The sequence below is a fragment of the Streptomyces venetus genome (assembly GCF_039540295.1).
GTDB lineage: Bacteria > Actinomycetota > Actinomycetes > Streptomycetales > Streptomycetaceae > Streptomyces > Streptomyces venetus.
In genome coordinates this window covers 1-110121 of record NZ_BAABET010000014.1, presented here as the reverse complement: position 1 = coordinate 110121, position 110121 = coordinate 1, and the positions used below count along the sequence as shown (strand labels likewise).

111 protein-coding genes, 1 rRNA gene and 2 riboswitches (1 of these 114 only partly in view) are annotated in these 110121 nt (G+C 72.1%); of the genes, 47 read left to right on the top strand and 65 right to left on the bottom strand.

Annotation, left to right across the window (positions count from 1 at the left end):
• The 6 genes from ABEA82_RS35410 to mug all read left to right on the top strand — a co-directional run.
• Positions 1-604, top strand: the 3' portion of a protein-coding gene (locus ABEA82_RS35410) for an MBL fold metallo-hydrolase (RefSeq protein WP_345665855.1). Its footprint begins 287 nt before the window's first position; the window shows 604 of its 891 coding nt (coding positions 288-891); its start codon lies beyond the left edge, outside the window; it ends in the stop codon at positions 602-604.
• A gap of 155 nt (positions 605-759) precedes the next feature.
• Positions 760-2100, top strand: a complete 1341-nt coding sequence (locus ABEA82_RS35405) for a hemolysin family protein (protein WP_345665854.1) — start codon at positions 760-762, stop codon at positions 2098-2100.
• Entirely contained in the window at positions 2097-3110 is a 1014-nt protein-coding gene (locus ABEA82_RS35400) for a hemolysin family protein (RefSeq protein ID WP_345665853.1), read from the top strand. Before ABEA82_RS35405 ends, ABEA82_RS35400 begins: the two co-directional genes overlap by 4 nt.
• Before the next feature lie 63 nt (positions 3111-3173).
• The gene (locus tag ABEA82_RS35395) at positions 3174-3947 is read left to right on the top strand and encodes an SGNH/GDSL hydrolase family protein (RefSeq protein WP_345665852.1); all 774 of its coding nucleotides are present in this window, start codon (positions 3174-3176) and stop codon (positions 3945-3947) included.
• An 85-nt stretch (positions 3948-4032) separates the two neighbouring features.
• On the top strand, positions 4033-5475 hold the full coding sequence (gene purB, locus ABEA82_RS35390) for an adenylosuccinate lyase (RefSeq protein WP_345665851.1): 1443 nt from the start codon (positions 4033-4035) through the stop codon (positions 5473-5475).
• Positions 5476-5488: 13 nt separating this feature from the next.
• Positions 5489-6034: a G/U mismatch-specific DNA glycosylase gene (gene mug / locus ABEA82_RS35385; RefSeq protein ID WP_345665850.1), complete on the top strand. Its 546-nt coding sequence runs from the start codon at positions 5489-5491 to the stop codon at positions 6032-6034.
• A 4-nt stretch (positions 6035-6038) separates the two neighbouring features.
• Here the strand turns inward: mug and ABEA82_RS35380 are convergent, their stop codons facing one another.
• Genes ABEA82_RS35380 through ABEA82_RS35370 form a run of 3 tightly spaced genes read right to left on the bottom strand, consistent with a single transcriptional unit; the run spans position 6039 to position 8179 of the window.
• Positions 6039-6470 (bottom strand): hypothetical protein, encoded by a 432-nt coding sequence (locus ABEA82_RS35380; protein ID WP_345665849.1) that lies wholly within the window; start codon positions 6468-6470, stop codon positions 6039-6041.
• 57 nt (positions 6471-6527) lie between these two features.
• The gene (locus ABEA82_RS35375; protein WP_345665848.1) at positions 6528-7256 is read right to left on the bottom strand and encodes an ABC transporter permease; all 729 of its coding nucleotides are present in this window, start codon (positions 7254-7256) and stop codon (positions 6528-6530) included.
• Between the two features lie 2 nt (positions 7257-7258).
• Complete coding sequence (locus tag ABEA82_RS35370; protein WP_345665847.1) at positions 7259-8179, bottom strand: ABC transporter ATP-binding protein; 921 nt, start codon at positions 8177-8179, stop codon at positions 7259-7261.
• A 108-nt stretch (positions 8180-8287) separates the two neighbouring features.
• Between ABEA82_RS35370 and ABEA82_RS35365 the strand changes: the two genes are divergently transcribed.
• From ABEA82_RS35365 to ABEA82_RS35355, 3 genes are all read left to right on the top strand, one after another.
• Positions 8288-9457, top strand: a complete 1170-nt coding sequence (locus tag ABEA82_RS35365; RefSeq protein ID WP_345665846.1) for a sensor histidine kinase — start codon at positions 8288-8290, stop codon at positions 9455-9457.
• Between the two features lie 14 nt (positions 9458-9471).
• Positions 9472-10134, top strand: coding sequence for a response regulator transcription factor (locus tag ABEA82_RS35360; protein ID WP_345665845.1), 663 nt, complete (start codon positions 9472-9474; stop codon positions 10132-10134).
• A 122-nt stretch (positions 10135-10256) separates the two neighbouring features.
• A complete protein-coding gene (locus ABEA82_RS35355; RefSeq protein WP_345665844.1) occupies positions 10257-11414 on the top strand; it encodes an ROK family transcriptional regulator in 1158 nt (385 codons plus the stop codon).
• A gap of 112 nt (positions 11415-11526) precedes the next feature.
• Here ABEA82_RS35355 and ABEA82_RS35350 read toward each other — a convergent pair whose 3' ends face one another.
• Complete coding sequence (locus tag ABEA82_RS35350) at positions 11527-12288, bottom strand: GntR family transcriptional regulator (protein WP_345665843.1); 762 nt, start codon at positions 12286-12288, stop codon at positions 11527-11529.
• Positions 12289-12469: 181 nt separating this feature from the next.
• Positions 12470-13354 (bottom strand): RNA polymerase sigma-70 factor, encoded by an 885-nt coding sequence (locus ABEA82_RS35345; RefSeq protein ID WP_345665842.1) that lies wholly within the window; start codon positions 13352-13354, stop codon positions 12470-12472.
• A 110-nt stretch (positions 13355-13464) separates the two neighbouring features.
• On the opposite strand from ABEA82_RS35345, the gene ABEA82_RS35340 reads away from it, so the two are divergent.
• The 5 genes from ABEA82_RS35340 (at position 13465) to ABEA82_RS35320 (ending at position 19625) form a co-directional block, all read left to right on the top strand.
• A complete protein-coding gene (locus ABEA82_RS35340; protein ID WP_345665841.1) occupies positions 13465-14118 on the top strand; it encodes an NADPH-dependent F420 reductase in 654 nt (217 codons plus the stop codon).
• Between the two features lie 109 nt (positions 14119-14227).
• Positions 14228-15058: an alpha/beta fold hydrolase gene (locus ABEA82_RS35335; RefSeq protein WP_345665840.1), complete on the top strand. Its 831-nt coding sequence runs from the start codon at positions 14228-14230 to the stop codon at positions 15056-15058.
• A 65-nt stretch (positions 15059-15123) separates the two neighbouring features.
• On the top strand, positions 15124-16545 hold the full coding sequence (gene pdxR, locus ABEA82_RS35330; protein ID WP_345665839.1) for a MocR-like pyridoxine biosynthesis transcription factor PdxR: 1422 nt from the start codon (positions 15124-15126) through the stop codon (positions 16543-16545).
• 138 nt (positions 16546-16683) lie between these two features.
• Positions 16684-18246, top strand: coding sequence for an alkaline phosphatase D family protein (locus ABEA82_RS35325; RefSeq protein WP_345665838.1), 1563 nt, complete (start codon positions 16684-16686; stop codon positions 18244-18246).
• Positions 18247-18368: 122 nt separating this feature from the next.
• Positions 18369-19625, top strand: coding sequence for a GNAT family N-acetyltransferase (locus ABEA82_RS35320; protein ID WP_345665837.1), 1257 nt, complete (start codon positions 18369-18371; stop codon positions 19623-19625).
• Here the strand turns inward: ABEA82_RS35320 and ABEA82_RS35315 are convergent.
• Entirely contained in the window at positions 19614-20843 is a 1230-nt protein-coding gene (locus ABEA82_RS35315; protein WP_345665965.1) for a trans-sulfuration enzyme family protein, read from the bottom strand. The genes ABEA82_RS35320 and ABEA82_RS35315 overlap by 12 nt on opposite strands.
• A 67-nt stretch (positions 20844-20910) precedes the next feature.
• On the opposite strand from ABEA82_RS35315, the gene ABEA82_RS35310 reads away from it, so the two are divergent.
• Both ABEA82_RS35310 and ABEA82_RS35305 read left to right on the top strand, forming a co-directional pair.
• Positions 20911-21402 carry an Lrp/AsnC family transcriptional regulator gene (locus ABEA82_RS35310; protein WP_030835643.1) on the top strand — a complete coding sequence of 164 codons (492 nt, stop codon included), beginning with the start codon at positions 20911-20913 and terminating at the stop codon, positions 21400-21402.
• A 31-nt stretch (positions 21403-21433) separates the two neighbouring features.
• Complete coding sequence (locus ABEA82_RS35305; protein WP_345665836.1) at positions 21434-23125, top strand: DUF885 domain-containing protein; 1692 nt, start codon at positions 21434-21436, stop codon at positions 23123-23125.
• A 59-nt stretch (positions 23126-23184) separates the two neighbouring features.
• On the opposite strand, the gene ABEA82_RS35300 is transcribed toward ABEA82_RS35305, so the two are convergent.
• The 3 genes from ABEA82_RS35300 to ABEA82_RS35290 form a co-directional block, all read right to left on the bottom strand.
• Positions 23185-24018, bottom strand: a complete 834-nt coding sequence (locus ABEA82_RS35300) for an SDR family oxidoreductase (protein ID WP_345665835.1) — start codon at positions 24016-24018, stop codon at positions 23185-23187.
• A 64-nt stretch (positions 24019-24082) separates the two neighbouring features.
• Positions 24083-24601, bottom strand: a complete 519-nt coding sequence (locus ABEA82_RS35295) for an immunity 21 family protein (protein ID WP_345665834.1) — start codon at positions 24599-24601, stop codon at positions 24083-24085.
• Between the two features lie 45 nt (positions 24602-24646).
• Entirely contained in the window at positions 24647-25120 is a 474-nt protein-coding gene (locus ABEA82_RS35290) for a rhodanese-like domain-containing protein (protein ID WP_345665833.1), read from the bottom strand.
• Positions 25121-25214: 94 nt separating this feature from the next.
• On the opposite strand from ABEA82_RS35290, the gene ABEA82_RS35285 reads away from it, so the two are divergent.
• Complete coding sequence (locus tag ABEA82_RS35285) at positions 25215-25661, top strand: Lrp/AsnC family transcriptional regulator (RefSeq protein ID WP_345665832.1); 447 nt, start codon at positions 25215-25217, stop codon at positions 25659-25661.
• A 2-nt stretch (positions 25662-25663) separates the two neighbouring features.
• Here the strand turns inward: ABEA82_RS35285 and ABEA82_RS35280 are convergent, their stop codons facing one another.
• The 10 genes from ABEA82_RS35280 to ABEA82_RS35235 all read right to left on the bottom strand — a co-directional run bounded on the left by ABEA82_RS35280 (position 25664) and on the right by ABEA82_RS35235 (position 35681).
• Positions 25664-28660, bottom strand: a complete 2997-nt coding sequence (locus ABEA82_RS35280; protein WP_345665831.1) for an AAA family ATPase — start codon at positions 28658-28660, stop codon at positions 25664-25666.
• Positions 28657-29820, bottom strand: a complete 1164-nt coding sequence (locus ABEA82_RS35275; protein ID WP_345665830.1) for an exonuclease SbcCD subunit D — start codon at positions 29818-29820, stop codon at positions 28657-28659. Before ABEA82_RS35275 ends, ABEA82_RS35280 begins: the two co-directional genes overlap by 4 nt.
• A 184-nt stretch (positions 29821-30004) precedes the next feature.
• Positions 30005-30178, bottom strand: a complete 174-nt coding sequence (locus tag ABEA82_RS35270; protein ID WP_345665829.1) for a hypothetical protein — start codon at positions 30176-30178, stop codon at positions 30005-30007.
• Positions 30179-30330: 152 nt separating this feature from the next.
• On the bottom strand, positions 30331-30957 hold the full coding sequence (locus tag ABEA82_RS35265; protein WP_345665828.1) for a YigZ family protein: 627 nt from the start codon (positions 30955-30957) through the stop codon (positions 30331-30333).
• A 91-nt stretch (positions 30958-31048) separates the two neighbouring features.
• Complete coding sequence (locus ABEA82_RS35260; protein ID WP_345665827.1) at positions 31049-31333, bottom strand: hypothetical protein; 285 nt, start codon at positions 31331-31333, stop codon at positions 31049-31051.
• A gap of 148 nt (positions 31334-31481) precedes the next feature.
• Positions 31482-32024 (bottom strand): SixA phosphatase family protein, encoded by a 543-nt coding sequence (locus ABEA82_RS35255; protein ID WP_345665826.1) that lies wholly within the window; start codon positions 32022-32024, stop codon positions 31482-31484.
• Complete coding sequence (locus tag ABEA82_RS35250; protein ID WP_345665825.1) at positions 32021-32788, bottom strand: hypothetical protein; 768 nt, start codon at positions 32786-32788, stop codon at positions 32021-32023. The genes ABEA82_RS35255 and ABEA82_RS35250 overlap by 4 nt, the downstream gene beginning before the upstream one ends.
• A gap of 57 nt (positions 32789-32845) precedes the next feature.
• The gene (locus ABEA82_RS35245; protein ID WP_345665964.1) at positions 32846-33625 is read right to left on the bottom strand and encodes an ABC transporter ATP-binding protein; all 780 of its coding nucleotides are present in this window, start codon (positions 33623-33625) and stop codon (positions 32846-32848) included.
• A 29-nt stretch (positions 33626-33654) separates the two neighbouring features.
• Complete coding sequence (locus tag ABEA82_RS35240; RefSeq protein WP_345665824.1) at positions 33655-34668, bottom strand: FecCD family ABC transporter permease; 1014 nt, start codon at positions 34666-34668, stop codon at positions 33655-33657.
• The gene (locus tag ABEA82_RS35235) at positions 34665-35681 is read right to left on the bottom strand and encodes an ABC transporter substrate-binding protein (RefSeq protein WP_345665823.1); all 1017 of its coding nucleotides are present in this window, start codon (positions 35679-35681) and stop codon (positions 34665-34667) included. The genes ABEA82_RS35240 and ABEA82_RS35235 overlap by 4 nt, the downstream gene beginning before the upstream one ends.
• Positions 35682-35764: 83 nt before the next feature.
• A riboswitch (cobalamin riboswitch) is annotated at positions 35765-35925 on the bottom strand.
• Positions 35926-36021: 96 nt separating this feature from the next.
• On the opposite strand from ABEA82_RS35235, the gene ABEA82_RS35230 reads away from it, so the two are divergent.
• Both ABEA82_RS35230 and ABEA82_RS35225 read left to right on the top strand, forming a co-directional pair.
• Positions 36022-36429 (top strand): CoA-binding protein, encoded by a 408-nt coding sequence (locus ABEA82_RS35230; RefSeq protein WP_345665822.1) that lies wholly within the window; start codon positions 36022-36024, stop codon positions 36427-36429.
• 70 nt (positions 36430-36499) lie between these two features.
• The gene (locus tag ABEA82_RS35225; RefSeq protein WP_345665821.1) at positions 36500-37723 is read left to right on the top strand and encodes a 4-hydroxybenzoate 3-monooxygenase; all 1224 of its coding nucleotides are present in this window, start codon (positions 36500-36502) and stop codon (positions 37721-37723) included.
• Between the two features lies 1 nt (position 37724).
• Here ABEA82_RS35225 and ABEA82_RS35220 read toward each other — a convergent pair whose 3' ends face one another.
• Positions 37725-38084: an ArsR/SmtB family transcription factor gene (locus ABEA82_RS35220; RefSeq protein WP_345665820.1), complete on the bottom strand. Its 360-nt coding sequence runs from the start codon at positions 38082-38084 to the stop codon at positions 37725-37727.
• 60 nt (positions 38085-38144) lie between these two features.
• Here ABEA82_RS35220 and ABEA82_RS35215 point away from each other — a divergent pair, with 60 nt between their 5' ends.
• A complete protein-coding gene (locus tag ABEA82_RS35215) occupies positions 38145-39314 on the top strand; it encodes a cation diffusion facilitator family transporter (RefSeq protein ID WP_345665819.1) in 1170 nt (389 codons plus the stop codon).
• Between the two features lie 17 nt (positions 39315-39331).
• On the opposite strand, the gene ABEA82_RS35210 is transcribed toward ABEA82_RS35215, so the two are convergent.
• Both ABEA82_RS35210 and ABEA82_RS35205 read right to left on the bottom strand, forming a co-directional pair.
• Positions 39332-39889, bottom strand: a complete 558-nt coding sequence (locus ABEA82_RS35210) for a YbaK/EbsC family protein (protein ID WP_345665818.1) — start codon at positions 39887-39889, stop codon at positions 39332-39334.
• Positions 39890-39932: 43 nt separating this feature from the next.
• Positions 39933-40505, bottom strand: a complete 573-nt coding sequence (locus tag ABEA82_RS35205) for a cupin domain-containing protein (protein ID WP_345665817.1) — start codon at positions 40503-40505, stop codon at positions 39933-39935.
• Between the two features lie 97 nt (positions 40506-40602).
• Here ABEA82_RS35205 and ABEA82_RS35200 point away from each other — a divergent pair, with 97 nt between their 5' ends.
• Positions 40603-41460 (top strand): DMT family transporter, encoded by an 858-nt coding sequence (locus tag ABEA82_RS35200; protein ID WP_345665816.1) that lies wholly within the window; start codon positions 40603-40605, stop codon positions 41458-41460.
• 45 nt (positions 41461-41505) lie between these two features.
• On the opposite strand, the gene ABEA82_RS35195 is transcribed toward ABEA82_RS35200, so the two are convergent.
• Positions 41506-42303 (bottom strand): acyltransferase, encoded by a 798-nt coding sequence (locus ABEA82_RS35195; protein WP_345665815.1) that lies wholly within the window; start codon positions 42301-42303, stop codon positions 41506-41508.
• Positions 42304-42416: 113 nt separating this feature from the next.
• On the opposite strand from ABEA82_RS35195, the gene ABEA82_RS35190 reads away from it, so the two are divergent.
• Positions 42417-42944 (top strand): gamma carbonic anhydrase family protein, encoded by a 528-nt coding sequence (locus ABEA82_RS35190; RefSeq protein ID WP_345665814.1) that lies wholly within the window; start codon positions 42417-42419, stop codon positions 42942-42944.
• A gap of 76 nt (positions 42945-43020) precedes the next feature.
• Here the strand turns inward: ABEA82_RS35190 and ABEA82_RS35185 are convergent, their stop codons facing one another.
• The 3 genes from ABEA82_RS35185 to ABEA82_RS35175 all read right to left on the bottom strand — a co-directional run bounded on the left by ABEA82_RS35185 (position 43021) and on the right by ABEA82_RS35175 (position 48210).
• The gene (locus tag ABEA82_RS35185; RefSeq protein ID WP_345665813.1) at positions 43021-43659 is read right to left on the bottom strand and encodes a DedA family protein; all 639 of its coding nucleotides are present in this window, start codon (positions 43657-43659) and stop codon (positions 43021-43023) included.
• 71 nt (positions 43660-43730) lie between these two features.
• Positions 43731-46118 (bottom strand): phosphoketolase family protein, encoded by a 2388-nt coding sequence (locus tag ABEA82_RS35180; RefSeq protein ID WP_345665812.1) that lies wholly within the window; start codon positions 46116-46118, stop codon positions 43731-43733.
• 184 nt (positions 46119-46302) lie between these two features.
• A complete protein-coding gene (locus ABEA82_RS35175) occupies positions 46303-48210 on the bottom strand; it encodes an RICIN domain-containing protein (protein WP_345665811.1) in 1908 nt (635 codons plus the stop codon).
• A gap of 350 nt (positions 48211-48560) precedes the next feature.
• On the opposite strand from ABEA82_RS35175, the gene galU reads away from it, so the two are divergent.
• The gene (gene galU, locus ABEA82_RS35170) at positions 48561-49511 is read left to right on the top strand and encodes a UTP--glucose-1-phosphate uridylyltransferase GalU (protein WP_345665810.1); all 951 of its coding nucleotides are present in this window, start codon (positions 48561-48563) and stop codon (positions 49509-49511) included.
• Between the two features lie 53 nt (positions 49512-49564).
• Here galU and ABEA82_RS35165 read toward each other — a convergent pair whose 3' ends face one another.
• Positions 49565-50002, bottom strand: coding sequence for a DUF4442 domain-containing protein (locus tag ABEA82_RS35165; RefSeq protein ID WP_345665963.1), 438 nt, complete (start codon positions 50000-50002; stop codon positions 49565-49567).
• Positions 50003-50180: 178 nt separating this feature from the next.
• Here ABEA82_RS35165 and ABEA82_RS35160 point away from each other — a divergent pair, with 178 nt between their 5' ends.
• Both ABEA82_RS35160 and ABEA82_RS35155 read left to right on the top strand, forming a co-directional pair.
• Positions 50181-51188 (top strand): DUF8017 domain-containing protein, encoded by a 1008-nt coding sequence (locus ABEA82_RS35160; protein ID WP_345665809.1) that lies wholly within the window; start codon positions 50181-50183, stop codon positions 51186-51188.
• Between the two features lie 61 nt (positions 51189-51249).
• Positions 51250-52557, top strand: a complete 1308-nt coding sequence (locus tag ABEA82_RS35155; RefSeq protein ID WP_345665808.1) for an MFS transporter — start codon at positions 51250-51252, stop codon at positions 52555-52557.
• On the opposite strand, the gene ABEA82_RS35150 is transcribed toward ABEA82_RS35155, so the two are convergent.
• Together ABEA82_RS35150 and tuf are read right to left on the bottom strand one after the other, a co-directional pair.
• Positions 52519-53364, bottom strand: coding sequence for a spermidine synthase (locus ABEA82_RS35150; RefSeq protein ID WP_345665807.1), 846 nt, complete (start codon positions 53362-53364; stop codon positions 52519-52521). The two genes, ABEA82_RS35155 and ABEA82_RS35150, sit on opposite strands and share 39 nt — an antisense overlap.
• Before the next feature lie 114 nt (positions 53365-53478).
• Positions 53479-54648, bottom strand: coding sequence for an elongation factor Tu (tuf, locus tag ABEA82_RS35145; protein ID WP_345665806.1), 1170 nt, complete (start codon positions 54646-54648; stop codon positions 53479-53481).
• 330 nt (positions 54649-54978) lie between these two features.
• Here tuf and ABEA82_RS35140 point away from each other — a divergent pair, with 330 nt between their 5' ends.
• Complete coding sequence (locus ABEA82_RS35140) at positions 54979-55770, top strand: TVP38/TMEM64 family protein (RefSeq protein WP_345665805.1); 792 nt, start codon at positions 54979-54981, stop codon at positions 55768-55770.
• Between the two features lie 22 nt (positions 55771-55792).
• Here ABEA82_RS35140 and ABEA82_RS35135 read toward each other — a convergent pair whose 3' ends face one another.
• Positions 55793-56962 carry a thiolase family protein gene (locus ABEA82_RS35135; RefSeq protein ID WP_345665804.1) on the bottom strand — a complete coding sequence of 390 codons (1170 nt, stop codon included), beginning with the start codon at positions 56960-56962 and terminating at the stop codon, positions 55793-55795.
• A 93-nt stretch (positions 56963-57055) separates the two neighbouring features.
• Here ABEA82_RS35135 and ABEA82_RS35130 point away from each other — a divergent pair, with 93 nt between their 5' ends.
• The 3 genes from ABEA82_RS35130 (at position 57056) to ABEA82_RS35120 (ending at position 58846) form a co-directional block, all read left to right on the top strand.
• The gene (locus ABEA82_RS35130) at positions 57056-57526 is read left to right on the top strand and encodes a winged helix-turn-helix transcriptional regulator (RefSeq protein ID WP_345665803.1); all 471 of its coding nucleotides are present in this window, start codon (positions 57056-57058) and stop codon (positions 57524-57526) included.
• 166 nt (positions 57527-57692) lie between these two features.
• Positions 57693-58568: an undecaprenyl-diphosphate phosphatase gene (locus ABEA82_RS35125; RefSeq protein WP_345665802.1), complete on the top strand. Its 876-nt coding sequence runs from the start codon at positions 57693-57695 to the stop codon at positions 58566-58568.
• A gap of 98 nt (positions 58569-58666) precedes the next feature.
• Complete coding sequence (locus ABEA82_RS35120) at positions 58667-58846, top strand: hypothetical protein (protein ID WP_345665801.1); 180 nt, start codon at positions 58667-58669, stop codon at positions 58844-58846.
• Here ABEA82_RS35120 and ABEA82_RS35115 read toward each other — a convergent pair.
• Positions 58833-59468, bottom strand: coding sequence for a DUF4291 domain-containing protein (locus ABEA82_RS35115; RefSeq protein WP_345665800.1), 636 nt, complete (start codon positions 59466-59468; stop codon positions 58833-58835). The two genes, ABEA82_RS35120 and ABEA82_RS35115, sit on opposite strands and share 14 nt — an antisense overlap.
• 92 nt (positions 59469-59560) lie before the next feature.
• Between ABEA82_RS35115 and ABEA82_RS35110 the strand changes: the two genes are divergently transcribed.
• Positions 59561-60031 (top strand): nuclear transport factor 2 family protein, encoded by a 471-nt coding sequence (locus tag ABEA82_RS35110; RefSeq protein WP_345665799.1) that lies wholly within the window; start codon positions 59561-59563, stop codon positions 60029-60031.
• Between the two features lie 69 nt (positions 60032-60100).
• Positions 60101-61675, top strand: coding sequence for an apolipoprotein N-acyltransferase (gene lnt, locus ABEA82_RS35105; protein ID WP_345665798.1), 1575 nt, complete (start codon positions 60101-60103; stop codon positions 61673-61675).
• Here lnt and ABEA82_RS35100 read toward each other — a convergent pair.
• A complete protein-coding gene (locus tag ABEA82_RS35100) occupies positions 61599-62504 on the bottom strand; it encodes a Gfo/Idh/MocA family protein (protein WP_345665797.1) in 906 nt (301 codons plus the stop codon). The two genes, lnt and ABEA82_RS35100, sit on opposite strands and share 77 nt — an antisense overlap.
• 12 nt (positions 62505-62516) lie before the next feature.
• The gene (locus ABEA82_RS35095; RefSeq protein WP_345665796.1) at positions 62517-63701 is read right to left on the bottom strand and encodes an FAD-dependent monooxygenase; all 1185 of its coding nucleotides are present in this window, start codon (positions 63699-63701) and stop codon (positions 62517-62519) included.
• Between the two features lie 100 nt (positions 63702-63801).
• On the opposite strand from ABEA82_RS35095, the gene ABEA82_RS35090 reads away from it, so the two are divergent.
• The 3 genes from ABEA82_RS35090 to ABEA82_RS35080 all read left to right on the top strand — a co-directional run bounded on the left by ABEA82_RS35090 (position 63802) and on the right by ABEA82_RS35080 (position 65573).
• Entirely contained in the window at positions 63802-64392 is a 591-nt protein-coding gene (locus tag ABEA82_RS35090) for a TetR/AcrR family transcriptional regulator (protein ID WP_345665795.1), read from the top strand.
• Positions 64393-64435: 43 nt separating this feature from the next.
• Positions 64436-64948, top strand: coding sequence for a DinB family protein (locus ABEA82_RS35085; RefSeq protein WP_345665794.1), 513 nt, complete (start codon positions 64436-64438; stop codon positions 64946-64948).
• 112 nt (positions 64949-65060) lie between these two features.
• The gene (locus tag ABEA82_RS35080) at positions 65061-65573 is read left to right on the top strand and encodes a hypothetical protein (protein WP_345665793.1); all 513 of its coding nucleotides are present in this window, start codon (positions 65061-65063) and stop codon (positions 65571-65573) included.
• A gap of 10 nt (positions 65574-65583) precedes the next feature.
• On the opposite strand, the gene ABEA82_RS35075 is transcribed toward ABEA82_RS35080, so the two are convergent.
• From ABEA82_RS35075 to fabG, 5 genes are all read right to left on the bottom strand, one after another.
• On the bottom strand, positions 65584-66093 hold the full coding sequence (locus tag ABEA82_RS35075) for a hypothetical protein (protein WP_345665792.1): 510 nt from the start codon (positions 66091-66093) through the stop codon (positions 65584-65586).
• A 113-nt stretch (positions 66094-66206) separates the two neighbouring features.
• The gene (gene ung, locus ABEA82_RS35070) at positions 66207-66890 is read right to left on the bottom strand and encodes a uracil-DNA glycosylase (RefSeq protein ID WP_345665791.1); all 684 of its coding nucleotides are present in this window, start codon (positions 66888-66890) and stop codon (positions 66207-66209) included.
• Between the two features lie 93 nt (positions 66891-66983).
• Entirely contained in the window at positions 66984-68564 is a 1581-nt protein-coding gene (locus ABEA82_RS35065) for an ABC transporter substrate-binding protein (RefSeq protein WP_345665790.1), read from the bottom strand.
• A 197-nt stretch (positions 68565-68761) separates the two neighbouring features.
• Positions 68762-69520: an SDR family oxidoreductase gene (locus ABEA82_RS35060; protein WP_345665789.1), complete on the bottom strand. Its 759-nt coding sequence runs from the start codon at positions 69518-69520 to the stop codon at positions 68762-68764.
• A 10-nt stretch (positions 69521-69530) separates the two neighbouring features.
• Positions 69531-70292 carry a 3-oxoacyl-ACP reductase FabG gene (gene fabG, locus ABEA82_RS35055; RefSeq protein WP_345665788.1) on the bottom strand — a complete coding sequence of 254 codons (762 nt, stop codon included), beginning with the start codon at positions 70290-70292 and terminating at the stop codon, positions 69531-69533.
• Between the two features lie 265 nt (positions 70293-70557).
• Here fabG and ABEA82_RS35050 point away from each other — a divergent pair, with 265 nt between their 5' ends.
• On the top strand, positions 70558-71028 hold the full coding sequence (locus tag ABEA82_RS35050; RefSeq protein ID WP_345665787.1) for an excalibur calcium-binding protein: 471 nt from the start codon (positions 70558-70560) through the stop codon (positions 71026-71028).
• 91 nt (positions 71029-71119) lie between these two features.
• Here the strand turns inward: ABEA82_RS35050 and ABEA82_RS35045 are convergent, their stop codons facing one another.
• Positions 71120-71533 carry a DUF3037 domain-containing protein gene (locus tag ABEA82_RS35045; RefSeq protein ID WP_345665786.1) on the bottom strand — a complete coding sequence of 138 codons (414 nt, stop codon included), beginning with the start codon at positions 71531-71533 and terminating at the stop codon, positions 71120-71122.
• On the bottom strand, positions 71530-72285 hold the full coding sequence (locus tag ABEA82_RS35040; protein WP_345665785.1) for a HipA family kinase: 756 nt from the start codon (positions 72283-72285) through the stop codon (positions 71530-71532). Before ABEA82_RS35040 ends, ABEA82_RS35045 begins: the two co-directional genes overlap by 4 nt.
• A 202-nt stretch (positions 72286-72487) precedes the next feature.
• On the opposite strand from ABEA82_RS35040, the gene ABEA82_RS35035 reads away from it, so the two are divergent.
• Positions 72488-72991 (top strand): Rieske (2Fe-2S) protein, encoded by a 504-nt coding sequence (locus ABEA82_RS35035; protein WP_345665784.1) that lies wholly within the window; start codon positions 72488-72490, stop codon positions 72989-72991.
• Here ABEA82_RS35035 and ABEA82_RS35030 read toward each other — a convergent pair.
• Entirely contained in the window at positions 72978-73631 is a 654-nt protein-coding gene (locus tag ABEA82_RS35030) for a cysteine hydrolase family protein (protein WP_345665783.1), read from the bottom strand. The two genes, ABEA82_RS35035 and ABEA82_RS35030, sit on opposite strands and share 14 nt — an antisense overlap.
• A gap of 138 nt (positions 73632-73769) precedes the next feature.
• Here ABEA82_RS35030 and ABEA82_RS35025 point away from each other — a divergent pair, with 138 nt between their 5' ends.
• Entirely contained in the window at positions 73770-74240 is a 471-nt protein-coding gene (locus tag ABEA82_RS35025) for a pyridoxamine 5'-phosphate oxidase family protein (protein WP_345665782.1), read from the top strand.
• 13 nt (positions 74241-74253) lie between these two features.
• Here ABEA82_RS35025 and ABEA82_RS35020 read toward each other — a convergent pair whose 3' ends face one another.
• The gene (locus ABEA82_RS35020) at positions 74254-75156 is read right to left on the bottom strand and encodes a LysR family transcriptional regulator (protein WP_345665781.1); all 903 of its coding nucleotides are present in this window, start codon (positions 75154-75156) and stop codon (positions 74254-74256) included.
• Positions 75157-75231: 75 nt separating this feature from the next.
• Between ABEA82_RS35020 and ABEA82_RS35015 the strand changes: the two genes are divergently transcribed.
• Positions 75232-76176, top strand: coding sequence for a DMT family transporter (locus ABEA82_RS35015; RefSeq protein WP_345665780.1), 945 nt, complete (start codon positions 75232-75234; stop codon positions 76174-76176).
• A gap of 36 nt (positions 76177-76212) precedes the next feature.
• Here the strand turns inward: ABEA82_RS35015 and ABEA82_RS35010 are convergent, their stop codons facing one another.
• Positions 76213-77544: an aminotransferase class I/II-fold pyridoxal phosphate-dependent enzyme gene (locus tag ABEA82_RS35010; protein ID WP_345665779.1), complete on the bottom strand. Its 1332-nt coding sequence runs from the start codon at positions 77542-77544 to the stop codon at positions 76213-76215.
• A 35-nt stretch (positions 77545-77579) separates the two neighbouring features.
• Here ABEA82_RS35010 and ABEA82_RS35005 point away from each other — a divergent pair, with 35 nt between their 5' ends.
• Positions 77580-78266, top strand: coding sequence for a pyridoxamine 5'-phosphate oxidase family protein (locus tag ABEA82_RS35005; protein WP_345665778.1), 687 nt, complete (start codon positions 77580-77582; stop codon positions 78264-78266).
• A gap of 137 nt (positions 78267-78403) precedes the next feature.
• Here the strand turns inward: ABEA82_RS35005 and ABEA82_RS35000 are convergent, their stop codons facing one another.
• Both ABEA82_RS35000 and ABEA82_RS34995 read right to left on the bottom strand, forming a co-directional pair.
• Positions 78404-79408 carry an EamA family transporter gene (locus ABEA82_RS35000; protein WP_345665777.1) on the bottom strand — a complete coding sequence of 335 codons (1005 nt, stop codon included), beginning with the start codon at positions 79406-79408 and terminating at the stop codon, positions 78404-78406.
• A gap of 78 nt (positions 79409-79486) precedes the next feature.
• The gene (locus ABEA82_RS34995) at positions 79487-80059 is read right to left on the bottom strand and encodes a Clp protease N-terminal domain-containing protein (RefSeq protein ID WP_345665776.1); all 573 of its coding nucleotides are present in this window, start codon (positions 80057-80059) and stop codon (positions 79487-79489) included.
• A gap of 222 nt (positions 80060-80281) precedes the next feature.
• Between ABEA82_RS34995 and ABEA82_RS34990 the strand changes: the two genes are divergently transcribed.
• On the top strand, positions 80282-80710 hold the full coding sequence (locus tag ABEA82_RS34990) for a type II toxin-antitoxin system Rv0910 family toxin (RefSeq protein WP_345665775.1): 429 nt from the start codon (positions 80282-80284) through the stop codon (positions 80708-80710).
• A gap of 66 nt (positions 80711-80776) precedes the next feature.
• Here ABEA82_RS34990 and ABEA82_RS34985 read toward each other — a convergent pair whose 3' ends face one another.
• Positions 80777-81412 carry a PadR family transcriptional regulator gene (locus ABEA82_RS34985; protein WP_345665774.1) on the bottom strand — a complete coding sequence of 212 codons (636 nt, stop codon included), beginning with the start codon at positions 81410-81412 and terminating at the stop codon, positions 80777-80779.
• A 177-nt stretch (positions 81413-81589) separates the two neighbouring features.
• Here ABEA82_RS34985 and ABEA82_RS34980 point away from each other — a divergent pair, with 177 nt between their 5' ends.
• Entirely contained in the window at positions 81590-82405 is an 816-nt protein-coding gene (locus ABEA82_RS34980) for a PhzF family phenazine biosynthesis protein (protein WP_345665773.1), read from the top strand.
• Between the two features lie 48 nt (positions 82406-82453).
• On the opposite strand, the gene ABEA82_RS34975 is transcribed toward ABEA82_RS34980, so the two are convergent.
• Positions 82454-83257 (bottom strand): CPBP family intramembrane glutamic endopeptidase, encoded by an 804-nt coding sequence (locus ABEA82_RS34975; RefSeq protein WP_345665962.1) that lies wholly within the window; start codon positions 83255-83257, stop codon positions 82454-82456.
• 68 nt (positions 83258-83325) lie between these two features.
• On the bottom strand, positions 83326-84843 hold the full coding sequence (locus ABEA82_RS34970; RefSeq protein ID WP_345665772.1) for a glutamate-cysteine ligase family protein: 1518 nt from the start codon (positions 84841-84843) through the stop codon (positions 83326-83328).
• Between the two features lie 557 nt (positions 84844-85400).
• On the opposite strand from ABEA82_RS34970, the gene ABEA82_RS34965 reads away from it, so the two are divergent.
• The 3 genes from ABEA82_RS34965 to ABEA82_RS34955 all read left to right on the top strand — a co-directional run bounded on the left by ABEA82_RS34965 (position 85401) and on the right by ABEA82_RS34955 (position 87832).
• A complete protein-coding gene (locus ABEA82_RS34965; protein ID WP_345665771.1) occupies positions 85401-85985 on the top strand; it encodes a hypothetical protein in 585 nt (194 codons plus the stop codon).
• A 396-nt stretch (positions 85986-86381) separates the two neighbouring features.
• Positions 86382-86588, top strand: coding sequence for a DUF5999 family protein (locus tag ABEA82_RS34960; protein ID WP_345665770.1), 207 nt, complete (start codon positions 86382-86384; stop codon positions 86586-86588).
• A gap of 209 nt (positions 86589-86797) precedes the next feature.
• The gene (locus ABEA82_RS34955) at positions 86798-87832 is read left to right on the top strand and encodes a LacI family DNA-binding transcriptional regulator (protein ID WP_345665769.1); all 1035 of its coding nucleotides are present in this window, start codon (positions 86798-86800) and stop codon (positions 87830-87832) included.
• A 75-nt stretch (positions 87833-87907) separates the two neighbouring features.
• On the opposite strand, the gene ABEA82_RS34950 is transcribed toward ABEA82_RS34955, so the two are convergent.
• The 4 genes from ABEA82_RS34950 to ABEA82_RS34935 all read right to left on the bottom strand — a co-directional run bounded on the left by ABEA82_RS34950 (position 87908) and on the right by ABEA82_RS34935 (position 92174).
• Entirely contained in the window at positions 87908-88972 is a 1065-nt protein-coding gene (locus ABEA82_RS34950) for an endo-1,4-beta-xylanase (protein WP_345665768.1), read from the bottom strand.
• A 44-nt stretch (positions 88973-89016) separates the two neighbouring features.
• The gene (locus tag ABEA82_RS34945) at positions 89017-89781 is read right to left on the bottom strand and encodes a carbohydrate ABC transporter permease (RefSeq protein WP_345665767.1); all 765 of its coding nucleotides are present in this window, start codon (positions 89779-89781) and stop codon (positions 89017-89019) included.
• 95 nt (positions 89782-89876) lie between these two features.
• The gene (locus ABEA82_RS34940) at positions 89877-90875 is read right to left on the bottom strand and encodes a carbohydrate ABC transporter permease (RefSeq protein WP_345665766.1); all 999 of its coding nucleotides are present in this window, start codon (positions 90873-90875) and stop codon (positions 89877-89879) included.
• A 6-nt stretch (positions 90876-90881) separates the two neighbouring features.
• The gene (locus ABEA82_RS34935) at positions 90882-92174 is read right to left on the bottom strand and encodes an extracellular solute-binding protein (RefSeq protein ID WP_345665765.1); all 1293 of its coding nucleotides are present in this window, start codon (positions 92172-92174) and stop codon (positions 90882-90884) included.
• Between the two features lie 455 nt (positions 92175-92629).
• Between ABEA82_RS34935 and ABEA82_RS34930 the strand changes: the two genes are divergently transcribed.
• Positions 92630-94609 carry an APC family permease gene (locus ABEA82_RS34930; RefSeq protein WP_345665764.1) on the top strand — a complete coding sequence of 660 codons (1980 nt, stop codon included), beginning with the start codon at positions 92630-92632 and terminating at the stop codon, positions 94607-94609.
• A 6-nt stretch (positions 94610-94615) separates the two neighbouring features.
• Here the strand turns inward: ABEA82_RS34930 and ABEA82_RS34925 are convergent, their stop codons facing one another.
• Entirely contained in the window at positions 94616-95218 is a 603-nt protein-coding gene (locus tag ABEA82_RS34925) for a DUF1707 SHOCT-like domain-containing protein (protein WP_345665763.1), read from the bottom strand.
• Positions 95219-95387: 169 nt separating this feature from the next.
• On the opposite strand from ABEA82_RS34925, the gene ABEA82_RS34920 reads away from it, so the two are divergent.
• Positions 95388-95807 carry a TOBE domain-containing protein gene (locus ABEA82_RS34920; RefSeq protein ID WP_345665762.1) on the top strand — a complete coding sequence of 140 codons (420 nt, stop codon included), beginning with the start codon at positions 95388-95390 and terminating at the stop codon, positions 95805-95807.
• A 63-nt stretch (positions 95808-95870) separates the two neighbouring features.
• Here ABEA82_RS34920 and gcvP read toward each other — a convergent pair whose 3' ends face one another.
• Complete coding sequence (gene gcvP, locus ABEA82_RS34915) at positions 95871-98756, bottom strand: aminomethyl-transferring glycine dehydrogenase (RefSeq protein WP_345665761.1); 2886 nt, start codon at positions 98754-98756, stop codon at positions 95871-95873.
• A gap of 177 nt (positions 98757-98933) precedes the next feature.
• Positions 98934-99029, bottom strand: a riboswitch (glycine riboswitch).
• 113 nt (positions 99030-99142) lie between these two features.
• On the opposite strand from gcvP, the gene ABEA82_RS34910 reads away from it, so the two are divergent.
• Positions 99143-99520, top strand: a complete 378-nt coding sequence (locus tag ABEA82_RS34910) for a PRC-barrel domain-containing protein (protein ID WP_345665760.1) — start codon at positions 99143-99145, stop codon at positions 99518-99520.
• 16 nt (positions 99521-99536) lie between these two features.
• Here ABEA82_RS34910 and ABEA82_RS34905 read toward each other — a convergent pair whose 3' ends face one another.
• From ABEA82_RS34905 to rrf, 11 genes are all read right to left on the bottom strand, one after another.
• Positions 99537-100940, bottom strand: coding sequence for a DNA polymerase IV (locus tag ABEA82_RS34905; protein WP_345665759.1), 1404 nt, complete (start codon positions 100938-100940; stop codon positions 99537-99539).
• Between the two features lie 121 nt (positions 100941-101061).
• Positions 101062-101754, bottom strand: coding sequence for a MerR family transcriptional regulator (locus tag ABEA82_RS34900; RefSeq protein ID WP_345665758.1), 693 nt, complete (start codon positions 101752-101754; stop codon positions 101062-101064).
• Between the two features lie 316 nt (positions 101755-102070).
• Positions 102071-102544 carry a bifunctional nuclease family protein gene (locus ABEA82_RS34895; protein WP_003988851.1) on the bottom strand — a complete coding sequence of 158 codons (474 nt, stop codon included), beginning with the start codon at positions 102542-102544 and terminating at the stop codon, positions 102071-102073.
• A gap of 85 nt (positions 102545-102629) precedes the next feature.
• Positions 102630-103370 carry a transcriptional regulator FtsR gene (gene ftsR, locus ABEA82_RS34890; RefSeq protein WP_345665757.1) on the bottom strand — a complete coding sequence of 247 codons (741 nt, stop codon included), beginning with the start codon at positions 103368-103370 and terminating at the stop codon, positions 102630-102632.
• 52 nt (positions 103371-103422) lie between these two features.
• On the bottom strand, positions 103423-104310 hold the full coding sequence (locus ABEA82_RS34885) for an FHA domain-containing protein (protein ID WP_345665756.1): 888 nt from the start codon (positions 104308-104310) through the stop codon (positions 103423-103425).
• Positions 104311-104371: 61 nt separating this feature from the next.
• The gene (locus tag ABEA82_RS34880; protein ID WP_345665755.1) at positions 104372-105316 is read right to left on the bottom strand and encodes a DUF881 domain-containing protein; all 945 of its coding nucleotides are present in this window, start codon (positions 105314-105316) and stop codon (positions 104372-104374) included.
• Between the two features lie 5 nt (positions 105317-105321).
• Positions 105322-105654 (bottom strand): small basic family protein, encoded by a 333-nt coding sequence (locus ABEA82_RS34875; RefSeq protein ID WP_003988855.1) that lies wholly within the window; start codon positions 105652-105654, stop codon positions 105322-105324.
• Positions 105651-106565, bottom strand: coding sequence for a DUF881 domain-containing protein (locus tag ABEA82_RS34870; protein WP_345665754.1), 915 nt, complete (start codon positions 106563-106565; stop codon positions 105651-105653). The genes ABEA82_RS34875 and ABEA82_RS34870 overlap by 4 nt, the downstream gene beginning before the upstream one ends.
• A gap of 99 nt (positions 106566-106664) precedes the next feature.
• The gene (locus ABEA82_RS34865) at positions 106665-109160 is read right to left on the bottom strand and encodes a sugar phosphate nucleotidyltransferase (RefSeq protein ID WP_345665753.1); all 2496 of its coding nucleotides are present in this window, start codon (positions 109158-109160) and stop codon (positions 106665-106667) included.
• A gap of 116 nt (positions 109161-109276) precedes the next feature.
• Positions 109277-109885, bottom strand: a complete 609-nt coding sequence (gene clsA / locus ABEA82_RS34860) for a cardiolipin synthase ClsA (protein ID WP_345665752.1) — start codon at positions 109883-109885, stop codon at positions 109277-109279.
• A gap of 109 nt (positions 109886-109994) precedes the next feature.
• Positions 109995-110111, bottom strand: a 5S ribosomal RNA gene (gene rrf / locus ABEA82_RS34855).
• Between the last annotated feature and the right edge of the window lie 10 nt (positions 110112-110121).

Below are 110121 nucleotides of genomic sequence, written 5' to 3'. Positions count from 1 at the left end.
CCCGCAGCGCCTCACCGCCGCCGGGCACTCCCCGGACTCGGTCGACCTGGTGCTCCTCACCCACCTGCACGCCGACCACGTCGGCTGGAACACCCGGGAGGCGGACGGCGAGTGGGTCCCCACCTTCCCGAACGCCCGATACCTGACCTCCCGCACCGAGCGGGAGTTCTGGGCCGGGTACGCCATGGACGAGGCGCGCCGGCAGATGTTCCGCGACTCCGTGATCCCGGTGGAGGAGGCGGGACTGCTCGACCTCGTGGACGTTCCCGCCGAGGGCGTCGAGGTCGCTCCGGGCCTGCGCCTGCTCCCGACGCCCGGTCACACGCCCGGCCACATCGCCGTCGAGCTGACCAGCCGCGGGCGGACGGCGCTGATCACCGGCGACTGCGTCCACCACCCCGTACAGCTCGCCCACCCGGGCATCGGCGCCTGCGTGGACATCGACCCCGGCCGGTCCGAGGTCACACGCCGCGAGCTGCTCGGCTCGCTCGCCGGTACGGACACCCTTCTCCTGGGCACCCATTTCGCACCGCCCACCGCGGGCCGCGTCGTCCCTCACCAGGGTGCGTACCGGCTGTCCCCCGTCCCCGCCGACTCCGCGTGAGTCCCACCCCGCAGGACTTTGCCCATCCTTTACTCTTGGATGGCCACTCGGTTCTGCATGAAAGGTTGTGAGCGTCCGCCCATGGGCGAGCCTCCCCGTGCGCGACATCGCGCGTTCCGCCCCGTCCTGGAGAAGCATGGAACGGGGGTGAACCGATGACCGAAGTGCTCCTGCTCCTGGCGGCGATCCTGCTCTCACTCGCCTGCGGAGCCTTCGTGGCGGCCGAGTTCTCGCTCACCACGGTCGAGCGCGCGGAGCTGGAGCAGGCGGTCCAGCGCGGCGAGCGAGGCGCGCAGGGCGCCCTGAAGGCCGTACGGAACCTGACGTTCCAGCTCTCCGGGGCACAGCTCGGCATCACGGTCACGAACCTGGTCGTCGGCATGCTCGCCGAACCGTCGATCGCCGCGCTGATCGCCGGGCCGCTGGAGGACGCCGGAGTCTCCCGCTCGGCCTCGCACAGTCTCGCGCTGGTGCTCGGCACCGCCCTGTCGACGGTGTTCCTGATGGTCGTCGGGGAACTGGTGCCCAAGAACTGGGCGATCTCCTCGCCGCTGACCGTCGCCAAGACCGTGGGCAACGCCCAGCGCTGGTTCAGCGCCGCGTTCCGGCCCTTCATCACCCACCTGAACAACACGGCGAACCGGGTCGTGCGCCGGATCGGCGTGGAACCGGCCGAGGAGCTGGCCTCGGCGCGCGGTCCGCAGGAGCTGGCGGCGCTCGCCCGGCACTCCGCCAAGGAGGGCGCCCTGGAGGCCGACACCGCCGAGCTGTTCGTGCGGACCCTGAACCTCGCCGACCTCACCGCGGAGAACGTCATGACGCCCCGGGTCCAGGTCGTCGCCCTGGAGGTGCAGGCGACCCTGGAGGACGTGGCCAACGCGACCCGGGCCACCGGCCTGTCCCGGTTCCCGGTCTACCGCGGCACCCTCGACTCGGTGGTAGGAACCGCGCACGTCAAGGACGTCCTCGCGGTACCCGCGGAGCGCCGGACCAGGATCTACGTCTCCGAGCTGATGCGCGAACCCCTGCTGGTCCCGGAGACGCTCACGGTCGACCGGCTCCTGGATCGGCTCTCCGGCAAGCGCACCATGGCCGTGGTGATCGACGAGTACGGCGGCACCGCCGGTGTCGCCACCCTGGAGGACATCGTCGAGGAGGTCGTCGGCGAGGTGCGCGACGAGCACGATCCGCACGAGCTGCCGGACCTCGCCCCGGCCGGCACGGACGAGTCCGGCCACGCCCTGTACGACGCGGACGGCTCCGCGCGCGTGGACCATCTGGAGCGCATCGGGCTGCGCGCGCCGGAGGGGCCGTACGAGACGCTCGCCGGGCTGGTGGCGACGGTGCTCGGCCGGATACCGGCCGTCGGCGACACCCTCGAGGTCGCGGGCTGGCGGATGGAGGTCCTGGACGCGACCGGGCGCCGGGCGGCCCGCGTCCGGCTGCGCGCGCCCCTCGACGACGAGAAGCCCGACGAGAAGGAGGTGGAGCTGTGACCGCCGTCCAGCTGCTGATCGGTCTGGCGACGCTTGTCGTGAACGCCTTCTTCGTCGGCGCCGAGTTCGCGCTGATCTCCGTACGCCGCAGCCAGATCGAGCCCCACGCCGACCAGGGCGACCGGCGCGCCAAGAGCGTGCTGTGGGGGCTGGAGCACGTGTCCGCGCTGATGGCGGCGGCCCAGCTCGGCATCACGCTGTGCACGCTGGTGCTGGGTGTGGTCGCCGAGCCGGCGATCGCGCATCTGCTGGAGCCGGTGTTCCACGCGGTGGGTGTGCCCGAGGGCGCGGGGCACGCGGTGTCCTTCGTGATCGCGCTGGCCCTGGCGACGTATCTGCACATGCTGCTCGGCGAGATGGTGCCGAAGAACATCGCGCTCGCGGAGCCGGTACGCAGCGCGCTGGCGCTCGGCCCGCCCCTGGTGGCGCTGTCCCGGGCGCTGCGCCCGGTGATCTTCACGGTGAACACCTTCGCCAACACACTGCTGAAGCTGCTGCGGGTGGAGGCCCGCGAGGAGGTCGCCGCCTCCTACTCGGACGCGGAGATAGCGCAGATCGTGAAGGACTCCAGCGAGGCCGGTCTCATCGACGACCGCGCCCAGGAGCGGCTGCACGACGCGCTGGAACTGGGCCGCCGCCCCGTGCGCGACGTGGTGCTGCCGCTGGAACGCGTGGTGTACGCGCGCGTGGGCGTCACTCCGGAGGAGCTGGAGCGGCTGTCGGCGGAGTCCGGGTTCTCCCGCTTCCCGGTGGTGGACGAGGGCCGGCGGATCGTCGGCTACCTGCACGTGAAGGACGCCCTGGACGCCGCCGGGCGGGATACGCCGTTCCGGTTGCGCGACATGCGGCCCATCGCCCGGGTGCGGGAGCACACGCCGCTCGACGACGTCCTCACGGCGATGCGGGGCAGCCGTACGCACCTCGCGGCCGTGCTCGGCGCGGACGGGCGGCTGGCCGGTCTGGTGACCATGGAGGACGTGCTGCGGGAGCTGTTCGGCCGGAGGACGTGAGAACCGGGGTCGGCGGGACTGACCGACTGCTGGGTATGTGCACGGGATACTATTTCCGTCGCCATGCAGACGAATCCCACCTACAGCAGCCTGGTCGCGGTCGGCGACTCCTTCACCGAGGGCATGTCGGACCTGCTGCCCGACGGCACCTACCGAGGCTGGGCCGACCTGCTCGCCGCGCGGATGGCGGCCCGCACGCCCGGCTTCCGGTACGCCAACCTCGCGGTGCGCGGCAAGCTGATCCAGCAGATCGTCGACGAGCAGGTGGACGTGGCCGCGGCCATGCGGGCCGACGTCGTCACCCTGGTCGGCGGGCTCAACGACACGCTGCGCCCCAAGTGCGACATGGGCAGGGTGCGCGCGCTCCTGGAAGAGGCCGTGGAGAAGCTGGCCCCTTCGTGCGAACGGCTCGTGCTGATGCGCAGCCCGGGCCGGCAGGGGCCGGTCCTGGAGCGGTTCCGGCCGCGTATGGAGGAGCTGTTCGCCTGTGTCGACGAGCTGGCCGCGCGGCACGGCGCGCTCGTCGTCGACCTCTACGGCGCGCCCTCGCTCAGCGACCCGCGGCTGTGGGACGTGGACCGGCTGCACCTGACGGCGGAGGGCCACCGCCGGGTCGCGGAGGCGGTGTGGCAGGCGCTCGGCCACGAGCCCGAGGACGCCGAGTGGCACACACCGATGCCGGCGACGCTGCCGCCCGGCTGGGTCGAGCGGCGCGTGGCGGACGCGCGGTTCGCCCGGCAGCACCTGCTGCCGTGGATAGGCCGCCGTCTGACGGGCCGCTCCTCGGGCGACGGACTGCCGCCGAAACGGCCCGAGCTGCTGCCGTACGAGCTGTAGGGCCCGGTGCCCGAGCACCTCTCGTAGGTTCCGACGAAAAGGCCGGTGCGCTGGCCTGCACGAATCGCCAGTAGAATCCGTCCACGTGACTTCTGCGCCCGCCAAGCCCCGCATCCCGAACGTCCTCGCCGGACGCTACGCCTCCGCCGAGCTCGCCACGCTCTGGTCGCCCGAGCAGAAGGTGAAGCTGGAGCGGCAGCTCTGGCTCGCCGTGCTGCGGGCCCAGAAGGACCTCGGGATCGAGGTGCCGGACGCGGCGCTCGCCGACTACGAGCGCGTCCTCGACACCGTCGACCTGGCCTCCATCGCCGAGCGTGAGAAGGTCACGCGGCACGACGTGAAGGCGCGGATCGAGGAGTTCAACGACCTCGCCGGGCACGAGCACGTGCACAAGGGCATGACCTCCCGCGACCTCACCGAGAACGTCGAGCAGCTCCAGATCCGGCTCTCGCTGGAGCTGGTGCGCGACCGCACGGTGGCCGTGCTGGCGCGGCTGGGCAAGCTCGCCGGCGAGTACGGCGAGCTGGTCATGGCCGGCCGTTCGCACAACGTGGCCGCGCAGGCCACCACCCTCGGCAAGCGCTTCGCCACCGGCGCCGACGAGCTGCTCGTCGCGTTCGGCCGTGTCGAGGAGCTGCTGGGCCGCTACCCGCTGCGCGGCATCAAGGGCCCGGTCGGCACCGCGCAGGACATGCTGGACCTGCTGGGCGGGGACGCCGCGAAGCTCGCGGAGCTGGAGCAGCGGATCGCCGGGCACCTGGGCTTCTCGCAGGCGTTCACCTCGGTCGGGCAGGTCTACCCGCGCTCGCTGGACTACGAGGTCGTGACGACGCTGGTGCAGCTGGCGGCGGCGCCGTCGTCGCTGGCGAAGACGATCCGGCTGATGGCCGGGCACGAGCTGGTCACCGAGGGCTTCAAGCCGGGCCAGGTCGGCTCCTCCGCGATGCCGCACAAGATGAACACCCGCTCCTGCGAGCGCGTCAACGGCCTGATGGTGATCCTGCGCGGCTACGCCTCGATGACCGGCGAGCTGGCGGGTGACCAGTGGAACGAGGGCGACGTGTCCTGCTCGGTGGTGCGCCGGGTCGCGCTGCCGGACGCGTTCTTCGCGCTGGACGGTCTGCTGGAGACGTTCCTGACGGTGCTCGACGAGTTCGGCGCGTTCCCGGCGGTCGTGGCGCGTGAACTGGACCGGTACCTGCCGTTCCTCGCCACCACCAAGGTGCTGATGGGCGCGGTGCGCGCGGGTGTGGGCCGGGAGCTGGCGCACGAGGCGATCAAGGAGAACGCCGTCGCCTCCGCGCTCGCGATGCGCGAGCAGGGCGCCGAGCGCAACGAGCTGCTCGACAAGCTCGCCGCCGACGCGCGTCTCCCCCTCGACCGGGCCGAACTGGACGCCCTGATGGCCGACAAGCTGTCCTTCACGGGGGCCGCGGGCGATCAGGTCGCCACCGTCGTCGCCCGCGTCGAGGAGGTCGTGAAGCAGCACCCCCGGGCCGCGGGCTACACGCCCGGGGCGATCCTCTGACGCGCCGCTCACGATGGCGCGCTTCACGCCCGAGGAACTGGAGGCCGCCCGTGACCGCGTCGTGCCCGACGTGGTCGCGGACGGTCTGCGGGTGCTGTTCTGCGGGATAAATCCCGGTCTGATGACGGCCGCGACGGGCCATCACTTCGCCCGCCCCGGCAACCGCTTCTGGCCGGTGCTGCACCGGTCCGGCTTCACCCCCAGGCTGCTGAAGCCGGCGGAGCAGCGGGAGTTGCTCTCGTACGGGCTCGGCATCACCAACGTCGTGGCCCGGCCGACCGCGCGGGCCGACGAGCTGAGTCCCGAGGAGTACCGGGAGGGCGGGCGGCTGCTCGCCCTGAAGGTGGAGCGGCTGCGGCCGCGCATGCTCGCCGTGGTGGGGGTGACCGCCTACCGCGCGGCGTTCGACGACCGCAAGGCCCAGGTGGGACCGCAGCCGCGGACCATCGGGGACACGCGGGTGTGGGTGCTGCCCAACCCGAGCGGGCTGAACGCGCACTGGACGGCCGAGACCATGGCCGAGGAGTTCCGGCGCCTGCGGGAGGCCGCGGAGGCCTGACCGGTCACGGCGGGTCGGTCTCCGTGACCACGGCGAGCAGCCGCACGTCCTGGGAGGGGTCCCGGTCCGCGACCGCCACGGCGACCCAGCGGCCGGTGCCCTCCACCTCCCACACATACGCCACGCCGGCCCACGCGCTCAGCTCGGCCCACGGCCGCGGTATCTCCTCCCGGTCGGTACGCAGCAGGACGGTCTGCAGGTTGCACGGGTCCGTGTCGCCCCAGCGCGAGGCGAGCAGTTCGTAGACGGCGTCCCGGTCCTTCTCGAACTGGTCGACCGTCACCGCCCGGGTGGCGGGGTCGCCGTCGGCCGCGCTCCCTAACACCGCGACGTGGTAGCCGGGGCCCGAGGTGCCGACGTCCGACGGGCCGTGTTCCGCCGGAAAGGGGCGGAAGCACAGCTCGTCGACGAGGGCGATGTGCTGCGCGATGTTCATGAGGTCCAGTAAACCCGCCGCCACTGACACTTGGCGGGGCATCACCCCTGTTATCGGTCAGGCGTCCCGCCGACGCAGGCTCCACGCGCCCGCCAGCAGTGCGGCCACCGTCCAGAGCGCGGTCACCGCGAGCCCCGACCACGGCCCGAGGGACGATCCCTCGTACGTCCCCCGGATGACCAACTGGCCCGCCTTGTCGGGCAGGAAGTCGGCGACCGTGCCCGTCGCGTCGCCGATCACGAACGACACGACGAGGATGAACGGGATCAGCAGCGACAGGGTGGCCGTGCCGCTGCGCAGCAGGGCGGCGAGCCCGGCGGCGAACAGGGCCATCAGCATGAGGTAGACGCCGCAGCCCATGACACCACGGACCTGCTCGCCGACGGTGAGCCCGTCCGCCGCCGGACCGAGCACCGCGCGTGCGACCAACAGGGCGGCGAGGGCGGTCGCCCACCCCACCAGAAGGGTCGGTACGGCGATGACGGCCGCCTTGGCCGCGAACCAGCGGCCGCGTCGCGGCACCGCGGCCAGTGAGAGCCGGAGCGCGCCCGACCGGAACTCCGAGGACACGGTCATGGCCCCGAAGGAGACGGCGGCGATCTGGCCGGGAACGACACCGGACAGGGCCATGAACAGCGGGTCGAAGCCGGGGTCCGAGGTGTCGGAGACACCGGCGATCGCGGAGAACGCCGTGGTCGCGGCGAAAAGGGCGAGCAGCGTTCCGGGGAGGGAGCGCAGCGTGCGGATCTTCAGCCACTCGGAGCGGAGGACGGGGGTGAGTTCCATGGTCATGCCTCCTGCGGCTGGGCGGTGAACTCGGCTTCGGCCGAGGTGAGGTCGAAGTAGGCCTGTTCCAAGGTGCCCTCCTCGGCCGCGAGTTCCAGGACCGGCACACCCGCGGCGGAGGTGAGGCGGCCGATGTCGTCCACGCGCGCGTGGTCCACGGTCCAGTGCCCGTCCGCGTGTTCCACGGCCTGGTGGCCGTGTTCGGCGAGGGCGCTCTCGAGCGCCACGGGGTCGGTCGTGCGGATCCGTACCCGGGGTCGCACGCGTGCGTGGATGAACTCGCGCATCGGGGTGTCGGCCAGGAGCCGGCCCCGGCCGAGGACGACGAGCTGGTCCGCGAAGGACGCGGTCTCGTTCATCAGATGACTGGAGACCAGGACCGTGCGCCCCTCCCCCGCGAGCCGGCGCAGCAACTGCCGGATCCACACGATGCCTTCCGGGTCGAGGCCGTTGGACGGCTCGTCCAGAATCACCACCTCGGGATCGCCCAGCAGGGCGGCCGCGATGCCGAGTCGCTGGCGCATGCCCAGGGAGTACGTCCGCACCCGGCGCCGGGCCACCGAGGCCAGGCCGGTCTCCTCCAGCACCTCGTCCACCCGGCGGTCGGGGATGCGGTTGCTCACCGCCAGGACACGGAGGTGGTCGCGGGCGGTGCGGGAGCCGTGCGCGGCCTGCGCGTCGAGCAGGGCGCCGACGTGGCGCAGGGGTTCGCCCAGGGTCGGGTAGGCGCGACCGCCGATCGTGGCGGAACCGGCGGTCGGCCGGTCGAGGCCGAGCACCAGCCGCATGGTGGTGGACTTCCCGGCTCCGTTGGGGCCGAGGAAGCCGGTGACGCGGCCGGGCAGGACACGGAAGGTGAGGCCGTCCACGGCTCGTGCGGTGCCGTACTCCTTGGTGAGGTCCTGGACTTCGATGCTGGTCATGGGAGCAGCGTGGCGCTTCGCCGGGGGTGCGGGCCTCCCCCGGCGGTGGAGATCCTCTCCCCCGTGCGGGGGAGGTCCGTTGTCAGTGGCGGCTGGCACGATGGCGCGATGGTCCGCATGCTGCGCCCGCTCACGCGGGCGGTGACGTACAAGCGGTGGCTGCACATGGTGGTGGCCATCGTGTGGCCGTCGCTGTGGATCTTCATCCAGGAGGCGTGGTGGACCCAGGTCACGGCCGCCGTGCTGCTCGGGCTCGCGGGTCTCGTGCCCATCACGCGGGTCGTGGAGGGGTTCCAGGCCAGGCTGCTGCTCATCGATCACCGGCAGGAGGGTGAGAGCGCGGAGATCGTTACCACCCCGTCGGTCACGTGGGGAGACCGCGGGCGGACGGTGGTGTGGCTGGAGGCGCGGCTCGTCTTCGGCTGGACCGTGGCCCACCTCTCCCTCCAGTTGCCCCTCTTCGCGATCGACTTGCTGACGACCGGGCTCGGTCTCGGGCCCTGGGCCGATGGATTCGTGACCGTCGAGGAGAACCGCTGGTGGCACGCCGTGGTCGCACCCGTGCCGTTGATTCTGTGCCCCGTCGTCGTGGTGGGGTCGGGCCACCTCATCACCGCGCTGGCCAAGCGGCTTCTCGGGCCGTCGCCCGCCGAGCGGATGGCGGCGCTGGAGGAGCGCACCGAACAGCTGCTGGAACGCACGCGCATCGCCCGCGAGTTGCACGACTCCATCGGGCACGCGCTCACGGTCGCCGTGGTGCAGGCGGGCGCCGCACGGGCGGCCGGTGACCCGGAGTTCACGGACCGGGCGCTGGTCGCCATCGAGGAGACCGGCCGGGCCGCGCTGGAGGACCTGGAGCGGGTGCTGGGCGTTCTGCGTGAATCGCAGAAGCCGGTGAGCGGCAGACCGACCCTGGCGGACGCGGACCGGCTGCTGGAGTCCGCGCGGGCCTCCGGAGCGAAGGTCGAGGCCGAGGTGACCGGGCCCGTGGACACCGTGCCGGGTCCGGTGTCCCGGGAGGGCTACCGGATCCTCCAGGAGGCGCTGACCAATGTGCTGCGGCACGCGGGAGCGGTTCCGGCACAGGTACGCGTCCAGGTCACCGGCGACACCCTCGTCCTCGCGATCCGCAACCCGCTGACCTCGCCGATACCCGGCCCCGGACGCGGCAGCGGCCTGCGCGGCATACGCGAGCGCGCGGCCCTGCTCGGCGGACGCGCCCGGACCGGCCCCGACGAAGGCGACTGGCAGGTCCATGTCGAGCTGCCGCTGAGTTGATCTAGGCTGGCCGGATGCCGGTCACCGTTCTCCTCGTCGACGACGAACCCCTGGTACGCGCGGGTCTGCGGGCCGTGCTGGAGGCGCAGCCCGACATCGAGGTCGTCGGGGAGGCCGCGGACGGGGCGGCGGTGATCCCGCTCGTGCGTCAGCTGCGGCCGGACGTGGTCGCCATGGACGTACGGATGCCGCTGCTGGACGGTATCGAGGCCACCCGGGCGTTGCTGCGGACGGTCGACGATCCGCCGCGGATCCTCGTGGTGACGACCTTCGAGAACGACGAGTACGTGTACGAGGCGCTGCGGGCGGGGGCCGACGGGTTTCTGCTGAAGAGGGCCCGGCCGGCCGAGATCGTGCACGCGGTGCGGCTGATCGCCGAGGGCGATTCGCTGCTGTTCCCCGCCTCGGTGCGGCAGCTCGCCGCCGAGTACGGGGACGAGGGCGGGAACCGGGCCGCGCGGGCGGCGATGGAGCGGGCGCAGCTGACCGAGCGGGAGGCCGAGGTGCTGCGGCTGATGGCGCGGGGGCTGTCGAACGCGGAGATCGCCGCCCGGCTGGTCGTCGGGACGGAAACGGTCAAGTCGCATGTGAGCGCCGTGCTGGCGAAGCTGGGAGCGCGGGATCGGACCCAGGCGGTGATCGCGGCGTACGAGTCCGGGTTCGTGGCACCGGGGTGACCGGCGGGCCGGGTGCCTGCTCCTCGCCGGGCTGACCGGCGGGCCGGGTGCCTGCCCCTCGCCGGGGCCCGGCCCGCCGAGTACGATCCGGCCAACACGCGCACGAGCTGGGAGGACGGACGGTGGGGCGGCTGACCGGCGGGGATCCCTCGCTGCTGCGAAGGATCAACTCCGCGGTGGTGCTGCACGCGCTGCGTGCCACGGACTGCGCCACGCTGACCGAGATCACCCGGGTGACGGGGCTGTCCCGGCCGACCGTCGAGGGCGTGGTCGAGGGACTCATCGAGGCCGGGCTCGTCGTCGAGAAGGCGGCCGAGGAGGGCGCCGCGCGGCGGCAGGGGCGGCCGGCGCGGCGGTTCCGGTTCCGTGCGGAGGCGGGGCATCTGCTGGGGCTGGAGATCGGGGCACACCGGGTGGCCGCGCTCCTGGCGGACCTGGACGGGCGGCTGATCGGCTCCCAGGCCAAGGAGGTGGCCGAGACGGCCGGGGCCGACGAGCGCCTGGAACGGCTGCGCGGGGTCGTCGCCGAGCTGCTGCGCCGGGCCGGTGTCGCCCGCGGCTCGCTGCGGGCGGTGGGTGTGGCGACACCGGGGATCGTCGAGGCGGACGGCACGGTACGGCTGGGCACGGCGCTTCCGGGGTGGACGGGGCTGCGGCTGGGCGAGCGGCTGAGCCGGTCCTTCAAGTGCCCGGTGCTGGTCGAGAACGACGCGAACGCGGCGGCGGTCGCCGAGCACTGGAAGGGAGCGGCCGCCGAGTCGGAGGACGTGGTGTTCGTGCTGGCGGGGCTCAGTCCCGGCGCCGGTGCGCTGATCGGGGGCCGGCTGCACCGGGGCTACGGCGGGGCGGCCGGCGAGATCGGCGCGCTGCACCTGCTGGGCCGGGAGGTGACGCCCGAGACGCTCCTGTCCACCACGGACGAGCCCCTCCACCCGCTGGACGAGCAGGCGGTGGCCGAGGTCTTCGCACAGGCCCGGGAGGGCGACCGGCGGGCCCGCGCGGCCGTGGACCGCTTCCTCCAGCGCCTGGTCCACGACGTGGCGGCCCTCGCCCTGGCCCTCGACCCGGAACTGGTCGTCATCGGCGGCTGGGCCGCGGGCCTGGACGGCGTCCTCGACCCCCTCCGCCACGAACTCGCCCGCTACTGTCTGCGCCCTCCGCAGGTGGCCCTCTCCCGCCTGGGCGACGCGGCGGTGGCGACCGGCGCCCTGCGCCTCGCCCTGGACCACGTGGAGGAACAACTTTTCACTGTGGAGACCGCCACAACGCCCTACCGGTGACGGCCCCCAAGGGGGCGGGGCTGTATCGATGTGCGGCTCCGCCGCGTGGGCGCGACCAGCCACGACGCACGCGCGGCCGACCGCTCACCGCACCCTGCGAACCGACGGACGGTCAGGAAGCCCGCTGCTCAGGCCCGGTGTGAATCTCCACCCCACCCGCGTCACCGAAGGTCAACCGGCACGTGTCAGCGCGATACGTCGCGACCGACAGCGCAGCCGCACGCCCCGCGGACACGAACCGGGTCGTGACGACGAGAACAGGCGCCCCCGGCAGCCGGTCCAGCTCCTTCGCGTCGTCCGCCCCGGCGGAGCCGAGCTCCACCGCGTTCTCCTGCCGCTCCAGCTCCACACGCCGCAACTCCCGCAGCACCGCACGCGCCCGCGCGGCCCCCGAGGGCGCGTCGATCGCGGAGAGCTCGGACACCGACGACTGCGGGACGTACAGCAGCTCGGCGGCCACCGGCCGGCCCTGCGAGACGCGGGAGCGGCGCACGATGTGCACGGACTCGTCGCGGCCGGTCTCCAGCGCGTCGGCGACGGCCGCGGGCGGCACCGCCGCCGTGCAGTCGACCGGCTGCCAGGCGTCCTCGGAACCACCCGGCCAGGTGTGCGGGCCGGCGCCGAGGGAGACGCCCATGCGGGGCGGCGCGACGGTCGTGCCGACACCGCGGCGGCGCTGGAGCCTGCCTTCCAGTTCCAGCTGCTCCAGCGCCTGACGGAGCGTGGCGCGGGCGACGCCGAAACGGGCCGCGAGGTCGCGCTCGTTGGGCAGGATCTCCCCCACCGAGAACTCCGAGTCGAGCGCTTCGCTGAGCACGGTCTTGAGGTGCAAGTACTTCGGTTCCGGCACCGATTCCAGCTGCGTGGTCCCCACCCTGTCCTCCGCAATCGCCGTGGCCGGCGGCTTTTTAACGCCCTTGTTTTTTAAAGGTTGTTTCACTTCTCTGCGACCATAGGTCCGCCCTGATCCTTGGTCAAGACCAATGCCCGGGAACGTTCACGGGACGTTCATCCACCCGGTACGGACGGTGGCGTACGGGCTGCGGTGGCGCCGTCTACGCGGTGGCCAGCGATCCCAGCTTGTCGGGGTTGCGGATGATGTAGACGGCCTGGACGCGGCCGTCGGCGATGTCGAGCTGGAAGACGCTGTCGGGCCTGTCGCCGGACAGGACCAGCACGGCCGGGCCGCCGTTGAGTTCCAGGAAGCGCACGGAGTGGTCCGGGACACCCTTCCGCGCGGCACCGACGAGGAACCGGCCCACCTTGTCGGCGGTCCGCAGCACCCGCAGCGGCGCCCGCGACTTGCCGCCGCTGTCGCCGACGAGACGGACGTCGGGGGCGAGCAGTTCCATCAGTCCGTCGAGGTCGCCCTCCGCCGCGGCGGCGAGGAACCGTTCGGTGAGGTCACGGCGCTGGACGGGGTCGACCTCGTAGCGCGGTCGGCGCTCCTCGACGTGTTTGCGGGCCCGCCCGGCCAGCTGGCGTACCGCCGGCTCGCCGCGGTCGAGCATGGCGGCGATGTCGGCGTACGGGAAGCCGAACGCCTCGCGGAGCACGAACACCGCCCGTTCCAGCGGCGACAGCGACTCCAGCACGACGAGGACGGCGAGCGAGACGGAGTCGGCGAGCACGGCCCGCTCGGCGGTGTCCGGCACGGTGTCGCCGAAGTCGGTGACGTACGGCTCGGGCAGCCAGGGGCCCACGTACGTCTCCCCGCGCGCCTTGATCTGGCGCAGCCGGTCGACGGCGAGGCGGGTGGTGATCCGGACGAGGTAACCACGCGGTTCGCGCACATCGCCGCGGTCTGCGCCCGACCAGCGCAGCCAGGCTTCCTGGACCACGTCCTCCGCGTCGGCCACGCGGCCGAGCATGCGGTAGGCGACGCCCGTCAGGACGGGGCGGTGCGCTTCGAAGACGTCGGTCGCGGTCTCGGTGGTCACGGACTCCATCCCAGCCCACGGGTGCGGCCCTGTCCAGGCGGAATCGCCCGTTGCCGGACAGAATGACCGACAGGGCGCCGGTGATCGGCGGCACAGCACAGGAGGTGGCGATGCGGTACGCGGTTCTGGGCACGGGCCAGGTCGGGCGCACGCTCGGTGGCCGGCTGGTGGAACTGGGGCACGAGGTGCGGCTCGGCTCGCGGACGCGGGACAACCCGGCCGCCGTGGAGTGGGCCGCCTCGGCGGGCGCCGGCGCGGGCGTGGGAACGTTCGCGGAGGCGGCGGCGTTCGGCGAGGTCGTGGTCAACGCGGTCGGCGGGCGGGTGGCGCTCGCGGCACTGGAGGCGGTGAGGCCGGAGGACCTCGACGGGAAGGTCCTCGTGGACGTCTCCAACCCGCTGGCGTTCGAGGAGGGCGAGCTGCGGCTGTCCCCCGTGGAGTCGGACAGCGTCGGTGAGCAGATCCAGCGGGCTTTCCCGAACGCGCGCGTGGTGAAGACACTCAACACCGTCAACTGTCAGGTGATGGTCGACCCCGGGCGGGTGCCGGGCGAGCACAACGTGTTCGTCTGCGGGGAGGACGCGCGCGCCAAGGAACAGGTGACGGCGCTGCTCGGGGAGTTCGGCTGGCCGGCCGACCGGGTGCTCGATCTCGGGGGCATCCGGGCGGCACGCCATGTGGAGATGTGGCTGCCGCTGTGGTTCGGTCTGATGCAGAAGTTCGGGCACGCGGACTTCAACCTGGAGCTGCGCCGGGCCCGTTGAGCCGGGGCGACGGCGGGGAGGTGGCCACGACTCGGGGCTACCCGTCGGTAGTAATTGCTGACAAGCTGTCTACAGCGTCCGTCAGCGAGTTCAGCCGAGGAGCACCCCCATGCCCGCCACCGTCTCCTTCAAGGTCGCCTCCGCGCGAGGCGAGCAGAACGTGACCCTGTCCTACACGCGCGAGGGCAGCGGCGAACCGCTGCTCCTCCTGCACGGCATCGGCCACCACCGGCAGGTGTGGGACCCGGTGATCCCGGCGCTGGCCGCCGAGCGGGACGTGATCGCCGTGGACCTGCCCGGATGCGGCGAGTCGCCGGCGCTTCCGGACGGCATGGCGCACGACCTGCCGACGATGAACACCGTCCTCACGGCACTGTGCGAGGCGCTGGCGATCGAACGGCCGCACGTGGCGGGCAACTCGCTGGGCGGCCTGCTGGCCCTGGAGCTCGCCCGGGCCCGGCTCGTCCGCTCCGTCACCGCCCTGTCGCCCGCCGGGTTCTGGAACGAGGCCGAGCGCCGCTACGCGTTCGCGGTGCTGACGGCGATGCGGCAGATCGCCCGGCGCATGCCGCTGCCCGTGGTCGAACGGCTGGCCCGCCCGGCGATCGGCCGCACCCTGCTGACGAGCACCATCTACGCCCGCCCGGGCCGCCGATCACCCGAGGCCGTGATCGCCGAGACCCTCGCGCTGGCCCGGGCCCAGGGCTTCTCCGAGACCCTTCGCTCCGGCAGGGCCGTGCAGTTCACCGAGGACATCGTCGGCACGCCGGTCACCGTGGCGTGGGGCAACCGGGACCGGCTGCTCATCCCCCGCCAGGGCGTACGGGCCAAGGGCGTCATCCCCGGCGCCCGGCTGGTGCGGCTGCCCGGCTGCGGCCACGTCCCGATGAACGACGACCCGGCCCTGGTCGCCCGGGTCGTCCTCGACGGCAGCCGCTGACCACACCCGTCCGTGGCCCTCGAACCTGCTCCGGGAACGCCCCGCCCGTCGGGCAGACTGACCGCATGAACCGCAACGGTCCCGCGTCCGCCGCCTGGGAACTGCTGCTCCCCGCCGTCTCGGCACCGGCACGCACCCGCGGCCGGGCCCTGCAGACGGCCCTGCGCGAGGCGGTGCGTTCGGGCAGGCTGGCCCCGGGCACGCGGTTGCCGTCGAGCCGGGATCTCGCGACGGACCTGGGGGTGTCGCGCGGGCTCGTCACCCAGGCGTACGAGCAACTGACGGCGGAGGGCTACCTGCGCAGCGGCCAGGGCGCCGGGACGTGGGTGGGCGAGGCGGCACGGTCGGCCCGGCCGCGTGCGCGGGACCTCGCTCCCCGCCTGCCCGGTGCCCGGGCGGACTTCGTGCCCGGGACGCCGGATCTGTCACTGTTCCCGCGCTCGGCGTGGGCGGCAGCGCAGCGCGGTGTACTGGCGGAGCTGCCGCACCAGGAGCTGGGCTACCCCGACCCGCGCGGGCTGCCCCGGCTGCGCACCGCGCTGGCCGAACTGCTCGCCCGGCGACGGGGCGTGGTGGCCGACCCGGAACGGATCGTGATCGTCTCAGGGGTGGCCCAGGCGACGACGCTGCTCGGTTCCGTGCTGCACGCGCGCGGTGTGCGCACGATCGGCGTGGAGGACCCGGGCAGTCCCCAGCACGACGCGCTGTACGCCTCGGCCGGCGTCACCGTCGTACCGGTGCCCGTGGACGGCGAGGGCATCGCCCTGGAGCCGTTGCGGGCGTCGGGCGTCCGGGCCGTGGTGACGACACCGGCGCACCAGTTCCCCACCGGGATCGCCTACTCGGCGCGGCGCCGCGCGGACCTGCTCGACTGGGCGCGGGACGTGGGCGGCATCGTCCTGGAGGACGACTACGACGGCGACTTCCGCTACGACCGTGCCCCGGTCGGCGCGCTCCAGGGCCTCGACCCGGACCACGTCGCCTACACCGGCTCGGTCAGCAAGTCCCTCGCCCCGGGGCTGCGGCTGGGCTGGCTGCTGGTGCCCGAGTCCTGGGCGGAGGAGATCGTCGAACGCAAGCGCACCACGGATCTCGGGCACCCGGCCCTCGACCAGGCCCTGTTCGCCCGCTTCCTGGAGCGCGGCGACTACGACCGCCAACTGCGCCGCTGCCAGCGCGCCTACCGCGAGCGCCGGGACGCGCTCACCACGGCCCTCGACGAGCACTTCCCCGGCTCCGAGGTCTTCGGGATCGCCGCGGGCCTGCACGTGATCGCCACGCTGCCCGAGCGGTACGGCCCCGAGGAACGCTTCCTGGAGCACGTGACAGCGGCCGGAGCGGCGGTACGCCCGCTGTCGGCGTACGCCCACACGCCGGCCGGGACCGCCGACGGGAAGAAGACACGACTGGTCCTGGGCTACGCCCATGTGCCGCCCGCCCGGATCCACGAGGGCATACGCCTGATGGCGGAGGCCGCCACCGGGTGACTCCCCCGGCCGGCGTGCTCCCGCCCGTTCCCCTCGCCCTGCGGTCAGTTGTTCACTTGGGGTTCGCGTGTGCGCTGCGGCGTGCCAGTAGTTGTGGCTGTGCACACCTGGCCGGATCCCGTCCCTGGAGGCGTATCCATGTCACACCGTCCGTTCCCCGGGCGCCGTAGCGTCCTGCGTGGCTCGCTCGTCGCGTCGGCGGCCCTGTCCCTGCCCACCGCGCTCGGCGCGGCGCCGGCCTTCGCGCGGTCGGGACGCCCGAAGGCGGGGTGGGGTGTCCAGGCGGGCGACGTGACCAGTGACTCCGGGCTGGTGTGGGTGCGGTCCGACCGGCCCGCCCGGATGATCGTCGAGACGTCGGCGACCGAGTCGTTCCGCAATCCGCGCAGATGGCACGGCCCGCTGCTGGGCTCGGGCACGGACTTCACCGGCACCACCCGGCTGCGCGGCCTGCCGCCCGGCGAGCAGGTCCACTACCGGGTGCTGCTCGTCGACCCGGACGACCCTCGCCGCACCGGCGAACCGGTCACCGGCACCTTCCGCACGGCGTCCGCCAAGCGCCGCGACGGCGTACGGTTCGTCTGGTCCGGCGACCTGGCCGGGCAAGGCTGGGGCATCAACCCGGAGCTCGGCGGCTACCGGATCTACGACGCGATGGCCGCACTCGACCCGGACTTCTTCCTGTGCAGCGGCGACAACATCTACGCCGACGGCCCGATCACCGAGACCGTCGCCCTCCCCGACGGGCGCACCTGGCGGAACATCACCACCGAGGAGAAGTCGAAGGTCGCCGAGACCCTGACGGAGTTCCGCGGCAACTTCCGCTACAACCTGCTGGACGAGAACCTGCGCGCCTTCAACGCCCGGATCCCGTCGATCATCCAGTGGGACGACCACGAGGTCACCAACAACTGGTACCCGGGCGAGATCCTCACCGACTCCCGGTACACCGAGAAGCGCGTCGACGTGCTCGCCGCCCGCGCCCGGCAGGCGTTCTCGGAGTACTTCCCGATCTCCACGCTGCGCCGCCCCGACGGCCGTGTCCACCGGGTCCAGCACCACGGCCCGCTGCTGGACGTCTTCGTCCTGGACATGCGCACCTACCGCAACGCCAACTCGCCGGACGACCAGCCCGCCGACCCGCAGGGCATCCTCGGCCGCGAGCAGCTGGAGTGGCTCAAGCGTGAGCTGGCCCGCTCCCGGGCGGTGTGGAAGGTGATCGCCTCCGACATGCCGCTCGGCCTGGTCGTCCCGGACGCGCCGAACATCGAGGCCGTCGCGCAGGGCGACCCCGGCAAGCCGCTGGGCCGTGAGCTCCAGATCGCCGAGCTGCTGCGGTTCGTCAAGCACCAGCGCATCACGGGCACGGTGTGGCTCACGGCCGACGTGCACCACACCTCGGCGCAGCACTACCAGCCGTCGCGGGCCGCCTTCACCGACTTCGAGCCGTTCTGGGAGTTCGTGTCGGGTCCGCTGAACGCCGGTGCGTTCCCGGCGAACGCGCTCGACGGCACCTTCGGCCCGGACCGGGTGTTCGTGAAGGCGCCGACCACCCCGAACGTCTCGCCCGCCGGTGGCTACCAGTTCTTCGGCGAGGTGGCCATCGACGGCGGCAGCGGTGAGCTGACGGTCCGTCTGCGGGAACAGGACGGCACCGTGCTGTTCACCAAGGTGCTCCAGCCGGGCCTGGTGGGCCAGTGAGGGACGAAGTACGGTACGGAGCACCACGTTTGAAGGGTCGATAAAGAGGGCAAGCCGACTCTTTTACCCGCCGGTCACAGGGCGTTTGTGATCACGCAACACCGTTCGGTCACAGTGGGTGCATGACGCGAGAAGTGACCCACGTGACGCATTCTGAAGCCGACTGCCGCCCCGCCACCTCGTGGCAGAAGGTCGCGGCGGCGTTCCACGCCTGGCGAACACGACGCCAGGAACACGCCCCGCCCACGAGTGATACCGGGTCCCTGGCACCGGAGCAGGTGCCGGGGGCGAACACCCTGTGGCGGATGCGGACCACGGTTCAGGAGGAACCGGGGTCTTTGGCGGCGCTGTGCAGCGCCCTGGCCGGACAGCGCGTCGACATCCTCAGCCTGCAGACGCACCCGCTGGCCGAGGGCACGGTCGACGAGTTCCTGCTGCGGGGACCGGACGGCCTGCCGGCGTCCGCGATCACCACGGCCGTCGAGTCGGCCGGTGGTACCGACACCTGGATCGAGCGGGCCGACGCCCACGACCTCGTGGACGCGCCGACCCGGGTCCTCGGGCTCGCCGCCCGTACCGCCCTGGACTCGGCGGAACTGCCGCTGGCCCTCCGCCAGTTGCTGGGCCGGTGCACGATCCGGTCCCTGCCGGCGCCGGCCGGTGACGGCGGGACTCCGGGGAGCCTCGCCGTCGAGGGAGCCCTCGACGACACGGTGATGCGGCTGCGCGCGCTGGAAGGCGGAGTGATCATCGTGGAGCGGCCGTATCTGCCGTTCACACCGACCGAGTTCGCCCGGGCGAGGGCTCTGGTGGAGCTGGACGCCCGGCTCGGACCGCGCCTGCCGCACGGACGGGACGTGTTCACGCTCGCCGAGGGCAGCGACATCACCGTGCGGCGGGCCGACACACGCGATCTCGAAGCGGCCCGGGCGATGCACGAGCGGTGCTCGCCGCGCACGCTGAAGCTGCGCTACCACGGGCCCGTCGGTGACGCCGACCGGTACCTCAACCATCTGCTCAGTCCGCGCTACGGCCGCACGCTCGCCGTGCAGACGGCCTCCGGGCGGATCGTCGGGCTCGGTCACCTCCTGTGGGACGGGGACGAGACGGAGATCGCCCTGCTCGTCGAGGACGCGTGGCAGCGGCGGGGTGTCGGGGCGGAGTTGCTGTCGCGGCTCGTCGCCCTGGCCGTCGAGGCGAGGTGCTCCAGCGTCTATGCCGTGACCCAGGCGTCCAACACGGGCATGGTCGCCGCCATGCGGGGGCTGGGGCTTCCTCTCGACTACCAGGTCGAGGAGGGGACGCTGGTCATCACGGCGCGGCTGGGTGAGGCGGTCGCGGCGCGTGCGGGGGAGCTGGGCAGCGCCTCAGCGCCGTAGGGGCATGGGGTCCGTCGGCGGCCGCACGCCGGTTGTGGCCTGTCGCGCAGTTCCCCGCGCCCCTGGCAGGGACGCGTTCAGGTCCGACCACAGGTCCTCCACGTCCTCCAGGCCGACCGACATGCGCAACAGTCGGTCGGTCACCCCTGCTCCCCTGCGGTCGTTCGTGTCCACGATGCGGTGGCTGATGGACGCCGGGTGCTGGATGAGGGTGTCGACGCTGCCGAGGCTCACCGCCGGGGTGATCAGGCGGACCGCGGCGATCACCTCGTGCGGGTCGCCGTGCACCTCGAAGGCGACCATCGCGCCGCCGATGCGCGGGTAGTGCACGCGGGCGACCCGCGGGTCGGCGGCGAGGCGCCCGGCCAGTTCGGCGGCCGTGGCGGAGGCCGCCCGGACCCGGACGGGGAGGGTGGACAGGCCGCGCAGCAGCAGATAGCCGGCCAGCGGGTGCAGGACTCCGCCGGTGGCGAAGCGCACCTGGCGCAGCCGGCCCGCGAACTCCTCGTCGCAGGCGACCACGCCCGCGAGGACGTCGCCGTGGCCGCCGAGGTACTTGGTGGCACTGTGCAGGACCAGCCGGGCACCGTGCTCGGCGGGGCGCTGGAGGACCGGCGTGGCGAAGGTGTTGTCCACCAGCAGCGGCACCGAGCCGCAGGCGTGCGCGACGGCCCGCAGGTCGACCTCGGCGAGGGTGGGGTTGGCCGGGGACTCGACCAGGACCAGTCCGGTGTCCGGCCGCAGGGCGTCGGCGACGCCGGCCGGGTCGGTCCAGGTCACCTCCGTGCCCAGCAGCCCGGCGGTCAGCAGATGGTCGCTGCAGCCGTAGAGGGGGCGTACGGCGACGACGTGCCGCAGGCCCGTGGAGCCGCGGACGAGCAGGACGGCGCTGAGTGCGGCCATGCCGCTGGCGAAGGCGACCGCGGCCTCGGTGCCCTCGAGGCGGGCCAGAGCGGTCTCGAAGCGGGCGACGGTCGGGTTGCCGAGCCGCCCGTAGACCGGCGGGCCGTCCGGCTCCGCGCCGGTGGTGGCGAACGCGTCGATCCGGGCCGCCTCGCCACGGCTGTCGTACGACGGGTAGGTGGTGGACAGGTCGATCGGCGGGGCGTGCAGCCCCTGCCGGGCGAGGTCGTCCCGCCCGGCGTGCACGGCCTCGGTGGCGAGGGCTCGCGGTGCGGTGCGTATGGCGTCGTGGGCGCGCGTGCTCGTTGTGTCCATGTCCATGGTGGGCAAGGGTGAACATCGGCCGGGCTGCCGGGGGCGGATCCCGTGCTACGTTCGGCCGATGGCTGAATCTGTCGTACTGGATCCGGTGGATCTCCATCTGTTGCGGCTGTTGCAGAACGACGCCCGGGCGACCTACCGGGATCTCGCCGCGCAGGTCGGGGTGGCGCCGTCGACGTGTCTGGACCGGGTGACGCGGCTGCGCCGGTCGGGCGTGATCCTCGGGCACCGGCTGGAGCTGGATCCGGCGAAGCTGGGGCGGGGGCTGGAAGCCCTGCTGTCGGTGCAGGTCAGGCCGCACCGGCGGGAGCTGGTGGGGCCGTTCGTGGAGCGGATCCGGGTCCTGCCGGAGTCGCGGACGGTGTTCCATCTGACCGGTCCCGACGACTATCTGGTCCATGTCGCGGTCGCCGACATGGCGGATCTGCAGCGTCTGGTGCTGGACGAGTTCACGTCGCAGCGGGAGGTGGCCCGGGTGGAGACGCGGCTGATCTTCCAGCAGTGGGAGTGCGGGCCGCTGCTGCCGCCTTCGCCCTCGGCTCAATCCGCGTGACGTGTGCGGTCCGTCGTACGAGGATGGCCACATGTCTGAGATCAAGAGCCAGCTGCCCCGGGAAGTCGCCGACGCCTACGTCGACGAACTCGTCGCCCTCGACCCGATCACCGGTACGTTCCTCGGCGACAAGGAGAGTTCGAGCAGGCTGCCCGACACCTCACCGGCGGGCCAGGAGGCACTCGCCGAGCTGGCGCGCCGGACACTCGCCCGGCTGGACGAGGCGGAGCGGCTGCCCGGTGCGGACAGTGACGTCGAACGTCGTTGCGCGCGGCTGCTGCGGGAGCGGCTCACCGCCGAACTCGCGGTGCACGAGGCCGACGAGAGCCTGCGTTCCGTGAGCAACCTGAGCTCCATCGCCCATGCCGTGCGGCAGGTGTTCACCGTGACGCCGGCGCAGACGGAGCAGGACTGGACCGCGATCGCCGAGCGGCTGCGCGGGGTCCCGGCCGCGTTGGAGGGCTACCGGGAGTCCCTGGCGCTCGGCCTGGAACGCAAGCTGTACGCCGGACCCCGCGCCACGGCCACGTTCGTGCAGCAGCTCGGCGAGTGGGCCGACTCGGACGGCGAGGGACACGGCTGGTTCGAGCAGTACGCGGCCGCCGGGCACGAGGCCCTGCGGTCCGAGCTGGACGCCGCCGCCCGCTCGGCCACCGAAGCGGTCGTGGAGCTGCGCGACTGGATGCGGGACGTGTACGCGCCGACGATCGAGGGCGCTCCGGACGTGGTGGGCCGGGAACGGTACGCGCGCTGGGTGCGCTACTTCAACGGCACGGATCTCGATCTGGACGAGGCGTACGCCTACGGCTGGGCCGAGTACCACCGCCTCCTCGGCGAGATGAAGAGCGAGGCCGAGAAGATCCTGCCGGGCGCCGGCACGCCGTGGGAGGCGCTGGCCCACCTCGACGCGCAGGGCACGCACATCGAGGGCGTCGACGAGGTCCGCGACTGGCTCCAGAGCCTCATGGACGAGGCGATGGACGCCCTCGACGGCACCCACTTCGACCTGGCCGAGCGGGTGCGCCGGGTGGAGTCGCGCATCGCCCCTCCGGGCAGCGCCGCGGCCCCCTACTACACGCCCCCGTCGGACGACTTCTCCCGCCCGGGCTGCACCTGGCTGCCCACCATGGGCGAGACGCGCTTCCCGGTCTACGACCTGGTGTCGACCTGGTACCACGAGGGCGTGCCCGGCCACCACCTTCAGCTGGCCCAGTGGAAGCACGTGGCGCAGAACCTCTCGCGCTACCAGGCGAGCGTCGGCATGGTGAGCGCCAACGCCGAGGGCTGGGCGCTGTACGCGGAGCGGCTGATGGACGAACTGGGCTTCCTGACCGACCCGGAGCGCCGGCTGGGCTACCTGGACGCGCAGATGATGCGGGCCGTGCGCGTCATCATCGACATCGGCATGCACCTGGAGCTGACGATCCCGGACGACTCGCCCTTCCACCCCGGGGAGCGCTGGACGGCCGAGCTGGCGCAGGAGTTCTTCGGCTCGCACAGCAGCCGGCCGGCCGACTTCGTGGAGAGCGAGCTGACCCGCTACCTGTCCATGCCGGGCCAGGCCATCGGCTACAAGCTCGGCGAGCGGGCGTGGCTGCTGGGCCGCGAGAACGCCCGCAAGCGACACGGCGACGCCTTCGACCCGAAGGCCTGGCACATGGCGGCACTGTCGCAGGGGTCGCTGGGTCTGGACGATCTGGTGGACGAGTTGTCCGCTCTCTGATCAGCTCGTCCGCTGCCTGATCGGCTTGCCCGCCGCTGATCGGCTGCTCCGCCTTCTGATCAGCGCCGGAAGCCGCCCTCGGAGTTGATGACCTCCCCGGTGATCCAGCCCGCCTCGTCGGTCGCGAGCCAGGCGATGAGGCGGGCCGGGTCGTCGGGCATGCCCCACCGGCCCGAGGGGAAGCGGGCGGCGACGGCGTCGTAGTCGTCGCCGGTCAGGTAGTCCGTGTCCACGGGGCCGGGGTTGACGGTGTTGACCGTGATGCCCCGCTCGGCGAGCGTCGTCGACAGGGAGCGGGTGATCGAGGCGAGGGCGCCTTTCTGGAGGGCGTAGGCGATCTCGCCCGGCATGCCGCCCGCGATGTCCTGGCCGGAGGTCATCATCACCACCCGCCCTCCGGGGCCGGGGGGCCGCAGCCGGGCATGAGCCTGGATGAGCAGCAGGACCGCGCGGGTGTCGACCGCCCAGTGCCGGTCGAGCATCTCCGTGCCGATCTCGTCCAGGGAGCCGTCGAACCCGCTCTGCGCGTGGTTGGCGACGAGGATGTCGAGGCGTCCGCCGAGGGCCTCGGCGGCCTGGGTGACGAGTTCGGCCGCCACGTCCGGGTCGGCCAGGTCGCCGGGGCTCGCGACGAAGCGGGCCTCAGGGTCGCCCGCGGCCCCGCGGACCGACGCGAGGACGTCGTCGGGGCGGTCGGCGCCCCAGGGTTGGCCGGCGTCGTGCGAGACATGGTGGTGCAGACAGACGCTCGCGCCGTAGGCGGCCAAGCGGCGGGCCACGGCGTGCCCGATGCCGCCACGGCGGCTGGCGCCGGTGACCAGCGCGGTCCGGCCGCGCAGGGGCAGAGGGTCGCGGCGCAGTTCCTCGGGGGTGGGGTGGGGAAGGCGTGGCATGCGTTCATCGTGATCGGTCCGGATCGCCGCCGCACACGGTTTTCCCCACCGGTGGAGCGGGGTGCTATCGCCGCGCGAGCAGCCGGAGCTGGACCAGGCCCAGCCAGGTCTCCGGGCCGGGCTGGACCCGTGCCGCGCGCACCGCGTACCGGCCCGGCTCCAGCGCCACCCGCACGTGATCGGCCCCCGACGGATCGGCTCCGGGCCACGCCGCGTCGAACAGCAGCACCGTCCCCGGAACCTTCCACTGCACCTCCGGCTCCCACTCCGCCCCGTCGAGCGCCGCCGGCACGCTCGCCAGCAGTTCGTCCTCGGAATCACCGGCGCACCAGCGGACGAACAGGCCGTGGTCGGGCAGATAGGCGGTCGCGGCGGGCTCGTCCCCCAGGACCAGCGCGGTGCAGTCGCCGACCGGGAGGAGGCCGACGTGACCGTCCACCTCGCAGGCCCGGTCGTAGTCCGAGGCCGTCTCCTCTCCGTCGGCGCCCGCCCAGAACGGCAGGACGGTCTCCGGTACCGCTATCAGCGGCCCCCCGCCCGACTCCACCCACTCCACAGCACCCGGCTCCGCGTATCGCACCATGGCGCACGAACCTACAGGGTGGACTCGCGGCGGAGGATCAGGGGTTCAGCACCCGCAGTCGTCCGCGCTCACGGGGGCCGTCAGGGGGTCCGGGGCCCGCCGCTCGCGCCCCTGCCAGGTCTCGAACGCCAGCCCCTCGCGCACCCAGTACTCGAAGCCGCCGAGCATCTCCTTGACCCGGTAGCCGAGTTCGGCGAGGGCCAGGGCGGCGCGGGCGGCACCGTTGCAGCCGGGCCCCCAGCAGTACGTCACGACCGGCACCGTCCGGTCGAGGAGCTGCCCGGCCCGCTCGGGTACGAACGCGGTCGGCAGGTGGAGCGCGCCGGGGACGTGGCCCTGGTCCCAGGCCTCGGTGGAGCGAGTGTCGACGAGGACGAAGCCGGGATCGCCGCCGGCGTCGAGTGCGGCGGCGACGTCGGACACGTCGGTGTGGAAGGCGAGACCGGCGCGGAAGTGCGCGGCGGCCTCGGCCGGAGCGGCGGGAGCGACGCGCAGGACGGGGTTCACGGTGGTGGTCATGCGGAAAAAACTACGGCCGCACGCCCCGCCCCTGAAGTGATGATCCCCGGCACTGCGCTTGATCCGCCGGGGATTCCCCTGCTATGTCTCCGGAATGACCGAGTATTCCCCGGACGCCACCGACTGGCGCATCCTGGACGTCCTCCAGCGGGAGGGCCGGGCCAGTTTCGCCGAGCTGGCCCGTGCCGTGTCCATGTCGGCGAGCGCGGTGACCGAGCGGGTGCGCCGCTTGGAGGAGGCCGGGGTCATCCAGGGCTACGCGGCGGTGGTCGACCCCGAGCGGCTGGGTCTGCCGATCCTGGCGTTCGTGCGACTGAGGTACCCGAACGGCAACTACAAGCCCTTCCACGACCTGGTCGCCGTCACGCCCGAGATCCTGGAGGCGCACCACGTCACGGGCGACGACTGCTTCGTCATCAAGGTGACGGCCCGCTCGATGCGCCACTTGGAGGAGGTGTCGGGCAAGATCGGGGCGCTGGGCTCGGTCACCACGAGCGTGGTGTACTCCTCGCCCCTCCCCCGGCGTCCGCTGGGCCGCTGACCTCAGCCGGCGCCGCGCAGCCGCAGTGTCGACCCGGAACGGCCCTTGACCACCTCGAGCTGGGCGTGGATCCGCCGCCGCAGGTCGGCGACATGGCTGACGATGCCGACGCTGCGGTCGCGTTCGCGCAGGGAGTCGAGCACGTCGAGGACCTCGTCCAGGGTCTGGTCGTCGAGGCTGCCGAAGCCCTCGTCGATGAACAGCGTGTCCAGCCGCACCCCGCCCGCCTCGTCCGTGACGACGTCCGCGAGACCGAGGGCCAGGGCGAGCGAGGCGAAGAACGTCTCGCCGCCCGAGAGCGTCGCCGTGTCGCGTTCGCGGCCGGTCCAGGCGTCGACGACGTGCAGTCCGAGCCCGCTGCGGCCGCGGCCGGTGCGGTCGTCGGAATGGACGAGGGTGTAGCGGCCGGACGACATGCGGCGCAGCCGTACGGTCGCGGCGGCGGCGACCTGCTCCAGCCGGGCCGCCAGGACGTACGACTCCAGGCGCATCCGGCGTTCGTTGTCCGCAGAGGTGCCTGCGGCGAGGCCGGCCATCCGGGCGACGCGGTCGTACTCCTCACGCAGCGGCGCCAGCCGGCGTACGGAGGCGGCCGCCCGGGCGGAGAGGCGGTCGAGGTCGGCGCAGCGCCGCTCGGCGGCGTCGTGGGCGGAGGCGGCGTGGCGCAGCCGACGGTCCGCTTCGTCGGCGGCCTGCTGGGCCGCGTCCGGGTCGGCCCGCGGCTCGCGGGCCGCCGCGGCCGTGTCGGCCTCGGCGAGAACGGCCCGTACGGCGGCCTCCTCGTGCTGCCAGGCGTCCAGGCGGCGTTGCAGCTCGCGGTGGGCGGCGCGGTCGAGGAGGGCGTCGGCCGCGGCCTGCGGGGTGTCGAAGCCGGCGCGGAAGGCGGCGTCGGCGAGCCGGGCGTCGGCGTCCTTGAGCCGCTGGGCGGTGTCCTCGGCCACGCGGGCGGCGTCGGCGGCGTCCGTGAGCAGCGCGGTCCGCCGCTCCAGCTGCGCGGCGCGTGCGGCGACACTGTCCAGGGAGCCGCGTGCCCGGTCCAGCTCCTCCTCCAGGGCGGCGCGTTCGCGGTCCAGCCGCTCCCGGTGACCGACCCGGGAGGCGGTGCGCACGGCGGTCTCCTGCCGGGCGGCGAGGCGTCGTTCGTGCTCCTGCCCGGCCTGCCGCAGCCGCTCCTGGGCGGCGTGCAGCTCGGCGGCGGCACTGCGGGCCTGCGCGTACCGCTCCTCCAGGTCCGCGAGTTCTTCGTCGAGTTGCCCGGTCGGTGTGTCACCGGCCTCCGCGGTGGCGGCCGCGAGTGCCTCCCGTACGACGCCGAGGCGCCGTTCGTCCTCGGCGCGCTGTTCGTCGGCGCGCTGGTAGGCGGTGAGGGCGTGCTCCTCCGCCTCGCGGTCGACGTGCCCGGCGACCTTACGGGCGGGAGCGGGGTGTTCGGTGGCGCCGCAGACGGCGCAGGGTTCGCCGTCGGTGAGGTTCGCGGCCAGCTCGGCGGCGATGCCGTTCAGGCGCTGCTCCTTGAGGTCGAGCCAGTGTTGCTTGGCCCGCAGCGTCTCGTCGTGCGCGGTGCGGACCCGGTCGACCGCCCGGTCCGTGTCCTGGGCGAGCTGGTCGCGCGTACGGGCCGCCCGCAGCCGTTGCCGCGCGGGATCGCGCCGTTCACCGAGCTGCTCGGCGAGGGCGGCGGCCCGCTGCGCGGAGTCGACACGGTTCTGGAGCGCGGTGCGCCGCTCCTCCCAGCCGTCGAGCCAGGCCTCGGCCTCCTGGAGGAGGTCGGCGTCGGCGCGTTCCTGGCGGTCCAGGCCGGCACGCTCGTCGAGGAGGTCGGCCAGTCGTCGCTCGGCACGGCGGGCCGCGTCGAGCCCGCCCAGTTCCTCGGCGGCCCGGCGTGCGGCGGCTGCGAGTCCGGCCGCGCCCTCGTCGGCGTAGGTCTCCGGCAGCAGGGCCCGCGCGCGTGTCTCGGCGGCGGCTGCCCGGCGGTGTTCGGCCTCGGCCGACTCCCGCAGGTCGAGTGCGGGCGCGACCGCCTCGGCCTTGCGGGAGCGCTCCATGCGCGCCTGCGCCTCCCGGTACGCCTCGGCGCCCTCCTCCAGGCGCGCCGCGCGTTCCCGCGCCTGCGCGTGCCGCCGCTGGAGCCGGGCGAGTTCGCGTACGTCGTCGAGGGCGCGGTCGGCGGCGGCCTGCGCGGACTCGGCGGCGGTGAGGGTGAGCTCGGCGACGGTGAGCTGTTCGCGTGCGGTGCTGCGGGCGACGGCCGCCGCACCCAGGACCGCCTCGGCGAGTCCGGGTTCGCCCGGGGTCAGCTCCGGCAGCTCCATGGCGTCGTCCGCGGCCTGCTGCATGCGGTGGGCGTCGGCCAGCAGTTCGGCGTCCCCGTCCCGTACCTGGGCCTCGGTGGCCCGGCGGCGCTCGGCGAGGCGCTTCTCGACGTCGGCGAAGCGGCGGGTGTCGAACAGCCGGCCGAGCAGTTTGCCGCGGGCCTCGGCGTCGGCGCGCAGGAACCGTGCGAACTCGCCCTGCGGCAACAGGACGACCTGGCAGAACTGTTCCCGGCTCATGCCGAGCAGCTGGGTGATCTCCTCGCCGATCTCCTGGTGGGAGCGGCTGAGGTCCTTCCAGGCCCGGGCGGTGGGGTCGTACTCGCGGAGCCAGGTCTGGGCCTTGTCCAGGGTCGTGCCGGTGCCGCGTTTCTTGGGGCGTTCCCAGGGCGGCTGCCGGGTGATCTCCAACCGGCGTCCGGCGACGGTCAGTTCGAGGACGACCTCGGTGCGGGTCGCGGGCGCGGCGTGGTCGCTGCGCAGGGTGACGCCCTGTCCGCCGCCCTGCCGGGCGCCCGGCACCGAGCCGTACAGGGCGTAGCAGACGGCGTCGAGGACGGAGGTCTTGCCCGCGCCGGTCGGTCCGTGCAGCAGGAACAGCCCGGCCGCGGACAGCTCGTCGAAGTCGACGGTCTGGGTGCCTCCGAAGGGGCCGAAGGCGGTGACCGTGAGCCGGTGGAGCCTCACCGGGCCACCTCCCGTACGGTCTCGTCGGTCCGCACGGCGTCGAACGCGTCCCGCAGCACGCCCTGTTCGCGGGCGTCGGGTCCGGCGCCGCGCACGTGGGCGACGAAGTCCTCGGCGATCTGCTGGTCGGTGCGGCCGGCGAGACGCCGGGCGTAGGACACCTCGGGGTCGTCCTCGGCCCGGTCGGGGTCGAAGACGAGGCTGAGGGTGTGCGGGAAGCGCTCGGTGAGGCGGGCCATGGGGTCGGCCGGGCGGATCGCGTCGGTCAGCGTCGCCTCGACCCAGGCCTCCTCGTGCCGCGCGAGTTCCGGGTCGGCGAGCAGGTCCTCCAGCGGGCCCCGGATCCGGGCCAGGGGGCGCGGCACGGGGCAGTCGAGGCGCTCGGCGTCGACGGTGCCGTCGGCGGCCAGGTCGACGAGCCACATGCTCTTGCGGTGGGTGGCCTCGGAGAAGGAGTAGGGCAGCGGGGAGCCGGAGTAGCGGACGCGGTCGGTGAGGGTCTGGCAGCCGTGCAGATGCCCGAGCGCCACGTAGTCGACGCCGTCGAACACGCCGGCGGGCACCGCCGCCACACCGCCGACGGTGATGTCCCGCTCGCTGTCGCTGGGTTCGCCGCCGGTGACGAAGGCGTGCGCGAGGACGACGGAGCGGGTGCCGGGCGCGCGCGTGGCGAGGTCGGCGCGGACCCGGTCCATGGCGGCGGCCAGCACGGCTTCGTGCCCGGCCTTCTCCACGCCGAACTCGTCCTTCACCAGCGCCGGTTCGAGGTAGGGCAGCCCGTAGAAGGCGACGTCTCCCCGGGCGTCGGCCAGGACCACCGGGGTGCCTGCCGCCGAGGGCTCGGTCCGCAGGTGGATCCCGGCCCGTCCGATCAGGCCCGCCCCGACGCCCAGCCGGCGGGCCGAGTCGTGGTTCCCGGAGATCATCACCGTGGGCACGCCGAGGGCGGCGAGCCGGTGCAGGGCGTCGTCGAACAGCTCGACGGCGGCGAGCGGCGGCACCGCCCGGTCGTACACGTCCCCCGAGACGACCACCGCGTCCACGGCCCGCTCCCGCACGGTGGTGACGAGGTGGCCGATGAACTCGGCCTGGGCGCCGAGCATGTTCACCCGGTGGAACGACCGGCCGAGATGCCAGTCGGACGTGTGCAGCAACCTCAAGACGCCGCTCCGACCTGCATGTCTCCCCCTGCTACCGCTCCACGACCCGGGCGAGCCGGTACGGCCCGCTGTCAGCACCCACCACGCTAACGCGTGCGGGCACCTGGTCCACCACGAACCTCGGCACACCACGCATCACCGGCGTGGAATCACCGGAATTGTCCGTGATCGCGGGTGGATCGGGTCACTCCGGGGCGATGTCGCACTCCCGCATCCACCGGTCGAGGTACAGGGCGGTCTCCAGGCCGTTGCGGTGCAGCGAGCAGCGCCTGGGTCCGGTCCGCAGGTCCTTCTCGTAGAGCTGGTCGGCGGTGGTCGGGTAGGGGCTCTTCCGCCGTTCCAGCACGAACCTGGGCACGATGTCGCGGGTGGCCCGCTTCGGATCGCGCCACGCACCATGGCCACGCCCAGCCCGGCACGCGCCACGGCCCCAGGGACCACGCCGCGGCCCACAGATGCGCGACGGCCCGGCGGACTGGATTCAGACGCCCCACCGGTCATGACCGCGCGTCAGGCGTCGCCGTACGTCTCCCCGCCCGGTTCGAAGGCGGCCGTTCCTGCCGTCGCGTCGGCGAGCCATGTCCGGAAAGCGGGCACGTCGGTGTCCGGGAGGGCGATCTCGAGGGTGACCGCCTCCCCGTAGCGGACGTCCCGCACCTCGCGCCCGGTGGTGCGCAGGTCGTTCTCGAGCTTGCCGGCGCGCTGGTGGTCGACGGTGACCGTGGCCAGCCGGAACCTGCGGCGCGTGCGCGTACCGAGGGTGTCCAGCGCCTCGCCGACCGCTCCGCCGTACGCCCGGATGAGGCCGCCGGCGCCGAGCTTGACCCCGCCGAAGTAGCGGGTGACGACGGCGACGACGTACCGCATGTCGCGGCGCAGCAGCATCTGGAGCATGGGGACGCCGGCCGTGCCACCGGGTTCGCCGTCGTCGCTCGCCTTCTGGACGGAGGCGTCGGCACCGATGACGTAGGCCCAGCAGTTGTGGTTGGCGTCCGCGTGCTCCTTGCGGACCGCGGCGATGAAGTCCTGCGCCTCCCGCTCGGTCGCGGCCGGGGCGAGGGCGCACAGGAAGCGGGAGCGGTTGACCTCGGTCTCGTGCACGCCCGCGCCGGCGACCGTGCGGTATTCGTCCTGCATCCGGCCAGCCTAATGCGGTGATCGAGGGCGTCCCGCCCCCGCGGCGCCTCCGGCCGGCTCCGCCGGAGCCTCCGCCGCGCCGGGACCTCCGCTACGCCTGGGCCACGACCTCACCGGCCGTGACCTGCGGCGGGTTGGGCAGCAGCTCGGCGAGACGGTCCCGTACGAAGCCGCCTGCCCGTTGGGTCGACTCCTCGGCGCCGGCCCGGTCCCGGAAGATGCTGATGGACACCATCACCCCGCCACCGGCGTCGACCCAGTAGTAGGCCACGAACCCCGGGACCTGCTGGATCAGCGGCAGGAACCCCTCGTTCACCCGGCGTCCCGCCTCAGCCGGGTCGGTGACCCCTTCGTACCGCCGAAACACTGCGTGCATGGCTCGTCTCCTCATGGATCGCAAGGCGTTCTCCGAGGCCGTTCTTCGCGGCCGTCCCTCGCAGACGGCGTACCCGCCACGGCACCCTCGCCCAGCCCGAGCCCGGGCAAATCACCGGAAAGGCCCCACACCTGGGCGCGTGACCGGGCTACTTCTTCGCGCCCCGGGGAACGGTCACGGACGTGAGCAGCGCGCTGCCCGGGGCGAGGTCCGTCCAGGTCCCGCCGTGCCAGGACAGGACGGCGATCGCCGAGGTCGGGAACTTCGTGCGGACCTGCTCCAGGGTGTCGTCGAGGCCGTCACCGGCGAGTGCCAGGACCAGTTCCTCCAGTCCGGGGTTGTGGCCGATCAGCAGCAGCGTCTCCACCTCGGCGGGCACCTCGTGCACGACGGCCAGCAGCCCGGCGGGGCTCGCGGCGTACAGGCGCCGGTCGTGCCGGACCGGCGGCGGTGTGCCCCACTCGGCGGCGGCGAGGTCCCAGGTCCGGCGGGCGCGTACGGCGGTGGAGCACAGGGCGAGGTCCGGCAGGCAGTCGGCCTCGGCCAGGGCCCGCCCGGCGGCGGGGGCGTCCCGGCGGCCGCGCGGGGCCAGGGGGCGCTCGTGGTCGGCGACGTCCACGGGCCAGGCGGACTTGGCGTGCCGCAGCACGACCAGGCGGCGCAGCGGGCGCGCCGCGGTGCGGTCGATCATGACGGGGATCCCAGATCGCGGGTGAGGTCGAGGCCGAGGAGCCGGTCGACGTAGGCGTAGGTCTCGAAGCGTGCGCCGTCCGGCAGGTCCGGATCGGTCTCCACCTGGCGCAGCACGTCCAGCACGCGGGGGACGTCCAGGTCGTCCTCCCAGGCGTCCCGCAGCCGCCCGCGCACCTCGTCGGGGACAGGCCGTGAGGGTGACTGGGCCCAGCGGGCGACCGCACGGCGCCAACGGGTGAGGGTGGCGCGGGCCTCGTCGAGGACGGCCGTCTCCAGCCGGACGGGGGTGTCGTGGTGCCGGGCGAGCAGGGCGAGGCGCAGCACGGCGGGGTCGGTGTCGTCCGGTGTGCCCGGGTGCTCGGGGTGAGCCGGGGCGACATCGACCCGCACCCCGTCGGTCGCCACCGCCCCGCTCTCACCGGACACGTGGATCACCTGAGCCTCACCCAGCCCGGCGCTCACGTCGGTGCTGTCCTCGAACGGCCGGATGCCGAGCTCCGTGGCGCGCGCTCGCAGTTCAGCCTGTCGCCGGCCACCGGTCAGCAGGGCCCACACCGGGGTGCCGCCGAGTTCCAGGGTCCGGACGAGCACGTCCGCGACGAGCAGCACCCTCAGGTCGGCCGTGTCGAAGCCGGGCGCGTGCGCCTCGACACGGGTCAGGCCCCGGCGGGCGGGGGCGGCGTCGACCGGCTCGCCGGTACGGGCGTCGATGATGCGCAGCACGAGGCGAGCGTAGGCGGGTGAGCGCGCGCGTGCAGGCATGTCCGGCACTTTCCGGCCACCGTGGCGGGATTCCCCCACCAATGACACGGTCACCGCTCATGCCAGGGTGCCGAGGAAGCGTACGTGGGGCCGGCGTTCGGGACCTTCACGGCTGACGGCGGCCCGGACGCCGTACACCTCTGCGATGAGCTCCTCCGTGAGGACGTCACCGGGGTCGCCGGACGCCACGACCCGGCCCGCGCTCAGGACGACGACGCGGTCGCAGTACATCGCCGCGAGGTTGAGGTCGTGCAGGGCGACGACGGTGGTGACCGGCAGGCCTGTGACCAGGGCGAGCAGGTCGAGCTGGTGGTGGATGTCGAGGTGGTTGGTGGGCTCGTCCAGGAGGAGTTCGCACGGCTCCTGGGCGAGCGCGCGGGCGATCTGCACCCGCTGGCGTTCGCCGCCCGAGAGGGTGTGCCAGGGCTGGCCGGCCCGGTCGGCGAGGCCGGTGCGTTCCAGGGCGGCACGCACCGCCCGCTCGTCGTCCGCCGTGCCGGCCGTCCAGGCGCGACGGTGCGGCACCCGGCCCAGCCGGACCACGTCGACGACCGTCAACTCGACCTGTGTGTCGGCCTGTTGCTCGACCACCGCGAGGCGGCGGGCGACGGTACGGCGGGGCAGGTCGCCCAGCGGGGTGCCGTCGAGGGTGACGACCCCGGCGGTCGGCGTGAGCAGCCCGGCCAGCAGCCTGAGCAGCGTGGACTTGCCGGAGCCGTTCGGGCCGAGGACACCGACGGTGGAGCCGGTCTCCGGCGCGAGGACGACGCCGTCGAGGATGAGGCGCCCGTCGGCGCGACGGCTGATCCGGTCGGCCCGGAGCCCGGCGCCCTCCACCGGCTCCCCCGCACGCGTCCGCACCCGGCTCACCGCACCCTCCGTGTCCGGTACAGCACCGCCACGAACGCCGGCACCCCGATCAGTGACGTCACGACTCCCACCGGCACCTCCTGCGGATCCAGGGCTGTTCGGGCCAGGGTGTCCACCCACACCAGGAACACCGCACCGGCGAGGGCCGTGACCGGCAGCAGCCGCGCGTGGCCGGGACCGGCCAGGGCCCGGGCGGCGTGCGGCAGGACCAGTCCGACGAAGCCGATCGCCCCGGCCGAGCTGACCAGCGCGGCCGTGAGCAGGGCCGTGACGCACAGCAGCACCAGCCGGGTGCGGGCCACCGACACCCCGAGGGCGGCCGCCGCGTCCTGCCCGAAGGCGAAGGCGTCGAGGGTACGGGCGTACGACAGGCACACCCCCAGCGCCACCGCCAGGACGGCCAGGCACAGCCACACGTCGGTCCAGCCCGCGCCGCTGAGCGAGCCGAGCAGCCAGAAGAGCACGCCACGGGTCGTCTCGGCGTCGGCGGAGGTCAGCACGACGAAGGAGGTGAGCGCGGAGAAGAGCTGCATGGCGGCGACACCCGCCAGGACGACCCGGTCGGTGGTGCCGCCCAGGGTGTGACTGAGCAGCAGCACCAGCGCGAAGGAGACCAGGGCGCCGAGGAACGCGCCGGCGGACAGCGAGAGGGCACCGCCGCCCACGCCCAGGACGACGACCAGGACCGCGCCGGTGGAGGCGCCCGAGGAGACGCCGAGGACGAACGGATCGGCCAGCGGGTTGCGCAGCAGCGACTGCATCACCGCCCCGCACACGGCCAGCCCCGCGCCGCACACGGCCGCGAGCAAGGTGCGCGGCAGGCGCAGCTGCCAGACGATGCCGTCCCGGATCGGCGTCAGGTCGGAGCTGCCGAGCCCCAGGTGGGCCGCGGCGACGGACCACACGTCGGTGACCCGGATGTCGGCCGGGCCGACGGTGATCGCCAGGGCCAGGGAGACGACCAGCAGGAAGACCCCGCCGGCGCCGAGCGCCAGTGCGCGAACGGTCACTTCGCGAGCCCGAACTCGCGCAGTCCGGCGGCGACCTGCTCCACGCCCTCGACCGTGCGGATGGTCGGATTCATGGCCTGCCCGCTCAGCAGCACATACCGCTTGTGCCGGACCGCGTCCATGTTCCTGGTGACGGGGTTGGACTCCAGGAAGGCGATCTTCTTCGCGGCCGACTCCGCGGTCTGCGACTCGCGGGTGAGGTCTCCGATGACGAGGACGTCCGGATCGCGGTCGGCGACCGTCTCCCAGTTGATCTGCGGCCACTCCTCGTGCGTGTCGTCGAAGACGTTCTTCGCGCCGAGGGCACGGGTGATGATGCCGGGCGCTCCGCAGCAGCCCGCCATGTAGGGCGACTCGGAGTTGGCGAACCAGTACAGGAGGGTGACGTCGGAGGCGTCGATGCCCTTCGTGGCCTTCGCCATCCGCCGCTGGAGGGAGGCCACGAGGTCGTCGCCGCGCTTCCTCACCCCGAAGACGGTCGCGAGGTCCCGTACCTCGCCGTAGATCGTGTCGATGCCGAGCGCCCCGGCGCGCGTGCCGTCGCCACCGGCCGAGTTGTCCTTTTCGGCGCAGTCGGACGGGGAGACGTAGGTGGGCACGCCGAGCTTCTCGAACTGCTCACGGGTGGCGACGCCGCCCTTGCCGAGGGTGGAGACGAAGGACGCGGCGACGAAGTCGGGGTCGGCGTCCAGCACCCGTTCGAACGACGGGTTGTCGTCGGCGATGCGCGGCACCTTCGCGTTCGCCTTCGCCAGGCCCTTCATCACCGGGTCGGTCCAGGTGGCCGTGCCCGCCATGCGGTCGGCGAGGCCGAGGGAGAGCATGATCTCGGTGGTGCCCTGGTTGAGGGAGACGGCGTGCTCGGGCGCGGCCGGGACGCGGACCTCGTGGCCGCAGTTGTCGAGGGTGACGGCGGCCTTCACGGTGTTCGGCTGCGCGTCGCCGCAGCCGGCCAGGAGGAGGGAGCCGGCCGTGAGCAGGACGGCGGCGCGGGCGGGTCGGGCGAGGGGCACGGACACCAGTCCTCAGTCGTCGAGGGCCCGATCGCGGAGCCCGGTCGTACGGTGCTCCCCCGCCGCGTGCGGCCGCGGGGGCCGCCAGCAGGTCTTCGGACTCGGGTTCACCCGGTGCGGGACGCCTTCCCGGACGACTCGCACGCCGTCCAGTGGCCGAGGCCCCGCCCGTCCCCCTCACCGCTGCGCGTCAGTTCCGGATTCGCACCGGATTCCCTGACCCACGTACATGGGTTCGACTGGCCTCGGCAAGCTATCACGGGGGCCGCCGGGGAATCACCGCGCGCCCTGCGCCGTTCTCCGGAGAGCAGGTCATTCCCGAGGTCGGAGGAGGCCGCCGGTGTACGGCGACGAGGAAACGGTCCGCAGGATCCTCACGGAGCTGGGCGACACCTGGGCCGTGGTGGGCCTGTCCTCGAACCAGGCGCGCGCGGCGTACGGCGTCGCCGCCGTGCTCCAGCGGTTCGGCAAGCGCGTCGTGCCCGTGCACCCCAAGGCGGAGACGGTGCACGGCGAGCGGGGGTACGCGAGTCTCGCGGACATTCCCTTCGACGTGGACGTCGTGGACGTGTTCGTGAACAGCGACCTGGCCGGTGCGGTCGCGGACGAGGCGGTCGCCAAGGGCGCCCGGGCCGTGTGGTTCCAGCTCGGGGTCGTCGACGCGGCGGCGTACGACCGGACCCGCGCGGCGGGCCTGGAGATGGTGATGGACCGCTGCCCGGCGATCGAGATCCCCCGACTCGGGTGACCGCGGCGGTCCCCGAGGCGGGGGCCCACCGGCCCGGGTCGCGTGCGGGGCGTGCCTCCATAATGAGCCCATGACCCACGCCGCCCCGCCTCCGAACTCCTGCACGCCGCAACGTTTCCCCGTCGTCGTCGTGGGCGCCGGGCCCGCCGGGCTGACCGTCGGCAACATCCTGCGGGCCGCGTCCGTGGACTGCCTGGTGCTGGAGACCGAGACCCGGGAGTTCGTCGAACAGCGGCCCCGGGCCGGCGTCATCGAGGAGTGGGCCGTGCGCGGCCTGGAGAAGCGGGGCCTCGCCCGGAACCTGCTGGACCGCGCGGAGCTGCACACCGCGTGCGAGTTCCGCTTCGAGGGCGAGCGGTTCCGGTTCCCCTTCGGCGAGCTGACGGGAAGTCACCATTTCGTCTATCCACAGCCGTTGCTGGTGACCGACCTGCTGCGTGAGTACGCCGACGTGCGGGGCGGGCAGGTCCGGTTCGGGGTCCGGGACGTGCGCCTGCACGACATCGACAGCGACCGCCCCTCGGTGTCGTACACCTGCCCTGAGACGGGTGAACAGCAGGTCGTGCACTGCGACTTCGTGGCCGGCTGCGACGGGGCACGCGGGGTGACCCGGGCCTCCCTGCCGCCGGAGCGGGTCCGTGTCGCACGGCACGACTACGGGACCGGCTGGCTGGCCCTGCTCGCCGAGGCCCCGCCCTCCGCCGACTGCGTGCTGTTCGGCTGCCACGCGAACGGGTTCGCCGGGCAGATGCCGCGCAGCCCGGAGGTGACCCGCTACTACCTCCAGTGCCCGCCGGGCGACGACCCGGAGAACTGGCCGCACGACCGCGTATGGGCCGAGCTCCAGGAGCGGCTCGGGGCGACGGGTGTGCCGCCGCTGACGGAGGGCCGGCTGATCGAGAAGCGCGTGCTGGACATGCACGACTACGTGGTCGAGCCGATGGTGCACGGCCGGCTCCACCTCGCCGGCGACGCGGCCCATCTGGTCGCGCCCATCGCCGCCAAGGGCATGAACCTGGCCCTGCACGACGCCTTCCTGCTCGGCGACGCGCTGGTGGCCCACCTGAACGACGGTGACGACAGCGGCCTCGGCGGCTATGCGCAGGCGTGCCTGCGGCGGGTGTGGGACTACCAGGAGTTCTCGCAGTGGCTGGCCGAGGTGTTCCACGGGCCGGCGTCGGGCGACCCGTTCCGCGCGGGCACCTCGATCGCCCGGCTGCGCCGCCTGTTCTCCTCGCCCCTGGCGGCCGCCGCCTTCGCCGAGAAGTACCTCGGGACGGCCGCGCGGCACTGACTCAGTCGTGGACGGGCCGGTCGGTGAGCCGGTGGTCGGCCACGTTCAGGGCCTCGTCCACGAGCCGGCGCAGATGGCCGTCGCGGAGTGAGCAGATCACCCGGCGGCCCTCCTTCCGTGTGTTCACCAGACCCGCGAGGCGCAGGCGGGCCAGGTGCTGGCTGACGGCCGGCCGCGCCGCCCCGCACGCCTCCGTGAGCGTTGTGACATCGGCCTCTGCCCTGGTCAGGGCGTGCAGCAGGGCGAGCCGGGTGCGGTCGCCGAGCAGGGCGAGGAGTTCGGCGGCGAGCGCGAACTGTTCCTCGCCCGGGGTGCGCGGATACGCATCGTCCGCAGGTGACAGGTGCATGCGTGCGCTCATACGCACATAATGGCGCCATGGGCGTGGGCACGTCCACGCGCGCACCGGAAGGAGACCCACGTGAGCGATCGGCACGACCACTCGCACGGGCACGGGGACGCCGACCACCCGCACGGGCACGGGCACGGGGACGGCGGCCACGGGCACGGGCACCAGTACGAGGGCCATGTCCACGAGCACGCCGGCCACGGGCACGGGCACGGCGACCACGGGCACGAGGGTCACGCGCACGGCCACTCCCCCGACGGCCTCCGCCACCGGCTCTCCCACCTCCTCACCCCGCACTCCCACGAGACGGCCGACAAGGTGGATTCCGCGCTGGAGTCCTCGGCCCGCGGCATGCGGGCGCTCTGGGTCTCTCTCGCGGTGCTCGGCGTGACGGCGCTCGCGCAGGCGGTCGTGGTCGTCGCCTCCGGCTCGGTGGCGCTCCTCGGAGACACCGTGCACAACGCCGCGGACGCGCTGACGGCCGTACCGCTCGCGATCGCGTTCGCGCTGGGCCGACGCGCGGCCACACGCCGCTTCACCTACGGCTACGGGCGGGCCGAGGACCTGGCGGGGCTGGTGATCGTGCTGACGATCGCCGCGTCCGCGGTCTTCGCGGGCTGGACGGCCGTCGACCGCCTCCTCGCCCCGCGGCCCGTCGAGCACGTTCCGGCGGTCGCCGTGGCCGCCCTCGTCGGATTCGCGGGCAACGAGTGGGTGGCCCGCTACCGCATCCGCGTCGGCCGGGCGATCGGTTCGGCCGCGCTGGTCGCCGACGGACTGCACGCCCGGACCGACGGATTCACCTCACTGGCCGTGCTGTTGGGCGCCGGGGGCTCGGCCCTGGGCTGGCAACTGGCGGACCCGATCGTCGGGCTGGCGATCACGGCCGCGATCGCGCTGGTGCTGCGGGACGCGGCGCGGGAGGTGTTCCGGCGGGTGATGGACGCGGTCGACCCCGCCCTGGTGGACCGGGCGGAGCGGGTGCTGACCGAGGTCACGGGCGTGCGCGGCGTGGGTGAGCTGCGGCTGCGCTGGATCGGTCACCGGTTGCGTGCCGAGGTGGCGGTCGTGGTGGACGGCGACGTGACGGTACGCGAGGCCCACCGCATCGCCGTCGAGGCCGAGCACGCACTGCTGCACGCCGTGCCGCGCCTGACCGCGGCGCTGGTCCACGCCGACCCGGCGCCGTCCCCCGGCGAGGCCGACCCGCATCTGCCGCTGGCCCACCACGCGATGGCGTAGACCGGGAGCGGCGCAGGTCAGGCGAGCCCGAGCCCTTCCAGCACCACCGCGCCGGGCAGCTCCGCGAACGCCTTGCCGGGCACCAGCAGCTTGCCGCGCCGGCGGCCACTGCCGACCAGGACGTACGGCAGGTCGGCGACGGCCGCGTCCACCAGCACGGGCCAGTCGCCGGGCAGTCCGAGCGGGGTGATGCCGCCGTACTCCATGCCGGTCTCCCCCGTCGCCGTGTCCATCGGAGCGAACGAGGCCTTGCGGGCACCGAGTTGGCGGCGTACGGCGTTGTTCACGTCGACCCGGGTGGTGGACAGCACGACGCACGCCGCCAGGGTGGCCTCGCCGCCGCGCTTGCCCGCGACGACCACGCAGTTCGCGGACTGCTCCAGCAGGTCACGGCCGTAGTGCTCCACGAAGGTGGCGGTGTCGGCCCACTCCGGTTCGGTGTCCACGTAGAGGATCTGCTCGGCGGGGACGCTGCCCCGCCAGGTGCGTACGGCGTCGGCGACCGGGCTCGTCAGCTCGTCGAGGCAGGCGGGGGCCGGGCGGGCGTCGTCGAAGTGTCCGATGGGTGTGCGCATGGCCGCACGCTAACAACACCGGGCCGTCGCAGGGCCGGGCGGCTCAGGACACGGGCGGCACCGAGACGGCCATCATCATCTCCATCGGCAGGTCCCCGGTGTTGCCGTACGTGTGCGGGGTGTTGGCCTCGAAGGAGACGCTGGCGCCCGCGGGCACGCGGTACTCCACACCGTCGACGGTCAGCGTCAGCTCCCCGGCCGTGACGTGGAGCAGTTCGACGGTGCCGGCGGGGTGCGGGTCCGACGGGCTGCTCTCGCCGGGCATCAGGCGCCAGTCCCACATCTCCAGGGGGCCGGGCGCCTCGGTGCCCGCGAGCAGCCGGTTGTAGCTGCCGGACTCCGTGTGCCACAGCCGTACGGCCTGCTCGGCGGGGACGATGCGGACCTTCGGGCCCTGCTCGTAGTCGAGGAGCGTGGTGATGCTGACGCCGAGCGCGTCGCCGATCTTGACCACGGTGCCGAGGCTGGGGTTGGTGCGGGCCTGCTCGATCTGGATGAGCATGCCGCGGCTGACACCCGCCCGGGCGGCGAGCACGTCCAGGGTGAAGCCGCGCACCGCGCGCCAGTGCTTGACGCTGCGCGCCAGGGACTGGGTCAGCAGGTCGAGGTCCGACACATTCCGTCCAATATTCTGTATGACACAGTGCAACAGACTGCACTATGGTGTGGTTGACCTGATCGTTCACCGAACTGTACTGCGAGGCATCCGTACGATGACAGCGCTCTTCGCCCTGGCCACCAGCCTGCTGTGGGGACTCGCCGACTTCGGCGGCGGACTGCTGACCCGGCGCACCCCCGCGCTCACCGTGGTCGTGGTGTCGCAGTCGATCGCGGTGACCGTGCTCGGCGCGGTCGTGGTGGCGACCGGCGGCTGGAGCGAGGCGGGACCGCAGCTGTGGTTCGCGGTGGCCGCCGGTCTGGTCGGGCCGGTGGCGATGCTCGCCTTCTACAAGGCGCTCGCGCTGGGCCCGATGGGTGTGGTCTCGCCGCTGGGCTCGGTCGGGGTGGCCGTGCCGGTGGGCGTGGGTCTGGTGCTGGGCGAGCGGCCCGGCGTGCTGCAGTTCGTCGGCATCCTGGTCGCCGTCGCGGGCGTCTGCCTCGCCGGCGGCCCCCAGTTCCGCGGCGCCCCGGTACAGCGCCAGGCCATCGCCCTGACCCTCCTCGCGGCGTTCGGCTTCGGCGCGGTGATGGCTCTGATCGCCGAGGCGTCCGCCACGCTGACCGGCCTGTTCCTCGCCCTGTTCGTGCAGCGGGTGACGAACGTCGCCGCCGGTGGACTGGCGCTGTACGTGTCGGCGCGGCGCGGTGCGCCCGCCCTGCCGGCGGACGGTTTCCCCTGGCGCTCGCTCCCGGCGCTCGCCTTCGTCGGCCTCGCGGACGTCGCGGCGAACGGCACGTACTCGATCGCCGCGCAGCACGGCCCGGTCACCGTCGCCGCCGTGCTCGCCTCGCTCTACCCGGTGGTGACGGCGGTGGCCGCGCGGGGCGTCCTGCGCGAGCGGTTGCGGGCGGTGCAGGCCGCGGGGGCGGGGCTGGCCCTGGTGGGGACGCTCCTGCTGGCGTCGGGCTGACCGGGCTCACCAGGCCGTGCCTTCACCGGCGCTGGAGCACGGGTATCAGACCCCCGGCTCCAGCCCGGCCATGCCGGGCGACGCCTCCTCGTCCAGCTCCGCCAGTCGCGCCGCGGTCTCCTCGTCCAGGTCCGACAGGGCGCGCAACTGCTCGGGCGTGACGCCCTCCGGTATCGGCACCGGCGGTGGGGTGCGCAGCGGCGGCTGCCAGCCGTCGGCTGGGGTCCAGCGGCGTACGACGCGGGCCGGCGCGCCCGCCACCACGGCATGGTCGGGCACCGTGCCCCGGACGACCGCCCCGGCGGCCACCACCACGTTCCGCCCGATCCGGGCCCCGGGGAGGATGACCGCGCCCGTGCCGATCCAGCAGCCGGGTCCGATCTCCACCGGCTCCATCCGCGGCCACTGCCTGCCGATCGGCTCGTGAGGATCGTCGTAGGAGTGGTTCGTCGACGTCACGTAGACGTACGGACCGAAATAGCAGTCGCTGCCTATGCTGACCGTGGTGTCGGCGATGACGTGGCTGCCACGGCCCAGGACGACGCCGTCCCCGAGGCGCAGGATCGGGTCGGGGCCGAGGTCGAGGTCGGGCATCAGGCCGGCGGTGAGGGTGACCTGCTCGCCGATGATGCAGTGCGCGCCGAGGTGGATCCAGGGTTCGCCGAAGACCGTGCCGAGCGGGAAGGCGAGTCTGGTACCTGTTCCCATCGCTCCGAAACGGTAGCGCCCGGGCTGCTCGGCGGAGACGGAGCCCGTGCGTTGCGCCCAGGCCCAGCCCGCGTGGACGGCGCGCTGCGCGAGGCCGCGCCGCCAGGATGAGAACGTGTTCTTGCGCTTCGGCACGAGGTCACCGTACTCAGCGGTAGCTCACCTCGTGGCGTCGGAGGCCTGTGATCTTCGCCCCATCGGGTGTCGTACGGTTTGCGCGTTGTCTACGACGTTTTCTGGAGGCGGACATGGGACAGCGGGCGATGATCACGGGAATCGGCGGCAGGGAGCCGCAGGTCGACCCGGAGGCGTTCGTGGCGCCGACGGCTTCGGTGATCGGGGGCGTGACGCTGGGCGTGGGGGCGAGTGTCTGGTACGGGGCCGTGCTGCGCGGTGACGTCGAGTCGATCTCCGTCGGGGCGAGCAGCAATGTCCAGGACAACTGCACCTTGCATGCCGACCCCGGGTTTCCCGTGACGGTGGGTGAGCGGGTGTCCATCGGGCACAACGCGGTGGTGCACGGGGCCACCGTCGAGGACGACTGTCTGGTCGGTATGGGGGCGACCGTGCTGAACGGGGCGGTGATCGGGGCGGGGTCGCTGGTCGCCGCGCAGGCGCTGGTGCCGCAGGGGATGGTGGTCCCGGCCGGGTCGCTGGTCGCCGGGGTGCCTGCCAAGGTGAAGCGGCCGTTGACGGAGGAGGAGCGGCAGGGGATCTCCCTCAACGGCACGATGTACGCCGAGTTGGCGAAGGCGCATCGCGAGGTGCACGCGTAGGTGGTTCGGGCCGTGCGGGTGGGTTGTGGCTGGTCGCGCCGCGGCGAAGCCGCATGTCGACACAGCCCCGCGTCCCTCAGGGAAGCTGCGGTTCTGTCGCTTCCTGGTTCTGGACCGTCTTCTTGGCCCTGCGCTTGATCACCAGCATGGACGTGAGGCCGACCAGGACCGCCGCCACCAGGCCCAGCCAGGAGAAGCGCTTCAGCCAGGACTCGGCGACGATGCCGACGTAGTAGATGACCGCTGTCGTGCCGCCGGCCCAGACGATGCCGCCGAGGACGTTGGCGATGAGGAACTTCCAGTAGGGCATGCGGAGCACGCCGGCGAGGGGGCCCGCGAAGATGCGGAGGAGGGCGACGAAGCGGCCGAAGAAGACCGCCCACATGCCCCACTTCTCGAAGGAGCGCTCCGCGGTGGCGATGTGCCCCTCGCCGAAGTGCTTGGGGAACTTGTTGCCCAGCCAGGCCAGCAGGGGGCGGCCGCCCTTGCGGCCGATGGCGTAGCCGATCGAGTCGCCGATGATGGCGCCGGCCGTGGCGCTGGCGCCGAGGACGACGGGGTCGATCTCGCCGTTCTGGGAGGCGAGCAGCGCGGAGGAGACCAGGATGATCTCCCCGGGCAGCGGAATGCCCAGGCTCTCCAGGCCGATGACCAGCCCCACCAGCGCGTACACGGCGATCGCGGGTACCGTTTCGAGCCATTCCTGGACGTGCAACGCCGGTTCCTTTCCCTCTGCCTCCCCGAGTGCACGGGAAGCCTACCGGGTTACAGGACGCCTCCCGGGGCTCAGGCGTTCCACGTCCACTCGGCGACCTCGGGCAGGTCGGTGCCGTGCTCACGGATCCAGGCGTGATGGCGGGTCCGGGCGTCGGCCATCCGCTGGCGTACGGCCGTGGCGCGCACCGCCAGGCCCGGGACGCGGTCGATGACGTCCATGACGAGGCGGTAGCGGTCGAGGTCGTTGCGGACGACCATGTCGAAGGGCGTGGTAGTCGTGCCGGACTCCGTGTAGCCGCGCACATGCAGGTTCTGGTGGCCGGTGCGGCGGTAGGCGAGGCGGTGGATCAGCCACGGGTAGCCGTGGTAGGCGAAGATCACCGGCTTGTCGGTGGTGAAGAGGCCGTCGTACTCGAAGTCGTTCATGCCGTGCGGATGCTCCTTCTCGGGCAGCAGCCGGGCGAGGTCGACGACGTTCACCACCCGGACGGCCAGCTCGGGCAGGTGCCGGCGCAGCAGGTGCGCCGCGGCCAGGACCTCCTGCGTGGGGACGTCACCGGCGCAGGCCAGTACCACGTCGGGCTCGCGCAGACCGTCCTCGGTGCCGGCCCAGTCCCAGATGCCGGCGCCGCGGGCGCAGTGCACGCGGGCCTCGTCCATCGACAGCCAGTCGAAGCACGGCTGCTTCCCGGCGACGATCACGTTGACGTAGTCGCGGCTGCGCAGGGCGTGGTCCGCGACGGACAGCAGTGTGTTGGCGTCCGGCGGGAGGTAGACGCGGACGACCTCGGGGCTCTTGTTGAGGACGTGGTCGACGAAGCCGGGGTCCTGGTGGGAGAAGCCGTTGTGGTCCTGCCGCCACACGTGGGAGGTCAGCAGGTAGTTGAGGGAGGCGATGGGGGCGCGCCACGGCAGCCGGCGGGAGGTGCGCAGCCACTTGATGTGCTGGTTGACCATCGAGTCGACGATGTGCACGAACGCCTCGTAGCAGGAGAACAACCCGTGCCGGCCGGTGAGCAGATAGCCCTCCAGCCAGCCCTGGCAGAGGTGTTCGGAGAGGATCTCCATCACCCGGCCGTGCCGGTCCAGGTGCTCGTCCTCGGGCAGCGTGCCGGCCTGCCAGGCCTTGCCGCTGGCTTCGTAGACGGCCTGGAGCCGGTTGGAGGCCGTCTCGTCCGGGCCGACCAGGCGGAAGTCGCGGCGGCTCGCGGTGTCCCGCATGACCCGGGCGAGGAGGTCGCCGAGGACCCGGGTGGGCTCGTGCGTCGTGGTGCCCGGCTTGTCGACCGGGACGGCGAAGTCGTCCAGGGCCGGGACGGGCAGGTCGCGGACGAGCAGTCCGCCGTTGGCGTAGGGGGTGGCGCCGAGCCGCCTGGTGCCCTCGGGCACGCAGGCGAGGACGTCGGCGACCGGTCGGCCCTCGGCGTCGAACAGCTCCTCGGGCCGGTAGGAGCGCAGCCAGGCCTCCAGCTGCCGCAGGTGTTCCGGGTTGTCGCGGACGCCGGCCAGCGGCACCTGGTGGGAGCGCCAGGTCCCTTCGACGGGCTCGCCGTCCACCTCGGCGGGGCCGGTCCAGCCCTTGGGGGTGCGCAGCACGATCACCGGCCAGCGCGGACGCTCGGTCACGCCCTCCTCCCGGGCGGCGTGGTGCGCCTCCGCGATGCGGTCGAGGGCGGTGTCCATCGCCTGGGCCATCGCGCGGTGGACGGTGGCCGGGTCGTCGCCGGCGACGTGGATCGGCTCGTGGCCGTAGCCGCGCAGGAGCGCGTCCAGCTCCGCCTCGGGCAGCCGGGACAGCACGGTCGGGTTGGCGATCTTGTAGCCGTTGAGATGGAGGATCGGCAGGACGGCGCCGTCGTGGACGGGGTCGAGGAACTTGTTGGCGTGCCAGGAGCCGGCCAGCGGGCCGGTCTCGGCCTCGCCGTCGCCGATCACGCAGGCGACGAGCAGGCCGGGATGGTCGAGGGCGGCACCGTAGGCGTGGGCGAGGGAGTAGCCGAGTTCGCCGCCCTCGTGGATGGAGCCGGGCACCTCCGGGGCGACGTGGCTGGGTACGCCGCCGGGGAACGAGAACTGCCGCATCAGCAGCTCCATGCCCTGCGCGTCCCGCGTCACGTCCGGGTACTTCTCGCCGTAGCTGCCCTCGAGCCAGGAGTTGGCCAGCACCGACGGTCCGCCGTGGCCCGGGCCCCAGATGCACAGGGCGTCCAGGTCGCGGGCCTTGATCACCCGGTTGAGGTGCGTGTGCACGAGGTTGAGGCCGGGCGAGGTGCCCCAGTGCCCCAGCAGCCGGGGCTTGATGTGCTCGGCTCGCAGCGGCTCGGTGAGCAGGGGGTTCGCCAACAGGTAGATCTGACCGGCCGCCAGGTAGTTGGCGGCCCGCCAGTGGGCGTCCAGGGTGCGCACTTCCTCGTCGGTCGGTGCGGTCCTGCTGTGCTGGCGCTGGGCCTCGGGCATGAGTGACTCCCTGGGGTTCTGCGGCGGCCTCAGGAGGAGTACCAGTCTGTTCCGATTCGATGCCAGGCGCCTCTCGGCCAGGTGTCGTCGGAGGTCCGGTACAAGCCGGTCCTCGCCCCCTGCGTCACGGTCCCCGGACCGGACGGCGACGGGCCGTCCGGCCCCTTGCCCCCAGGGGCCCCGCCTACGGGAGCGCGGTGGAACGGAGCTTGGCCACGGCGGTGGTACCGGCAGCGGTCGCGGTGCCGGCCGCGTCGGCGGTCGCGGTGCCGGCCGCGTCGGCGAGCGCCGAGTCCGGTACGCCGGGACCGGCCTCTGGGCCGCGTACGTCCGTACCGGGCGCGCCCGCGTCACCCGGGCCGGGCCCCGGCTCGGTCCCTCCGCAGCAGCCCACCTGGGCGAACCGCGTCTCGTACCGCTGCTGGGGTGGTTCCCCGGACCTGGTCCGCGGAGGCCCGGCCCGGTGGCCGGGCGGGAGGACGTCCTTGCGCTGCTTCTCTTCCCGGCGGCTCTCCTGCTTGTCCGGGCGGTTCGACCGAGGGGCGTCGTCAGTCCGTTCCTCCCGGGGCTTCCCCGCGTCCGGGCGCACCACCGGTTCCAGCGCCCAGCGCCGGCCCTTCGAGCCGTCGCGGTCGGTGACGATCACGTCCCGGTCCTTCCCGGGCGCCACGGCGAGTCCCCGGCCGCCGCGCGGCAGAAGTTCGCCGCGCACGGTCAGGTCGTAGCGCACGACTCCGGCGTGGACCAGGCAGCCGGCCATCTCCACCGAGCCCTCGGCCGGGTCGGAGCCGAGACAGAGGGTGGGGTCGGCGGCGCTGCGCAGCACGCCGTCGTCCTGGTACGACCACTGCGGGGACCCTGCGGAACAGGCCCTCAGCACGACACGGACGCCGGCCCGGCCCCGGCCGTCCGGGACGTCGAGGCACAGACCGGCGTCCAGGTTGCGCAGCCGCCCGCGCCCCACCTCGGCCGGGTTGCCCGCGGAGGCGGCCGACGGAGAGCCGACCGGGGAGGATCCCACGGAGTCCGGGTCGACCGCGTGGCCGCTGACCGCTCCCCAGGTGGCCCGGGGGCCGGCGGTACCGCTCTCCTCGGTCCAGCCCCGGGCGGCGAACAAGGTCGCGAGCAGCACGAGGGAGGTCAGACCGACCGCGGCGACCAGGGCCTTGGTGTGTTTCCTCGGCCCCACGGGCCGGCCGCTCGCCGGGAGGGCACGGGCCGGGAGACGGTGGCGGCCGTGGACCGGGGTCGTGACAAGGGCGCTGCGGCCCTCGTCACGGCCCGGACGCGAGGCGAGGTAGCGGCGGGCGCCCCAGCCCAGCACGGTCTCGACGAGCAGGTCCTCGAGTCCGCCTTCGAAATGGCTGAGTTGTTCGGCGGCGTGACGGCAGTACCGGCAGACCATGAGATGCCGTTGCACGTCCGGCAGCAAGGACCTGCCGCTGCGCATCGGAACGTCCAGCAGGCGGTTGTAGTAGCGGCATTCCCGGCTCGGCGCGAGTTCCCGGTGCGCCCGCACGCACCCCGCCCGGAATTGTTCGCGCGCCTGTTCCAGCGCCGCGGAGGCGGTACCCGGGTCGACGCCCAGCAGACCGGCCGGTACGGATAGCGGCTCGGCCTCCACCTCCGTGTGCCAGAGGAGGCATTGGGAAGCCCCCGGAAGGCCGCGGAATGCGCGCTCGGCGAGGCGTCGCCTTTCAGGTGTCACGGGCCGTGCGGCGCGCAGCCCCCGGGCACCGACCGGTTTGCGGAGTTCCGGCAGCACCATGGAAATGCCGTCGTCGGCGGCCCACTCCCCGACCGTGTCCCGCACGGCCGCGAGCAGTCGTGGGCGCAGGGCGCCGCCGCCCGGTCCGCCGAGTTCCCTGCGGAACGCGGCGGCGGCCGCCATCGACGCCGAATCCTCCGAGGAAGCGAGACAGATCACGGCGTACTCGTGGACCGCCCGCCAGTGCCGCGCCAGCAACAGCGCGACGGCGCGCGGGCCTTCGACGGGGTCGCCCACCCGGGCGAGGAGATCGCGGTCGGACTCCGCGGGCCGGGCCCCGGGGCGGGGAGCGTACGGGGGGCGTGGGGGGTAGGGGGATTGCACGGAACCATTTCCTTCCAGCCGCAGGACGCCAGGCGAATTGCGCGTCCGTCGGAAAGCAGGGGGTGATTGGTGCATACCTGAGCCGCGTCAGTCGCGGATTTGGCTGTGAGGCGGCTCACTTTCGCACATACGACTCACAGGTAACAAGGCGTTCGGATGACCCATGTTCATAACGCCGGGAATTCAGATGTGTTACCGGCGGTATCCGCACCGATATTCGACAACGCCGCTGCCGAGAGCCCCAAGTTGTGTGCGGGCAAAGGCGGTTGGTCCACGAGATCTCCAACTCCACAGCCTTCTCCCATGCGGCTCTCGGCGTGCTCTCATCTCCGCCCGCCAGCATGGGCCGCATGATCGCCCCCCACCCTTCCCAACCCGCCGCCCCCGTCCGCACCGTCCGCAAGGCGGTCGTCCCCGCCGCCGGCCTCGGCACCCGCTTCCTGCCCGCCACGAAGGCGACACCCAAGGAGATGCTGCCGGTCGTCGACAAACCCGCCATCCAGTACGTCGTCGAGGAGGCGGCAGCGGCGGGACTCGACGACGTCCTGATGGTCACCGGCCGGCACAAGCGGGCCATCGAGGACCACTTCGACCACGCCTTCGAGCTGGAACAGGCGCTCGCGGCCAAGGGCGACACCGTGCGACTGGACGCGGTGCGCGACCCGGCGCGGCTGGCGAGCATCCACCACATCCGGCAGGGCGACCCGCTGGGCCTCGGCCACGCCGTCCTGTGCGCCCGCCGGCACATCGGCGACCAGCCCTTCGCGGTCCTCCTCGGCGACGACCTCATCGACCCGCGCGAGACGCTGCTCAGCCGGATGCTCGACGTCCGCGACCGGCGGCTCGGCAGTGTGGTCGCCCTGCTGGAGGTCCCGCCGGAGCAGATCCACCGCTACGGATGCGCCGCCGTCGAGCCGACCGGCGAGGAGGACGTCGTCCGCGTCACCGGCCTGGTCGAGAAGCCGGACCCGGAGCACGCCCCGAGCCGCTACGCCGTCATCGGACGCTACGTCCTCGACCCGGCCGTCTTCGGCGTCCTGGAGCGCACCCCACCGGGCCGGGGCGGCGAGGTCCAGCTGACCGACGCCCTCCAGGAACTGGCCGCGGGCGGCGCCGTGCACGGGGTCGTCTTCAAGGGTCTGCGCTACGACACCGGCGACAAGGCCGACTATCTGCGCACGGTGGTGCGCCTGGCCTGCGACCGGCCCGACCTGGGACCGGAGTTCGTGTCATGGCTCAAGGAATTCGTCGCGGAACTGGACGGAGCCCGCCCGCCCCACCACCGGGACATCGCGGCCTGAGGCGGCGCGGGCCGCGGGCCACCGCCCGACGGGCCTCCTGTGAGCGATGTGTCTCAGCCGTTGGGCCGCAGCGTCCAGACGACGGTCATCTCGCCCGTCACGGCACCGTCCGCCCGCTGGATGGCGATCGTCACCGGGAACTCGGGACGTTCACCGGCGTCCAGTTCCGCGACCACCTCGGCGGCCGGGCGGCCCAGCGTGGCGGTGGCGGTCACCGGCCCCATCGCCAGTTTCCGGTAGGCGATCTCGGCGCTGACGGCGAGCGGCACGGCGCGGGAGAGCTGGTCCCCGAACGCGGCCAGCACGATCGCCCCGCTCGCGGACTCCCCGAGCGTGAACATCGCACCGGCGTGCGGCCCGCCCACGTGGTTGTGGTACTCGCTCTGGTCCGGCAGGGACACCACGGCCCGCTCCGGCGTGGTCTCGACGAACTCGAGGTTCAGGGTCCGGGCCATGGGCACCGTGGCGGCGAGCATCTCGCCGATGGACATCTGGTCTGCGCTCATGGCCGCATGTTACTCACGAGTAGAGAAGGCTGACCAGAGCGGTGTGACGACCGCCGCACCGGTTGGCGCCGCAACCGTCCGCGCCGTCCTGTTCCCGGCTTGCTACGTCTCCGTCCACAGGCGGTGACCGAATCCGATCGGCGCGCGGCTAGGGTTGCTGCCCATGTGGCCAGGACAGCAGCCGCCCGGGGGCGAGCAGAACCCGCAAGCGAACAACCCGTACCAGCAGCCGGGGTACCAGCAGCCGAATCCGTATCAGCAGCCGGGCTATCAGCAGCCGGGCCCCTATGGACAGCCGCCTCAGTGGGGCGCGCCCGCGCCCGCCGGCGCACCGCAGCCCCCGCCGGGTGGTGGCGGCAACCGGACGAAGCTGGTCGCGATCATCGCCGCCACGGCGGTGGTCGTGGCGGCCGGCGTCACCGGCTTCCTGGTGCTGGGCGGCGACGAGAGCGACACGGCGGACGGGAAGACCGACAAGAAGCCGACCGCGACCGCTTCCGAGAAGCCCTCCGACGAGCCGAGCGCCTCCGCCTCCGAGGACAACCCGCGCGGCGGTGAGGCGGAGAAGGCGACCGTCCCGGGCTGGAAGGTCGTCGTCAACACGCGCTTCGGCACCGAGTTCGACGTCCCCGCCGACTGGGAGATCGAGACACCCGGTACGAGCGTGGGCTTCGAGTGGGAGAAGAAGGACGGTGAGCTGGACCGCACCACCGTCACCGCCCCCGCCTACCTGAAGTCCAAGTGGTGCACGAGCGACCCCGACAAGGACGGGCGCGAGGAGGACACCGCGCTGGTCACCGCCGGCACCCGCGGTGAGGACGGCGCGAAGACCACGGACGAGGCGGCCGAGACCCGCGTGCCGTGGTGGATCTTCGGCGGCTACACCCAGCCCGACAAGAAGAGCGTGAAGTACACCAAGCCCAAGCCGTACACCACCAAGTCGGGCATCAAGGGCAGTGTCGCCACGGCACATTCGGAGAACACGCCCCAGAACGGCAAGTGCGACAGCGAAGGCAAGGCGATCACCTTCGCCTTCAAGAACAGCGCGGGGGACTTCGTCACCTGGAACCTGTTCGGCGCCAAGGGTGTCAAGGACGAGCTGTCCGAGGCGACCGTCCAGAAGATCCTCAGCACCGTGCGCCTCACCAAGGAGCCACCCACGGGGAACTGACGGGCCGGGGGCCGTCACAATCCGTTTGGCAAGTCGGCCCGGTCCCGGCGATAGTCGGCCGGTGACGTCCCCCACCGCCTCCTCACGAGGCCCCCGCCGCCCCGCATGGGCGGGCCGCAACTACTCCCTGCTGACCGCGGCCGCGGTCGTCACCAACCTGGGCAGCCAGGGCGCCCTGGTCGCGGCGGCGTTCGCCGTGCTCGCAACGGGCGGTGACGGCGGCGACGTGGGCCTGGTCGCGGCGGCCCGGACGCTCCCGCTGGTGCTGTTCCTGCTGATCGGCGGCGCGGTCGCGGACCGGCTGCCCCGGCACCACGTGATGGTCGCGGCCAACGCCCTGAACTGCCTCTCGCAGGCCGTCTTCGCCGCCCTGGTGCTGACCGGCGACGCCCGGCTGTGGCAGATGATGCTGCTCGCCGCCCTGGGCGGCACGGGCCAGGCCTTCTTCGGACCGGCCGCCGAGGGCATGCTGATGTCCTCGGTCGAGGGCGAGCAGGCGGGCCGGGCGTTCGCGGTGTTCCGGATGGCGATGCAGGGCGCGGCCCTGGGCGGTGCCGCGCTGGGCGGTGCCATGGTGGCCGTGATCGGGCCCGGCTGGGTGCTCGCGGCGGACGCGGCGGCCTTCGCCGTCGCCGGGCTGCTGCGGGCCTTCCTCGACGTCGGCCACATCCCGCCGCGCACGCCCGGCGGCGGGCTGCTCGCCGATCTGCGGGACGGCTGGCGGGAGTTCTCCGGCCGGCCCTGGCTGTGGGCCGTCGTCGTCCAGTTCTCCATCGCCAACGCGGTCGTCGCCGCCGCCGACGCGGTCTACGGCCCGCTCGTCGCCCGCGACCACCTCGGCGGCGCGGGCCCGTGGGGTCTCGCCCTGGGCGTGTTCGGGGCCGGCACGGTCGCCGGGGCCGTGCTCATGACCCGCTGGAAACCCCGCCGTCTGCTCTTCGCCGGCACCCTCTGCGTCTTCCCCCTGGCCCTTCCCTCGGCCGCACTCGCCGTCCCGGTGCCCGTCGGCGTCCTGTACGTGGTGATGTTCGTCGCCGGTGCGACGGTGGAGGTGTTCGGCGTGTCCTGGATGACGGCCCTGCACCAGGAGATTCCCGAGGACAAGCTCTCCCGCGTCTCCGCGTACGACTGGTTCGGCTCCGTCGCGCTGGTGCCGCTCGCCACGGCCGCTGCCGGCCCCGCGGAGGAGGCCGTCGGCCGCTCGGCGGCCCTGTGGGGCTGCGCCGGCCTGGTCGTCCTGGTCACGGCGGCGGCGCTGTGCGTGCCGGACGTACGCAACCTGCGGCGCAGGACCACGCAGGTCACCCGCGGCGGGGCCACCGGGAGCGCCTCAGCCGATGCCGAACGCCCCGTCGGGGGGCTCGGGTGACGGCACGGCGTCCTCGTCCCGCACCACCCGGGCGTCACCGATGAACTCCCGCAGCGCGCTGCCGTGTTCGACCCGGGCGGGAAAGGCGTCGGCGGCGGTGCGCCGGGCCAGGGCGGCGACGTCGACCGGTCGATGCCCGGCGACGAGCACCGCGTTCCCGAACCGCCGCCCCCGCAGCACCCCCGGCTCCGCGATCAGCGCGAGCTCCTCGAAGGCGGTGGCCAGCGTGGCGAGTTGCGACCGCAGGAAGGCGAAGGGCGCGGCGTCGGGCAGGTTCGCGAGGTAGACGCCGCCGTCCCGCAGCACCCGCGCGGCCTCACGGACGTAGGCGGCGGACGTGAGGTGCGCAGGCACCCGCGACCCGCCGAACACATCGGCCACGATGACGTCCGCCGAGCCCGAGGGAGCGTTCTCCAGCCAGTCCCGGGCGTCCCCCGCGTGCAGCGAGACGCGAGCACCCTCCGGCAACGGCAGATGCCCGGCCACCAGTTCCAGCAGACCGCGGTCGACCTCGACGACGTCCTGCCGGGACCCGGGCCGGGTCACGGCCACATACCGGGGCAGGGTCAGCGCGCCCCCACCGAGATGCAGCACGTCCAACGCGGCCCCCGGCTCCCCCACCACGTCCAGCGCATGCCCGAGCCGCCGCGCGTACTCGAACTCCAGATGCGTCGGATCATCCAGATCGACATAGGACTGCGGCGCCCCGTCGACAGTCAGCAACCAGGCACGCTCCCGGTCGATGTCGGGCATCAGCTTGGCAAACCCGTGATCGACGGACCGGGCGACGGCGATGGCTTCGTTCACTTCTCCATTGTGCCGTTGTGCAACGGACCTCTCAGGGGCGCGGGACCATGCCGATATGCGGCTCCGCCGCGTGGGCGCGACCAGCCACAGCCGGCCCGCAGTCCCCCACCCGCCTCAACCCACCACGGTCACCGTCCCCGCCCCCACAGTCCGCCCACCCTCACGGATGGCGAACCCGAGCCCCGGCTCCAACGGCACCTCCCGCCCCAGCTCCACCGTCATGGCGACCGTGTCACCGGGCCGGACCACCGCCACCTCACCGAGGTCGACGACCCCCACCACATCCGCGGTCCGGATGTAGAACTGCGGCCGGTACCCACTGGAAACCGGCGTCGTACGCCCACCCTCACGCGCGGACAGCACGTACACCTGCGCGGAGAACCGCCGCCGTGGCTTCACACTCCCCGGCGCCGCGACCACGTGCCCCCGCCGCACGGCGTCCCGCGGCACCCCCCGCAGCAGCAACGCCACGTTGTCCCCGGCCTGCGCCTCCTCCATCGGCTTGCCGAAGGTCTCCAGCCCCGTGACCACCGTCTCGACGGAGGCCCCGAGCACCTCGACCCGGTCACCGACGCGCAGCACACCCCGCTCGACCGCCCCGGTCACCACGGTCCCCCGGCCGGTGATGGTCAGCACGTTCTCGACGGACAGCAGAAACGGCGCGTCCAGATACCGCTCCGGCATCGGCACGTACGTGTCCACCGCGTCGAGCAGCGCCTCGATCGACGCCGTCCAGCGCGGGTCCCCCTCCAGCGCCTTCAGACCCGAGACGCGTACGACGGGTACGGAGTCACCGCCGTAGCCGTGGGCGGTGAGCAGGTCGCGGACCTCCAGCTCGACCAGGTCGGTCAGCTCCTCGTCGCCCGCGTCGGCCTTGTTGAGGGCGACGACGATGTGGTCGACGCCCACCTGCCGGGCGAGCAGAACGTGTTCGGCGGTCTGCGGCATGATCCCGTCGAGCGCGGAGACGACGAGGATCGCCCCGTCGAGCTGTGCGGCGCCGGTGACCATGTTCTTGACGTAGTCGGCATGGCCCGGCATGTCGACGTGGGCGTAGTGCCGGGTGTCGGTCTCGTACTCCACGTGCGCGATGTTGATGGTGATGCCGCGCGCGGCCTCCTCCGGCGCCCGGTCGATCCGGTCGAACGGCACGAAAGCGCCGGTGCCGCGGTCGGCGAGGACCTTGGTGATGGCGGCCGTCAGGGTGGTCTTGCCGTGGTCGACATGGCCCATGGTGCCGATGTTGAGATGCGGTTTCGTACGAACGTAGGCCGTCTTGGACATGGCTGTACCTCGAAGCGTCTAGTCATGAAGTGGGACCCCGAGGACCTGCCCGACCCTCCCCTTGCGGGGTCCGCCGGACGAACCGGAGAGGGTCAGCTTCGGGCGCCGTCGGTGAAGGCGATGAGATCGACGGCAGCCTTCGGGGCATCCGTGACGACGGATGCTGCGAGGGCGAAGGCGTGCCGGAACATGACGTCGATCATTGCCGACGCTTTACCGCACGTCGAATGGTTTTCGGCTGCCTCGGTGCGGACGCGCGCACGGCCGGCTGTGACGCTCGTGAGACGAACCATACGGCGATCACACATATTTGTCGGTTAGTGTCGCCGGATGCTCGATGCCACCACCCGCTCTGGGGGCACCGCCACGGCCTCTCCCCGGGCCACCGCCGCGGAGCTCGCCGTCGCCGTTCCCCCGGCAACGACCGCCTCGTCCGTCGCACCCACCGGTTTCGCCGCTCGCTGCGTGAGAGTTCTGCTGTCTCCGTGGTCGCGGCTCTCCCTGCTCGTCGCCCTGCTCGCCGCGGGCGCCTGCGCGGTGCTGCTGTTCGAGCCGCAGCGGCTGCTGACGCAGGGCTGGCCGCCGCAGCTCGGCGGAGCCGCGGCGGCCCTGGTGTTCACGGTGGCGTACGGCGTGTGCACCGTGGCGTTCGTGCCGAGGCCGCTGCTGAACCTGGCGGCGGGCGCGCTGTTCGGTTCCCAGCTGGGGGTCGGCGTGTCCCTGGCGGGCACGGTGCTCGGTGCCGGGATCGCCTTCTGTCTCGGCCGGGCGCTCGGCCAGGACGCCCTGCGGCCGCTGCTGCGCGGGCGCTGGCTGAAGGCCGTGGACGGCCAGCTCAGCCGGCACGGGTTCCGTTCCATGCTGGCGGTGCGGCTGTTCCCGGGTGTGCCGTTCTGGGCCGCGAACTACTGTGCCGCCGTCTCCCGTATGGGCCTGCTGCCGTTCCTGCTGGCGACGGGTCTCGGCTCGATCCCGAACACCGCCGCGTACGTCGTCGCCGGAGCCCGTGCTTCGGCCCCGACCTCCCCCGCCTTCCTGATCGCCCTGGCGTGCATCGCGCTGCCCGCGCTGGCGGGCGTGGTGGTGGCCTGGCGCAAGCGGCACCGCCTGCGCCAGCTCTGACGAACCGTTACGCCCGCTCTGCTCACACCCGCTCGAGCACCATGGCGTTGGCGAGCCCACCCGCCTCGCACATGGTCTGGAGCGCGTACCGGGCGCCCCGTTCCCGCATGGCGTGCACCAGCGTCGTCGTCAGCCGGGTGCCGCTCGCGCCGAGCGGGTGGCCGAGTGCGATGGCGCCGCCGTGCACGTTGACCCGGGCGAGATCGGCGCCGGTCTCCTGCTGCCAGGCGAGCACGACGCTTGAGAAGGCCTCGTTGACCTCGAACAGGTCGATGTCGTCGAGGGTCAGTGACGCCCTGCGCAGCACCTTCTCGGTCGCGGGGACGACCCCCGTCAGCATCAGCAGCGGGTCCGAGCCGGTGACGGCGAAGCTGTGCAGCCGGGCGAGCGGGCGCAGCCCGAGCCGGGCCGCCGTCTCGCTCGACGTGATGAGCACCGCCGCGGCACCGTCATTGACCGGGCTGGCGTTGCCCGCCGTGACGTTCCACTCGATCTGCGGGAACCGGTCGGCGAAACCGGGGTCGTGGTAGGCGGGCTTGAGCCCGGCGAGGATCTCGGTGGTGCTGCCCGGCCGTACGCACTCGTCGCGCGTGACGCCCTCCAGGGGCGCGACCTCGGCGTCGAAGAGCCCGTTCTCCCAGGCCGCGGCGGCCTTCCGGTGCGAGGAGACGGCGAAGGCGTCCATCTGGTCCCGGGAGATCGACCACTTGGCGGCGATCAGCTCGGCGCTGATGCCCTGCGGCACGAGTCCCTCGGGGTAGCGCTCCGCGATCCCGGGTCCGAAGGGGTCCTTCCCGGCGGGCACGTTCGACCACATCGGCACCCGGCTCATCGACTCGACCCCGCAGGCCACGACGAGGTCGTAGGCGCCCGAGAGGACGCCCTGGGCGGCGAAGTGCACGGCCTGCTGGGAGGAGCCGCACTGGCGGTCCACCGTGGTGGCGGGGACGGTTTCCGGCAGCCCGGCCGCGAGGACGGCGTAGCGGGTGGTGTTCATGGCCTGCTCGCCGACCTGGTCGACGGTGCCGCCGATGACGTCGTCGATCAGGGCCGGGTCGACACCGGAGCGCTCGACGAGGGTGCGCAGGGTGTGGGCGAGGAGCTCGACCGGGTGGACGTGCGCGAGGGCGCCGTTCGGCTTGCCCTTGCCGATCGGGGTGCGTACGGCTTCGACGATCACTGCGTCACGCATGTGCGGGCCTCCGTGGCTACCAGTGAGTAGGAAATCCGAACTCACCGTAGCCCGGTAAGTTGGAAAATCCAACCCTCTCCTAGACTGACCTCCATGGCCGCCACCAAGGACCCGCGCCCCTGCTCCATCGCCGACACCCTGGCGCTCGTCGGCGAGAAGTACTCCCTGCTCGTGCTGCGGGAGGTGTGCCTCGGCAACGGCCGTTTCGACCAGCTGGTGCGCAACATCGGCGCACCGCGCGACATCCTCGCCACGCGGCTGCGCCGGCTCGTCGACGCCGGGATCCTGGACCGGCAGCCCTACAGCGAGCGTCCGCAGCGCTTCGAGTACCGGCCCACCCGGGCCGGGCTGGAGCTGGAGCCGGTGCTGATGACCCTGATGGCGTGGGGCGACCGTCACCTGCGGGTGGACGGCGACCGGCCGATGGTCCTCGACCACTCCTGCGGCCGGGCGCTCGCACCGGTCGTCACCTGCGGGGCCTGCGGGGACGAGGTGCGCCACGAGGACCTCACGGCCCGCCCGCAGGCACCCGGCTGGTCGGTGACCGGGCCCACGGCGGCCTGAGCCGGGCCTGTCGTGCGCCCGAGCGGCTTCCAAACCCCTGTGTCCGAGCGGTCACCCGGGGGCGCTACGCTTCCCCCTCGGCACATCTGATTCCCCGCTCATCACACTCGGCGGCCGGGCGTGCCCGTCGTCCGTTCCACGATCGGCACTTGGATTCCGCTACCTCATGTCTTGGTTCGAATCACTCATCCTCGGACTCGTCCAGGGGCTGACCGAGTTCCTCCCCGTCTCCTCCAGCGCGCACCTGCGGCTGACGGCGGCCTTCTCGGGCTGGGAGGACCCTGGCGCGGCCTTCACGGCGATCACGCAGATCGGCACGGAGGCCGCCGTGCTGATCTACTTCCGCAAGGACATCGGGCGGATCCTGTCGGCGTGGACCCGCTCGCTCACGAACAAGGAGCTGCGCGGCGACCCCGACGCGCGGATGGGCTGGCTGGTCATCGTCGGCTCGATCCCGATCGGTGTGCTCGGCGTGACGCTCAAGGACCAGATCGAGGGACCGTTCCGCGACCTGCGGATCACCGCGGGCATGCTGATCGGCATGGGCATCGTCCTGGGCGTCGCCGACCGGCTCGCGGCCCGCGACGAGAGCGGCGGCCGGCACCGGGCGCCCAAGCAGCGCAAGGCCCTGGAGGACCTGGGCGTACGGGACGGCCTGATCTACGGCGTCTGCCAGGCCATGGCGCTCATCCCGGGCGTCTCCCGCTCCGGCGCCACCATCAGCGGCGGCCTGTTCATGGGCTACACGCGCGAGGCCGCGGCCCGCTACTCCTTCCTGCTCGCCATCCCCGCGGTGCTCGCCTCCGGCGTCTTCGAGCTGAAGGACGCGACGGAGGGCGGCCATGTCTCGTGGGGGCCGACGATCTTCGCGACGATCGTCGCGTTCGTGGTGGGTTACATGGTGATCGCCTGGTTCATGAAGTTCATCACCACCAAGAGCTTCATGCCGTTCGTGTGGTACCGGATCGCGCTCGGCATCCTCATCATCGTCCTGGTCACCATGGGTGCGCTGAGCCCGCACGCGGCCGAGTCGGCGGGCTGACGACGGCGCCCTGTGATCCGGCTCTCGTGACCAACCGCATACCGATCGGGTAGCCGTCCGGTAGCGGGCTGTCAGTGGCTGCCCCTAGGCTGGTCCGCATGTCCCCCGATTCCGTGACCCCTGGTTCCGTGCGTTCCGCTGTCGAGGTCAACGAGGAGATCCGCGCGCTGTGGAGGCGCACGGGCGGCACCCTGTCGGCCGAGGAGCGCGCGGAGTACGAGCTGCTCGTCGTCGAGTGGGCCGCCGCGATCCGCGGCGGCGTCGTCAAGGCAGCCTGACCGCCCCTGCCCCGGCGCCCCGGGCGCCCAGCCGCGCCAGCACCTCGTCGTCGACGTGGAACGGCCGCTCTTCGGGCAACAGCCCGGCGGCCGCGTCGAGTTCACCCGCCCGTACCAGCGCATGAACCTCCGCGGCCAGCGGCGTGACGTCCTCGATCCCCACGATCCACTCGTCCGCGTACCGCGCCGCCGCCTCCCCCGCGAGGCCCAGCTGAAGCGACCGGTACGGCAGTGGTGCGAGCCGCAGATCGCGCTCCGGATCCCACTGCACCCGCGCGGGTGCCCGCCTCAACTGCCGCTTCCAGTCGGCCTGTTCCCCGTGCAGGGCGGGGACGTGGTGGGACAGACAGGCGTTGCGCAGCGCCCAGAGGAAACCGTCCCGGCTGATCTCGACCGCCAGGACCGTCTCCTGGCCCTCCTTCGTGCCCCAGCCGCAGCGGTACATCATCCACAGGAAAGACGGCTTGATCCATGTCATGCGGTCCCGCTTCCAGGACGCCGGGAAGCGGCCGTCGCGGGCCGCGGGGCCGCCGATCTCCGGGCGGTAGGCCTGGTAGACGGTGATCGTGGACTCGGTGTGGCGGGCGCGGATACGAAATCGCGGTTCGTGTCGATCATTCACGAAGGACAGGCTGGTCCCCGCAAGGCCCTGGTGGCCACCGAATATCACGCACGGCTCTTGGCTGGGCACCTGACATGCCCAACACTGAGCCGATGACGCAGCGCGTGGAACTCGCCACCGTGAGAGACCGGCTGGCCGTCGACGGGGTGATCACCGACTACGCGGTCGCCGTCGACGACGGGGACTGGGAGGCCTACCGGGACCTGTTCGTCCCGCGGGGGCGGGCGGACTACCGCTCGGCCGGCGGCATCGAGGGAGAGGCCTCGGCGGTCGCCGCGTGGCTCGCCGAGAGCCTGGGGCTGTTCCCGATGCGGCAGCATCTGATCGTCAACCGGCGCGTGCGGTTCGGTGTCTGGGAGCAGGACACCGGCGACACGGCCCGGGTCCAGGCCGACTACGTCAACCCCATGGCCACGTCGGGGCCCGCGCCCGACTTCGTGTGCGGCGGCCGGTACGCCTTCGCGCTGCTGCGCACGGACGACGGCTGGCGGCTGAGCGAGGTGGTCGTACGGGAGAAGTGGCGGCGCCTACCCGAGCGGCACTCGGCACCTGTGGTCAACTGACCCGGCGTCCTCTGTCCTAGATCGTCCGCAGGGCGCACACTGGAGGCACCCGCGGGGTAGGAGGCGCCTATGAAGACGCTCGGCCACTGGCTCGCCTCTCCCCGGCGGCGCGCGGCCGCCGCGGCGGTCGCGGGCGCCCTGCCCGTCCTTGCCTTTCCCGCTCCGTCCCTGTGGTGGTGCGCCTACATCGCCCTGGTCCCCTGGCTCTTGCTGCTGCGCACCGCGCCGACCGGGAAACGGGCGGCGTTCGAGGGCTGGTGGGGCGGCTTCGGCTTCATGCTGGCCATGCACCACTGGCTGCTGCCGAGCCTGCACGTGTTCACGTTCGTCATCGCCGCCCTGCTCGGCGCGCTGTGGGCCCCGTGGGGCTGGCTGGTGCACCGCCTGCTCACGGGCGTCCCCTCGCCGGCCCAGGTCGCGGGCGCGCTGCTGGTGCTGCCGTCCGGGTGGCTGGGCGTCGAGCTGATCCGCTCCTGGCAGGGCCTCGGCGGGCCCTGGGGCATGCTCGGCTCCAGTCAGTGGCAGGTCGAGCCGGCGTTGCGGCTCGCCTCGGTCGGCGGGGTGTGGCTGCTCAGTCTGCTGGTCGTCGCCGTCAACGTCGCGGTGACCGTGCTCGTGGCGGTACGGCAGGCCCGCGTGCCCGCCGTGGCCGGCATCGTCGCCACGGCGGCGGCCACGTCGGCCGCCTGGGCCCTCCCACCCCGCCCCGCCGTCGACGGCCACCTGCGGATCGCCGTCGTCCAGCCGGGCGTCATCGACGGCCCGGGCGGCGCGGACCGCCGGCTCGCCCGCGAGGAACAGCTCACCAGCCGCCTCGCCGGCCAGGACGTCGACCTGATCGTCTGGGGCGAGAGCAGCGTCGGTTTCGACCTCGGGGACCGGCCCGACCTCGCCCGGCGGCTCGCGGGCCTGTCCCGTGCGACGGGCGCCGACATCCTGGTCAACGTGGACGCCCGGCGCTCGGACATGCCCGGCATCTACAAGAGCTCGGTCCTGGTCGGCCCGGACGGCCTGACCGGCCAGCGCTACGACAAGATGCGGCTCGTCCCCTTCGGCGAGTACATCCCGGCCCGGTCCATGCTCGGCTGGGCCACCTCCGTCGGCAAGGCGGCGGGCGAGGACCGCAGGCGCGGCTCACAGCCGGTGGTGATGAACGTGGGGGACCGGCTGCGCGTCGGCCCGATGGTGTGTTTCGAGACGGCGTTCCCCGACATGACCCGCCACCTCACCCGGGAAGGCGTAGACGTGCTGATCGGCCAGTCGTCGACGTCCACGTTCCAGCACAGCTGGGCCCCCGAGCAGCACGCCTCCCTGGCCGCCCTGCGGGCCGCCGAGACCGGCCGCCCCATGGTGCACGCGACGCTCACCGGTGTCTCGGCCGTCTACGGTCCGGGCGGGCAGCGGGTCGGCTCGTGGCTCGGCACGGACGCCTCGGCCGCTCAGATCTACGCGGTCCCCCTCGCCCACGGCACCACGCCCTACGTCCGCCTGGGCGACTGGGCCGTGCACGCGGCCGTCCTGATCCTCGCCGTCTGGGCCGCGGGCGAGGGCGTACGGACGCTGCGGCTCAGGCGGTCCGCTCCTGAACCGCGCGAAGCACCCGCTCGCACAGTTCATGGGTCTCCAGCGCGTCCCGGGCGCTGAGCACCTTGCCCGCCCGCACCGCGTCCAGGAAGGCCAGCACGGCCTGCTCGATCCCGCGCTGCCGGGCCACCGGCACCCAGTCCCCGCGCCGCCGCACGGTCGGCTGGCCCTTGTGGTCGACGACCTCGGCGAGGTTGATCACCTGCCGCTTGGTGTCCTGCCCGGACACCTCCAGGATCTCCTCGGCCGAGCCGCTGAGCCGGTTCATCACGCCGAGCGCGGTGAAGCCGTCCCCGGCGAGCTGGAGCACCAGGTGGTGCAGCAGGCCGTCGCGGACCCGGGCGCGCACGGTCACGTCGTCGACCGGCCCGGGCACGAGGAACCGCAGGGTGTCGACGACGTGGATGAAGTCGTCGAGGATCATCGTGCGCGGCTCCTCCGGGAGCCCGACGCGGTTCTTCTGCATCAGGATCAGCTCGCGCGGATGGTCGGCGCACTGCGTGTAGCCGGGGGCGTGCCGCCGGTTGAAGCCGACGGCGAGGCTCACGTCCCGCTCCTCGGCGAGCTCCACCAGCCGCACGGAGTCGTCGAGTGCGTAGGCGAGCGGCTTGTCGACGTACGTCGGGACGCCCGCCTGAAGCAGCCGCGTCACGATCTCCGGGTGCGCGATCGTGGGGGCGTGCACGAAGGCGGCGTCGAGGTCCGCCGCGAGCAGGGAGTCGAGGGTGGTGTGCCGCCGCTCCCCGGGCACGTGCAGTCCGTCGGCGACCCGGGCGAGCGTGGCGGGCGTACGGGTCTGAAGGTGCAGCTCGATGCCGGGCTGGAAGGCGAGGACCGGCAGGTAGGCCTTCTGCGCGATGTCGCCGAGTCCGATGCAGCCGACCTTCACGGGGGTTCTCCTCTAGCGGTTTCCTGCCGGGGTCTGCCCGGAAGCATACGGGTGCTGCGGGGGCCGCCAGTCGGCGATGCCGTCGAATCCGCGCAGGAACAGGGCGGGACCGGCCTTCGACAGCGCGGCCACGGCGGTGTCGCGTACGAGGGTTCCCGCACGGCTGGTCATGAGGTTGAGGCGGGCCACCTTCACCGCCTGGCGTGCGACGGCGGTCGTGCGGGGCAGCCGGGCCGCGGTGTAGGCGGGGAGGTCGTCGCAGTGGTGGGCGAGGACGACCGCGTCCTCGATGGCCTGGTTGCCGCCCTGGCCGAGCGTCGGCGGCATGGCGTGCGCGGCGTCGCCGACCAGGGCGACCCGGCCGTGGTGGTGGGCGGGCAGGGGTTCGGCGAGGTGATGGACGTCGTGGCGCAGGACGTCCTCGGGGCGGGCGGCGGCGAGCACGGCGGGGATCGGGTCGTGCCAGTCGCCGAAGCGGCGCAGCAGTTCGGCCCTCTCGTCGTCGGGCGCGCTGCCGCCGGCGGGTGTCACGGCGGCGGCGTAGGCGTAGACGCGGCCGTCCTTGAGCGGGTGGGTGCCCCAGATGTGGCCCCGGCCCCAGGTCTCGTGGGAGGCGAACTCGGCGCCGGGGACGGGGATCACGACCCGCCAGGTGGTGAACCCGCAGTAGACGGCCCCGGGGTGGCCGGGGAAGAGCGCGTGGCGTACCGCGGACCGGACGCCGTCGGCGGCCACCACCAGGTCGGCCTCCAGTTCGCCGTCCGCGGTGGCGACGCGGGCCGGCCGGTCGGTGTCGCCGCGGTCGGTGAGGGTCGCGGCGGCGGCCGTGCGGACGGTGCCGGGCGGGAGCTGTGCGGCCAGGTGCTCGATGAGCGTGGCGCGGTGCAGCAGTACGAGCGGGCCGCCGAAGCGTTCGGCGGCGGCGTCGGCGGAGGAGCGCGAGAGCCACCGCCCCCTCGGTGTGCGCAGCCCGCCGTCCCCCGACCAGGCCGCGAGCTCGCGGATGGTGTCGCCGAGGCCGATGACGTCCAGCGCCCGCAGCGCGTTGGGCGCGAGCGAGATGGCCGCGCCCACCGGCCGCAGTGTGCGGGCCCGCTCCAGCACGGTGACGTGCCGGCCGCGCCGGTGCAGGGCGGCGGCCGCGGTCAGCCCTCCGATGCCGCCGCCGATCACGACGATCCGCTCGGACCTTGCCATGGCTCCTCCTCGGACCAGGGACCGATCGTCCTGGGTAACTACACCTGTAGTTCCCTGTCGACGTTACTACAGCCGTAGTGAGACCGGTAGCGTGAGCGCCATGTCCGTACGCGCCGCCGGCCCCTCCCGCTCCGATCTCGTCGCCGACGCGGCCCTCTCCCTGCTCGCCGAGCGCGGGATGCGGGGCCTCACGCACCGCGCGGTCGACGAGGCCGCCGGCCTCCCCCAGGGCTCCACGTCGAACCTCGCGCGGACCCGGCAGGCCCTGCTGGAGCTGGCGGTGCGGCGCCTGGCCGACCGCGAGGCACGCGTGCTGGCGCTGCACGCGATGCCCGACCCCCGGTCCGGCTCCGACTCCCTCGCCGACGCGCTGGCCCTGGCGACCCACCGCGCCCTGACGAGCAACCGCGCCCTCACGCTCGCCCGCTACGAACTGGCCCTGGAGGCGACGCGCCGCCCTGAGCTGAGGGCCTGTTTCGACGCTACGGGTGCCCGCTTCCGGGACCAGCTCGCCGCCCTGGTCACCGGGATGGGCTCCACGGATCCGGCCCGGCACACGCTGTCGCTGATCGCCTGGGCGGACGGGCTGATGTTCAGCTGTGTGGCGGGATCGTTCGGCGCCGAGGTGCCGAGCCTGGCGGAGGTGCGGGCCGGGCTGCGGGAACTGCTGGCCGGGATGGTCGCGGACTGAAAAAACCGTGGTGCCGCACGAGGTGTTGGGAAAAGATGCGGCCATGACGACCGAACGCCGTATGCCTGCCCCGACCGCCGACGAACGCACCATGCTGGAAGGGTGGTTGGAGTTCCACCGGCGGACCCTCGCCTGGAAGTGCGAAGGGCTGAGCGACGAGCAGCTCCGGTCCGCCTCGGCGGAGCCCTCCGAGCTGTCCCTGATGGGGCTGGTGCGGCACATGGCGGACGTGGAGCGGAGCTGGTTCCGCCGCGTCCTGGCCAACGAGGACGCGGCCCCGCTCTACTTCAGCGACGAGGACCGCGACGGCGAGTTCCATCTGACCGAGGCGGACACTTACCAGGAGGCCTACGCCACCTGGCAGGCCGAGATCGAGACGGCCCGGCGCAACGCGGCCCGCTTCGGCCTGGACGACCTCACCGAGGGCAAGCACCGCCGCACCGGCGAGCGGTTCAACCTGCGATGGCTCTACACCCACATGATCGAGGAGTACGCGCGGCACAACGGCCACGCCGACCTGATCCGCGAGCGCATCGACGGCGCGACCGGCGACTGACGTCATCCCCGGCGCGTCGGCGGCCTCCGTACGGGGCGGGAGATCACCCGTGCGGGGCATCCTTCGCCTGTCCGCCTCCCCACCGGGGGCCGGACACAGCAGAGTTGCGCGGGTGCATCGAACGACGACCACCGCGACGCTCCTGGTGACCGTGGCTGTCTCGGCCCTGTCCGGTTGTATGACGGTCCAGCGTCCCTCCGTTCCCGGTCCGCCGACGACACCGTCCCGGCCGTCGGCACCGGGGCCCGAGGGGCAGTCGGAGACCCAGGTCGTGCAGGCACCGGCCCGAGAGGCCCTCGAACTCATCGAGACGTCCCGCCGCCCGGAGCCGACGCCGTCCGAGCCCCGCCCGGCCGCCCCCGCGGCGGCCTCGCCGGAGCGGACCGCGCCGTCCGGCGACCGCGACCACCCCCCGCGCCCCGTCCGGCCGGAGCCGCGCGAGCCGGGCCGGCGCAGCCCGCAGCGGCAGCATGTCGACGTCCCCGACGTCTCGGGTCCGGTACGGCGGAACGTCCAGCAGGGCGTTCCCGACACCCCGGACGTCTGTGCGCTGGGCAGGCGCTACGGGGGGTGGCCGGCGGACAGCCCGCAGGCGACCATCTGCCGCGACGCCTACAGCCGTTGACTCCCCGGGATCAGGGCCGCTGACGCGGCGGCTTCCACGCCCCTCCGCCGCCCTCTCCCAGCCGCGACTCCCACCGTCGGATGGCGGCTCGCACGCCCTCCCCGTAGCTGTCGTCGGCGAGGTCGGCGGCGGCGCTCCTGGCGCGCCGCAGATGGGTGCGGGCGGCATCGGGCTGACCGAGTCCGGCGTAGTCGGCGGCCAGGCTCAGGTGCAGGGAGGGGTAGAACGCCCGCACCGCGAGCGCCCCTTCCCGGGAGGCGGGACGGTCCCTCGCGATCTCCTCCGCCGCCGTCAACGCGCGCAGGTCCCAGGCCAGTTCGTCCGCGGGGTCGTCCTGCGTGTCGGCCAGGTAGTGGGCGAGGGTGCAGCGGTGCAGCGGGTCGCCGTGCGCCCCGACCTCCACCCACAGATCCAGCAAGCGCCGCCGGGCCTCCTCCCGGTCCCCCGCGTGGTGCAGGATCACGACCTGCCCGATCCGCGTCAGCACGGCGTCCGCCGCCTGCCCCTGCCGCTCCGCCACCACGCCCTCCGCACCCTCGACCGCTGTCTCCTCCCGACGCTAACCGCAGACCGGGAGGATCCGGCTCAGGCCGCTCCGTACGCCGTCGGCCGCGCGGCGATCGGCCGTCGGCCTCAGCCCAGGTTCGGAATCGTCCAGTCGATCGGCTCATGCCCCTGGGCCGCCACCGCCGCGTCGATCTGCGTGAACGGCCGGGAGCCGAAGAACTTCTTCGCGGACAGGGGCGAGGGGTGCGCGCCCTTGACCACCACGTGCCGTGTCTCGTCGATCAGCGGGAGCTTCTTCTGCGCGTAGTTGCCCCACAGCACGAACACCGCCGGGTCGGGCCGGTCGGCCACCGCGCGGATCACGGCGTCGGTGAACTTCTCCCAGCCCCGGCCCTTGTGCGAGTTGGCCTCGCCGCCACGGACCGTGAGCACCGCGTTGAGCAGCAGCACGCCCTGCTGGGCCCACGGCATCAGGTAGCCGTTGTCCGGGACGGGCGTGCCCAGCTCCTCGTGCATCTCCTTGTAGATGTTCCGCAGGGACGGCGGGATCCGCACGCCGGGCCGGACCGAGAAGCACAGCCCGTGCCCCTGCCCCTCGCCGTGGTACGGGTCCTGACCGAGAATCAGGACCTTCACCTTCTCGTACGGCGTGGCGTCCAGCGCGGCGAAGACCTCTTCGCGCGGCGGGTGGACGGGGCCCTTCGCCCGCTCCTCCTCGACGAACTCCGTCAGCTCCTTGAAGTAGGGCTGCTGCAGCTCGTCACCCAGAACCCCGCGCCAGGACTCGGGCAGCATGGCGGTGTCGGTCACGTCAACGTCCTCACGATGTGCGGTCACTTCCCGGTCTCAGAACCTACCGGCGACCACTGACAACGTGCCCGGGGTGCCCCGAGTCCGCCGCGCCTACCAGGCGGTCTTGCGGTGCAGCTCCCACATCATCATGATCGTCGACGGGTCCAGGGCCCGCTCGGCGCCCGAGACGTCCCGGCTCGCCGCCACGTACTGCCTGCCCTGCCACAGCGGCAGCAGCCGTGCGTCGTCGACGAGGATCTGCTGGGCCTCCTCGAACTCCTTCACCACGTTCGCGCGGTCGCTCTCGCGGCGCGACCGGGGCAGCAGGTCGCCGGTGATCTCGGGCGCCGGGTAAGGCGTGCCAAGGGCGTTCTGCTCGCCGACGAACGGCGCGATGAAGTTCTCGGCGTCCGGGAAGTCGGGGGACCAGCCACGCCCGAACACCGGGTACTCGCCCTTCTGGTACCCCTCGACGTAGGTCTTCCAGGGGCGGCTCTTGAGGGTGATCGTGAACAGGCCGGACCCCTCGAGCTGGCGCTTGAGCTCCTTGAACTCGGCGGCGGTCTCGGAGCCGTACCGGTCGCTCGTGTACCAGAGGGTGAGCGGGACCTTCCGGTTGATGCCCGCGTCGGTGAGGGTCTTGCGGGCCTTGGCGACGTCGGGGTCGCCGTAGTCGTCGAAGAAGCCCGTGGTGTGGCCCGTGAGGCCCTTGGGGACCATGGAGTACAGCGGGTCGACGGTGTCCCTGTAGACCTTGTGGGCGATCGCCGCCCGGTCGATGACCTGCGCGATGGCCTGGCGCACGGCCTTGCGATCGGCCCAGGGGTCCTTCGGGTTGAACACCAGGTAGTTGATGTCGCTGCCCGTGCCCTCGACGAGCTGGATCTCCTCCTCCTTGGCGCCCTGGAGCTCGACGACGTCCCCGGCGGCCAGACCGCGGTAGGTCACGTCGATCTGCTTGTCCCGCAGGGCCTTGACCATGGCGTCGGAGTCCTGGAAGTAGCGGATGGTGACCGCGTCGTTCTGGCGCTTCGCGAAACCCTTGTAGGCGTCGTTGCGTACGAGGACGGCTTCCTTGCCGTCCTCGTACGAGTCGAGGGCGTAGGGCCCGGAGCCGACGACGTCGTCGCCCTCGCGCAGGCCGTCCTCGGGGTACTCCTCCGGGGCGACGATCGACATGGCGGGGGTGGCGAGCACGAACGGGAAGGTGGCGTCGGGCTTGTTGAGGTGGAAGATCACCTCGCGGTCGTTCGGCGCCTGGACCCGCTCCAGGCTGCCGAGCAGACCGGCGGGGCCGCCGTTGACGTTGATCTTGCGGATCCGGTCGAAGGAGTGCTTCACGGCCTGGGCGTCGAGCGCTTCCCCGTTGGAGAACTTCAGACCCTCGCGCAGCTCGCAGCGGTACACCTGGTTCGAGGAGTCGCTGAAGCCGCACTGCTCGGCGGCGTCCGGCTCCGGCTCGCTCGAGCCGGTCGGATAGCTCAGGAGCGTCTGGTAGATGTTGCGGAACAGCTCCCAGGAGCTGTCCCAGGAAGCCGCGGGGTCCAGCGTGCTGGGGGCACTGGTGGTGCCCACCACGATCGGCCCCTCGTCCTCCGGGGTGTCGGACGACAGCACACCGCACCCGGCGAGCAGGGTCGATATGGACGCGATGGCCGCTACCCGCCGCAGGCATCGGTTCCGCTTGAACACGCGCACGCTCCTCGATCTGCCATACCAAGGGTCGGCAGACCATACCGCAGTGCCGTGCCCGCTGACCCTCCCCCGGACATGACTCCTTGATCAGTAAACCTTGACGACGTTGTCATCGCCCTTGGGGACACGATCACGCCGGCACGGGCGCCGCTCGCGTCGAGGGGCGCCCGTGCCGAACCGCGTACGCGCTGCCGTCAGCCCGTGCCCGCGTTGAGGAAGATGCCGCCGTCCACGACGAGCGTCTGGCCGGTGACCCAGTCGGACTGCGTGGAGGTGAGGAACGCGGCCGCGCCGCCGATGTCCGAGGGCACGCCGAGCCGGCCCAGCGGGTAGGCCGCGGCGGCCTCCTCCTCCCGGCCCTCGTACAGAGCCTGGGCGAACTTGGTCTTCACGACGGCCGGGGCGATGGCGTTGACCCGCACCTTGGGCGCGTACTCGTGCGCGAGCTGCACCGTCAGGTTGATCATGGCCGCCTTGCTGATGCCGTAGGCGCCGATGAACGGCGAGGGCGACAGGCCGGCGACGGAGGCGATGTTGACGATGGCGCCGCCGTTGTCCTTCTGCCAGGCGTGCCAGGTCTTCTGGGCGAAGCCCAGCGCGGAGACGACATTGGTCTCGAAGACCTTGCGCGCGACGTCCAGGTCGAGGTCCGCGATCGGCCCGAACACCGGGTTGGTGCCGGCGTTGTTGACCAGGTGGTCGAGGCGGCCGAAGGCCTCCATCGTGCGCTCGACGGCGATGGCCTGGTGGGCCTCGTCGTGCGCCTTGCCGGCGACGTAGATCGCGCGGTCGGCGCCGAGCTGCTCGACGGCCTCCTTCAGGGCGTCCTCGTTGCGGCCGGTGATGCACACGCGGTCACCGCGTGCCACGAGCGCCTCGGCGACGCCGTAGCCGATGCCGCGGCTGGCGCCCGTGACGAGGGCGACCTTGCCGGAGAGTTCCACGGAAGTCATGTCTGGTCCCCTAGTCGAGCGGTCCGCCGGCCACGTACAGCACCTGGCCGGAGACGAACCCGGCCGCCTCGCCCGTGAAGAAGGCGATGGCGTTGGCGATGTCGTCCGGCTCGCCGACCCGGGCCACCGGGATCTGGGTGGCGGCGGCGGCCTTGAAGTCCTCGAAGCCCATGCCGACACGGTCGGCGGTGGCCTTGGTCATCTCGGTGGCGATGAAGCCGGGGGCGACGGCATTGGCGGTGACGCCGAACTTGCCGAGCTCCTTGGCCAGGGTCTTGGTGAAGCCCTGGAGGCCCGCCTTGGCCGCCGAGTAGTTGACCTGCCCGCGGTTGCCGAGCGCCGAGGACGACGAGAGGTTGACGATCCGCCCGAATCCGGCGTCGACCATGTGCTTCTGACAGGCCTTGGACATCAGGAAGGCGCCGCGCAGATGCACGTTCATGACGGTGTCCCAGTCGGAGACGCTCATCTTGAACAGCAGGTTGTCGCGCAGCACGCCCGCGTTGTTGACCAGGATCGTCGGCGCGCCGAGCTCCTCGACGATCCGCGCGACGGCCGCCTCGACCTGCGCCTCGTCCGAGACGTCGCAGCCGACCGCGACGGCCTTGCCGCCGGCGGCGGTGATCTTCTCGACGGTGTCCTTGCAGGCCGCCTCGTCGAGGTCGAGCACGGCGACAGCGCGGCCCTCGGCGGCCAGGCGTACGGCGGTGGCGGCGCCGATCCCGCGCGCGGCGCCGGTGACGACGGCGACCCGCTGCTCAGTGGTGGACATGGCTGCTTCTCCTCAGGTGAGCGACCGCTTAGTACCTTCAGTGGGTGTGACGCTAGAAGCCCTGGCACGCGGTGTCAACGGCCTGGCCCGGCATGTGATCCATTACCCGGGCCCACGAGGCCCAGCGGACCACACTCGTCCCCCACCCGGCCCTGACCGGCCGCCCCGGCCACCCGTTCAGCTCACGACCGCCGCGCCCGCGCACCTTTCCCCGCCTAGCGTCGAAGGCGCGAGCCACTCATGGCCGGAAATAGGGAGACACTCCATGCGCCGTCGCACCGGTGCCGTCGGCATGCTGTTCGCGATCGCCGCGATCATGCCGCTGGCCGAGCCCGCCCACGCCCGATCCGACCGGGACTGCGGTGACTTCGCGTTCCAGGAGGACGCGCAGGCCGTCCTCGACGCGGATCCGAGCGATCCCGACAGACTCGACGAGGACCAGGGCCGGGGCGACGGCATCGCGTGTGAGGCGCTGCCCCACCGCGGCGCGGGCATCATCTCCCCCACGCACATGCCCACCCCCACCGTCAGCCCGTCGGCCTCCGTCACCGTCACCCCCACCGCCACCGTCACCCCCACCACCGCTCCGTCCCGCGGCGTGCGGGGCGGGCTGGGCGGCGCGGTGGCCTCCGGGCCGAGCGACTGGGACGTGGCCATCGGGCTGACCTTCACCGTGAGCGCCCTGCTCACGGCCGGCTTCTTCCTGAGGCGACGCCTGAGGTCACGTCTGCGGTGACGCCGGGGACCCGGGCCGACCGTGGCCTCGGGGACCCGGGCCGACCGTGCCGCCGAGGACCTGGCCCGACCGTGGGCCCGCCCCCGGTCCGTCATCGCACCAGCAGGTCCAGCAGCCGTTCCGTCTCCGCCGCCGGATCGGTGGTCAGGCCGGTGTGAACAGGGCCCGGCTGGACGATCGTCGAGCGGGGGGCGACGAGCCAGCGGAAGCGGCGGCCGGGGTCGTCGCCCGCTGCCTGGCCGGCCGCCGTTCCGCCCGCGCAGACGCCTTCCACGGCCCGCAGGGCGGCGTGGACACCCGCCACATCCGCCCGGGGGTCGAGGGCCAGCAGGCGCGCCTCGTCGAGGTGCGTGCGGGCGCCGACGTAGGACTCGGCGCGGCAGTAGACGAGCACCCCGGCGTTGATGCACTCGCCGCGCTCGACGCGCGGGACGACGCGCAGGACCGCGTACTCGTAGACCTGGCGGTCCCGCGGCCCGCCCCTGATGATGTGCCGGTCGCTCACTTGATCCCCTGGATGCGCTCGTGGATGACGGCGGCCCGGGCGAGCAGCGGCCGCGCGTAGGCCCGCCGCAGGTCGTCGGGTGTGTCGAAACCGGGCTCGCCGGTCAGCCAGGCGTCCGGGACACGGGCTGTGACGTCGGCGAGCAGTTCCTCGGTGACCTGCGGCGCCAACTCGGCCGCGGCGGCGGCCACGTCGGGCCCGAAGGGCGCCAGGGCATGGTCGGAGGCGTCGTACGGACGGGCCGCGGAGGCCTCAGCGCCGGGCCAGTTGTGGTGCCAGATCATGGTCGCGCCATGGTCGACGAGCCACAACTCGCCCCGCCACATCAGCAGGTTGGGGTTGCGCCAGGACCGGTCGACGTTGTTGACCACCGCGTCGAACCAGACGATCCGCCCGGCCTCCTCCGGGCCGACCGGGAACGCGAGCGCGTCGAAGCCGAGCGCGCCGGAGAGGAAGTCCATGCCGAGGTTGGTGCCGCCGCTGGACCTGAGCAGGCTCTGCACCTCCTGGTCGGGCTCGGAGAGCCCGAGCTCCGGATCGAGCTCGACCGTGACCAGCCGCGGCACCCGCAGCCCGAGCCGGCGGGCGAGCTCCCCGCACACCACCTCGGCGACGAGCGTCTTGCGGCCCTGTCCCGCGCCGGTGAACTTCAGGACGTACGTCCCGAAGTCGTCGGCCTCGACGAGTCCCGGCAGCGAACCGCCCTCCCGCAGGGGGGCGATGAATCGGGTCGCGATCACTTCCTTGAGCATCGCCCCAGGTTACTGAGGCGGTGGCCCGGCACCGGCGCCGGCGTCGCGGCGGCGGACCGTAAACCGACAGCGAACCGACAGCGAGGTTTTACGCACAGCTGCTCCCGGCCGGGCCAGGATTTCGACACCGTCTGAACAGGCGGTCCGCCGGGCCCGTACCTCCCGGCAGATCATCGCAAGCCTCCCGAAGGGAAATGTCCGTATGACCAGCGCATCGCTCCAGCCCGCATCGGGACCGGCCCGTCGTACCGTCGTGGCGGCGGCCGGAGCGGCGGGTCTCGCCGCCGCGCTGACCGCCTGCGGAGGCTCGGACGACAGCTCGTCCGGCTCCGTCGACTCCTCCGGCTCGTCCGGCACCGCCCAGGGCGGCCAGGGGGCGGGCAGCACCCCGTCGAGCGGTGGGGGCGGTGCCGCGGCCGGCGGCGCGCTCGCGTCGACCGCCGACATCCCCGAGGGCGGCGGCAAGGTCTTCGCCGACCAGAAGGTGGTCGTCACCCAGCCGGCCGCGGGCGAGTTCAAGGCGTTCTCGGCCACCTGCACCCACCAGGGCTGCGCGGTGAAGAGCATCGCCGACGGCGTCATCAACTGTCCCTGCCACAACAGCAACTTCTCGATCACCGACGGCAGCGTGAAGAGCGGCCCCGCGAAGAAGCCGCTGCCGGAGATGAAGATCACCGTCGAGGGCGACTCGATCACGCTCGCCTGAGCTCGTCCCGGGGACGCGTGAGACACGCCAGCACCTCGTCCGTGGTCGCGACCGTGGCGACCAACGCGAGGGTGTGGCGGATCATCGCGGGGGTGTAGTCGGCGGGCACCCCCGCGACGGCGTCCGCCGGGACGACGGCGGTGTAACCGCGGTTCACGGCGTCGAACACGGCGTTGGGGACCGCCACGTTGGCCGAGACCCCGGTGACGATCAGGGTGCGGCAGCCGAGGTTGCGCAGCAGCGGGTCGACGTCCGTGCCCTGGAGCGGCGACAGCCCGTGCAGGCGCCGGACGACGAGGTCCTCTTCGGCGACCTCGATCGGGGCCGCGACACGCACCGCGTGCGTGCCGGTCAGCTGCCGGACGGGCAGCCGTTCCGCGGCGCGGAAGAGCCGGGCGTTGCGGCTGGCGCCGCGGCCGTCGGGACGGCGTTCGGCGATGGCGTGGACGACCTGGACACCGCCCGCGTGGGCGGCGGCCACCAGGCGGGCGACGTTGTCGAGCACTCCGCCGGAGCGGGCCGCCTCGGCGAGTTCGGGCAGCGCGCTGTCCGCTCCGACCACGCCTTCCTGGCATTCGACGGTGAGCAGCACGGTGGTGGGCGGATCGAGGAGTTCACTGAGCTCTGCGTACGAGGGCACGGTTCCCCCTGGGCGCCGGCGGCGGGTCGGGCGAGCGTAGCCACCGTTGCGCACCGAAGGAAGAGACCGCATTCTTTTTCTGACGTGATGTCAGAGGATCTCCTCTGGCACGACGTGGGAAAAAGAAAGAGGGGGAGCATGACCGTCACGCAGCAGCGCCGGGGCCGGAAGATCATGATGACGCCCGGTGAGCTGGACGATTTCCTCACCACGCAGCGCACCTGCCGGGTCGCCACGGTCTCGGCCGGCGGCGCTCCGCACGTGAGCACGCTGTGGTTCGCCTGGGACGGCACGTCGATGTGGCTGTACTCGGTCGTGCGCAGTAAGCGGTGGACCGACCTGCGGCGCGACCCGCGCGTGGCCATCGTGGTCGACACCGGTGAGGAGTACGACGAGCTGCGCGGCGCCGAGCTGTCCGGGACCGTCGAATTCGTGGGCGAGATACCGCGCACCGGCGAGCTGCGCGCCGAACTCGACGTCCCGGAGATGCTGTTCGCCCGGAAGAACTTCGGCCTGGAGGAGATGCCGCACGACGGCCGGCACGCCTGGCTGCGTCTGACGCCCGAGAAGGTCGTCTCCTGGGACTTCCGCAAGCTGGCCGGACAGTAGCCGCGGTAAGGGTTCAGCCGAGGCTCTCGCCCGCCGCCCGGAGGGCCTTCACCGCCGCCCGGATCGACGGGCGGCGGTCGGCGTCCGCACGCCAGACGACGTACACGTGCCGTCGCACCCGCTGGCCGACGGGGACGGTCACGACCCCGTCCGGCACGGGACGGCGGCCGAGCGCCGGGGCGATGCACACGCCGAGGCCCGCGGCGACCAGCGCGAGCTGGGTGTGGGTCTCGGCGGCGCGGTGGCCGACGATCGGTTCGATGCCCCGGGAGCGGAGCGTGAACATCAGCCACTCGTGGCAGAACTCCCCGTCGCCCCAGGTGATCCACTCGTCGTCGGCGAACTCGCCGAGGTCCACCTCGGCGCGCCCCGCGAGCCGGTGGTCCGCCGGCATGGCGACGTCGGCGGGGTCGTCCAGGATCGGCGCCTTGACCAGGCCGTCGGGCAGCGCCATCGGCTTGTTGTACCAGTCGAGCACCACGGCGAGGTCCAGATCGCCGCGCACCACACCGGCGAGGGCGTGCTCCGGCTCCAGCTCGCAGGAGCGCAGCCGCAGCGCCGGATGCTCCCGGCGCAGCGCGGACAGGGCGAGCGGGAACAGCCCGCGAGCCGCCGTCGGGAACGCCGACAGTCTGAGTTCGCCGACGACCTGCCCGCGCTGCGCCTCCAGATCGGACTGGGCCAGTTCCACCTGCGACAGGATGCGCGCGGCATGCTCGGCGAGCAGCCGGCCGGCGTCGGTGAGCCGCACACCCCGGCCGTTCTTGGCGAGGAGCTGCTGGCCGACCTCGCGCTCCAGCTTGGACATCTGCTGGGAGACCGCGGACGTCGTGATGTGCAGGCCCTCGGCCGCGCCGCTGACCGAGCCGTGCCGGGCGAGGGCGTCGAGGGTGCGCAGGCGCTCCAGGTTCAACACGTAAGCAATACTACGCAGTATCGGGTGCGAAATCTCGATTGTGCTACGAGGTTCTCGTCCAGCATCGTGGCTGCCATGAGCACCGTCACCACCCGCAGCCGGGTCACTGTCGCGACCCCTTCGAGCGAGCGGCCGCGTCGCCGTCTCGACTGGCGCCTCCGATTCGCCGCCCTGTCCCTGATCTGGGGCTTCAGCTTCCTCCTCATCAAGGTGGGCACCCAGGCCTACGCGCCCTTCCAGGTCACGCTCGGCCGGCTGGTGTTCGGTACGGCGGTGCTCGCCGCCGCGATGGCGGTGCGGCGCGAGCGACTGCCGCGCGGGGCGCGTACCTGGGGGCACCTGGCGGTCGCCGCGTTCCTGCTCAACGCCCTGCCGTTCTCGCTGTTCGCGTACGCGGAGCTGACCATCCCGTCCACGCTGGCGGGCATCTGCAACGCGACCTCGCCGCTGTGGGGCATGGCGCTGTCGCTGGTCGCCCTGTCGGAGGACCGTCCGACGCGGGTGCGGGTCGCGGGGCTGGGTCTCGGATTCCTCGGCGTGCTGACCGTGCTGGGCGCCTGGCAGGGCTTCCACGGCCTGGACGCCGGCGGCACGGCGCTGGCCCTGCTGGCCTCCCTCAGCTACCCGATCGGCTGGATCTACGTCCGCCGCACCCTGGCCGGCAGCGGCCACTCGCACCTGTCCATGACCGGCGCGCAACTGCTGCTGGCGACGGTCCAGCTGGCCGTCGTCACCCCGCTGTTCACGACCCTGCCCACGAACCTGTCCCCCGTGCCGCTGCTGGCGATCGCCGCCCTGGGGGCGCTGGGCACGGGCCTCGCCGTGCTCCTCCAGTACGGCCTGGTCGCCGAGGTGGGCCCGACGACGGCCCAGATGGTCACCTACTTCATCCCGGTCATCGCGACGGCGGCGGGCGTCGCGCTCCTCGGCGAGTCGCTGGCGTGGTCGACACCGGTCGGCGCGGTGATCGTCCTGACGGGGGCGGCGCTCACACAGGTCCGGCCGAAGCCTCGGCCCTAGCGGGTGCCCCCGCCCGGCGCTCGGGCCGCCTCCGCCTCAGACGTAACTCCGCGCCGGAGGCGGTCCGAGCGCCGAGGCGATCGCGTCGGCCAGCACCTCCGTCTCGTCCTCGGTGAGCGTCGAGACGGTGACCCGGACGCCGGGCGGTGCGCTCAACCGGAAGCGGGCGCCGGGGGCGACGGCCCAGCCTGCGTGCAGCAGCCGGGCGACGGCACCGGTCTCGTCCGGCACCGGCACCCATACGTTCATGCCGCTGCGCCCGTGCGCCTCGACCCCGCGCCGGTCGAGCGCGCCGATCAGCGCGTCCCGGCGCCGCCCGTACGCGGCCGCCACCGCGCGCGTGTCCACCGCCCCGTCGACCCACAGCCGCACCAGGGCACGCTGCATCAGCCGGCTCACCCAGCCCGGCCCGAGCCGCTGCCGCCCGCGGACCCGGTCGACGGTGACGCCGTCCCCGGTGAGCAGGGCGAGCCGCAGATCCGGCCCGTAGGCCTTGGCGGCCGAGCGCACGAACGCCCAGTGCCGGGTGGCGCCGGCCAGTGGATGGAGGGGCACGTCGACGATGCCGTGGCCGTGGTCGTCCTCGATCAGCAGGGCCTCCGGGTACTCCCGGAGCACGGACCGCAGGGCACGCGCGCGTGCGGCGCTCACCGCGGCGCCGGTCGGGTTCTGCGCCCGGCCCGTGACGATCAGGGCGCGCGCCCCGGCCGCCAGCGCCCGGCGCACGTCGTCGGCGCGCGGGCCCTCGTCGTCGACGCCGACGGGGACGGTCCGCAGCCCGAGCGCGGGCACGAGGTCGAGGGTGCGGCCCCAGCCGGGGTCCTCGACGGCGACGGTGTCGCCGGGCTTGAGGTGGGCCACCAGCACGCGTTCCGCGCCGTCGAGCGCACCCGACACCACGGCGAGCGGGCCGTCCGGCACCCCGTCGGCGTCGAACCCGGCGCGGGCGAGCCGGGCCAGCTCCGGATCCAGCGGATCCTCTCCGTACAGCACGGGCGCACGATCACCTTCGGCGGCCGCCGCCGCGAAGGCCGCCGCGAGCGGCGGCAGCAGGGCCGGGTCCGGATTGCCGGCCGCCACGTTTCGCACGCCTTCGGGGACGTCCACCCTGATGTGGTCCCGTCCGGTCGTCGCGGGCGCGGAGCGCACCCGGCTGCCGCGCCGGCCCGCGGTCTCGATGACCCCGCGCTCGCGCAGGGTCCGGTACGCGGCCGCGACCGTGTTGGGATTCACCCCCAGGCGCTCCGCCAACTCCCGCATGGGCGGGAGCAGTTGACCGGGCTGCAACGCACCGGCTCCCACCGCCCGTTCGACGCTCGCCGAAATGTCCGCTGCGCGACGTCCACTGATCGGATACTCTCCTAGCACAAACTTGATTATGCACTAGTGCAATGGAGAACGCCATGCAGGGGACCGCGCAGACGTCGTCGCAGCCCGCCACCGCCTACACCCCGACCGACCGCACCGTTCCCACCCGCTCGGCGGACCGGGCGGCGTACGACAGGGACCTGGTGCACGCGATACTCGACGAGGCCTACGTCTGCCACCTCGGCTTCGTCCGCGACGGCGCACCGGTCGTGCTGCCGACGCTGTACGCCCGGGTCGGCGAGCGGCTCTACGTGCACGGCTCGACGGGCTCGCGCCCGCTCCGGGCGGCCGGTCAGGCGGACCCGGGCCTGCCGGTCTGCCTGACCGTCACGCACGTCGACGGCCTGGTCCTGGCCCGCTCGGCCTTCCACCACTCGATCAACTACCGCTCCGTGGTGGTGCACGGCGTCGCCCACGACGTGACGGACCCGGAGGAGAAGCGCCAGGCCCTGGACGCGCTGGTCGACCACGTCGTGCCGGGCCGCGCCGCCGACTCGCGCCCGGCCAACAGGAAGGAACTGGCCGCCACGGCCGTGATCCGCCTGGACCTCGACGAGGTCTCCGCCAAGCTCCGCACGGGAGGTGTGAACGACGAGCCGGAGGACCTGGCCCTCCCCCACTGGGCCGGAGTGGTCCCGGTGCGCAAGACCTACGGCACCCCGGTTCCCGACCCGGACCTGGCCGCCGGCACAGAACTGCCCGACTACCTCGAGGCTCGCTGACCTGAAGGGGCGCGGGGAACTGCGCGACCGGCCGGGGACGGCCCGCAGCCGCCGTCAGACAAGCGCACCCGGCTCCTTCCGCGCCCCCGCGCCTCCCCTGCCGCACACCCAAGTGCGCTCGAAGACATGATCGGCACTCAGGCGGCCGTTCCGGGCCTGGACAACTCCCTTTCCGGGCCACCGCTCGCCACCGGGCCATCGGACCCCTTCGCCGGCGTCGAGGACTGCGCGATGAAAGCACCGATCAGCACGATCACGCCTCCGGCGATCTGCGGCGCCGAGAGGTGCTCGCCGAGCAGGATCCAGGCCAGGACGGTGGCGATGACCGCCTCGAGACAGGCCACGACCCCGGCGACCTGCGGGGAGAGCCGGCGCACGGCGAGCACGCCGGTGACGTACGCGACGACGGTGGCGACGAGGACGATCCAGGCCAGCAGCGCGACGGCGGCGACGGGCGTGCCGTCCATGCGCGCGGTGCCGGTGAGCACGGACCAGTCCATGGTCCAGGGCCGGGCGACGACCGTCAGCACGGCCGCGCCGACGAGCAGACCGTAGGCGATGACACCGAGCGGGTCGGGAGCCTCGTCCCCGGCTTCGCTGCCCTGGTCGGAGAGGACGAAGTAGCCGACCTGGCAGCAGGCCGCGCCGAGTGCGAGCAGCAGCCCCAGGGCGTCGAAGCCGAGACCGGACCACACCTCGACGACACACGCGAGTCCGCCGACCGCGAGGACGACACCGACCGCCGCCGCACGGGTGACGGGCCGCCGCTGCACGAACCGCACCCAGCCCAGCACGAGGGCGGGCGCCAGGTACTCGATGAGCAGGGCCACCCCGACGGGGATACGGGAGAGGGCAGCGAAGTAACACGCCTGGACACCGGCGACGGCCAGCAGCCCGAACCCGGCGAGCAGTCCGGGGCGGCGACGCAGCAGCGCGCGGTGGCGCACGGCGAGGGGCAGCATCACCAGGGCCGCCCCGGCCACGCGCAGCCACACCACGTGCAGCGGGTCGAGGCCCGCCTCGATCAACGGCTTGGCCGCGACACCGGATCCGCCGAAGGCCACCGCGGACACGAGCGCGAGGCCGAGCCCCACACCCCTGCCGCGCCCGCTCGGGCTGCTGTCAGACGTACGCACCGGCACATGATGACAGGACCTGACAGGAGCGTCACCCCCTATGGCACCTGTCTCACTGCCTGGACGCCGGGAGCCGCCGGCCGGTCACTGAGCGGCATCGCCGCCTCTGGCGCACTCCTGGGACCGGTCGGACCGGCCGTCGAGCCGGGCGAGCACCTCGCGCGGGTCGATCCCGGCCCGACCGAGCACCTCGACGGCGCGCGCCTGCCGGTCCACGAGGATCGCCGCGAGCAGGTCCACGCCACGGGCCGGGCCGCCGTGCCGGGCGGCGCGCTCGCAGACGTACTCCATCGACGTCGCGGCCAGCGGTGAGAAACCCGCCGTCTCCTTCACCGGGGGATCCGTCAGCACGGGAACGGCGCCGGAGTCCTCGACCCCGCTCTGCCAGCGCAGGCCGTAGCCGATGCTGCGCTGGACGAGATAGCCGAGCAGTCGAGCGATCTGCGGCCCGTCACCGACGACGCTACGCGCCTCGGGGTCGGACTCCAGCAGCGAGTGGAGCAGATGGGCGGTGTCGATCTGCCGGTCCCCGTCCCTGACAGCCCGGCGGCGGGCACCTCCGATCACCGATGCCAGCTCGTCACCGAGCCTGGCATCGTTCTCCGCGCGGTGGGTGCCGTGGTCGTGGGCCGACTGGCGGGGAAGAGGGGGTCGCACACCCCTCACCCCATCAGGCCCGAGGGCCCGGGGCATCCCCGGTACGAAGCATTTTCGCGTCCCACAGGAAGTGGACTTCGACGGCCTGATCTCCTCCTTGCGGAGGAGATCAGGCCGTCGAACCCGAGGCCAGCCACACTTCTGACGGTTCGTCAGTATTGAACATCGCGGCTCCTCCGGCTACGTTCCGCGGCACCCAGCCCGACACGAAGAGGTGTTCCCATGGCCGAAGTCAGCGCGGAGGCACGCATCGAGGCACCGGCCGAGAAGGTGTGGGCCCAGCTCACCGACTGGCCCGCGTACGGCGAGTGGAACGCGACGCACACCAGCTTCCCGTCGGGCGGCCCCGAGCCCCTCGAAGTGGGAGCCGCGTTCCAGGAGAACATGAGGCTCATGAACTTCCCGGCCGAGGTGGAGTGGACCGTCGAGGAACTGGAACCGGCCCGGGTACTCGCCATCCGCGGCAAGGGCCCCATGGGCGTGACCGTGGCGACGCGCTACACCCTCACCCCCGACGGCCCGGCGACGACGGTCCGCATCGACGGCGAGTTCACGGGCGCGGCGGTGTCGCTGATGGCGGGCAGGCTCAGGGACTCGGGCACGGCGGCCCTGAAGGAGTCGCTGCGCAAGCTCGACGGGCTGGTGACCTGACCCCTCCGGAACGCCGAGGCGCCCCCGGATCGCTCCAGGGGCGCCCGTCCCACGAGGGGATGAACCTCAGTCCTCGTCGGCGAGGATCAGATACAGCTTCTTGCGGGCTTCGTTGATGACGCCGAGCGCCTTCTCCCGCTGTTCCTTGCTGCCGGTCTTCCAGACCTGCCCGAAGGCTTCCATGAGCCCGAAGCCGGCCTGACGGATCTCGCCGAGGGCCTCCCAGTCGACCCCGCGGGAGGCCTCTTCCCAGGGGGCCTCGGGGCCATCCTCGGCGGCGGCGCGTCCCGCCTCGGTGAGCGAGAACAGCTTCTTGCCGCCCTCGGACTCGCTGATGATCAGCCCTTCGTCCTCCAGCAGCTGGAGGGTGGGATACACCGAGCCCGGACTGGGCTTCCACGCCCCGCCGCTGCGCTCGGCGATCTCCTGGATCATCTCGTAGCCGTGCATCGGCCGGTCCTTCAGCAGGGCCAGGATCGAGGCCCGTACGTCACCGCGCCGCGCCCTCCCCCTCGGCCCGCCACGCCCTCGGCCGCCCCAGGGCCCGGGACCGAAGCCCGGGCCACCGGGCCCGCCCCAGCCGGGACCGCCGGGACCACCCGGCCCGAAGGGACCGAAGGCCGCGCGCAGCCCCTCGAAACCGCCTCGGCCGTGCCGCGGTCCGCCGTGTCCGTGTCCGTGCTCGAAACCATGGGTACGCATCGCAACCACTCTCCATTCCATCGTTGATCTGTCGCGATGCTTCAACGATATATCGGAATAGTGTGGCCGACAAGGCCCGCCCCGCAGCCGCACACCCGGACGCCGGTCGGCAAAGCCGGGCCACCAGCAGCGAATTGGCCTTGGCCTGCGGCTTCGCGGAGCCTCTAGCGTCTGGGCATGCGGATTCGAATCGTCGACGCCTTCACCGACCGTCCCTTCTCCGGCAACCCGGCGGGAGTGCTGCTCCTCAACGACGCGGACGCCTTCCCGGACGACAGCCGGCTCCAGGACATCGCCCTGGAGGTCAACCACGCCGAGACGGCCTTCGCCCACCCCCTCCCCGAGGGCGGCGAGGCCGACTGGGCACTGCGCTGGTTCACGCCGGCCACCGAGGTCGCCATGTGCGGCCACGCGACTCTGGCCACCGCCCACGTCCTGAACACCACCGGCGCCCACGAGGGCCCGGTGCGATTCGCCACCCGCAGTGGGGTCCTCGTCGCCACACCCGCCGCCGACGGCTCGATCACGCTGGACTTTCCGACGGCTCCGCTCTCCCGGGTCGACACACCCGACGGCCTGACCGAGGCCCTGGGCGCCGAACCGCTCACCGTCCTCGACACCGGCCCGTACATCGGCGACCTGCTGGTCGAGATCGCCGACGAGAAGTCGGTGCACGGCCTCAGCCCGGACCTCAAGGCCCTCGCCACCTCCGCGCGCGGTGTCATCGCCACGGCTCGCGCGGAGGACCCCGCCCGCGGCTACGACTTCGTCTCGCGCTGTTTCTTCCCCCACGTGGGCATCGACGAGGACCCGGTGACCGGCAGCGCCCACACCGCGCTCGCCCCGTTCTGGTCCGAGCGCCTGGGCCGCCCGGACCTCACCGGCCTCCAGGCATCGGCCCGCTCCGGCCGCGTCCGCACGGAGCTGCGCGGCGACCGCACCCTGCTGAGCGGCAGGGCGGTCGTCGTCATCGAGGGCGAGCTGCTGGCCTGACACGGCGAAGGGGCGCACGACGAATTCGTACGCCCCTTTCCCGGCTCGTCACGCCGTCGGCAGCCACCCCACCTTGCCCGCGAGCAGCGCGTATCCCACGAACGCCCCGATGTCGAGCAGCGAGTGCGCCACCACGAGCGGACCGACGCGCCCCCAGCGCCGGTACAGGTAGACGAAGACGACGCCCATGGCCATGTTCCCGACGAAGCCGCCGATGCCCTGGTAGAGGTGGTACGAGCCGCGCAGGACCGAGCTCCCCACCAGAGCCGCCGCCGGAGTCCAGCCCAGCTGTCCCAGCCGGCGCAGCAGGTAGCCGACGACGATCACTTCCTCCAGCACCGCGTTCTGGATCGCCGAGAGGATCAGTACGGGGTACTTCCACCACACGCCGGGCAGCGCCTCGGGCACCACGGTGAGGTTGAAGCCGAGGCCGCGGGCGGCGAGGTAGAAGGCGATCCCGGTGCTGCCGATGACCGCCGCGATCGCCGCGCCACGGCCGAGGTCCGGCCAGGGGCGGGTGCGGTCGAAGCCGACGGTGCGCAGGCTCGCGCCCTCGCGCAGCAGGAGGTGCGCGACGAGCGCGACGGGCACGAGCGCCGTGGTGATCCCGAAGAGCTGCCAGGCCAGGTCGAGCCAGGGGCGGCCGGGCGCGGCCGAGGCGTTCATGGTGGCCGCCTGGTCCTTGAGCCCGCCCGGCTTGGTGACCGAGCCGATGAAGCTGATCAGCGCCGAGACTCCGCTCGCTCCCAGCGAGAGCGCCAGCACGAGCAGCGTCTCGTTGCGCAGCATCCGCCGCGAGAGCCGCTGCTGGGGGATGGAACCGTCGGCCACCGGGCTCGCCTCCGCCTGCACACCTGCCTCCACTTCACCGACCTGTCGGATCAGTATGGCGGCAGCGGGTCGTCACCCCGGCGGCGGTGTCAGCTCAGGGACACCGGCTCGGGCAGTCCGACCGGCCAGCTGTGCACCGGGTCCCCCTTGTGCATCAGCTCGCGGTAGCGCCGGGTCGTGGCAGCGAGCGCGTCGTCCCGGGGGAGGCCCGCGTCGAGGGCCTTGTGGAAGGTCGCGGCCTGCCAGCTCGCCCCGTTCACCCTGCGCCGGCACCGCTCCTCGATCACGCCCAGGTACAGGTCGCGGTCAGCCGGTTCGACGCCCCAGGCGTCCAGCCCGGCCTCGGCCAGCGGCAGCAGTTCGTCGCGGATCAGGCTCACCGCGTCGACCTGCGTGGTGCCGCCGTAGCGGCCGCGGCGGGGCCAGGTGAAGCGGGCGTCGATGCCTTCCTTGCACGCGGCGTCGAAGTTGGCGGCGGCCGCCTCGAACGGCAGCCGGGTCCACACCGGCCGGGACTCCTCGGCGAGGGCGCGGACGACGCCGTAGTAGAACGCCGCGTTGGCGACGACGTCGATGACGGTGGGGCCGGCGGGCAGGACGCGGTTCTCCACGCGCAGGTGCGGGACGCCGTCGGCGACGCCGTAGACCGGGCGGTTCCAGCGGTAGATCGTGCCGTTGTGCAGGACGAGTTCGCCGAGCGCCGGGACGCCGCCCTGGTCGAGCACGTCCAGCGGGTCCTCGTCGTCGCAGATCGGCAGCAATGCCGGGTAGTAGCGCAGGTTCTCCTCGAAGAGGTCGTACGCCGAGGTGACCCAGCGCTCCCCGAACCAGGTGCGCGGCCGGACGCCCTGGGCCTGGAGCTCCGGCGGGCGGGTGTCGGTGGACTGCTGGAACAGCGGCGGCCGCGACTCGCACCACAGCTCACGGCCGAACAGGAACGGCGAGTTGGCGCCGACCGCGATCTGCGCGGCGGCGACCGCCTGGGCGGCGTTCCACACGTCGGCGAAGCGGCCCGGGGTGACCTGGAGGTGCAACTGCACGGAGGTGCACGCGGCCTCCGGCGCGATGGACTTGGAGGTGCAGCTCAGGTGCTCCACGCCGGCGATGTCGAGGGTGAACTCCTCCCCCCGGGCGGCCACGATCTGGTCGTTGAGGAGGGTGTACCGGTCGACGTCGGAGAGGTTCGACGACACCAGGTCGTCCCGGTCGAGGGTCGGGAGAATACCGATCATCACGATTCCCGCGTCGACCTCGCCGGCCTTTCGGTCGGCATATGCCAGTGACGTACGGAGTTCCTCCGCAAGCCGGTCGAATACGCGGCCGTCGAGACGGTGTGGAGGAATGTTGACTTCCAGGTTGAACATGGCGAGTTCTGTTTGGAAATCGCGACTGGCGATACGTTCGAGGACTTGTGCGTTCAACATTTTGGGCATGCCGTCGGCGCCCGCGAGATTCAGCTCGATCTCCAGCCCCATGAGGTTCTTGGGACGATCGAACCGCTTCTCCGCCAGCAGCCGCTCCAAGCTCGCCAGGCACCGACGGAGCTTGTCGCGGTAGCGCTGGCGATCGGACAGGTCGAACTGGCCTGCCACGACCTTCTCCCCCATCGATGCGTCCCTCCTCGGATGATGCGGGCCGAAGATCCGGCCGCCGGGGTCCCGGTCAGGTGGAGGATGCCCAGCGAAAGCGATCGATAACGTCCCGGACGGGAGCGCGGCCCGCTACGCTGGCCACGTGTAACCGGTGGCACATTCACTCGGCATGACGCAGAGACCTGATTTCCGGGTGCCGCGCACTCGTGAAAAACGCCGACGAGAATGGGCCGACCGCCTCGCGGGCATTCACCGAGGTCATCGCCTCGTACCACCGCCTGGAATCGGGATAATTCTCGCGTATCGCCGACCGAATGTACCCTTGTTCTACTCACCGGAAACGGCTAGACGAAACACAGTCCTAACCTGTGTCGTATAAACTCCGCGAACAAGGCAGAAGGTTGGCGCCCACGGTCGACGGGTCCTGCCGTCGAGGCGATGTTCGACGGACCCCACCCTCCTCTCGTTCTTGAGACCCGGCCCCTGCCTCCGCCCACCCTCGTGAGCTGACAGCGCCGTCCGCCCCGCCCCGCCCTCGTGCCACCGTGCCTTTGAATGAGAGGCGACCCACCATGCCGCTGCATGTCCCTCCGGCTCCCGCGCCCGCACTCCGTTCCGTCCTGACTGCGCTCTCCTCGCCCACCGCGGTCCGCGAGGCCCGAACTCCCTCCCTGCTCCGCGCCCAGGGGCCCACCACCCCCGAGCTCCCCCTGCCCGTCCACGTCCTCGACCGGGTCACCGCCGAGGGCGTGCCGGCCACCCGGCTGGCCGGGTGGCGCTTCTTGATCCGTTGCGGCGAGCGCGCGGTGGCCGCGGCGGAGACCATGCTGACCCCCGACGGCTGGGCCTTCTCCCACTTCTTCGAAGGCCCGTACATCACCTCCACGGAGCACGCCCTGCGTCAGGCCGAGACGCTGCCGCAGCCGTACCAACCCCGCCTGCTGTCGGTGCCCAGCCTGTACATGCTGACGCTCTGGCTGCACGAGGACTGCACCGCGGACGGTTCCGGCGGCCACCCCGCCGCCACCGACCTGCTCGTCCCGCTGGCCCCCGCCCCTCCCGGTATCGCGGCGCATCGCCCGCACCGCGTCGCCGAACTGCTCCCCGTCCTGACCAACCGGGCGACTCCCACGAGACTGCTCGGCTCACCCGCCTGAAGCGCCGCCCGCGAGGTCTTCCGCACCCCGTCGCCGAATTCCCGGCGGCGGGGTCGACCTTTATCGCTCTTACGAGCGCCCAATAGCTCGTACGAGCCGGAAATGCCCCCTGGCCCGACCGAACTAGCCCCATCCGGCCACCACGAACCACCCGAAGTGACAGCCCAGTTGGGATGAACCGTCCGCGCGGGTGATGCGTCATGAACCTGTGAGAAGCGGTGCCGCGAAATCCCTGCGGATTGACGCCCGTGGGGCAACACTGGGTTCCGACGACTTATTCAACGGGGGGCGGCCGTGGACGATACTTCTAGCCGCGGAACAGACAAAGCAGCCGACACGACCGACTCAGCCGACTCGGTCATCTCATCCACCACGACAGAGCGAAAGATCCCATCCATGTGCCAGCACCAGACACCGTGCCCTTCCGTCGACTCCGCCGACCGGGAATCCGCCCGCCTCGTGGCGCACCACCCGGAGCAGGGATGGAGCCTGCTGTGCAACGGCGTAGTGCTCTTCGAGGACACCGGTGAGCTCCTGCCGGACGGCCGGGTCATCGACCCGCACCGTCCGCTGGCCGGCAGCCAGGTGATGACGGCGGCCTGAGGGCCGCGGGGCGGAGTGACGTCCGCCCGCAGACAAAGAGGGGCCGGCCGCAGCACCTGCGCACCGGCCCCGACGCATGTCCGGGGGCCGTCACTGCGCGTCACCCCGCGCGACTTCCCGTTCATGGCTCGTACGCCTTCCCACCGATACCCGCTTTCCGGAAGACTCCTGGAAGTTTCGCTGATCGCGCGTCGACGGAGGTGGGGCAAGTGGAAGCACGTGGGGCCGACGCCGGGGGCAAGGTCACGATCACGGAGATCGCCCGGCAGGCCGGCGTGTCCGTACCGACCGTGTCCCGGGTCGTCAACGGCCGGTCCGACGTGTCGCCGCAGACCCGGGCCCGGGTCGAGGACCTGCTGCGGCGGCACGGCTACCGCAGGCGCGCCGCGTCCCCGGGCACCCGTGCGGCCCTGCTCGACCTGGTCTTCAACGACCTCGACAGTCCCTGGGCCGTGCAGATCATCCGTGGGGTCGAGGAGGTGGCCCACGCGGCCGGGGTCGGCACGGTGGTGTCGGCGATCCACGGGCGTTCGGGCGACGCCCGTGAGTGGATGCGCAATCTGCGCGCCCGTGCCTCCGACGGCGTCATCCTCGTCACCTCCGCCCTGGAACCGACGCTCCTCGAGGAACTGCGTGTTCTCGGCGTCCCGCTGGTCGTCGTCGACCCGGCCGGCTCGCCCGCCCTGGACGCGCCCACCATCGGCGCCGCGAACTGGTCGGGCGGCATGGCGGCCACCGAGCACCTGCTCTCCCTGGGCCACCGCAGGATCGGCCTGATCGCCGGCCCGCCGCGGCTGTTGTGCTCCCGGGCCCGGCTGGACGGCTACCGCGCGGCTCTGGAAGGCGCCGGCATCGCACTGGACCCTTGTCTCGTCGTTCCGGGGGATTTCCGGCCCGAGTCGGGCTTCGCCGCCTGCGAGACGCTGCTCGGCCTGCCCGAGCCGCCGACGGCCGTGTTCGCGGCGAGCGACCAGATGGCGCTCGGCGCGATCGAGGCGCTGCGCCGACGCGGGCTGCGCGTGCCGCAGGACATGAGTGTGGTCGGTTTCGACGACCTTCCGGAAGTCCGCTGGTCGGCCCCGCCGCTGACCACCGTCCGCCAGCCCCTGGCCGACATGGGCAAACTGGCCGTCCGCACGGTCCTCCGCCTCGCCCGCGACGAACAGCCGGACTCCCCCCGGGTGGAACTGGGAACGGATCTGGTCGTCAGGGCGAGCACGGCACCACCGCCGACGGCCGGCTGACGAACTCCGGCCGCACGGCGGTTGCGGACGGTCGTGCCGCCGGTGCGATGGGACAGCGGGGCACCACCCGCCCCGCTACCGCCCCCCGAGCGCCTCGCGCAGCGCGAAGTACGCGGGCTTCGGCCGCAGTTGCTCGTCCCACGGCAGGGCCGCGCCCTCGCCCGGGAAGAACGCCGGGATCCACGAGTACTTGTCGGTGTAGTCCCAGACGGTGATGCCGGCACAGCGGCGCACCGCCAGGCACGCCTCGGTCAGGTCCCGGTACCACTCGGCCTGCTGCGCCAGCTTCTCGTCGGTGGCGGGCAGCTGCATCCGTACGTCGACCTCGGTCAGCGCGGTGTCCAGCCCGAGCCGTGAGAAGCGGCGGAGGTTGTCCTCCAGGGTGGTGGGATAGCCGTACTGGAGGGCCAGATGGGCCTGGAGGCCGATGCCGTGCAGCGGGACACCCGCGGCCTTCAGCTCCTTGGCCAGCCGGTAGTACGCGTCGCTCTTCGGGCCGATCCCCTCGATGTTGTAGTCGTTGAGGTACAGCCTCACGCGCGGATCGGCCTCGTGCGCCCAGCGCAGCGCGTCGGCGATGTAGCCGGGCCCGAGCGTCTTGTAGAAGACCGACTCGCGGTACGTACCGTCCTCGTTGAACGCCTCGTTGACGACGTCCCAGGCGAACACCTTGCCCCGGTAGTGCCGTACCTCCGTCTGGACGTGCTTCTTCAGCACGGCCCGGAGCTCCGGGGCCGTCCACTCCCGCCCGGTGAGCCAGCCGGGCAGCTGGCTGTGCCAGACCAGCGTATGGCCGCGCACCTTCTGCCGGCCGGCCCGGGCGAGGTTCACGATCTCGTCGCCCTCGGAGAAGTCGAACACGCCCTGTTGGGGTTCGGTCGCGTACCACTTCATGCCGTTGCCGGGCGTGATCTGCCCGAACTCGCTGCCGAGCAGGGCCTTGTACGGTTCGTCGACCAGCTCGGGGTTGTCGGTGGCGCTGCCGAAGTAGCGGCCGTGGCGCTCGGCGAGGTCGGCGAGGGTCGGTTCCTTGCCGTGCCGCTCGGCGGCCTGTACCGCGGGCCCGGTGGCGATGCCCCCGGCCACCAGCACGGCGGCGAGCGCCCCGGCGAGTCTGAGTCGTGTGGCGGTCCTGCGCATGGTGCGACTCCTCACGGTCGGGTGGGTGGGGTGCGCGGCGCGGGTCAGCCCTTCGTCGCGCCGGCGGTGAGGCCGCCGACGAGCTGGCGCTCGGCGACCGAGTAGAAGGCGAGGGCGGGCACCATGGCCAGCACCAGATAGGCGAAGACCTTGGCGTACTCCGCGGAGTACTGCCCCTGGAACTGCTGCACGCCGATCGGCAGCGTCCACCACTGCGCGTCGGTGAACACCAGCAGCGGCAGGAAGAAGTTGTTCCAGCTGGTGACGACGGCCAGCACCGAGACGGTGCCGAGCGCCGGCCGCGCCATGGGGAGCAGCACCCGCCAGAAGAAGCCGAACGAGCTGCATCCGTCGAGGGTGGCCGCCTCCTCCAGCTCGCCGGGGATCTGCCGGAAGAAGCCGCGCAGGATGATGATGGTCATCGGCAGTCCGAAGGCCGCCTGCGGGAGGATCACGCCGAGAGGGTTGTCCAGCAGGTCCAGGGAGCGCAGCAGCAGGAACAGCGGCAGGGCCGCGACCGCGAACGGGAACATCAGCCCCATCGTGAACAGCGTGAACAGCGTCTCCCGGCCACGGAAGGCGAACCGGGCGAAGGAGAAGGCCGACAGCGCGGAGACCGCGACGACCAGGACGGTCGTGCCCACCGCGATCAGCGTGCTGTTGCCGATCAGCCGCCAGAAGTCCCCCGACCCGAGGATCTGCGTGTAGTTGGAGGTCACCCACGACTCGGGCAGTCCCACGGGGTTGCGGGAGAGCTCGTCGGTGGACTTGAAGCCGGAGAGCACGGCGTAGAGCAGCGGGACGGCCATGACCGCGCCGACGACGACCAGGACGAGATGCAGAGGAAGCTTCCTGCTCCGGGGCCCCCTGCCTTGAGGGCCCCTGCGGGATCGCTGAGCGGACGTCACTTTCCGTCACCCCGCATGGTCGTGGTGGCCCCTTCCAGATCGCGCCGGAGCACGAACCGCTGGTAGGTGAGGGCGAAGACGAGGCTGATGCCGAACATGACCACGCTGATCGCGCTGGCGTAGCCGACCTGGTAACGCTTGAAGCCGTACTGGAACAGGGTCACGGCCATGGTCTCGGAGTGGTGGTCCGGACCGCCCGCGGTGGTCACCCACACCAGGTCGAAGAGCTGGATCGACCCGATGACCGACAGGAAGACGCTGATGCGCAGGGTGGGCGCGAGGAGCGGCAGCGTCACGTTGCGGAAGCGCTGCCAGGGCCCGGCCCCGTCGATGAGCGCCGCCTCGGTCAGCTCCCTGGGGACGGCCTGGAGCCCGGCCAGGTACAGCATCATGTGGAAGCCGAAGTACTTCCAGGTCATGACCAGGAACAGGGTCGCCATGACGGTGGACGGATCGGCGAACCACTCCCCGCCGAGCCCGTCCAGCCCGATCCTGCCGAGGAACTGGTCGGCGAAGCCGTCGTCCGGGGCGAACATCATGCCGAACAGGACGCCCGTGATCGCCTCGGACAGCACGTACGGGGCGAAGAACAGCATTCGGTAGACCGCCCGGCCGCGCATCCGCTGGTTCAGCAGGACCGCCATGGCGAGCGCGAACGGCAGCTGGAGCGCGAGCGACAGCACGACCAGGACCAGACAGCGCCACAGATCGCCCAGGAAGACCTCGTCCTGGAAGAGCCGGGTGAAGTTCTCGCCGCCGATGTAGTCGGAGGGCATGCCGAAGCCACCCCAGCGGAAGAACGCGGCATACAGGGCGAACAGCATCGGCAGCAGCACGAGCCCCATGAACAGCACCAGGGCGGGCAGCTGGAAGCCGGTCGCGGTCAGCCAGTTCAGCGCGCGACGCCGGGCCCTCCCCCGGGCCCGGTCAGCGGCCGGCGGCGGCAGGCCGACGCCGGGGCCGGTCCGTTTCTCCGGCAGGAACGTGGAGGTCATCGCCGGCTACTGCTCTTCCTTCGTGGTCTTCGTGACCGACTGGGCGACCTGCTCCGGCGACTTGGAACCGGAGATGAGCGCGGCGACGCTGTCGTTGACCTCCTGGCCCACGGCGGGCGCGTACGCCTGGTCGAGGTAGAGCTGGAAGCCCGTGGCCTTCTTCAACTGGTCCTGTACGGCCTTGATGTTGGGGTCGGCGATGGCGCTCTCGGCTGCCGGGACGACGGGCAGCACGCCGGTCTTCTTGACCAGCTCCAGGTCGGTGGCCTCGGACGCGAAGAACCGCAGGAACTCGACGGCCTCCTGCGGCGCGCCCCGGCGCAGGGCGTGTCCGCCGCCGCCACCGAACACCTCGGTGATGGCGCCCTTGCCGCCCTCGACCGCGGGGAACGCGAAGAACCCGAGGTCCTTGCCCAGGCCCTTGCCCGCGTCGGCCTGCACCACGGGCGCCCACTGCCCCATGAGCTCCATGGCCGCCTTTCCGTTGCCGACCGTGGCGGCCTGGCCGGTCGGGGAGGAGTAGGCGGCGCCGAGGAAGCCCTTCTGGAACGGCTGGAGGCCGACGAGTTCCTCGAGGTGCTCGCCCGCCTCGACGAAGGGCGCGCCGGTGAAGTCCTTGGCGTCGTAGGCCTTCTGCAAAGCCTCGGCGCCGGCGGTGCGCATCGCCAGGTAGGCCCAGTAGTACATGCCGGGCCACTTCTCCTTGCCGGCCAGTGCCAGGGGCGTGACGCCGGCGGACTTCAGCCCCCGCACAGCGTCGAGGAAGCCGCTCCAGGTGGTCGGGGGTGCGCTGATGCCGGCCTTCTTGAAGAGCGCCTTGTTGTACCAGAAACCGATCATGCCGATGTCGAACGGGACACCGTAGGCCCTGTCGTCGATCAGATACGGCTCCTTGGCGACCGGCAGCAGGGCGTCCGCCCAGGGCTTGGTGCTGTCGGTGAGGTCCTCGACGAGTCCGGCTTCGACCTGCTGCTTCAGTACGCCACCGCCCCAGGTGTGGAAGATGTCGGGCAGCTTCCCGGAGGAGGTCAGGGCCGTCATCTTCGACTTGTAGGCGTCGTTCTCCAGCTGGACGATCTTTACCTTGACCTTGGGGTTCTGCGCCTCGAACTTCCGGGCGAGGGCGGCCCACACGGTCTTGGTCGGCTCGGTGGTGGAGATGTTCCACCACTCGATGGTGGTCGTCCCCGACGACCCTCCGTCCGAGTCCCCGCCGCATGCGGTCAGTGCCGTCATCCCCAGACCGGCCGCGGCGGAGGCCGCCAGGAAGCCGCGGCGGGACAGTGCCGGGTCGCCCATCATGCGCTCCTCGAAAGTTTCGGATCAGATTCAGAAAGCTGCGTCGTTGCCGCACCCTAGAGACAGCGGCCAAAGGGTGACAACCCCTCGGCGCGGGGAAATCTCCAGTTCAATAAAGGCAGGGGCACAGGGCGAAACATTCGATTTGCCAGACGAACGTTACGGGCCGGGTGCTCTGCTGATCACACAGGGTGTTCACCCCGGACCGACAAAGGATCGAGCTCGATCGGCGCTCAGCCGCACGAACAGGCGGCCCGGCAGCCGCCCCACACACCCTCAGCTCGCGTTTCACACCCCTGACCACCGTCGGCCGGGGTACCCGGGCGCAGTCTTAACGGAAGCTTGACGCGCCGAGGTCCCTCATTCAGAGGCCACTGCATCACGCTCCGCATACGCTGATCAGGCCGTCCAGGGATGGCCGGAACCACTCTGAACCGCACATCGGGAGCACGTCGATGGCCACCACCGAGCACCCGCCGCCGAGCCGTACGGAGCCCGCCCCATCCAGCCGCCTGCGCGCCTGGATGCTGGAGGGCCTGTCCGACATGGGCAAGCCGGGCGGCCACACCGGTCCCCACGCCGAGCCCGAGGCCCCGCACAAGGGTCAGCCCTGGTGGCGCGTGATGTGCCTGACCGGTGTCGACTACTTCTCCACGCTCGGCTACCAGCCGGGCATCGCCGCGCTCGCCGCCGGGCTGCTGTCACCGATCGCGACCATCGTGCTGGTGATCGTCACCCTGGCCGGTGCCCTGCCGGTGTACCGGAGGGTCGCCGAGGAGAGCCCGCACGGCGAGGGCTCGATCGCCATGCTGGAGCGGCTGCTCTCCTTCTGGCAGGGCAAGTTGTTCGTGCTGACCCTGCTGGGCTTCGCCGCCACCGACTTCCTCATCACCATCACCCTGTCGGCCGCCGACGCCTCCACCCACCTGGTCGAGAACCCGCATCTGACCGGTGTCCTGCACGACAAGCAGATGCTGATCACCCTCGTCCTGGTGGCCCTGTTGGGCGCCGTGTTCCTCAAGGGCTTCCTGGAGGCGGTCGGCGTCGCGGTCGCCCTGGTGGGCGCCTACCTCGCGCTGAACGCGGTCGTGGTGGTCGTCGGCCTCTACCACGTCGTCACCGCCGGTCATGTGGTCACCGACTGGTCCAGCGCGCTCACCGCCGAGCACGGCAATGTGTTCCTCATGATCGGCGTGGCCCTGCTCGTCTTCCCGAAGCTGGCGCTGGGCCTCTCCGGCTTCGAGACGGGCGTGGCCGTGATGCCGCACGTCAAGGGCGACGCGGACGACACGGAGGAGCGGCCGACCGGCCGCATCCGCGACACCAGGAAGCTGCTCACCACGGCCGCTCTCATCATGAGCGTCTTCCTGATCACCACCAGCTTCATCACCACCCTGCTGATTCCCGAGAAGGAGTTCCAGCCGGGCGGCCCGGCCAACGGACGCGCGCTGGCCTACCTGGCCCACGAGTACCTCGGCAACGGCTTCGGCACCGTCTACGACGTCTCGACGATCGCCATCCTGTGGTTCGCGGGTGCCTCCGCGATGGCGGGGCTGCTCAACCTGATGCCGCGCTACCTGCCCCGCTACGGCATGGCCCCGCACTGGGCACGCGCCGTACGGCCCATGGTCATCGTCTTCACGCTGATCGCCTTCCTGGTCACCTGGATCTTCGACGCCGACGTCAACGCCCAGGGCGGCGCCTACGCCACCGGTGTGCTGGTCCTCATCAGCTCCGCCGCGATCGCGGTGACCATCGCCGCCCGCAAGGCCCGGCAGCGGAACTGGACCATCGCGTTCGCGGTCATCTCCGCGGTGTTCCTGTACACCACCGTCGCGAACGTCATCGAGCGCCCGGACGGCGTGAAGATCGGCGCCTGCTTCATCGCCGGCATCATCCTGGTCTCCCTGCTGTCCCGGCTGGCCCGCGCCTTCGAGCTCCGCGTGACCAGCGTGACGCTGGACCCCATGGCGGAACGTTTCGTCCGGGACATGGCCAGCCGCCGGATGCGGTTCATCGCCAACGAGCCCGACCGACGGGACAAGGCCGAGTACCGCGACAAGATCGAGCAGATACGCAACGACAACGATCTCTCCGAGCAGGAGGACTTCGTCTTCGTCGAGGTGACGGTCACCGACCCGTCCGAGTTCGAGGCAAGCCTGACGGTACGCGGCGAGGTGCTCCACAACCGCTACCGCGTGCTGACCCTGGAGTCCTCCTCGATCCCCAACGCGCTGGCCGCGCTGCTCCTGCACGTCCGCGACACGACCGGCCGCACCCCGCACATCTACTTCGAGTGGACCGAGGGCGGCCCCTTCGCCAACTTCCTGCGCTTCTTCCTGTTCGGCCAGGGCGAGGTGGCCCCGGTGACCCGCGAGGTCCTGCGCGAGGCGGAACCGGACCGGAAGCACAGGCCGAGGGTGCACGTCGGCTGAGCGGACTCAGCCCTTGGCCGCTCTCCTGCCGAACCCCCTGCGGCCCGGCCGCACCACGACCTGCCCGAACTCGATCTCGCCGCTGATCCGCACGCGCAGCACGACCGGTGCGCCGGCCGCTCGACCGCGCCGCGCCTTGATCTGGGAGTAGTTCGTGACCAGCGAGTCCGTGTCGACGACGACGCCCGGCCGGATCACCAGCTTCAGGGCACAGGCTCGCATGTCGAGGTGGATGTCGAGGCTGTCGTGAGTGATCACCGCGTCGGTGAAGTCGAGCGTCACCTCGCCCCACGCGGAGCGGATCTCCAGACGCCGCGGCACCACCCAGCCGTCGCCACGCCAGGTCCTGGACCCCTCCTGCTCGATCCGGACGACCTCCTGAGCCGTCGCGCCGGGCCCGCTCGACACCTCCGGCAGATCCGCCGTGAGCACGGTGAGCTCACCCAGCGTACGGGCGGACAGCGCGGTCTCCAGCCGCTCGTCCAGCTCCGCCATGGTCAGCAGGCCGTCGCCCGCGGCCACGCGCAGCACGTCGACGATCCGGTCCCGGTCCGCGTGCGAGGCCCGCAGCTCCGGCGATCCACCGGTGCCCACGATCTCCCCCGCCATCACATCACCCCGATTCCCCCGGGCACGGCACCCGGCCCACCACCTGAAGACTAACGCTATATCGCGACATACCCAACGGCCAACCCCGCGTCCCTCGTGGGTGACGATCAAGAGCCACCCAGATGCACACGTACCCGGCATAAAGAGCTCGCCGGGCTACCGTGCACCCATGAGCCTGAGCATCCGCAACCAGCTCCCCGGCACCGTCACCACCGTCACGCCGGGCGAGGCCATGGCGACGGTCAAGGTGCGCCTCGCCGGCGGCCAGCACCTCACCGCGGCGATCACCCGCGAGGCCGCGGACGACCTCGGTCTCACCACGGGCAGCTCCGTGCGCGCCCTGGTGAAGTCGACGGAGGTCGCGCTGGCCACCACCCCCGTAGAGGGCCTGTCCATCCGCAACCGGCTCCCCGGCACGGTCACGGCCGTCGCGACCGGCGAGGCCATGGCCACCGTCCGGATCACCGTCGAGGGCGGCCAACTGACGGCCGCGATCACCAGGGACGCCGCCGACGACCTCGCCCTCGCGGCCGGCGCCCCCGTCGTCGCCCTGATCAAGTCGACCGAGGTGTCACTGGCCGCCGAGTGAGCCGGTGAACGGCGGGAGGGGCCCCGCCGGCAGCGGAGCCCCTCCCCCTGACGGGTCGGCCGGTCAGTCCTCGTACGCGTCCAGCGGCGGGCAGGAGCAGACCAGGTTCCGGTCGCCGAAGGCCTGGTCGATGCGGCGCACCGGCGGCCAGTACTTGTCGGCGGGGGAGACCCCGGCCGGGAAGACTGCGTCCTCACGGCTGTAGGTGTGCTCCCAGTCCCCGGCCAGCGTGCCGGCGGTGTGCGGGGCGCCGCGCAGCGGGTTGTCGTCCGTGGGCCACTCGCCGGAACCGACCTTCTCGATCTCCGCGCGGATGGCGATCATCGCCTCGCAGAACCGGTCCAGCTCGGCCAGGTCCTCCGACTCGGTCGGTTCGATCATCAGCGTCCCGGCCACCGGGAACGACATCGTCGGCGCGTGGAAGCCGTAGTCGATCAGCCGCTTGGCGACGTCGTCGACACTCACTCCGGTCGCCTTGGTCAGCGGCCGCAGGTCGATGATGCACTCGTGCGCGACGAGGCCGCCGGGGCCGGTGTACAGCACCGGGTAGTGCGGCTCCAGCCGCTTGGCGACGTAGTTGGCGCTGAGCACCGCCACCTGGGTGGCCCGCTTCAGCCCCTCACCGCCCATGAGCCGGACGTACGCCCACGAGATGGGCAGGATGCCGGCGGAGCCCCACGGCGCCGCGGAGAGCGGACCGACACCCGTCTCCGGGCCCGCCTCCGGCTGTAGCGGGTGGTTCGGCAGGTACGGCGCGAGGTGCTCCCGCACCGCCACCGGACCGACGCCGGGACCGCCGCCGCCGTGCGGGATGCAGAAGGTCTTGTGCAGGTTCAGGTGCGAGACGTCACCGCCGAAGTGGCCGGGCTTGGCGAGCCCCACGAGCGCGTTGAGGTTGGCCCCGTCGACGTAGACCTGCCCGCCCGCCTCGTGCACCTGGGCACAGATCTCGGAGACGTGCTCCTCGAAGACGCCGTGCGTGGACGGGTACGTGATCATCAGCACCGCCAGCTCGTCCCGGTGCTGCTCGATCTTCGCCCGCAGGTCCTCGACGTCGATCTCGCCGTCCTCGGCGGTCTTCACGACGACGACCTTCATGCCCGCCATCACCGCGCTCGCGGCGTTGGTGCCGTGCGCGGAGGAGGGGATCAGGCACACGGTGCGCTGTTCGTCCCCGTTGGCCCGGTGGTACCCGCGCACGGCGAGCAGACCGGCCAGTTCGCCCTGGGACCCGGCGTTCGGCTGGAGGGAGACCTTGTCGTACCCGGTGACCTCGGCGAGACGGTCCTCCAGCTCATGGATGAGCGTGAGGTAGCCCGCGGCCTGCTCGGCGGGCGCGAAGGGGTGCAGCTGCCCGAACTCGGGCCAGGTGACCGGCTCCATCTCCGTGGTCGCGTTGAGCTTCATGGTGCAGGAGCCCAGCGGGATCATGCCGCGGTCGAGCGCGTAGTCGCGGTCGGCGAGCCGCCGCAGGTAGCGCAGCATGGCCGTCTCGGAGCGGTGCTGGTGGAAGACGGGGTGCGTCAGGTACTCGTCGGTACGCAGCAGAGCCTCCGGAAGCACCTCCTCCGTTGCCGTGTCCAGCGCCTCGACGCCGCCTTCGACGCCGAAGGCGCCCCATACGGCACGCAGCTGGGCGCGCGTGGTGGTCTCGTCGCAGGCGATCGAGACGTGGTCGGCGTCGACCAGCCGCAGGTTGACCCCGTTCTCCCGCGCGGCGGCCACGACGTCGGCGGCCCTGCCCGGCACACGCACCGTCACGGTGTCGAAGTAGGCACCGTGCACGACCTCGGCCCCGCCGTTCTCCAGCCCGGCGGCGAGGATCGTGGCGTACCGGTGGGTGCGCCGCGCGATGCCCTTCAGGCCCTCCGGCCCGTGGTAGACGGCGTACATACCGGCCATCACGGCGAGCAGGACCTGCGCGGTGCAGATGTTGCTGGTGGCCTTCTCGCGGCGGATGTGCTGCTCGCGCGTCTGGAGCGCGAGGCGGTAGGCCTTGTTCCCGTCGGCGTCCACGGACACCCCGACGAGCCGGCCGGGCAGGCTGCGCGCCATCTTCTCGCGCACCGCCATGTAGCCGGCGTGCGGCCCGCCGAAGCCCATCGGCACACCGAAGCGCTGCGTCGTGCCGACCGCGATGTCCGCGCCGAGCTCACCGGGGGACTTCAGCAGCGTCAGCGCGAGCAGGTCGGCGGCGACGGTGACGATCGCCCCGAGCTCGTGCGCCTGGTCGACGACCGGCTTGATGTCCCGTACGGCCCCGGAGGCGCCCGGGTACTGGATCAGCACGCCGTTGATCTCACGCTCGGCGATCTCGGCCGGGATGCCGTCGGTGAGGTCGGCGACGACTACCTCGACGCCGGTCGGCTCGGCCCGGGTTTGGATCACGGCGACGGTCTGCGGCAGCGCGTCCGCGTCGACCAGGAACAGGCCCTTCTTGTTCTTGCCCAGACGCCGCGACAGCGCCATGGCCTCGGCGGCCGCGGTGCCCTCGTCGAGCAGGGAGGCGCCGGAGGTCGGCAGTCCGGTGAGGTCGGCGACCATGGTCTGGAAGTTGAGCAGTGCCTCGAGCCGCCCCTGCGAGATCTCCGGCTGGTACGGCGTGTAGGCCGTGTACCAGGCCGGGTTCTCCATGACGTTGCGCATGACGACCGGCGGCGTGAAGGTGCCGTAGTACCCGAGCCCGATCATGGAGCCGAGGACCTGGTTGCGGTCGGCGAGCAGGCGCAGTTCGGCGATCACCTCGGCCTCGCTGCGGGCACCCGGCAGGTCGAGCGCCTCGGTGCTCTTGATCACGGCCGGGACCGCGGCGGCCGTGAGCTCGTCCAGCGAGCCGTAGCCGACCTGCGCGAGCATCTTGGCGCGGGCCTCGTGGTCGGGGCCGATGTGGCGCTGCTCGAAGGGGACTGCCTCTTCGAGCTCGGAGAGCGGAATGCGATGGGCGGTCATTTGCGGAGGCCTCCTGGTCTGACACGACCTTCGAGGGGCACCACGGCGCGGGTACCCGGACGGCCTCCCCCTCTGTCATCTCAACCTGAGAGCTTCACCGGATCGCCCGAAGGCCTCCGGCTTTCACCGTCGGTGAGAGCGGAAGCCGTCGACACCCGCCCTGCTTTCCAGAGTGACCTCGTCCGTGCGGTACGTGTGCCTGAGAGATTCCGGGGAGGATTTGCTCCTTCGGCGCCTCCGATGATGTCCGGAGGACTCTCCCGCACGGGGTCAGCAGCCGTTGCCAGCCTACCAGCGAGGTCTACGCACGAACCTTCGAGTGGCCACACTCCCCATTGTGCCGTTTTGTAGTGTTTACGGATGAGTTGCGACCACGTGGAGGGCCCGTGCGAACCGAGATCGATCCGCGCAACCTGATCGGCCGCAAGGCGTTCGACCGCAACGGAACCAGGATCGGCACGATCGACGAGGTGTACCTCGACGACGCCACCGGGGAGCCGGAGTGGGCGGCCATACGGACCGGCCTGTTCAGCAGGGACGCCTTCGTCCCTCTCGAGCCCAGTGAACTGATCGACGGCGCCCTCCACGTCCCCTTCGACCGCGCCCTGATCAAGGACGCCCCCGACTTCGGCGTGGGCCGCCATCTCTCCCCTGAGCAGGAACTCCAGCTCTACCACCACTACGGCCTCGACGTGGCCGCCCCTCCCTCGCTCCCGGACCACGACTTCGGCAAGCTGGCCGGCAAGGACGAGAAGGCCACCTGACGCCCTCGACGGCCCCCTACGGGGCCACGGTCCGCGACCCCACGGCCCCCGCCCCACCATCCGGTCCTCGGCTCCCCTCCGGTCTCGGTAACACCAGCGGCAACGGATCCGCCGGCTCCAGCTCCGGATCGTCGGTCCGGAGCGTCCGCACCCGCCCCGGCTTCGAGTCGGGCGTCTCGAACCGCACGGTGACCCGCCCCAGTCCACTGCCCTGCACCCATCCGTGCCCGAACTCGGCGTGCCGCACGTCGTGCCCGGCGGGCCAGCGCCGCTCGGCGAGCGCCGGCCGCTCCTCGACCGGCGCCGTGGCGGGCTCCTCGACGGGCCCCTCCGCGTCCGCCCGCTCCCCCGCCGCCTGCGCGAAGAGGTCCTCCTGCGTGTAGTCGGCGAGCCCGCTGACCCCCACCCCGAGCAGCCGCACACCACCCGTCGTGTCGACCGAGTCCAGCAGTCTGGCCGCCGCCTCCCGTATCACCCCGGGGTCGTCCGTCGGCCCGCGCAGGGTCTCGGACCGGGTCAGCGTCGAGAAGTCGTACCGGCGCACCTTCAGCACGATGGTCCGCCCGGACAGCCCGGCCTCCCGCAGCCGCCGCACGCAGCGGTCGGCGAGCCGCTGCACCTCGAGACCGACACGCAGCCGGTCGTGGATGTCCACGTCGTAGGTGTCCTCGACCGACACCGACTTCGCCTCCCGCTCCGCCACCACGGGCCGGTCGTCCCGCGCCAGCGCCATCGCGTAGAGCCCGTGCCCGTGCGCCTTGCCCAGCAGCCGCACCAGCTCGTCCTCCCCCGCCTCGGCGATCTCCTCGACCGTGGTGATCCCGGCCCGCCGCAGATGGTCGCCGGTCGCCGGGCCGACTCCCGGCAGCGTCCGCACGGACATGGGGCCGAGCATGGCCCGCTCGGTCCCCGGCTCGATCACCACCAGCCCGTCGGGCTTGGCCTGCTCCGAGGCGATCTTCGCCAGCATCTTCGAGGCGGCGAGGCCGACCGACCCCGTGAGCCCGGTGACTGTCCGGATGTCCGTGCGCAGCCGCACCCCGGCCAGCCGCGCCGACCGCTCGTCCCAGGCCACTCCCCCGGCCTCCAGGTCCACGAAAGCCTCGTCCAGGCTCAGCGGCTCCACGAGCGGCGACAGCCCGTGCAGCAGCTCCATCACCCGCTCGCTGATCGCCCGGTAGAACCCGAAGCGCGGCACGAGGTAGGCGGCATGGGGTGCGAGCCGCCGGGCCTGCGCCATGGGCATCGCGGAATGCACCCCGAAGACCCGGGCCTCGTACGAGGCCGTGGCCACCACGCCCCGCGGTCCGAGGCCGCCCACCACGACGGCCTTCCCGCGCAGGCTCGGCTTGGACGCCTGCTCCACCGAGGCGAAGAAGGCATCCATGTCGAGGTGCAGGATCGTGGGCGCGGTTCTCACAACTCCGATGCTGCCCTACGCCACTGACAACGCCCCGGAGGATCACCCGCCCGTGGGGCAAGCGCTTGCCGACGGGTGCGTAAACGTCCCGCCTCAAGCGTTGACCGCGCTCCCGAGCGGCTCAGACCGCCCGGTTCCGCCGCCGCGCCAGTTCGTCCGCCGGATTGGTCCCCACCAGGGTCTCGCCGGTGTCGATCCGCTCCCCGTGCAACTGGGACAGTGCGCTCTCGACGTCCCGCCACACCACGCCCACGGCGATCCCGAAGACACCCTGGCCTCCTTGGAGCAGGGCATGCACCTCGTCCGGCGAGCTGCACTCGTAGACCGTCGCCCCGTCACTCATCAGCGTCAGGCGCTCCAGGTCGCTGAAACCGCGTTCCCTGAGGTGCTGGACGGCCGTGCGGATGTTCTGCAGCGACACCCCGGTGTCGAGGAACCGCTTGACGATCTTCAGGACGACGACGTCCCGGAAGCTGTACAGCCGCTGCGTCCCCGACCCGTAGGCGGGGCGCACACTCGGCTCGACGAGGCCGGTTCTGGCCCAGTAGTCCAGCTGCCGGTAGGTGATACCGGCGGCCGCACAGGCCGTGGGCCCGCGATAGCCGATCTGCTCGGACGCCTCGGACGCCATGGACGTCGTCCCTCCGCTGCTCGGCACGGCCGTAGAGAGCTGCGGAGCGTGATCGGCCGCGTCACCGGGCTGGGGATATCCCCCGCTCGCGCGGAGCCGAGAACCGGGGGGAGCGTACGGACCACTCACCCTGAGACTGCGCTCGGGGCCGCCCCCAGCCGTACCGTCGCCGCTGCTTCTCACGCCGACCTCCGTCCTTGACCTGCCTTCTCGACGGTAGGCAGTCACCAGGGGTGCGTCAACGATCGCCACACTCGCCACGCCGAGTGATAATCACCCTAAGAGTGGTTTCCCGTGCCCCACCGCGGGGAAAGGCTAGCCGAATGCCCTCGGGACGGGCCGTGTGACGCTCTCACTCGCCGCCGGCACATGCGGGCATTTCGCCCGTCCGACATGCGGCGGGCGGCCCTGACGCGGACCTTGTCGTCCACCGGGCCGCCCACATGTCCCACCGGCTGCCGCCGCTCCTCGCCGTCCGGCTGTCTCCGGCGTGCGGAGCTCACTGGCTGCTGCTGCCGAAGTCTTCCGGGGAGATCTGGTCGAGGAACTCGCGGAACTTCTCCACCTCGTCCTCCTGCTCGTCCGGGATCGCGATACCGGCGTCGTCGAGCACCGTGTCGCTGCCGTAGATCGGCGTCCCGGTACGCAGGGCCAGCGCTATGGCGTCGGACGGGCGGGCGCTCACCTCGACGCCGCTGGCGAAGACCAGCTCCGCGTAGAAGACACCCTCACGCAGGTCCGTGATGCGCACTTCCGTGAGCTCCTGACCGACGGCTTCCAGCACGTCCTTGAACAGGTCGTGGGTCAGCGGCCGCGCGGGAGCCATGCCCTGCTGGGCGAAGGCGATCGCCGTCGCCTCACCCGGTCCGATCCAGATGGGGAGGTAACGGTCGCCTCCCACTTCACGCAGCAGCACGATCGGTTGGTTGGAGGGCATTTCCACCCGGACACCTACGACATCGAGCTCGTTCACACAGCAACCCTAGGCCGTGCTCGGGACGTTTGGGTAGTCGGGCAGGCAATGGGCGCCCGATCCGGCCTCGTGCAACCGGCACACATCAGGGCAGCCGCACCCCGAGCGCCGTCTGCACCAGCGCGGCGTGCAGCTTCACCGTGAGCCCCGCCAGCTCCTTGGTACGGGCCTCCGCATGGGCCCTGGTCTGCGGGTTCCGGTGCCGCTTCAGCGGGGCCACCACCTGGTCCACGAGCCCGGCCTCACGGTCGGCGGCGGCCTTCATGACCCGCAGGTGCCGCGGCTCGATCCCGAACCGCCCCAGCTCGGCGACGAGCCCGGCCACCGTGGCCGCCTCCGCCTCGTACGCCCCGTCCTCCAGTGGGGTGACGAGCCCGTACGACTGCCACTCCCTGAGCTCCCGCTCGTCGACACCGGCGGCGGTGAGCAGCTCCTCACGGCTGATCCTGGCCGCGGCGGGTGCCTCGGAGGGCTCGGGTGCGGAGTCGTCGCCGTCCCGCTGCCGCCCCAGAGAGGGCAGCGGAACCGCCTCACCGCGCTCCATGGCGTCCAGGTGCTCGCGGATCACCTTCAGAGGCAGGTAGTGGTCCCGCTGCATCCGCAGGACATGCCCGAGACGCTCGACGTCGCGAGCGCTGAACTTGCGATACCCCGCCGGGGTCCGCTGCGGCTCGATGAGCCCCTCCGACTCCAGGAAACGGATCTTGGAGATGGTGACTTCGGGAAACTCGTCACGCAGCACGTTCAGCACCGTGCCGATGCTCATCAGCCCACTGTCCGTGGCGGCGGTGCCGTGCCGGGCACCGCCGCTCGGTGTTTGCAGCATGGACCTTCCCTGACGGACGGACCTTCGGGGGGCTCCCCGGACGGAATCCGGGTCAGTAGCCCCGCTGGCTGGCGTAGAAGACCAGCCGGTACTTGCCGATCTGCACCTCGTCGCCGTTGTTCACGGCGACCTGGTCGATCCGCTCGCGGTTCACGTACGTGCCGTTCAGGCTGCCCACGTCGGCCACCGTGAACGAGCCGTCCTGTCCGCGGCGGAACTCCACGTGCCGCCGGGACACCGTCACGTCGTCCAGGAAGATGTCGCTCTGCGGGTGACGCCCGGCCGTGGTCAGGTCGCCGTCCAGCAGGAAGCGGCTGCCCGAGTTCGGCCCGCGGCGCACGACCAGGAGCGCGGAACCCAGCGGCAACGCGTCGACGGCCGCCTGCGCCTCGGGAGAGAGCGTCGGCATCGGCGTCTGGCCGGTGGCCTCGCTGTCGTAGGCCTCGAGACCGGAGATGGAGATCGTGGACGTCGTCTCGGACGGACGCTCCGGGGCGGCTCCGGCTCGCAGCGGCGCACCGCAGTTGGAGCAGAAGCGGCTGTTCTCCGCGTTGCGGTTACCGCACCTCGTACACACCAGGGCCGACATCGGATCCTCCTGCCGCGGTTGCCCGAAACCTATGCCGCCGGGCTGTGCAGGGTCAACCGACGGCGCGCCCTGGCCTCCGGGGATGTCGCCGCCCTGGCCACCGACCTGGTCGCGGAACAGCGGCCGCTGACCTTCCTGGTCAGGCTGTGCACGATGACGAGCGGTCGCGTTGTCGCTACCCTCTCGCGCGCTCTTGCCGAACAACTTCGCAAACAACTTCACGGGCGATTCCCCTTGACCGAAACAGACCCGCCCGTGGGGCAGGACGAACCCTGACTGAACACTCTGGCCGACCCGGACATCCTGACAACGTCCGTCTGCACCAGACAGTTTCCACCACGCACCACCCATTCGGTGCGCCGACCCCCCGCAACCTCATGCCCTCGCCGGACGCCGCCCATGCACCCCCGGTTCACTGGGAGGACGACCGAGCGTAGTCAGGCCGCTTCGCTGCTCGCAAGGCGTCCACGACGATCTTGGTCGACCGCTCGATGGTGACGGTGGCCTGTTCCTTCTCGAGAGTCTGCACCACACCTCCGGGGATGTTGAGCGCCGGCTCGAGATCCTGCGACTTGCCGATGACCTTGAAACGATAGGGAGCATTGATCTTGTTCCCGTCGACGGCCACACCCTTGCCGGAGTCCGTCAGATAGGTGCCCGCGACGACCCGCACACCGTTGACCTGAATCGCCTCGGCACCCGCCGCGCGCAGCTCCTGGACCCCGTCGAGCAGCATGTCCGCCTCGACCGTCCCCTTCGTGTCCTCGATGGTCATCGTGATGCCGGGACCCTCCGCGGCCACCGTGCCCGCGAGGATGCCGAGTTGCCGCTCCTTCTCGATCGTCTGCCTGCGGGCCTCTTCGGCCTGGTCGGAGCTGTTCTCCAGCTCGTCGCGCTGCTTCTCGAGACCCTGCTTCTCGTCCTCAAGACGCTGAGTGCGGTCATCCAGTTCATCGAGGATGCGGACGAGATCCTCCTGGCGCGCACCGCGCAGGGCGCTGTCACTGTCGCTGTTCGAGGCCACCTGCACGGCCAGCCCGAAACCCAGGCCGAACAGCAGCAACGCCACGATCAGTTGGGCCCGGCTGACCCGCGGCGGCCACAGCCCCTTCACCAACCGCTGCCGGCCGGTCAGCTGCGGCTCGGGGGACGTCTCCGGTTCGGATTCCGGCACCCCCTCCGGCTCCGGCTCGGGTTCCGGATCGGGCTCCGGAGTGGCCCGGGCGGCCGGCACCGATGGGGTCACTTCCTCGGGCAGCTCCTTGCGCAGCCCGTTCCTGGACTCGCCCGTCCCGTCGCGCCGGTCCGCGCGCGTGCCGCCCTGCTCCTCGGCCCGGTGCTCGTCGTGCTCGCTCATCGGCCTCACGCCCGGAAAACGTGCCGGCGGATCGCCGCGGCGTTGGAGAAGATCCGGATACCGAGGACGACCACCACACCGGTGGACAGCTGGGCACCCACGCCCAGCTTGTCGCCCAGGAACACGATCAACGCCGCCACGACCACGTTCGACAGGAACGACACGACGAACACCTTGTCGTCGAAGATGCCGTCGAGCATGGCCCGCAGGCCGCCGAAGACGGCGTCGAGCGCCGCTACGACAGCGATCGGCAGATAAGGCTCCACCACCGCCGGAACCTCAGGCCGGACCAACAGGCCGGCCACTACTCCCACGACGAGGCCCAGTACGGCGATCACGATGTGCCCTTCTCGTTCTTCTCAGTGCTCGGCTGTGCTGTACGTACGGTCACGCTCGGTGCGGCGGGCAGCCGGAGGTCGTCCTCCACCGAAATGGCCGTCCTGACGCCGTAGCCCTCCTGGAGCGCGTTCAGGTACAACCCGTCCGCGCTGTTCTGGAACCGCGTGCTCAGCCGCTGTCCGTCCCCCACCGCGAGCACCGTGTACGGCGGCACCAGCGGTTTGTTGTCGACCAGTATCGCGTCACCCGCGGCCCGGATCGCGGACAGCGCCGTCAGCCGCTGCCCGTTGATGGAGACGGCCTCGGCACCCGACTCCCACAGCCCGTTGACCACGCGCTGCATGTCCCGGTCACGCACCCGGCCGGTGTCGGAGAACCCGGTGGTCTCCCGAGGGCCGCCCTCCCCGCCCCCGTCGGCCTCCTTGGCGTCGTTCACCACGAGTTTCACGCCCGGGCCGTGCACCGCGGAGGCGCCCGACAGGATGCCCACCAGGTCGGAATCGGCGCTTCCGCCGCTGTGCTTCAGCGCCTCACGCTGCCGCGCGCTCACGTCCTCGCGCAGCCGGTCGACGGAGTCCTCCAGCTGGTCGGCCGTCTCGGATTCCCGGTCGATACGGTCGACCAGCTCTTCCCGCTCCTTGGCGACGACCGGCGCGGCGACCCGCGCCTGCGCCGCTCCCACGGTCACCACGAGGGCCGCCAGGACCAGGCCGGCGGCGAGCCCCAGCTTCGACCGCAGGGTCTTCGGCATGCCACCCTCGCCCGCGGCCTTCTTCCGCGCGGCGGCCTCGGCGTATCCGTCGTCGAGACTGTGGTCCATGACGTTGGTGAGCAACGACATGGACGCGTCGAGGCGCCGGGGCCGCGTGGGTGTGCTCCGAATGGGGGGTTGCTGCGGCATGCCGCACATCGTCGCACGTCGCGGCCACTACCTCCGAACGGCCCCACCGGCGTGCCGGACAGGCCCCGTTGGGGACACTTGTCCGGCACGCACGCGTGCAGGCCCGTTCTACCGGCCGGCGCTGTCCACGACCGCCGACCACTCGTCCAGCAGGGCCTGCGCGGAGGCGTCGTCCGGCCCCTCGGCCCATAGGTGGGTGACGGCCTCGGCCGGGTCCGGCAGCACCATCACCCAGCGGCCGTCGGTCTCCACCACACGCACCCCGTCCGTGGTGTCCACGAAGCGGTCTCCGGCCTCTTCCACGACCCGCCGCATCACCAGGCCCTTGACGGCCCACGGAGTCGCCAGGTCCCGCTTCAGGACGTGCGCCCGCGGGATCCGCGCGTCGATCTGGCTGAGCGTGAGCTGCGTCCGCGCCACGAGCCCGATCAGCCGCACGAAGGCCGCTGTGGCGTCGTACACGCTGCTGAACTCGGGGACGATGAAGCCGCCCTTGCCGTCGCCACCGAAGATCGTCCCTTCCTCTCCGCCCACGCGCGTGAGGTCGTCGGGAGAGGTGGTCGTCCACTCGACCTGCGTCCCGTGGTAAGCCGCCACCTGCTCGGCGATCCGGGTCGTGGTCACCGGCAGCGCCACCCTGCCGCTGCGCCGCTCGGCGGCGACCAGGTCCAGCATCACGAGCAGCGCCCGGTCGTCCTCGATGATGCGCCCCTTCTCGTCGACGAGGGAGAGCCGCTCGCCGACCGGGTCGAACCGCACACCGAACGCGGCCCCCGAGGACGCCACGATCTCCCCGAGACGCACCATTCCGGACCGCCGCATGTCGCCCGTCTCCGTCGGCCTCGACTCGTCCAGACCGGGGTTGATCGTCAGCGAGTCGACACCGAGCTTCCCGAGCAGGCTCGGCAGCACGAGCCCCGCGCTGCCGTTGGACGCGTCCACGACGACCTTCAGCCCGGAGTCCGCGATCCCGGTGGTGTCGACGTTCCGCAGCAGCGACCCGGTGTACGAGTCGAAGACACTGGCCGGGAAGTGCAGGTCACCGATCTCACCGGGGAAGGCACGCCGGTACTCCTGCCGGGCGAACACCCGGTCCAGCTTGCGCTGGCTGCCCTGTGAGAGGTCGGCGCCCTGCCCGTCGAAGAACATGATGTCGACGGAGTCGGGCACGCCCGGCGTGGTCCGGATCATGATCCCGCCCGCGCTGCCTCGTGCGGTCTGCTGCCGCGCCACGGGCAGCGGCACGTTCTCCAGGTCGCGCACGTCGATGGCGCTGGCCTGCAAGGCGGAGATCACCGCCCGCTTCAGCGCTCGGGCACCACGCGAGTGGTCGCGGGCCGTGGTGACCGTCGAGCCCTTTTTCAGGGTCGTCGCGTACGCACCGGCGATCCGTACGGCCAGCTCCGGTGTGATCTCCACGTTCAGGATTCCGGACACACCGCGGGCACCGAAGAGGTGCGCCTGTCCCCTGGACTCCCAGATCACCGAGGTGTTGACGAAGGCGCCGGCCTCGATGGTCTTGAACGGGTAAACCCGCACATTGCCCTGGACGATCGATTCCTCACCGATCAGGCACTCGTCCCCGATGACCGCCCCGTCCTCGATCCGCGCCGCACGCATGATGTCGGTGTTCTTTCCGACCACACAGCCGCGCAGATTGCTGTGCGGCCCCACGTAGACGTTGTCGTGAACGACGGCCTTGTGCAGGAAAGCGCCGGTCTTGACGACCACGTTGGAGCCCACGACGGTGTGCTCACGGATTTCGGAACCGGCCTCGACCTTGGCGTAGTCGCCGATGTAGACCGGGCCACGGAGCACGGCGTCGGGATGGACTTCGGCTCCTTCGGCGACCCACACCCCCGGAGAGATCTCGAACCCGTCGATGTCGACGTCGACCTTGCCCTCCAGGACGTCGGCCTGCGCCTTCACATAGCTCTCGTGCGTACCGACGTCCTCCCAGTAGCCCTCGGCCACATAGCCGTAGATGGGCTTGCCTTCCTTCATCAACTGTGGGAAGACGTCACCGGACCAGTCGACGGGCACATCGGGCTCGACGTAGTCGAAGACCTCGGGCTCCATCACGTAGATACCGGTGTTCACGGTGTCGGAGAAGACCTGGCCCCAGGTGGGCTTCTCGAGGAAGCGCTCCACCTTGCCTTCCTCGTCGACAATGGTGATACCGAATTCCAGCGGATTGGGCACGCGCGTCAGACAGACCGTGACCAGCGCGCCCTTCTCCTTGTGGAAATTGATCAGTTCGGTGAGGTCGAAATCCGTGAGGGCGTCACCGGAGATGACGAGGAAGGCATCGTCCTTCAACGCCTCTTCGGCGTTCTTGACGCTTCCGGCAGTACCGAGTGGCTTCTCCTCATTGGCATAGGTGAGCTCCATGCCGAGCTCTTCGCCGTCACCGAAGTAGTTCTTGACCAGCGAGGCCAGGAACTGGACAGTTACGACTGTTTCGTTGAGCCCATGCCTTTTGAGCAGCCGCAGAACGTGCTCCATGATCGGGCGGTTGGCCACGGGCAGGAGCGGCTTGGGCATGCTTGAGGTCATGGGGCGAAGGCGCGTGCCTTCGCCTCCGGCCATCACGACGGCCTTCATGTCGGAAGCGTCCTCCTCTAAGAGACGACGGTCTAGCCGACTTCACCCGCCAGGATTGTCCCGCACTTTTCGACCACAGGCCATCGGGGCCGACACGGCCGGAGCAATCCGCGAGCTCACTCGGCTATGGCGTCCGCACGGACCAGGCGGCGGACTTGTACCACGTAGAGGACTCCTGCCCACCAGTACAGGGTTGTACCCCATCCGGCGAACGCCCATCCGAAAACGGCGGCGAGTGACGAGATCCAACCACTGTCGTCGCTGAGCAGGAGCAACGGGAAGGCATACATCAAGTTGAAGGTGGCGGCCTTGCCCAGGAAGTTCACCTGGGGCGGCGGATAGCCGTGCCGGCGGAGGATACCCACCATCACCAGCAGAAGCAGCTCTCGCGCGAGGAGGACGGCAGTCAACCAGAGGGGCAGAATCTCGCGCCAGGTGAGACCGACCAGGGTCGAGAGAATGTAGAGCCGGTCGGCTGCGGGGTCGAGGAGCCGGCCGAGGCTGCTGATCTGGTTCCAGCGCCGCGCGAGCTTGCCGTCCAGGTAGTCGCTGATGCCGCTCAGGGCCAGCACCAGGAGGGCCCAGCCGTCACTCTTGGGCCCACCGAACTCAGGCCGCAGAATCAGCCACAGGAAGAGGGGCACGCCGACGAGCCGCGCCATGCTGAGGATGTTCGGGATGGTGAGCACACGGTCCGTCTGGACGCGAGTCTCCTGAACCTCCACCCGGGGGCCTCCTGTGGGAAACGTACCAACGATGCTCCCTGACCTTACCTCAACGCAAAAAAGCTCTGGCTCTCGGGCTGTTTGCCCAAGAGCCAGAGCTCTAAAAGAAGTTCGGCGGCGTCCTACTCTCCCACAGGGTCCCCCCTGCAGTACCATCGGCGCTGTAAGGCTTAGCTTCCGGGTTCGGAATGTAACCGGGCGTTTCCCCTACGCTATAACCACCGAAACACTATGAA

Excerpts from the sequence above, each read along its gene's own strand:
- ABEA82_RS35305 (WP_345665836.1), top strand. The coding sequence starts at position 21,434 with ATGTCTGAGATCAAGAGCCAGCTGCCCCGGGAAGTCGCCGACGCCTAC.
- ABEA82_RS35200 (WP_345665816.1), top strand. The coding sequence starts at position 40,603 with ATGACAGCGCTCTTCGCCCTGGCCACCAGCCTGCTGTGGGGACTCGCC.
- ABEA82_RS34885 (WP_345665756.1), bottom strand. The coding sequence starts at position 104,310 with ATGGGTGGTGCGTGGTGGAAACTGTCTGGTGCAGACGGACGTTGTCAG.
- mug (WP_345665850.1), top strand. The coding sequence starts at position 5,489 with ATGGCGCGCTTCACGCCCGAGGAACTGGAGGCCGCCCGTGACCGCGTC.
- ABEA82_RS35405 (WP_345665854.1), top strand. The coding sequence starts at position 760 with ATGACCGAAGTGCTCCTGCTCCTGGCGGCGATCCTGCTCTCACTCGCC.
- ABEA82_RS35095 (WP_345665796.1), bottom strand. The coding sequence starts at position 63,701 with ATGGCAAGGTCCGAGCGGATCGTCGTGATCGGCGGCGGCATCGGAGGG.
- ABEA82_RS35015 (WP_345665780.1), top strand. The coding sequence starts at position 75,232 with ATGAGCACCGTCACCACCCGCAGCCGGGTCACTGTCGCGACCCCTTCG.
- ABEA82_RS35255 (WP_345665826.1), bottom strand. The coding sequence starts at position 32,024 with ATGATCGACCGCACCGCGGCGCGCCCGCTGCGCCGCCTGGTCGTGCTG.
- ABEA82_RS34990 (WP_345665775.1), top strand. The coding sequence starts at position 80,282 with ATGGCCGAAGTCAGCGCGGAGGCACGCATCGAGGCACCGGCCGAGAAG.
- ABEA82_RS34920 (WP_345665762.1), top strand. The coding sequence starts at position 95,388 with ATGAGCCTGAGCATCCGCAACCAGCTCCCCGGCACCGTCACCACCGTC.
- fabG (WP_345665788.1), bottom strand. The coding sequence starts at position 70,292 with ATGTCCACCACTGAGCAGCGGGTCGCCGTCGTCACCGGCGCCGCGCGC.
- pdxR (WP_345665839.1), top strand. The coding sequence starts at position 15,124 with ATGAACCGCAACGGTCCCGCGTCCGCCGCCTGGGAACTGCTGCTCCCC.
- gcvP (WP_345665761.1), bottom strand. The coding sequence starts at position 98,756 with ATGACCGCCCATCGCATTCCGCTCTCCGAGCTCGAAGAGGCAGTCCCC.
- ABEA82_RS35290 (WP_345665833.1), bottom strand. The coding sequence starts at position 25,120 with ATGACCACCACCGTGAACCCCGTCCTGCGCGTCGCTCCCGCCGCTCCG.
- ABEA82_RS35225 (WP_345665821.1), top strand. The coding sequence starts at position 36,500 with ATGACCCACGCCGCCCCGCCTCCGAACTCCTGCACGCCGCAACGTTTC.
- ABEA82_RS35285 (WP_345665832.1), top strand. The coding sequence starts at position 25,215 with ATGACCGAGTATTCCCCGGACGCCACCGACTGGCGCATCCTGGACGTC.
- ABEA82_RS34865 (WP_345665753.1), bottom strand. The coding sequence starts at position 109,160 with ATGAAGGCCGTCGTGATGGCCGGAGGCGAAGGCACGCGCCTTCGCCCC.
- ABEA82_RS35375 (WP_345665848.1), bottom strand. The coding sequence starts at position 7,256 with ATGGAACTCACCCCCGTCCTCCGCTCCGAGTGGCTGAAGATCCGCACG.
- ABEA82_RS35380 (WP_345665849.1), bottom strand. The coding sequence starts at position 6,470 with ATGAACATCGCGCAGCACATCGCCCTCGTCGACGAGCTGTGCTTCCGC.
- ABEA82_RS34935 (WP_345665765.1), bottom strand. The coding sequence starts at position 92,174 with ATGGGCGACCCGGCACTGTCCCGCCGCGGCTTCCTGGCGGCCTCCGCC.
- ABEA82_RS35220 (WP_345665820.1), bottom strand. The coding sequence starts at position 38,084 with ATGAGCGCACGCATGCACCTGTCACCTGCGGACGATGCGTATCCGCGC.
- ABEA82_RS35335 (WP_345665840.1), top strand. The coding sequence starts at position 14,228 with ATGCCCGCCACCGTCTCCTTCAAGGTCGCCTCCGCGCGAGGCGAGCAG.
- ABEA82_RS34880 (WP_345665755.1), bottom strand. The coding sequence starts at position 105,316 with ATGAGCGAGCACGACGAGCACCGGGCCGAGGAGCAGGGCGGCACGCGC.
- ABEA82_RS35050 (WP_345665787.1), top strand. The coding sequence starts at position 70,558 with ATGCGCCGTCGCACCGGTGCCGTCGGCATGCTGTTCGCGATCGCCGCG.
- ABEA82_RS35085 (WP_345665794.1), top strand. The coding sequence starts at position 64,436 with ATGACGACCGAACGCCGTATGCCTGCCCCGACCGCCGACGAACGCACC.
- ABEA82_RS35125 (WP_345665802.1), top strand. The coding sequence starts at position 57,693 with ATGTCTTGGTTCGAATCACTCATCCTCGGACTCGTCCAGGGGCTGACC.
- ABEA82_RS34985 (WP_345665774.1), bottom strand. The coding sequence starts at position 81,412 with ATGCGTACCCATGGTTTCGAGCACGGACACGGACACGGCGGACCGCGG.
- ftsR (WP_345665757.1), bottom strand. The coding sequence starts at position 103,370 with ATGCTGCAAACACCGAGCGGCGGTGCCCGGCACGGCACCGCCGCCACG.
- ABEA82_RS35265 (WP_345665828.1), bottom strand. The coding sequence starts at position 30,957 with ATGCAGGACGAATACCGCACGGTCGCCGGCGCGGGCGTGCACGAGACC.
- ABEA82_RS35180 (WP_345665812.1), bottom strand. The coding sequence starts at position 46,118 with ATGCCCGAGGCCCAGCGCCAGCACAGCAGGACCGCACCGACCGACGAG.
- ABEA82_RS35365 (WP_345665846.1), top strand. The coding sequence starts at position 8,288 with ATGGTCCGCATGCTGCGCCCGCTCACGCGGGCGGTGACGTACAAGCGG.
- ABEA82_RS35005 (WP_345665778.1), top strand. The coding sequence starts at position 77,580 with ATGCAGGGGACCGCGCAGACGTCGTCGCAGCCCGCCACCGCCTACACC.
- galU (WP_345665810.1), top strand. The coding sequence starts at position 48,561 with ATGATCGCCCCCCACCCTTCCCAACCCGCCGCCCCCGTCCGCACCGTC.
- ABEA82_RS35060 (WP_345665789.1), bottom strand. The coding sequence starts at position 69,520 with ATGACTTCCGTGGAACTCTCCGGCAAGGTCGCCCTCGTCACGGGCGCC.
- ABEA82_RS34940 (WP_345665766.1), bottom strand. The coding sequence starts at position 90,875 with ATGACCTCCACGTTCCTGCCGGAGAAACGGACCGGCCCCGGCGTCGGC.
- ABEA82_RS35395 (WP_345665852.1), top strand. The coding sequence starts at position 3,174 with ATGCAGACGAATCCCACCTACAGCAGCCTGGTCGCGGTCGGCGACTCC.
- ABEA82_RS34965 (WP_345665771.1), top strand. The coding sequence starts at position 85,401 with ATGCCGCTGCATGTCCCTCCGGCTCCCGCGCCCGCACTCCGTTCCGTC.
- ABEA82_RS34980 (WP_345665773.1), top strand. The coding sequence starts at position 81,590 with ATGCGGATTCGAATCGTCGACGCCTTCACCGACCGTCCCTTCTCCGGC.
- ABEA82_RS35130 (WP_345665803.1), top strand. The coding sequence starts at position 57,056 with ATGGCCGCCACCAAGGACCCGCGCCCCTGCTCCATCGCCGACACCCTG.
- ABEA82_RS35140 (WP_345665805.1), top strand. The coding sequence starts at position 54,979 with ATGCTCGATGCCACCACCCGCTCTGGGGGCACCGCCACGGCCTCTCCC.
- ABEA82_RS35325 (WP_345665838.1), top strand. The coding sequence starts at position 16,684 with ATGTCACACCGTCCGTTCCCCGGGCGCCGTAGCGTCCTGCGTGGCTCG.
- ABEA82_RS35110 (WP_345665799.1), top strand. The coding sequence starts at position 59,561 with ATGACGCAGCGCGTGGAACTCGCCACCGTGAGAGACCGGCTGGCCGTC.
- ABEA82_RS35370 (WP_345665847.1), bottom strand. The coding sequence starts at position 8,179 with ATGACCAGCATCGAAGTCCAGGACCTCACCAAGGAGTACGGCACCGCA.
- ABEA82_RS35210 (WP_345665818.1), bottom strand. The coding sequence starts at position 39,889 with ATGCGCACACCCATCGGACACTTCGACGACGCCCGCCCGGCCCCCGCC.
- ABEA82_RS35360 (WP_345665845.1), top strand. The coding sequence starts at position 9,472 with ATGCCGGTCACCGTTCTCCTCGTCGACGACGAACCCCTGGTACGCGCG.
- ABEA82_RS34950 (WP_345665768.1), bottom strand. The coding sequence starts at position 88,972 with ATGCGCAGGACCGCCACACGACTCAGACTCGCCGGGGCGCTCGCCGCC.
- ABEA82_RS35260 (WP_345665827.1), bottom strand. The coding sequence starts at position 31,333 with ATGCACGCAGTGTTTCGGCGGTACGAAGGGGTCACCGACCCGGCTGAG.
- ABEA82_RS35120 (WP_345665801.1), top strand. The coding sequence starts at position 58,667 with ATGTCCCCCGATTCCGTGACCCCTGGTTCCGTGCGTTCCGCTGTCGAG.
- ABEA82_RS35250 (WP_345665825.1), bottom strand. The coding sequence starts at position 32,788 with ATGCCTGCACGCGCGCGCTCACCCGCCTACGCTCGCCTCGTGCTGCGC.
- ABEA82_RS34960 (WP_345665770.1), top strand. The coding sequence starts at position 86,382 with ATGTGCCAGCACCAGACACCGTGCCCTTCCGTCGACTCCGCCGACCGG.
- ABEA82_RS35135 (WP_345665804.1), bottom strand. The coding sequence starts at position 56,962 with ATGCGTGACGCAGTGATCGTCGAAGCCGTACGCACCCCGATCGGCAAG.
- tuf (WP_345665806.1), bottom strand. The coding sequence starts at position 54,648 with ATGTCCAAGACGGCCTACGTTCGTACGAAACCGCATCTCAACATCGGC.
- ABEA82_RS35040 (WP_345665785.1), bottom strand. The coding sequence starts at position 72,285 with ATGCTCAAGGAAGTGATCGCGACCCGATTCATCGCCCCCCTGCGGGAG.
- lnt (WP_345665798.1), top strand. The coding sequence starts at position 60,101 with ATGAAGACGCTCGGCCACTGGCTCGCCTCTCCCCGGCGGCGCGCGGCC.
- ABEA82_RS34870 (WP_345665754.1), bottom strand. The coding sequence starts at position 106,565 with ATGTGCGGCATGCCGCAGCAACCCCCCATTCGGAGCACACCCACGCGG.
- ABEA82_RS34925 (WP_345665763.1), bottom strand. The coding sequence starts at position 95,218 with ATGGCGGGGGAGATCGTGGGCACCGGTGGATCGCCGGAGCTGCGGGCC.
- ABEA82_RS35165 (WP_345665963.1), bottom strand. The coding sequence starts at position 50,002 with ATGTCCATCGGCGAGATGCTCGCCGCCACGGTGCCCATGGCCCGGACC.
- ABEA82_RS35090 (WP_345665795.1), top strand. The coding sequence starts at position 63,802 with ATGTCCGTACGCGCCGCCGGCCCCTCCCGCTCCGATCTCGTCGCCGAC.
- ABEA82_RS35025 (WP_345665782.1), top strand. The coding sequence starts at position 73,770 with ATGACCGTCACGCAGCAGCGCCGGGGCCGGAAGATCATGATGACGCCC.
- ABEA82_RS34930 (WP_345665764.1), top strand. The coding sequence starts at position 92,630 with ATGGCCACCACCGAGCACCCGCCGCCGAGCCGTACGGAGCCCGCCCCA.
- ABEA82_RS35315 (WP_345665965.1), bottom strand. The coding sequence starts at position 20,843 with ATGGACACAACGAGCACGCGCGCCCACGACGCCATACGCACCGCACCG.
- ABEA82_RS34970 (WP_345665772.1), bottom strand. The coding sequence starts at position 84,843 with ATGGGGGAGAAGGTCGTGGCAGGCCAGTTCGACCTGTCCGATCGCCAG.
- ABEA82_RS34945 (WP_345665767.1), bottom strand. The coding sequence starts at position 89,781 with ATGGCCGTCCCGCTGCTCTACGCCGTGCTCTCCGGCTTCAAGTCCACC.
- ABEA82_RS35340 (WP_345665841.1), top strand. The coding sequence starts at position 13,465 with ATGCGGTACGCGGTTCTGGGCACGGGCCAGGTCGGGCGCACGCTCGGT.
- ABEA82_RS35035 (WP_345665784.1), top strand. The coding sequence starts at position 72,488 with ATGACCAGCGCATCGCTCCAGCCCGCATCGGGACCGGCCCGTCGTACC.
- ABEA82_RS35160 (WP_345665809.1), top strand. The coding sequence starts at position 50,181 with ATGTGGCCAGGACAGCAGCCGCCCGGGGGCGAGCAGAACCCGCAAGCG.
- ABEA82_RS35300 (WP_345665835.1), bottom strand. The coding sequence starts at position 24,018 with ATGCCACGCCTTCCCCACCCCACCCCCGAGGAACTGCGCCGCGACCCT.
- ABEA82_RS35320 (WP_345665837.1), top strand. The coding sequence starts at position 18,369 with ATGACGCGAGAAGTGACCCACGTGACGCATTCTGAAGCCGACTGCCGC.
- ABEA82_RS35190 (WP_345665814.1), top strand. The coding sequence starts at position 42,417 with ATGGGACAGCGGGCGATGATCACGGGAATCGGCGGCAGGGAGCCGCAG.
- ABEA82_RS35310 (WP_030835643.1), top strand. The coding sequence starts at position 20,911 with ATGGCTGAATCTGTCGTACTGGATCCGGTGGATCTCCATCTGTTGCGG.
- ABEA82_RS35295 (WP_345665834.1), bottom strand. The coding sequence starts at position 24,601 with ATGGTGCGATACGCGGAGCCGGGTGCTGTGGAGTGGGTGGAGTCGGGC.